Origin of the sequence: Exiguobacterium chiriqhucha RW-2 (assembly GCF_000416965.1) — a bacterium.
Taxonomy (GTDB): domain Bacteria; phylum Bacillota; class Bacilli; order Exiguobacteriales; family Exiguobacteriaceae; genus Exiguobacterium; species Exiguobacterium chiriqhucha.
In genome coordinates, this window is the sequence record NZ_ATCL01000014.1 from 1 (window position 1) to 111,931 (window position 111,931).

General features: G+C 53.6%; 131 protein-coding genes and 2 riboswitches (1 of these 133 cut by a window edge). Of the genes, 91 read left to right on the plus strand and 40 right to left on the minus strand.

What is annotated here, in order from left to right; translation table 11 throughout:
• The 14 genes from glmS to M467_RS19710 form a co-directional block, all read left to right on the plus strand.
• Positions 1–1,335 (plus strand): glutamine--fructose-6-phosphate transaminase (isomerizing) (glmS, locus tag M467_RS19650; protein WP_021065852.1); only part of this gene is annotated, 1,335 nt, incomplete at its 5' end.
• 217 nt (positions 1,336–1,552) lie between these two features.
• Positions 1,553–2,734, plus strand: coding sequence for an MFS transporter (locus M467_RS19655; RefSeq protein WP_021065853.1), 1,182 nt, complete (start codon positions 1,553–1,555; stop codon positions 2,732–2,734).
• 153 nt (positions 2,735–2,887) lie between these two features.
• Positions 2,888–3,448 carry a hypothetical protein gene (locus M467_RS19660; protein WP_021065854.1) on the plus strand — a complete coding sequence of 187 codons (561 nt, stop codon included), beginning with the start codon at positions 2,888–2,890 and terminating at the stop codon, positions 3,446–3,448.
• A gap of 131 nt (positions 3,449–3,579) precedes the next feature.
• A complete protein-coding gene (locus M467_RS19665; RefSeq protein ID WP_021065855.1) occupies positions 3,580–4,140 on the plus strand; it encodes a YdhK family protein in 561 nt (186 codons plus the stop codon).
• Positions 4,141–4,253: 113 nt separating this feature from the next.
• A complete protein-coding gene (locus tag M467_RS19670) occupies positions 4,254–4,733 on the plus strand; it encodes a DUF2975 domain-containing protein (protein ID WP_021065856.1) in 480 nt (159 codons plus the stop codon).
• Between the two features lie 10 nt (positions 4,734–4,743).
• Positions 4,744–4,950, plus strand: a complete 207-nt coding sequence (locus M467_RS19675; protein ID WP_021065857.1) for a helix-turn-helix domain-containing protein — start codon at positions 4,744–4,746, stop codon at positions 4,948–4,950.
• Between the two features lie 95 nt (positions 4,951–5,045).
• Entirely contained in the window at positions 5,046–5,732 is a 687-nt protein-coding gene (locus M467_RS19680; RefSeq protein WP_021065858.1) for a DUF975 family protein, read from the plus strand.
• A 68-nt stretch (positions 5,733–5,800) separates the two neighbouring features.
• Positions 5,801–6,733 carry an NAD(P)/FAD-dependent oxidoreductase gene (locus M467_RS19685; RefSeq protein WP_021065859.1) on the plus strand — a complete coding sequence of 311 codons (933 nt, stop codon included), beginning with the start codon at positions 5,801–5,803 and terminating at the stop codon, positions 6,731–6,733.
• A gap of 72 nt (positions 6,734–6,805) precedes the next feature.
• Positions 6,806–7,279 (plus strand): YfbM family protein, encoded by a 474-nt coding sequence (locus tag M467_RS31410; protein ID WP_021065860.1) that lies wholly within the window; start codon positions 6,806–6,808, stop codon positions 7,277–7,279.
• Positions 7,267–7,770, plus strand: coding sequence for a GNAT family N-acetyltransferase (locus M467_RS19690; protein ID WP_021065861.1), 504 nt, complete (start codon positions 7,267–7,269; stop codon positions 7,768–7,770). The genes M467_RS31410 and M467_RS19690 overlap by 13 nt, the downstream gene beginning before the upstream one ends.
• Before the next feature lie 85 nt (positions 7,771–7,855).
• The gene (locus tag M467_RS19695; protein ID WP_021065862.1) at positions 7,856–8,299 is read left to right on the plus strand and encodes a MarR family winged helix-turn-helix transcriptional regulator; all 444 of its coding nucleotides are present in this window, start codon (positions 7,856–7,858) and stop codon (positions 8,297–8,299) included.
• A gap of 3 nt (positions 8,300–8,302) precedes the next feature.
• A complete protein-coding gene (locus M467_RS19700) occupies positions 8,303–10,957 on the plus strand; it encodes an MMPL family transporter (protein WP_021065863.1) in 2,655 nt (884 codons plus the stop codon).
• A gap of 100 nt (positions 10,958–11,057) precedes the next feature.
• The gene (locus M467_RS19705) at positions 11,058–11,342 is read left to right on the plus strand and encodes a putative quinol monooxygenase (protein WP_021065864.1); all 285 of its coding nucleotides are present in this window, start codon (positions 11,058–11,060) and stop codon (positions 11,340–11,342) included.
• Positions 11,343–11,356: 14 nt separating this feature from the next.
• Positions 11,357–12,241, plus strand: a complete 885-nt coding sequence (locus M467_RS19710) for a VOC family protein (protein WP_021065865.1) — start codon at positions 11,357–11,359, stop codon at positions 12,239–12,241.
• 19 nt (positions 12,242–12,260) lie between these two features.
• Here M467_RS19710 and M467_RS19715 read toward each other — a convergent pair whose 3' ends face one another.
• The gene (locus M467_RS19715; protein ID WP_021065866.1) at positions 12,261–14,090 is read right to left on the minus strand and encodes an LTA synthase family protein; all 1,830 of its coding nucleotides are present in this window, start codon (positions 14,088–14,090) and stop codon (positions 12,261–12,263) included.
• A gap of 111 nt (positions 14,091–14,201) precedes the next feature.
• Positions 14,202–14,600, minus strand: a complete 399-nt coding sequence (locus M467_RS19720) for a VOC family protein (RefSeq protein ID WP_021065867.1) — start codon at positions 14,598–14,600, stop codon at positions 14,202–14,204.
• Positions 14,601–14,693: 93 nt separating this feature from the next.
• On the opposite strand from M467_RS19720, the gene M467_RS19725 reads away from it, so the two are divergent.
• Entirely contained in the window at positions 14,694–15,194 is a 501-nt protein-coding gene (locus M467_RS19725; RefSeq protein WP_021065868.1) for a YcxB family protein, read from the plus strand.
• Positions 15,176–15,655, plus strand: a complete 480-nt coding sequence (locus M467_RS19730; RefSeq protein ID WP_021065869.1) for a GNAT family N-acetyltransferase — start codon at positions 15,176–15,178, stop codon at positions 15,653–15,655. Before M467_RS19725 ends, M467_RS19730 begins: the two co-directional genes overlap by 19 nt.
• Here the strand turns inward: M467_RS19730 and M467_RS19735 are convergent.
• The 3 genes from M467_RS19735 to M467_RS19745 all read right to left on the minus strand — a co-directional run bounded on the left by M467_RS19735 (position 15,650) and on the right by M467_RS19745 (position 16,976).
• Entirely contained in the window at positions 15,650–15,916 is a 267-nt protein-coding gene (locus tag M467_RS19735) for a hypothetical protein (protein WP_021065870.1), read from the minus strand. The two genes, M467_RS19730 and M467_RS19735, sit on opposite strands and share 6 nt — an antisense overlap.
• A 63-nt stretch (positions 15,917–15,979) precedes the next feature.
• Positions 15,980–16,468 (minus strand): energy coupling factor transporter S component ThiW, encoded by a 489-nt coding sequence (thiW, locus tag M467_RS19740; RefSeq protein ID WP_021065871.1) that lies wholly within the window; start codon positions 16,466–16,468, stop codon positions 15,980–15,982.
• Between the two features lie 64 nt (positions 16,469–16,532).
• A riboswitch (TPP riboswitch) is annotated at positions 16,533–16,631 on the minus strand.
• Between the two features lie 24 nt (positions 16,632–16,655).
• Positions 16,656–16,976 carry a hypothetical protein gene (locus tag M467_RS19745; RefSeq protein ID WP_021065872.1) on the minus strand — a complete coding sequence of 107 codons (321 nt, stop codon included), beginning with the start codon at positions 16,974–16,976 and terminating at the stop codon, positions 16,656–16,658.
• Positions 16,977–17,018: 42 nt separating this feature from the next.
• Between M467_RS19745 and M467_RS19750 the strand changes: the two genes are divergently transcribed.
• The gene (locus tag M467_RS19750) at positions 17,019–17,987 is read left to right on the plus strand and encodes an aminoglycoside phosphotransferase family protein (protein ID WP_021065873.1); all 969 of its coding nucleotides are present in this window, start codon (positions 17,019–17,021) and stop codon (positions 17,985–17,987) included.
• Position 17,988: 1 nt separating this feature from the next.
• On the opposite strand, the gene M467_RS19755 is transcribed toward M467_RS19750, so the two are convergent.
• Positions 17,989–18,735, minus strand: coding sequence for a hypothetical protein (locus M467_RS19755; protein WP_021065874.1), 747 nt, complete (start codon positions 18,733–18,735; stop codon positions 17,989–17,991).
• A 92-nt stretch (positions 18,736–18,827) separates the two neighbouring features.
• Positions 18,828–19,520: a hypothetical protein gene (locus tag M467_RS19760; protein ID WP_021065875.1), complete on the minus strand. Its 693-nt coding sequence runs from the start codon at positions 19,518–19,520 to the stop codon at positions 18,828–18,830.
• Between the two features lie 98 nt (positions 19,521–19,618).
• Between M467_RS19760 and M467_RS19765 the strand changes: the two genes are divergently transcribed.
• From M467_RS19765 to M467_RS19820, 12 genes are all read left to right on the plus strand, one after another.
• Positions 19,619–20,539 carry an AAA family ATPase gene (locus tag M467_RS19765; RefSeq protein WP_021065876.1) on the plus strand — a complete coding sequence of 307 codons (921 nt, stop codon included), beginning with the start codon at positions 19,619–19,621 and terminating at the stop codon, positions 20,537–20,539.
• Positions 20,540–20,542: 3 nt separating this feature from the next.
• On the plus strand, positions 20,543–21,595 hold the full coding sequence (locus M467_RS19770; protein WP_021065877.1) for a DUF58 domain-containing protein: 1,053 nt from the start codon (positions 20,543–20,545) through the stop codon (positions 21,593–21,595).
• Positions 21,596–21,659: 64 nt separating this feature from the next.
• On the plus strand, positions 21,660–22,199 hold the full coding sequence (locus tag M467_RS19775) for a ribonuclease FAU-1 family protein (RefSeq protein WP_021065878.1): 540 nt from the start codon (positions 21,660–21,662) through the stop codon (positions 22,197–22,199).
• Positions 22,200–22,248: 49 nt separating this feature from the next.
• The gene (locus M467_RS19780; protein ID WP_021065879.1) at positions 22,249–23,376 is read left to right on the plus strand and encodes a tetratricopeptide repeat protein; all 1,128 of its coding nucleotides are present in this window, start codon (positions 22,249–22,251) and stop codon (positions 23,374–23,376) included.
• A 10-nt stretch (positions 23,377–23,386) separates the two neighbouring features.
• The gene (locus M467_RS19785) at positions 23,387–23,821 is read left to right on the plus strand and encodes a GNAT family N-acetyltransferase (protein WP_021065880.1); all 435 of its coding nucleotides are present in this window, start codon (positions 23,387–23,389) and stop codon (positions 23,819–23,821) included.
• 131 nt (positions 23,822–23,952) lie between these two features.
• A complete protein-coding gene (locus tag M467_RS19790; protein ID WP_021065881.1) occupies positions 23,953–24,387 on the plus strand; it encodes a MarR family winged helix-turn-helix transcriptional regulator in 435 nt (144 codons plus the stop codon).
• Positions 24,388–24,423: 36 nt separating this feature from the next.
• Complete coding sequence (locus M467_RS19795) at positions 24,424–25,416, plus strand: ring-cleaving dioxygenase (protein ID WP_021065882.1); 993 nt, start codon at positions 24,424–24,426, stop codon at positions 25,414–25,416.
• Positions 25,413–26,042 (plus strand): NADPH-dependent FMN reductase, encoded by a 630-nt coding sequence (locus tag M467_RS19800; RefSeq protein WP_031199947.1) that lies wholly within the window; start codon positions 25,413–25,415, stop codon positions 26,040–26,042. The genes M467_RS19795 and M467_RS19800 overlap by 4 nt, the downstream gene beginning before the upstream one ends.
• Positions 26,043–26,130: 88 nt before the next feature.
• A complete protein-coding gene (locus M467_RS19805) occupies positions 26,131–26,601 on the plus strand; it encodes a hypothetical protein (protein ID WP_144060651.1) in 471 nt (156 codons plus the stop codon).
• Positions 26,602–26,667: 66 nt separating this feature from the next.
• Complete coding sequence (locus tag M467_RS19810; RefSeq protein WP_021065885.1) at positions 26,668–27,735, plus strand: saccharopine dehydrogenase family protein; 1,068 nt, start codon at positions 26,668–26,670, stop codon at positions 27,733–27,735.
• Positions 27,732–28,232 carry an NUDIX hydrolase gene (locus M467_RS19815; protein ID WP_021065886.1) on the plus strand — a complete coding sequence of 167 codons (501 nt, stop codon included), beginning with the start codon at positions 27,732–27,734 and terminating at the stop codon, positions 28,230–28,232. Before M467_RS19810 ends, M467_RS19815 begins: the two co-directional genes overlap by 4 nt.
• A 67-nt stretch (positions 28,233–28,299) precedes the next feature.
• Positions 28,300–29,094, plus strand: a complete 795-nt coding sequence (locus M467_RS19820) for a GNAT family N-acetyltransferase (protein ID WP_021065887.1) — start codon at positions 28,300–28,302, stop codon at positions 29,092–29,094.
• A gap of 31 nt (positions 29,095–29,125) precedes the next feature.
• Here the strand turns inward: M467_RS19820 and M467_RS19825 are convergent, their stop codons facing one another.
• Both M467_RS19825 and M467_RS19830 read right to left on the minus strand, forming a co-directional pair.
• Complete coding sequence (locus M467_RS19825) at positions 29,126–29,911, minus strand: SDR family oxidoreductase (RefSeq protein ID WP_021065888.1); 786 nt, start codon at positions 29,909–29,911, stop codon at positions 29,126–29,128.
• Between the two features lie 84 nt (positions 29,912–29,995).
• Positions 29,996–30,310, minus strand: coding sequence for a hypothetical protein (locus M467_RS19830; protein ID WP_021065889.1), 315 nt, complete (start codon positions 30,308–30,310; stop codon positions 29,996–29,998).
• Between the two features lie 147 nt (positions 30,311–30,457).
• On the opposite strand from M467_RS19830, the gene M467_RS19835 reads away from it, so the two are divergent.
• The 4 genes from M467_RS19835 (at position 30,458) to M467_RS19850 (ending at position 33,112) form a co-directional block, all read left to right on the plus strand.
• Positions 30,458–30,763: a hypothetical protein gene (locus tag M467_RS19835; RefSeq protein ID WP_021065890.1), complete on the plus strand. Its 306-nt coding sequence runs from the start codon at positions 30,458–30,460 to the stop codon at positions 30,761–30,763.
• Positions 30,764–30,829: 66 nt separating this feature from the next.
• Positions 30,830–31,843 carry a S66 family peptidase gene (locus tag M467_RS19840; protein ID WP_021065891.1) on the plus strand — a complete coding sequence of 338 codons (1,014 nt, stop codon included), beginning with the start codon at positions 30,830–30,832 and terminating at the stop codon, positions 31,841–31,843.
• Complete coding sequence (locus M467_RS19845) at positions 31,840–32,433, plus strand: NUDIX hydrolase (protein WP_021065892.1); 594 nt, start codon at positions 31,840–31,842, stop codon at positions 32,431–32,433. Before M467_RS19840 ends, M467_RS19845 begins: the two co-directional genes overlap by 4 nt.
• Before the next feature lie 91 nt (positions 32,434–32,524).
• Positions 32,525–33,112, plus strand: coding sequence for a GNAT family N-acetyltransferase (locus M467_RS19850; protein WP_021065893.1), 588 nt, complete (start codon positions 32,525–32,527; stop codon positions 33,110–33,112).
• On the opposite strand, the gene M467_RS19855 is transcribed toward M467_RS19850, so the two are convergent.
• The gene (locus M467_RS19855) at positions 33,093–33,557 is read right to left on the minus strand and encodes a GNAT family N-acetyltransferase (RefSeq protein ID WP_021065894.1); all 465 of its coding nucleotides are present in this window, start codon (positions 33,555–33,557) and stop codon (positions 33,093–33,095) included. The genes M467_RS19850 and M467_RS19855 overlap by 20 nt on opposite strands.
• Positions 33,558–33,627: 70 nt before the next feature.
• On the opposite strand from M467_RS19855, the gene M467_RS19860 reads away from it, so the two are divergent.
• From M467_RS19860 to M467_RS19870, 3 genes are all read left to right on the plus strand, one after another.
• Positions 33,628–34,425 carry a GNAT family N-acetyltransferase gene (locus tag M467_RS19860; RefSeq protein WP_021065895.1) on the plus strand — a complete coding sequence of 266 codons (798 nt, stop codon included), beginning with the start codon at positions 33,628–33,630 and terminating at the stop codon, positions 34,423–34,425.
• Complete coding sequence (locus M467_RS19865) at positions 34,425–34,604, plus strand: hypothetical protein (RefSeq protein WP_021065896.1); 180 nt, start codon at positions 34,425–34,427, stop codon at positions 34,602–34,604. Before M467_RS19860 ends, M467_RS19865 begins: the two co-directional genes overlap by 1 nt.
• Positions 34,605–34,786: 182 nt before the next feature.
• Positions 34,787–35,779: a M23 family metallopeptidase gene (locus tag M467_RS19870; RefSeq protein WP_021065897.1), complete on the plus strand. Its 993-nt coding sequence runs from the start codon at positions 34,787–34,789 to the stop codon at positions 35,777–35,779.
• Between the two features lie 17 nt (positions 35,780–35,796).
• On the opposite strand, the gene M467_RS19875 is transcribed toward M467_RS19870, so the two are convergent.
• Both M467_RS19875 and M467_RS19880 read right to left on the minus strand, forming a co-directional pair.
• Positions 35,797–36,276 carry a helix-turn-helix transcriptional regulator gene (locus tag M467_RS19875; protein ID WP_021065898.1) on the minus strand — a complete coding sequence of 160 codons (480 nt, stop codon included), beginning with the start codon at positions 36,274–36,276 and terminating at the stop codon, positions 35,797–35,799.
• A gap of 140 nt (positions 36,277–36,416) precedes the next feature.
• Positions 36,417–36,959, minus strand: coding sequence for a TraR/DksA C4-type zinc finger protein (locus tag M467_RS19880; RefSeq protein ID WP_021065899.1), 543 nt, complete (start codon positions 36,957–36,959; stop codon positions 36,417–36,419).
• A gap of 154 nt (positions 36,960–37,113) precedes the next feature.
• On the opposite strand from M467_RS19880, the gene M467_RS19885 reads away from it, so the two are divergent.
• From M467_RS19885 to M467_RS19900, 4 genes are all read left to right on the plus strand, one after another.
• The gene (locus M467_RS19885) at positions 37,114–37,638 is read left to right on the plus strand and encodes a GrpB family protein (protein ID WP_021065900.1); all 525 of its coding nucleotides are present in this window, start codon (positions 37,114–37,116) and stop codon (positions 37,636–37,638) included.
• A 56-nt stretch (positions 37,639–37,694) separates the two neighbouring features.
• On the plus strand, positions 37,695–38,015 hold the full coding sequence (locus tag M467_RS19890; protein ID WP_021065901.1) for a hypothetical protein: 321 nt from the start codon (positions 37,695–37,697) through the stop codon (positions 38,013–38,015).
• Positions 38,012–38,476 (plus strand): GNAT family N-acetyltransferase, encoded by a 465-nt coding sequence (locus M467_RS19895; protein WP_021065902.1) that lies wholly within the window; start codon positions 38,012–38,014, stop codon positions 38,474–38,476. The genes M467_RS19890 and M467_RS19895 overlap by 4 nt, the downstream gene beginning before the upstream one ends.
• A 68-nt stretch (positions 38,477–38,544) precedes the next feature.
• The gene (locus tag M467_RS19900; RefSeq protein ID WP_021065903.1) at positions 38,545–38,847 is read left to right on the plus strand and encodes a hypothetical protein; all 303 of its coding nucleotides are present in this window, start codon (positions 38,545–38,547) and stop codon (positions 38,845–38,847) included.
• Between the two features lie 24 nt (positions 38,848–38,871).
• Here the strand turns inward: M467_RS19900 and M467_RS19905 are convergent, their stop codons facing one another.
• The 3 genes from M467_RS19905 to M467_RS19915 all read right to left on the minus strand — a co-directional run bounded on the left by M467_RS19905 (position 38,872) and on the right by M467_RS19915 (position 42,309).
• Positions 38,872–39,729 carry a pirin family protein gene (locus M467_RS19905; RefSeq protein WP_021065904.1) on the minus strand — a complete coding sequence of 286 codons (858 nt, stop codon included), beginning with the start codon at positions 39,727–39,729 and terminating at the stop codon, positions 38,872–38,874.
• Between the two features lie 122 nt (positions 39,730–39,851).
• Positions 39,852–41,126 (minus strand): hypothetical protein, encoded by a 1,275-nt coding sequence (locus M467_RS19910; RefSeq protein WP_021065905.1) that lies wholly within the window; start codon positions 41,124–41,126, stop codon positions 39,852–39,854.
• A 286-nt stretch (positions 41,127–41,412) separates the two neighbouring features.
• Complete coding sequence (locus M467_RS19915; protein ID WP_021065906.1) at positions 41,413–42,309, minus strand: aldo/keto reductase; 897 nt, start codon at positions 42,307–42,309, stop codon at positions 41,413–41,415.
• Positions 42,310–42,462: 153 nt separating this feature from the next.
• Here M467_RS19915 and M467_RS19920 point away from each other — a divergent pair, with 153 nt between their 5' ends.
• The 4 genes from M467_RS19920 to M467_RS19935 all read left to right on the plus strand — a co-directional run bounded on the left by M467_RS19920 (position 42,463) and on the right by M467_RS19935 (position 44,510).
• Complete coding sequence (locus tag M467_RS19920; protein WP_021065907.1) at positions 42,463–43,074, plus strand: hypothetical protein; 612 nt, start codon at positions 42,463–42,465, stop codon at positions 43,072–43,074.
• 81 nt (positions 43,075–43,155) lie between these two features.
• Positions 43,156–43,482, plus strand: coding sequence for a four-helix bundle copper-binding protein (locus M467_RS19925; protein WP_021065908.1), 327 nt, complete (start codon positions 43,156–43,158; stop codon positions 43,480–43,482).
• Positions 43,483–43,592: 110 nt separating this feature from the next.
• Positions 43,593–44,105, plus strand: coding sequence for a GNAT family N-acetyltransferase (locus M467_RS19930; protein ID WP_029594490.1), 513 nt, complete (start codon positions 43,593–43,595; stop codon positions 44,103–44,105).
• Positions 44,106–44,171: 66 nt separating this feature from the next.
• A complete protein-coding gene (locus M467_RS19935) occupies positions 44,172–44,510 on the plus strand; it encodes a zinc ribbon domain-containing protein YjdM (protein WP_021065910.1) in 339 nt (112 codons plus the stop codon).
• Positions 44,511–44,551: 41 nt separating this feature from the next.
• On the opposite strand, the gene M467_RS19940 is transcribed toward M467_RS19935, so the two are convergent.
• The gene (locus M467_RS19940; protein WP_021065911.1) at positions 44,552–46,009 is read right to left on the minus strand and encodes an aldehyde dehydrogenase family protein; all 1,458 of its coding nucleotides are present in this window, start codon (positions 46,007–46,009) and stop codon (positions 44,552–44,554) included.
• Positions 46,010–46,179: 170 nt separating this feature from the next.
• Between M467_RS19940 and M467_RS19945 the strand changes: the two genes are divergently transcribed.
• From M467_RS19945 to M467_RS19960, 4 genes are read left to right on the plus strand one after another with little or no spacing between them, the layout of a single operon-like run.
• Positions 46,180–46,533: a PadR family transcriptional regulator gene (locus tag M467_RS19945; RefSeq protein WP_021065912.1), complete on the plus strand. Its 354-nt coding sequence runs from the start codon at positions 46,180–46,182 to the stop codon at positions 46,531–46,533.
• Positions 46,508–47,263 (plus strand): HAAS domain-containing protein, encoded by a 756-nt coding sequence (locus M467_RS19950; RefSeq protein ID WP_021065913.1) that lies wholly within the window; start codon positions 46,508–46,510, stop codon positions 47,261–47,263. Before M467_RS19945 ends, M467_RS19950 begins: the two co-directional genes overlap by 26 nt.
• On the plus strand, positions 47,263–47,619 hold the full coding sequence (locus M467_RS19955; RefSeq protein ID WP_021065914.1) for a hypothetical protein: 357 nt from the start codon (positions 47,263–47,265) through the stop codon (positions 47,617–47,619). Before M467_RS19950 ends, M467_RS19955 begins: the two co-directional genes overlap by 1 nt.
• A 59-nt stretch (positions 47,620–47,678) precedes the next feature.
• Positions 47,679–48,626, plus strand: a complete 948-nt coding sequence (locus tag M467_RS19960) for an alpha/beta hydrolase (protein ID WP_021065915.1) — start codon at positions 47,679–47,681, stop codon at positions 48,624–48,626.
• A gap of 13 nt (positions 48,627–48,639) precedes the next feature.
• Here M467_RS19960 and M467_RS19965 read toward each other — a convergent pair whose 3' ends face one another.
• On the minus strand, positions 48,640–49,482 hold the full coding sequence (locus M467_RS19965) for a GNAT family N-acetyltransferase (protein ID WP_021065916.1): 843 nt from the start codon (positions 49,480–49,482) through the stop codon (positions 48,640–48,642).
• Positions 49,483–49,554: 72 nt separating this feature from the next.
• Between M467_RS19965 and M467_RS19970 the strand changes: the two genes are divergently transcribed.
• Positions 49,555–50,262 carry a YjjG family noncanonical pyrimidine nucleotidase gene (locus M467_RS19970; protein ID WP_021065917.1) on the plus strand — a complete coding sequence of 236 codons (708 nt, stop codon included), beginning with the start codon at positions 49,555–49,557 and terminating at the stop codon, positions 50,260–50,262.
• Here M467_RS19970 and M467_RS19975 read toward each other — a convergent pair.
• Positions 50,236–50,682: an NUDIX hydrolase gene (locus M467_RS19975; RefSeq protein ID WP_021065918.1), complete on the minus strand. Its 447-nt coding sequence runs from the start codon at positions 50,680–50,682 to the stop codon at positions 50,236–50,238. The genes M467_RS19970 and M467_RS19975 overlap by 27 nt on opposite strands.
• Positions 50,683–50,735: 53 nt before the next feature.
• Between M467_RS19975 and M467_RS19980 the strand changes: the two genes are divergently transcribed.
• From M467_RS19980 to M467_RS20060, 17 genes are all read left to right on the plus strand, one after another.
• A complete protein-coding gene (locus M467_RS19980) occupies positions 50,736–51,338 on the plus strand; it encodes a pentapeptide repeat-containing protein (RefSeq protein WP_021065919.1) in 603 nt (200 codons plus the stop codon).
• A complete protein-coding gene (locus M467_RS19985) occupies positions 51,335–52,174 on the plus strand; it encodes an aminoglycoside 6-adenylyltransferase (protein WP_021065920.1) in 840 nt (279 codons plus the stop codon). The genes M467_RS19980 and M467_RS19985 overlap by 4 nt, the downstream gene beginning before the upstream one ends.
• A 48-nt stretch (positions 52,175–52,222) precedes the next feature.
• A complete protein-coding gene (locus M467_RS31775; protein WP_021065921.1) occupies positions 52,223–52,375 on the plus strand; it encodes a hypothetical protein in 153 nt (50 codons plus the stop codon).
• Positions 52,376–52,594: 219 nt separating this feature from the next.
• Positions 52,595–53,422 (plus strand): glycoside hydrolase family 191 protein, encoded by an 828-nt coding sequence (locus tag M467_RS19995; protein WP_021065922.1) that lies wholly within the window; start codon positions 52,595–52,597, stop codon positions 53,420–53,422.
• Between the two features lie 161 nt (positions 53,423–53,583).
• Positions 53,584–54,753 carry a GAF domain-containing protein gene (locus tag M467_RS20000; protein WP_021065923.1) on the plus strand — a complete coding sequence of 390 codons (1,170 nt, stop codon included), beginning with the start codon at positions 53,584–53,586 and terminating at the stop codon, positions 54,751–54,753.
• Positions 54,754–54,757: 4 nt separating this feature from the next.
• Positions 54,758–55,696: a tetratricopeptide repeat protein gene (locus M467_RS20005; protein WP_021065924.1), complete on the plus strand. Its 939-nt coding sequence runs from the start codon at positions 54,758–54,760 to the stop codon at positions 55,694–55,696.
• On the plus strand, positions 55,678–57,525 hold the full coding sequence (locus M467_RS20010; protein WP_021065925.1) for a DUF2194 domain-containing protein: 1,848 nt from the start codon (positions 55,678–55,680) through the stop codon (positions 57,523–57,525). Before M467_RS20005 ends, M467_RS20010 begins: the two co-directional genes overlap by 19 nt.
• The gene (pelF, locus tag M467_RS20015) at positions 57,522–58,940 is read left to right on the plus strand and encodes a GT4 family glycosyltransferase PelF (RefSeq protein ID WP_021065926.1); all 1,419 of its coding nucleotides are present in this window, start codon (positions 57,522–57,524) and stop codon (positions 58,938–58,940) included. The genes M467_RS20010 and pelF overlap by 4 nt, the downstream gene beginning before the upstream one ends.
• Positions 58,921–60,369, plus strand: a complete 1,449-nt coding sequence (gene pelG, locus M467_RS20020; protein ID WP_021065927.1) for an exopolysaccharide Pel transporter PelG — start codon at positions 58,921–58,923, stop codon at positions 60,367–60,369. The genes pelF and pelG overlap by 20 nt, the downstream gene beginning before the upstream one ends.
• 61 nt (positions 60,370–60,430) lie before the next feature.
• Positions 60,431–60,535: riboswitch (TPP riboswitch) on the plus strand.
• Positions 60,536–60,616: 81 nt separating this feature from the next.
• Entirely contained in the window at positions 60,617–61,291 is a 675-nt protein-coding gene (gene tenA, locus M467_RS20025; protein WP_021065928.1) for a thiaminase II, read from the plus strand.
• Positions 61,288–62,076: a hydroxyethylthiazole kinase gene (gene thiM / locus M467_RS20030; protein WP_021065929.1), complete on the plus strand. Its 789-nt coding sequence runs from the start codon at positions 61,288–61,290 to the stop codon at positions 62,074–62,076. Before tenA ends, thiM begins: the two co-directional genes overlap by 4 nt.
• A complete protein-coding gene (gene thiD / locus M467_RS20035) occupies positions 62,076–62,912 on the plus strand; it encodes a bifunctional hydroxymethylpyrimidine kinase/phosphomethylpyrimidine kinase (protein ID WP_034797043.1) in 837 nt (278 codons plus the stop codon). The genes thiM and thiD overlap by 1 nt, the downstream gene beginning before the upstream one ends.
• Positions 62,884–63,522, plus strand: coding sequence for a thiamine phosphate synthase (gene thiE, locus M467_RS20040; protein WP_021065931.1), 639 nt, complete (start codon positions 62,884–62,886; stop codon positions 63,520–63,522). The genes thiD and thiE overlap by 29 nt, the downstream gene beginning before the upstream one ends.
• A gap of 23 nt (positions 63,523–63,545) precedes the next feature.
• Positions 63,546–64,181: an SDR family oxidoreductase gene (locus M467_RS20045; protein WP_021065932.1), complete on the plus strand. Its 636-nt coding sequence runs from the start codon at positions 63,546–63,548 to the stop codon at positions 64,179–64,181.
• A gap of 134 nt (positions 64,182–64,315) precedes the next feature.
• Entirely contained in the window at positions 64,316–65,881 is a 1,566-nt protein-coding gene (locus M467_RS20050) for a diguanylate cyclase domain-containing protein (RefSeq protein ID WP_021065933.1), read from the plus strand.
• 45 nt (positions 65,882–65,926) lie between these two features.
• A complete protein-coding gene (locus M467_RS20055; RefSeq protein ID WP_021065934.1) occupies positions 65,927–66,376 on the plus strand; it encodes an OsmC family protein in 450 nt (149 codons plus the stop codon).
• A gap of 88 nt (positions 66,377–66,464) precedes the next feature.
• Positions 66,465–66,902, plus strand: coding sequence for a GNAT family N-acetyltransferase (locus tag M467_RS20060; protein WP_021065935.1), 438 nt, complete (start codon positions 66,465–66,467; stop codon positions 66,900–66,902).
• Here M467_RS20060 and M467_RS20065 read toward each other — a convergent pair whose 3' ends face one another.
• Positions 66,903–67,349 carry a DUF4385 domain-containing protein gene (locus M467_RS20065; protein WP_021065936.1) on the minus strand — a complete coding sequence of 149 codons (447 nt, stop codon included), beginning with the start codon at positions 67,347–67,349 and terminating at the stop codon, positions 66,903–66,905.
• A gap of 67 nt (positions 67,350–67,416) precedes the next feature.
• Between M467_RS20065 and M467_RS20070 the strand changes: the two genes are divergently transcribed.
• From M467_RS20070 to rbsB, 7 genes are all read left to right on the plus strand, one after another.
• A complete protein-coding gene (locus M467_RS20070) occupies positions 67,417–67,968 on the plus strand; it encodes a GNAT family N-acetyltransferase (protein WP_021065937.1) in 552 nt (183 codons plus the stop codon).
• A gap of 100 nt (positions 67,969–68,068) precedes the next feature.
• A complete protein-coding gene (locus M467_RS20075; protein WP_021065938.1) occupies positions 68,069–69,052 on the plus strand; it encodes a LacI family DNA-binding transcriptional regulator in 984 nt (327 codons plus the stop codon).
• On the plus strand, positions 69,049–69,933 hold the full coding sequence (gene rbsK, locus M467_RS20080; protein ID WP_021065939.1) for a ribokinase: 885 nt from the start codon (positions 69,049–69,051) through the stop codon (positions 69,931–69,933). The genes M467_RS20075 and rbsK overlap by 4 nt, the downstream gene beginning before the upstream one ends.
• The gene (gene rbsD / locus M467_RS20085) at positions 69,933–70,322 is read left to right on the plus strand and encodes a D-ribose pyranase (RefSeq protein ID WP_021065940.1); all 390 of its coding nucleotides are present in this window, start codon (positions 69,933–69,935) and stop codon (positions 70,320–70,322) included. Before rbsK ends, rbsD begins: the two co-directional genes overlap by 1 nt.
• Before the next feature lie 11 nt (positions 70,323–70,333).
• On the plus strand, positions 70,334–71,812 hold the full coding sequence (locus M467_RS20090; protein WP_021065941.1) for a sugar ABC transporter ATP-binding protein: 1,479 nt from the start codon (positions 70,334–70,336) through the stop codon (positions 71,810–71,812).
• Position 71,813: 1 nt separating this feature from the next.
• Positions 71,814–72,779, plus strand: coding sequence for an ABC transporter permease subunit (locus tag M467_RS20095; RefSeq protein ID WP_021065942.1), 966 nt, complete (start codon positions 71,814–71,816; stop codon positions 72,777–72,779).
• Positions 72,780–72,802: 23 nt separating this feature from the next.
• Positions 72,803–73,714: a ribose ABC transporter substrate-binding protein RbsB gene (rbsB, locus tag M467_RS20100; RefSeq protein ID WP_021065943.1), complete on the plus strand. Its 912-nt coding sequence runs from the start codon at positions 72,803–72,805 to the stop codon at positions 73,712–73,714.
• A 38-nt stretch (positions 73,715–73,752) separates the two neighbouring features.
• Here rbsB and M467_RS20105 read toward each other — a convergent pair whose 3' ends face one another.
• Entirely contained in the window at positions 73,753–75,150 is a 1,398-nt protein-coding gene (locus tag M467_RS20105; protein ID WP_021065944.1) for a 6-phospho-beta-glucosidase, read from the minus strand.
• Between the two features lie 203 nt (positions 75,151–75,353).
• On the opposite strand from M467_RS20105, the gene M467_RS20110 reads away from it, so the two are divergent.
• A complete protein-coding gene (locus tag M467_RS20110; protein ID WP_021065945.1) occupies positions 75,354–76,223 on the plus strand; it encodes a MurR/RpiR family transcriptional regulator in 870 nt (289 codons plus the stop codon).
• A gap of 30 nt (positions 76,224–76,253) precedes the next feature.
• Here the strand turns inward: M467_RS20110 and kynB are convergent, their stop codons facing one another.
• The 3 genes from kynB to kynU are packed head-to-tail and all read right to left on the minus strand — an operon-like array spanning position 76,254 to position 79,020.
• Entirely contained in the window at positions 76,254–76,877 is a 624-nt protein-coding gene (gene kynB / locus M467_RS20115; RefSeq protein WP_021065946.1) for an arylformamidase, read from the minus strand.
• Positions 76,878–76,891: 14 nt separating this feature from the next.
• Positions 76,892–77,731 carry a tryptophan 2,3-dioxygenase gene (gene kynA / locus M467_RS20120; RefSeq protein ID WP_021065947.1) on the minus strand — a complete coding sequence of 280 codons (840 nt, stop codon included), beginning with the start codon at positions 77,729–77,731 and terminating at the stop codon, positions 76,892–76,894.
• Between the two features lie 11 nt (positions 77,732–77,742).
• Positions 77,743–79,020 (minus strand): kynureninase, encoded by a 1,278-nt coding sequence (gene kynU / locus M467_RS20125; RefSeq protein WP_021065948.1) that lies wholly within the window; start codon positions 79,018–79,020, stop codon positions 77,743–77,745.
• Positions 79,021–79,212: 192 nt separating this feature from the next.
• Between kynU and M467_RS20130 the strand changes: the two genes are divergently transcribed.
• A complete protein-coding gene (locus M467_RS20130) occupies positions 79,213–80,067 on the plus strand; it encodes an HAD family hydrolase (RefSeq protein ID WP_021065949.1) in 855 nt (284 codons plus the stop codon).
• Between the two features lie 798 nt (positions 80,068–80,865).
• Positions 80,866–81,027 carry a hypothetical protein gene (locus tag M467_RS31780; protein ID WP_021065950.1) on the plus strand — a complete coding sequence of 54 codons (162 nt, stop codon included), beginning with the start codon at positions 80,866–80,868 and terminating at the stop codon, positions 81,025–81,027.
• A 17-nt stretch (positions 81,028–81,044) separates the two neighbouring features.
• Here the strand turns inward: M467_RS31780 and abc-f are convergent, their stop codons facing one another.
• Positions 81,045–82,892 carry a ribosomal protection-like ABC-F family protein gene (abc-f, locus tag M467_RS20140; RefSeq protein ID WP_021065951.1) on the minus strand — a complete coding sequence of 616 codons (1,848 nt, stop codon included), beginning with the start codon at positions 82,890–82,892 and terminating at the stop codon, positions 81,045–81,047.
• Between the two features lie 325 nt (positions 82,893–83,217).
• Here abc-f and M467_RS20145 point away from each other — a divergent pair, with 325 nt between their 5' ends.
• Entirely contained in the window at positions 83,218–84,135 is a 918-nt protein-coding gene (locus M467_RS20145) for a DMT family transporter (protein WP_021065952.1), read from the plus strand.
• A 37-nt stretch (positions 84,136–84,172) separates the two neighbouring features.
• On the opposite strand, the gene M467_RS20150 is transcribed toward M467_RS20145, so the two are convergent.
• The 5 genes from M467_RS20150 to M467_RS20170 form a co-directional block, all read right to left on the minus strand.
• Positions 84,173–84,358 (minus strand): hypothetical protein, encoded by a 186-nt coding sequence (locus tag M467_RS20150; RefSeq protein ID WP_021065953.1) that lies wholly within the window; start codon positions 84,356–84,358, stop codon positions 84,173–84,175.
• A 15-nt stretch (positions 84,359–84,373) separates the two neighbouring features.
• Positions 84,374–85,285, minus strand: coding sequence for a Gfo/Idh/MocA family protein (locus tag M467_RS20155; protein ID WP_021065954.1), 912 nt, complete (start codon positions 85,283–85,285; stop codon positions 84,374–84,376).
• Positions 85,286–85,369: 84 nt separating this feature from the next.
• The gene (locus M467_RS20160; RefSeq protein WP_021065955.1) at positions 85,370–86,083 is read right to left on the minus strand and encodes an anti-sigma factor; all 714 of its coding nucleotides are present in this window, start codon (positions 86,081–86,083) and stop codon (positions 85,370–85,372) included.
• On the minus strand, positions 86,080–86,640 hold the full coding sequence (locus M467_RS20165; protein WP_021065956.1) for an RNA polymerase sigma factor: 561 nt from the start codon (positions 86,638–86,640) through the stop codon (positions 86,080–86,082). The genes M467_RS20160 and M467_RS20165 overlap by 4 nt, the downstream gene beginning before the upstream one ends.
• Before the next feature lie 113 nt (positions 86,641–86,753).
• Complete coding sequence (locus M467_RS20170) at positions 86,754–87,005, minus strand: hypothetical protein (RefSeq protein WP_021065957.1); 252 nt, start codon at positions 87,003–87,005, stop codon at positions 86,754–86,756.
• A gap of 64 nt (positions 87,006–87,069) precedes the next feature.
• Between M467_RS20170 and M467_RS20175 the strand changes: the two genes are divergently transcribed.
• The gene (locus M467_RS20175; protein WP_021065958.1) at positions 87,070–87,858 is read left to right on the plus strand and encodes an HAD-IIB family hydrolase; all 789 of its coding nucleotides are present in this window, start codon (positions 87,070–87,072) and stop codon (positions 87,856–87,858) included.
• Between the two features lie 6 nt (positions 87,859–87,864).
• Here the strand turns inward: M467_RS20175 and M467_RS20180 are convergent, their stop codons facing one another.
• On the minus strand, positions 87,865–88,137 hold the full coding sequence (locus tag M467_RS20180) for an RNA polymerase sigma factor (protein WP_021065959.1): 273 nt from the start codon (positions 88,135–88,137) through the stop codon (positions 87,865–87,867).
• A 166-nt stretch (positions 88,138–88,303) separates the two neighbouring features.
• Positions 88,304–88,519 (minus strand): hypothetical protein, encoded by a 216-nt coding sequence (locus M467_RS20185; protein WP_021065960.1) that lies wholly within the window; start codon positions 88,517–88,519, stop codon positions 88,304–88,306.
• 129 nt (positions 88,520–88,648) lie between these two features.
• Between M467_RS20185 and M467_RS20190 the strand changes: the two genes are divergently transcribed.
• From M467_RS20190 to M467_RS20205, 4 genes are all read left to right on the plus strand, one after another.
• On the plus strand, positions 88,649–88,882 hold the full coding sequence (locus tag M467_RS20190; RefSeq protein ID WP_021065961.1) for a hypothetical protein: 234 nt from the start codon (positions 88,649–88,651) through the stop codon (positions 88,880–88,882).
• Positions 88,879–89,079 (plus strand): helix-hairpin-helix domain-containing protein, encoded by a 201-nt coding sequence (locus M467_RS20195; RefSeq protein WP_021065962.1) that lies wholly within the window; start codon positions 88,879–88,881, stop codon positions 89,077–89,079. Before M467_RS20190 ends, M467_RS20195 begins: the two co-directional genes overlap by 4 nt.
• A gap of 155 nt (positions 89,080–89,234) precedes the next feature.
• Positions 89,235–90,695: a UDP-N-acetylmuramoyl-L-alanyl-D-glutamate--2,6-diaminopimelate ligase gene (locus M467_RS20200; protein WP_021065963.1), complete on the plus strand. Its 1,461-nt coding sequence runs from the start codon at positions 89,235–89,237 to the stop codon at positions 90,693–90,695.
• A 96-nt stretch (positions 90,696–90,791) separates the two neighbouring features.
• Entirely contained in the window at positions 90,792–91,136 is a 345-nt protein-coding gene (locus M467_RS20205; protein ID WP_021065964.1) for a YflT domain-containing protein, read from the plus strand.
• Positions 91,137–91,196: 60 nt separating this feature from the next.
• Here M467_RS20205 and M467_RS20210 read toward each other — a convergent pair whose 3' ends face one another.
• Positions 91,197–92,192: an MDR family oxidoreductase gene (locus tag M467_RS20210; RefSeq protein ID WP_021065965.1), complete on the minus strand. Its 996-nt coding sequence runs from the start codon at positions 92,190–92,192 to the stop codon at positions 91,197–91,199.
• Positions 92,193–92,338: 146 nt separating this feature from the next.
• Here M467_RS20210 and M467_RS20215 point away from each other — a divergent pair, with 146 nt between their 5' ends.
• Positions 92,339–92,770: a hypothetical protein gene (locus M467_RS20215; RefSeq protein WP_021065966.1), complete on the plus strand. Its 432-nt coding sequence runs from the start codon at positions 92,339–92,341 to the stop codon at positions 92,768–92,770.
• A gap of 19 nt (positions 92,771–92,789) precedes the next feature.
• Here M467_RS20215 and M467_RS20220 read toward each other — a convergent pair whose 3' ends face one another.
• The 6 genes from M467_RS20220 to mgtE form a co-directional block, all read right to left on the minus strand.
• Positions 92,790–92,996 (minus strand): hypothetical protein, encoded by a 207-nt coding sequence (locus M467_RS20220; RefSeq protein ID WP_021065967.1) that lies wholly within the window; start codon positions 92,994–92,996, stop codon positions 92,790–92,792.
• 88 nt (positions 92,997–93,084) lie between these two features.
• Positions 93,085–93,789, minus strand: a complete 705-nt coding sequence (locus M467_RS20225; protein WP_021065968.1) for an SDR family NAD(P)-dependent oxidoreductase — start codon at positions 93,787–93,789, stop codon at positions 93,085–93,087.
• Between the two features lie 11 nt (positions 93,790–93,800).
• Entirely contained in the window at positions 93,801–94,187 is a 387-nt protein-coding gene (locus M467_RS20230; protein ID WP_021065969.1) for a GNAT family N-acetyltransferase, read from the minus strand.
• Positions 94,187–95,212: a serine hydrolase domain-containing protein gene (locus tag M467_RS20235; protein ID WP_021065970.1), complete on the minus strand. Its 1,026-nt coding sequence runs from the start codon at positions 95,210–95,212 to the stop codon at positions 94,187–94,189. Before M467_RS20235 ends, M467_RS20230 begins: the two co-directional genes overlap by 1 nt.
• A gap of 107 nt (positions 95,213–95,319) precedes the next feature.
• Entirely contained in the window at positions 95,320–97,101 is a 1,782-nt protein-coding gene (locus M467_RS20240; RefSeq protein ID WP_031199960.1) for a solute:sodium symporter family transporter, read from the minus strand.
• 145 nt (positions 97,102–97,246) lie between these two features.
• A complete protein-coding gene (mgtE, locus tag M467_RS20245) occupies positions 97,247–98,605 on the minus strand; it encodes a magnesium transporter (RefSeq protein WP_021065972.1) in 1,359 nt (452 codons plus the stop codon).
• Positions 98,606–98,947: 342 nt separating this feature from the next.
• On the opposite strand from mgtE, the gene arcA reads away from it, so the two are divergent.
• The 8 genes from arcA (at position 98,948) to cydC (ending at position 110,636) form a co-directional block, all read left to right on the plus strand.
• Positions 98,948–100,177 (plus strand): arginine deiminase, encoded by a 1,230-nt coding sequence (gene arcA / locus M467_RS20250; RefSeq protein WP_031199961.1) that lies wholly within the window; start codon positions 98,948–98,950, stop codon positions 100,175–100,177.
• Between the two features lie 16 nt (positions 100,178–100,193).
• Positions 100,194–101,222 (plus strand): ornithine carbamoyltransferase, encoded by a 1,029-nt coding sequence (argF, locus tag M467_RS20255; RefSeq protein ID WP_021065974.1) that lies wholly within the window; start codon positions 100,194–100,196, stop codon positions 101,220–101,222.
• Between the two features lie 53 nt (positions 101,223–101,275).
• Entirely contained in the window at positions 101,276–102,751 is a 1,476-nt protein-coding gene (gene arcD, locus M467_RS20260; protein ID WP_021065975.1) for an arginine-ornithine antiporter, read from the plus strand.
• Between the two features lie 15 nt (positions 102,752–102,766).
• A complete protein-coding gene (gene arcC, locus M467_RS20265; RefSeq protein ID WP_021065976.1) occupies positions 102,767–103,729 on the plus strand; it encodes a carbamate kinase in 963 nt (320 codons plus the stop codon).
• A gap of 178 nt (positions 103,730–103,907) precedes the next feature.
• Positions 103,908–106,250, plus strand: a complete 2,343-nt coding sequence (locus tag M467_RS20270; RefSeq protein ID WP_021065977.1) for a glycoside hydrolase family 31 protein — start codon at positions 103,908–103,910, stop codon at positions 106,248–106,250.
• A gap of 134 nt (positions 106,251–106,384) precedes the next feature.
• On the plus strand, positions 106,385–107,071 hold the full coding sequence (locus M467_RS20275) for a Crp/Fnr family transcriptional regulator (protein ID WP_021065978.1): 687 nt from the start codon (positions 106,385–106,387) through the stop codon (positions 107,069–107,071).
• A gap of 128 nt (positions 107,072–107,199) precedes the next feature.
• A complete protein-coding gene (cydD, locus tag M467_RS20280) occupies positions 107,200–108,924 on the plus strand; it encodes a thiol reductant ABC exporter subunit CydD (protein ID WP_031199963.1) in 1,725 nt (574 codons plus the stop codon).
• The gene (gene cydC, locus M467_RS20285) at positions 108,921–110,636 is read left to right on the plus strand and encodes a thiol reductant ABC exporter subunit CydC (RefSeq protein ID WP_021065980.1); all 1,716 of its coding nucleotides are present in this window, start codon (positions 108,921–108,923) and stop codon (positions 110,634–110,636) included. Before cydD ends, cydC begins: the two co-directional genes overlap by 4 nt.
• Before the next feature lie 247 nt (positions 110,637–110,883).
• Here cydC and M467_RS20290 read toward each other — a convergent pair whose 3' ends face one another.
• Positions 110,884–111,408, minus strand: a complete 525-nt coding sequence (locus M467_RS20290) for a hypothetical protein (protein ID WP_021065981.1) — start codon at positions 111,406–111,408, stop codon at positions 110,884–110,886.
• A gap of 138 nt (positions 111,409–111,546) precedes the next feature.
• Positions 111,547–111,931, minus strand: partial view of a GGDEF domain-containing protein gene (locus tag M467_RS20295; protein WP_021065982.1) — the 3' portion only. It continues 695 nt past the right edge of the window; the window shows 385 of its 1,080 coding nt (coding positions 696–1,080); its start codon lies off the right edge, out of view; the stop codon is at positions 111,547–111,549.

Genomic DNA, 111,931 nt, shown 5'->3' on the forward strand with positions numbered 1-111,931 from the left:
ATCGCGATGATCGACTCAGAGGATCAAGAGCGCCTCTACATCGGTAAGAACAAGTCACCACTCCTCGTCGGACTCGGCGACGGCACGTTCAACGTCGTGGCGTCTGACGCGATGGCGATGCTCCAAGTGACAGACCAGTACCTCGAGCTCCACGACGGCGAGATCGTCATCTTGACGCGCGAATCGGCGACGATCAAGACGCTCGACGGCGAGGTCCTCGAACGTGCCCCGTACACGGCCGAGATCGATGCGTCAGACATCGAGAAGGGCACGTACGCGCACTACATGTTGAAGGAGATGGACGAGCAACCGGCCGTCATCCGCAACATCATCCAACACTACCAGAACGAGAACGGTGACATCGAGCTGACGGAAGGCGTGCGCTCGCTCGTATCGGAAGCGGACCGCATCTATATCGTCGCTTGCGGTACGAGTTACCACGCTGGTCTTGTCGGCAAGCAATTGATTGAGCGCGTCGCAGGTGTGCCGACAGAAGTGCACGTCGCTTCTGAGTTCGGTTACAACATGCCACTCCTCACAGAGAAGCCGTTGTTCCTCTTTATCTCACAATCAGGTGAGACAGCGGACAGCCGTGCCGTCCTCGTCGAGGTGAAGAAGCGCGGCTACAAGGCGCTTACACTCACGAACGTTGCCGGTTCGACGCTCTCACGTGAAGCGAATGAGACGATGCTCCTCCACGCCGGCCCGGAAATTGCGGTCGCGTCGACGAAAGCATACACGGCCCAAATCGCCGTGCTCGCCATCCTCGCCTACGACATCGCTCGTGCGAACGGCAAGAAGCTTCCGTTTGACCTCATGACAGAGCTCGCGCGTATCGCGACGATCATGGACTCGGTCATGGCTCAAAAAGAAATCTTTGAGCAATTGGCAGACAAGTTCTTGAAAGAGTCACGCAACGCGTTCTTCCTCGGTCGCGGTATGGATTCATACGTCGGTCTCGAAGGTGCCCTCAAGCTCAAAGAGATCTCGTATATCCAAGCAGAAGGCTACCCAGGTGGAGAGCTCAAGCACGGACCAATCGCCTTGATTGAAGATGGTACACCGGTCATCACACTCGTCTCGCAACCGAACACGCACCTCAACATCCGCGGAAACATCAAGGAAGTTGTCGCTCGTGGCGCTGTTGCCTGCACGATTTCGATGGAAGGCATGGAACACGAGAGCGATGCGTTCGTATTGCCACGTGTCGAACCACTTCTTACACCGCTCGTGACGGTGTTACCGCTTCAACTCATCTCGTATTACGCGGCACTTGCGCGTGATTGCGATGTCGACAAGCCACGTAACTTGGCGAAATCAGTCACAGTCGAATAAATGATAGGCCAAGATCTTTCGGGATCTTGGCTTTTTTTGTTGTGATTTACGTCATGCGAACCGGCTTGTATACTGAAGGTATAACGACTAAGGAGAGAACGCCATGCAAATCCAACTATTTGACACATTCATCCTGCCGGAGGACGTGCGTTCATAAGTTGGCCACCTCCTCCGATGATTCACTGTATTGGAACAATCCTATCGGAGGAATATACAATTGAAGATTCAACAGCTGTATTATGCAGTATCGAGTTCGCGTTCGCTCATCATACAGATGGTGTTCACGTTGAACGCCATCTATTATGTGACGACCGCCGAGTTGAATGCGTTACAACTCGTCTTAATCGGAACGATATTAGAAGTATCAATTTTACTATTTGAGCTACCGACCGGTCTCGTCGCCGATTTATATGGGCGGAAGCGGTCGATGGTCATCGGAATCGGTTTGATTGGACTGGCCCATTTGCTAGAAGGGGGCATCCCTGAATTTTGGGCCATCGCGGTCGCGTCAGCGTTATGGGGTATCGGCTGGACGTTCATCAGCGGGGCCGAACAGGCATGGATTACCGATGAGATGGGGAATGACGGCTTAGAACAAGTGTTTTTGCGAGGTGCACAGTATAGCTCGCTCGGCCGCTTCGTCGGAATTGGGTTCGCCGTCCTCCTCGCTGAAGTCACGTCTGTCCAAATGACAATCGTGCTTGCCGGGGGGATGTTAGTGACGCTCGCGGTCATCGCATGGCGCGTCTTGCCAGAGACGCGGTTCGAACCTATCACGCGAGTCGATACGTCGAATCTCGTGCAAGCGAAACGGACGGTTCGGGACGGATACACCCATATCCGTGGCAATTCGATTCTCGTCGGCTTGGCTGCCATCACGCTCGTCTGGGGTCTCGCTAGTGAAGGATTCGACCGGTTATGGGGCGCGCATTTGATTGAGACGTTCGCGTTGTCTGAACAGGCGGCCGTGTATTGGTTCGGCTTGTTCTATGCCGTCGCGTTTCTACTCAACATGTTGGTGTTGAAAGGTGTCGAGCTATACGTCAAAGGACGCTATGCGACGACCTTGTTTTGGTTCAACGTGCTGCTCATCATCGCGATGCTTGCTTTCGCCTCGGTCGGACAGTTTTGGTTGGCCGTGTTGCTTTATTGGACGATTGCGGCACTGCGTAACGTGCACTATCCGCTCATGAGCGTTATGACGAACGAGCGGCTCCCATCGAAAGGCCGGGCGACGATTTTGTCGATGTTCGGTCAGGTCGACGCGTTCGGTCAAGTCGCCGGGGGTCCGCTGATTGGATTGCTCGCCCTTTACACGTCGATTCAAGGAGGGCTTGGGGCAGCGGCGCTCTTGCTCCTCCCGATGTTGGTTTTCTTGAGAAAAATCAAGCACCATTGAGGCACAGACCGTCCCGTGATTCGTTTGGGGACGGTCTTTTTGTGACGATATGGAGAATTCGATTGGAAACCGCCAACTAGAAAGAGAGAACTCGTTTCATAGTTGAAAAAGTGGTCAATAGGATAGTAGGACGCATAAAAGGGGATGAGCATCATGAACATTGTCCATGGAAGTCACCGGACGCATTGGGCAATCGGGTTGTTGATCGGTTTAGTGTCGTTCCTACTCAGCAGTTTCCTCTTCAGTCTCTTCATTGAAGCCGGTGTGCTCGTCACGTTCCTCACCGGTGTCGTCGGCAGCATCCTGTTGTTCTTCTTGCTCGGTCACCGAGAACACTTGATTCGAAATGTCGGCTTGAGCACGATTGGCATGGTCGCCTCTATCTTGCTCGGGTTTGCGGTTGGCGAAACGTTCGCGGCCATCTTCCCGACGCTCGGTGACACGTACGGAAACACGGCATTCCTGATTATGGTGACGACGGCCTTCGGTACGATGCTCGGCGTCATCGTGTACGGAAAGAAAGCACTCGGCTTCTTCCTATTGGCCAGCTTCGTCACGGCACTCGTGTTGACCGTCTTGATTGAAGTCACGAACGTGATGAAAGGCCAGTTCTGGCAAGGGGTTGATTTGAATTACGTGCTCATCGTGACGACGATCGGAGCGGTGGCCGGGTTCGCGCTCGGCTTGTTCGAGGATGTGAAGCACGCGCATTAACTTGAAGATCGCCGCGAGGCGGTCTTTTAATGTATCAAAGCGATAACAAATCATCGCATTGGTCTTAAAAACGTCTCACCACCTCGATAGCAGGGTAACGTATAAAGACAAAGACGTAAGGGAGAGATTTGATGAGACAGAAAAAATGGATGACCGGTTTGAGCGCGATGTTGCTCGCGACGACTTTGGCAGCTTGTGGGGATGCCGAGGAAGAACAGACGAGCGATTCGACAGAAGAACATTCGGACCATTCGATGATGGACCATTCGGGATCAGGAGAGGTGCCGAGCGGGTTAAGTGAAGCGACAGATCCGACGTTCCCGGTCGGGTCGACCGCGATGATGACGGCCGACCACATGCCGGGCATGGATGGCACCGAGGCGACAATCGTCGGTGCATATGACACGACCGTCTATTCGGTTTCTTATACCCCGACGGATGGAGGTGACCCGGTCGAAGATCACAAGTGGGTCATCCATGAAGAACTCGACAATCCAGGTGAGGCACCGTTAGAAGAAGGGACCGAAGCCACTCTGGCCACGGACCATATGGACGGAATGGACGGCACCGAGGCGACGATTGATTCGGCCGAACAGACGACGGTGTATATGGTCGACTTCACGACAAACGACGGGGAAGACGTCACGAACCACAAATGGGTCACAGAAGATGAACTCGAAGCCGTAAAATAAAAATCAACCTCAGGATATCCTGAGGTTTTTATTTATTAACGACGATTATTTATTGATAAACGATAAAAAACAGATTATGATGAAGGTATCAAACGAGGTGAGGTGTCTGAATCATGAAACGAGAGACGGTTTTTTTACGGTTGGCCGTATTCGTTCTGGCTGTCCCGATTGTGGCGGCCTGCTTGTTGTTGCTTCCGTACATTTGGCGCGAGGCGGTCGAGAGTGGGAGTTGGATTGAGGACTCGATTCGTCCGATTGTGATTGGCATGTACGTATCGGCCATCCCGTTCTTCATTGCGTTATTCCAAGCGTTCATGCTGCTCCGGTTGATCGACCGAGACGAGGGTTTTTCGTATCGGGCTGTCCAATCACTCCGCACGATCAAGTATTGTGCGCTGGCGATCACGGCCGTCTATATCGGGACGCTCCCTTTCTTCTACTGGTTCGCCGAGCGAGATGATGCGCCTGGGTTCCTTCTCATCGGGCTCGTCTTTGTGTTTGCCGCGTCCGTCGTCGCCGTATTTGCGGAACTGTTACAGAAACTATTGAAGCGTGCCATCGACATGAAGCAAGAAAATGATTTGACGGTCTGAGGTGAGACATATGGCGATTATCGTAAATCTTGACGTAATGTTGGCGAAACGAAAGATGAGTGTGACCGAGCTGTCTGAAAAAGTGGGTATCACGATGGCGAACTTGTCGATTTTAAAGACCGGCAAAGCGAAAGCGATTCGTTTCTCGACGCTCGAAGCAATCTGTCAGGCGCTCGACTGTCAGCCGGGCGACATTTTAGAATATCGGGAAGAGTGATGGACAGGGCGATTGCCCTGTTTTTTGTGGAGTTTGAAACGTTTTCCATCACGTTGCGTATAAGACAGGAAAGAAGAACGAAAAGGGGAAACAAGATGGTCCAGACATGGAATGATCGGGCGCGCACCGCAATAAAAGGGAAGACGGGTACATTGATCCTCTGGTCATTTGTATGCTCGATTGTATTAGAAGTTGGATTGATGATGGACCCGTATTATTACGGATTCGAGTATGATACATTGGCACTTACATTGATTAGCCTAGCGGGTCTCATCTTATACGCCGGGTTGCTCCCGGTCCTCGTCGGTTATAACTGGGTGATGTTAGAAACAATCCGTGGGAAGTCGATGTCGTTACGCGATATCCTTACGCCGTTCCGACATCGCTACGTGAAACATTTGCTCGCCTCATTGCTCGTCATGTTGTTCCAAGTGCTATGGTCATTGTTACTGCTTGTTCCGGGCATCGTGAAGTACTTCTCGTACGCCTTCACTTTCTTTATCTTGCGCGACGAACCCGAGCTGTCCATTACGGAAGCAATCACGAAATCGCGGATGTTGATGCGCGGACGAAAGTGGGATGCGTTCAAACTGATTTTGCCTTTCATCCCGATGTATCTAGTTGGTTGGATTTTTTTCATACAACTCGACATGATGTTTCTCGGATCGTGGATTTACCTCGTTGCCTTGACACTGATTCGCCCGTTCATCGTCAGCCGTTTCGCTGTCATGTATGAACACGCACGAATCGAGTATGATGCGCAGTGGAATCGTTCGGCCTGAAGCGCATCGGTTCCGGCGTATAAGTCCTCGGTCATGATACAATCTTCCTGACAGAAGGGGGAATGGACATGAACATCGGCATTATCGGAGCGGGATTGAGCGGGATTGTCGCAGCACGCGAGCTCGCCCGTCACGGTCATACAGTTGAATTGATTGAAAAGAGTCGGAGCGTCGGGGGACGCTTGGCGACGAGACGGATCGGAGACGGCAAAGCCGATCACGGAGCAGTCTATTTCACCGTACGAGGGGAAGAACTCAAACAAGATGTCGCCGACTGGAAGACAAAAGGGTGGGTGAAAGTCTGGTACGCCGACCCGTATCCTCGTTACGTCGCCGTCGACGGGATGAACACCTTGGCCAAACGGTTGTCTGACGGATTGACCGTCCATTTGAACGAACGGGCCGAGACGGTCACGACACGAGATGGTCAGGTCAGCGTCCAGACGGATGTGACGACGCGACAGTATGATCGTCTCCTCATCACGTCGCCGCTTCCGCAGACGCTCGACTTGCTCACTGACTTTGCAGTCGATGCGGCGTTGCGTGAATTGACGTACGCCCCGACGTTTGTCGGCTTGTTCGAGTTCAGAAGCGAGATTGCCATCGGTCCGGACGGAATCCTCGATACGGACTTGGCGCCAGGTCTGCTAAAAGTCATCAACAACCGCCAAAAAGGCATCTCGGCGACCGAACTCGTCAGCGTCTACATGGACGAGTCGTGGAGCGAGGAGTGGTATGAACGAGCGAACGAAGACACGCTTCGTGAGATTGAACGTCTGTTGCAAACGGTGACAGGTTCAGCCGTGATTCAATCGAGACAGTTGAAACGGTGGCGCTATGCGCAGGCGACCGACGTCTGGAACGGGCCTTACTATCCATTGCGTGACGAGCCGATTTTCTTGGCCGGTGACGTCTTCCTCGAACCGGACGACGCCTCAGGTCGAACGCGATTTGAGAGTGCATACGTCTCAGGAATCCGTGTCGCGGAAGCGATGCGCTAAACCTTCTTCGGAAGGTTTTTTTCATGACCGTGCCGAATAGTCAGACATACGAGTTGGAGAGGGGAATCAGACATGGGGATGGTTGGCGCATACATGCGGGTATCGAGCGAAGAGTTGACCGAACTGCTTCAAGAGCCGGACCGCTTCGAAGAACTGTTGGAAGACGAGGAACGGCAGACCGATATCGATAAGGCGTGGCACGGCCTGTACTTTTTATTGACTGGGGAGACCGATTTGGACGAGATTGATCGTCATTCGCTCGGGAAGGCAGTCTTCGGCGGCGACGTTATCGATGGGGAGACGGGCCTCGCTTATTTGACGCCGAGAGAGGTGGAGGACTTGTCGACCCGGCTTCAATACATCGAGCTGGAGGCGCTAGAAGCTCGTTACGATGTCACGACGATGAATGAGCAGGAACTGTATCCGTTTGAACGTGAGTGGGGACTCGAGGAAAAACAGTATTTATTGGACCAGTTCAATGAGTTGAAACGTGTCTTCGCCCAGGCGTCGCGAGAACGGGAGGCGCTCGTCACATGGATCGGGTAAACGTAAAGGCGTTGCGTCTTCAAGATGAGGCGTTGCTGTATGCGTTCGAGTGCGCGAATCGCATACATTTCGAACGCTCGGTCCCGAGCCGTGGCGACGCCTACTATGAGCCGGAATCATTCCATCAGGCATTGCAGCAACTGTTGAGCGAGCAGACGAACGGGGACGGGTACTATTACTTGATTTGGCGCGATGACACAATCGTCGGGCGTCTGAACGTTCATCATATCGATGCCGACACTGGTGAGGTCGGTTACCGGGTCGGAGCGGAGCATGGGGGACACGGGTATGCCAAGGCGGCCCTGCGACAATTGTTGACGTTCGAGTTGCCTGGATTCAATCGATTGAGAGCCGAGACGACGAGTGATAACGTGGCGTCCCAACACGTATTAACGGGTGCTGGTTTTATCCGTGATAGCGAGGCACGACAGATGGAATGGGAAGGACGAACGCTGACGTTTTATACATATGTGTATCCACTCGACCGGTGAAGGAACGACTTCATCGGTCGTTTTAGTTGACGGTTGATAGTTTAGGACATAAACTATCTTTATCTAGTTTAGGGGGTAAACCAAAATGAAAGAATTGATGCGGGAAGCCGTCCAGTTGTTCGAAGAGGTCATGTTCCAAGGTGCGGAGCATGTCATCGAGGCAATGGACGGTGACGTCTGGCATGATTATTCGCGGGAACAACTGCAGCTACTCAAGCTGCTCGAACAGTTCGGTCCGATTCAAGCCGGGCAATTGGCCCAAAAACAAGGAGTTCATAAGAGCGCCGTCTCCAACCGGTTAAAAAAGCTCGTCGACAAAGAGCTCGTCGTCAGTCGACGCGGGCATGACCAGCGCGAGCGGTTGATTGAGTTGACGGAAGCCGGACATCGCATCGTCGAAGAAGCGGATGCGGCCGTCTACCGTTATGTCGAATCGTTGCTCGACGGAAACATCGAAGAGACAGAAATCGAACAGTTCGTCCGGACGTTCCGGAAAATTAAACAGCTGCTTCGAATTGGGGAGGAATAACACGTGCATAAAATCATCCAATGGCGCTGGGGCATCTTAATCGGTCTCATCGTCTTGACAGCCGCCTTGTTTGTGGCGGCCCCGAACTTGACGAAGCAGGCCGAACAAGCCGGCAGCTTCCAATTATCAGAGGACATGGACTCGCAGCGGGCGCAGGACATCTTGAACGCCGCCGGGAAGAGCGACAAGACAATTTCACTCGTCTATGAGTTCGAAACGCTCGGTGATGCCGAACGGGCCGATATTTCCCGGGTCATCGACGAGATGGAACAAAACGACACGGTCGTCAAAGACGTACTCGACCCGTTTGAAAGTGAAGAGACGGAAGCACAGCTCGTCTCGGAGGACGGCCGCATCGTGCTCGTCCCAATCACGGTCGAAGGGTCGATGGAAGACATCAACGCCTTCGCAGACGACGTGCGGGCGAACATTCTCCCGGAAGACGAGACGGTCTACATCACAGGTGAAGAAATCATCAACAACGATGTGAACTTGAGTGCGCAGGAAGGCTTGAAGAAGACGGAAATCATCACGGTCGTCCTCATTTTCGGACTGCTCCTACTCGTGTTCCGCTCAATCGTGACACCGTTCATCCCGCTCATTGCGGTCGGATTCACGTATTTATTGAGCCAATCGTTCGTCGCATTCTTTGTTGATTGGTTTGGTTTCCCGGTCTCGAACTATACGCAGATTTTCCTCGTGGCCATCTTGTTCGGGATTGGAACCGACTATTGTATTTTGCTGCTCAGCCGGTATAAAGAAGAGCTCGGCGCGGGTCACGCGATTGAAGATGCCATCGTCAACACGTACAAAACGGCAGGGCGGACAGTCCTCATCAGCGGTCTCGCCGTGTTCGTCGGCTTTGCGGCTATCGGTTTCGCCGATTTCCCAATCTTCAAATCAGCCGTCGCCGTCGCGGTCGGGATTGCTGTCTTACTGTTAATCTTGTTCACGGTCGTGCCGTTCTTTATGGCGACGCTCAAGCATCGTTTGTTCTGGCCCTCGAAAAAGGCGGGCGAACATCACGACAGCCGCCTCTGGGCCGGATTCAGCCGCATCTCGGTCAATCGGCCGTTCGTCTCGATTCTCGTCGTCGCGTTGATTACCGTACCGGTGTTGTTCACGTATGACGATGCCCGGTCATTCAATACGGTCGATGAGATCGGTGACGATTATGATTCCGTACGCGGCCTCAACTTGATTTCAGAAGGATTCGGGCAAGGGGAGTCGCTGCCAGTCCAAGTCATTTTGAAACAAGACGGCGACCTCTCCGAAGCGGAGATTCCGTATATCGAGAAGTTCTCGAGTGAACTTGAAAACATCGATGGGGTGAGCGGCGTCCGTTCGGTGACGCGTCCGACCGGTGACGTCATCGATGACTTTTACGTGGACACCCAGCTCGAACAAGTGAGTGCAGGATTGACGGAAGCCGAGACTGGCCTCGGTGACGTCCAGGATGGACTCACGCAAGTGGAAGCTGGTCTTGACGCCGTCGTCAATCAATTGCCGGGCGGTTCAACGAACGCCGGTGCCCCGCTCGCGGAAGCGGCAGCGGGACTCGGCCAATTGAACGCTCAGCTCGGTCTGATTGGCCAAGGACTCACGGCGACGCAAAATATTCCTGCGACCGTAACGCAGCTCGGGCAAGTGTCGGCCGGTCTCGGTCAAATCGAGGCAGGCATTAACGAGGCAGCTACGGCATTGACGGCACAAGGCGCCCAAGCCGGGGAACTCGGAACGGGTCTCGGACAACTCGCTGCTGGTGTCGGTGAAGCGAACGCAGGGCTCGTTCAAATCGAGACAGGCATCAATGAAGCGGCAGCATTCCTATCAGACCTGAGTAGCTCGGACAGCCTGCGCGATACGGGCGTCTATCTACCGGAAGGGACGCTCACGTCAGAGGAGTTCGCTCCAGCTGTCGAGCGCTACGTGTTTGACGACGGGACGGCGACACAGCTCGAAGTCATCCTCGAGATGGACCCATATTCGCCGGAAGCGATTGACACGGTCGAGATCGTGAAAGCGACGATGGACCGGGTCGTCACCGATACGCCGTTCGCGGAGGCAACGATTGGGTATGCCGGTATCTCGAGCATTAACAGCGACTTGAATGAGACGTCGACGAACGACTTCAATCGGACCGTCGCCATCATGCTCGTGACGCTGTTCATCGTTTTGACGGTGTTGTTCCGGTCGATGGTCATGCCGCTCTATATGATTGGCTCGCTCTTATTGACGTATTACACGTCAGCAGCCATCACGGAGCTCATCTTCGTCGAAGGACTCGGCTATGACGGCATCAGTTGGGCCGTTCCGTTCTTCGGATTCGTCATGTTGATCGCGCTTGGCATCGACTATTCGATTTTCCTGCTCGACCGGTTCCGCGAGGAGTCGATCAACGGGATGACGGTGCGCGACGCGCTCGTCCATTCGATGACGAAGATGGGGACGGTCATCATGACAGCGGCCGTCATTCTTGCCGGTACGTTCGGGGCGATGATCCCGTCTGGCGTGCTCAGTCTCGTCCAGATTGCGACGATCGTCATCACCGGACTGTTGTTATACGGATTGATTGTGTTGCCACTGCTCATCCCTGCGATCACGGTATCGTTCGGGGACGGGGTATGGTGGCCGTTCAAACCGAAACACAAGAAATAATTGCAAGCGGGCGTCTCAATCGAGATGCCCGCTTTTGGGATAGATTCGTTTCGTTTAGGGAACAGATGAACGAATAGATGATTAAAAGGAGGAATCGCGTATGGAAATTACGATTACCGCTATTTTGAAGGCGCACCCGGGGAAAGAGGACGAGTTGCGACGAGCGCTCGATGAGGTCATTCCTCCGTCGAGACAAGAAGAAGGATGTTTGACGTATGTGCTCCATGAGTCAATCGATGCCCCGGGCACGTTCGTGTTCTATGAGAAGTATCGAGACGAGACGGCGCTCAACGCGCACATCAACTCATCTCACTATCAGGCGTATCGGAAGGCGGCAGAGACGTTGCTCGCGGTTCGTGAGGTGTATCGTCTCCACGAAGTCTGAAAGGAGAAAAGACTATGATTACCCAACCGATTATCCCGTGCATTTGGTTCGAAGGCGACGTTGAGGCGATTGCGGAGTGGTATGTGTCGAAGTTCCCCGATTCATTCGTCGACTATACGACGAAACTGACGGATACGCCATCAGGTGAGACGACGATTGTGACCGTCTCGCTGGCGGGACAGTTCTTTCAACTGCTCGGTGCTGGTCCGCTGAAGGAGCGCAACCCGTCCATCTCATACATGGTTGCGTTCCCGACGTCGGAAGAAGTGGAGACGCTGTGGAACGAACTTATGGATGGGGCAGAGGTGCTCATGCCGCTCGACACGTATGACTTCAGCGAGCGCTACGGCTGGTTGACAGACAAGCACGGTGTCTCCTGGCAAATCATGCATAGCGGCGGGATGGACATCCAGACCGTGACCCCATGCTTTTTGTTCGTCGGGGACGTATTCGGCCGTGCTGAGGCGGCGATGAACGACTGGATTTCCATCTTCCCGGATTCGTACGTGCTGGAAGACCATATGATCCGTTACGAGGCGACAGATGGACCGGAGTTGGAAGGGAAGCTCAATTACGCCCGCTTCGTCTTGTCCGGACGTGAGTTCGTCGCCATGGACAGCGCGGAAAATCATCAATTCGCCTTCAACGAGATGCAGTCGCTGATCGCATTTTGTGAGTCGCAAGCCGAGATTGACGACTACTGGGCCAAGCTGTCGGCCGTCCCGGAAGCGGAACAGTGCGGCTGGCTCCAAGACCGGTATGGTGTCTCCTGGCAAATCGTGCCGTGGGAGATGGAAGAGATGCTGACGACCGGTACAAAGGAGCAGCTGGCGCGAGTGACGCAAGCGTTCTTACCGATGAAGAAAATCGATGTCGCCGCGTTACGAAACGTCTACTGACCAAAACAAGCCGTCCCGATTATTTCGGGGCGGCTTGTTTGTCGTTTGGTGTGAAGTCGGACAGGGCGTCCTTCTCAATCATTGTATCGGATAAGCGAAGCTGTTCGGCGGCCTCGTCAATGTATGGTTCACATGCTTGAAGCGGTAAGTCATCACCGGTCTCGACCGAATAACACATGCCGCCACCGACCGGCTCTGTCAAATCCGGGACAAAATAGAGGTCGTCGTAGCGGAACGAGCCGTTCCGGAACACGGTCAAATTGGGCTCGTCGTCGAGGAGCGAATTTCCAAGCATGTACGTCGGTGTCATCCCGAGCAAATCGAGGATGGTCGGGGCCAAATCGACTTGACCGCCGCTCACCTTCACCGTCTGACCTCGTTCAAGTCCGGCCGGTTTGATGAATAACGGGACGGAGCGGTCAAGCTGGAACAAATCGACCGTGGAGTCGGCATCTGCTTTTATAGCCATCTCGTCACCGGCAGCGGTCAATCCGCTGTCGTGGTCGCCATAAAAGACGACCAAGGCGTCATCCCACGTCCCGTTGGCTTTCAGTCGTTCAATCATGAGACCGACGGCGGCATCGGTGTAGTGGACGGTATGATAATAGTCTTGGAGGAGCGGGTCCTCGTATTCCGATAGATCCAACCGTTTCTCCTCGTCCGGAATCTCATACGGCGTATGGCTCGTCAACGCGACCATGAAGGAATAGAACGGCTCGTCCAACGTGTCCAAGTGGTCGACCGATGTCGTCAGGAACTCCTTGTCGCCGACGGCCATACCGATGACCGGATCGGCCGGATAATCGTCTTGGTGGAAGAAGTGATTGTAGCCAATCTGCTCATAGAAGTTGGCACGATTCCAAAACTCCTTGTCGAACGCATGCATCGCGGCCGTATCATAGCCGGCTCGTCGTAACTGCTCAGGCAAGGCGTCAAACGTGTTCGTCGCATACTGCGTATACACCGAACCTGATTTGACGGGATAGAGCGAGGCGTTGACGGTGAATTCCGCATCAGACGTCCGTCCCTCGTGCGTCTGATGATAAAAATTCGGGAAATACAGCATCTCGTCGCGGAGCGCATTCAGATTCGGTGTCAGTTCTTGACCGTTAACCGTCTGGCCGATTACGGAAGCTTGGAACGACTCGAGTTGGACGACGATGACGTTCGTATCGGCTGTGGTCTCAACTGGTTCGGTCGCTAACGCTTCGATTTGGTTGCGCTCCCGTTCTGTCAGGTCGTCACCGAGATGAAGGGCGTCCTGAATGCCGCGGAATGCATCGAGGCCGTGATAGCCCCAAAAGCCGAGCTGATAATACTCGCGCATGTTCGAAATCGAGCTTTTCCGGTGATCTGTTTCGGCGTAATGAACGACGGTAGGGACGGTAAAGACGATGAAGCCGACAAGAAAACCGGCGACCGCCAAACGGCGACCGAGACGTTTCGGTTCCGTGATGGGGTGTCGCTTCATATAGAGGAGGACAGCCGCGTAGACGAGCAAGTCCGTGAACAAGATGAAGTCGGGCGCTTGAATCAGTGTCAGAAAGCCGCCCCCGACGTCTCCCATCTGGCCGATATCAGACAGTAGGGCGGCCGACAGCAAGTTACCGAAATAGCGGTAGTACCAGACGTCCGAGATGAGGAGCGTGCTGTGCAGAAACAGCGACGCGAACAAAATCCAGCGGCGCGTCTGTTGTTTTATGAGTAGCGCCCAACTCGTCATCATCAAGATGGTCGCTAGATTGATGAACAAAAAGCGCAGGTCGAACGCGCTCGCCGTCAACAGACTGAATAGGAACAGCTTGGCGAGGGAGAGCGATAAGTAACTCCAATAATCGAGATATTTCATGAAAGGCCTCCAAACGTTACGGACAAAGTGTGTTCTCTGTCATGTACCTGTTCGAAGACGGCGAAAAACATGAGGGTGTGCGAATCCAATAAAAAAGTGAGGCACATGGCCTCACTTGATGACAAACGTGTCCCGGAGCTCAATAATCGTGCCTTCCGGGGCTTTTAATTTACTCAAATGACCGTCAACGACGAAGTAGATGTTCCCGCCGTGCTTTGGTAAGAACGTCACGCCAAGTGATTCTAGCCGTCTCACTTCCGCTTCGAGGTCATCGACATAAAGCGCGAAGTGGACCGGGCCGGCCACATGCTTCGAATACGGTGACAACGTCTCATCGACTTTCGCCGTTTGGAGCTCGATATAAAAATCACCAAGTTTAAGCCAGCTATTGAACGCGCGCGTATGAAAGTCGGGCGACTCCTGAACGAGCTCGAAGCCGAGCGCCTCATAAAATCGTTTGGATGCCTCATAGTCGGGCGTTTGGATGCAGAGATGGTGGATTTGTTTCATGATGTCACTCCTTTCTTTTAGTTTATCCAATCAACGTTCTGAACGGAACTTTTCTTCACGTGAGACGTATAGGACACCGAGGAGGGAATGATGATGAAAATCCAATACGAATTGACAGAAGACGACTATATCCGGTTCAACTTGAGCCATATTAAACGTTCGAAAACAGGAAAGCGGATGATCCTCTTACAGCGAATCATCGGACCACTTATCTTTTTAGGCGCTGCTTTCGTGCTGGCGACGTGGCTCCAAGAGACGGACTGGTGGCTATATGGCATATACGGGGTCGCGAGTATTCTTTGGTTCCTGTATTATCCGAAATACTTTGAACGGCATGTCCAGAAGCAGACGCGGCGTCTCATCGACGAACGCAGCAACGAAGGCATGATTGGCCCCCACACGATGGATTTGGAGGAGACTGGTCTGCGCGATTTAAATGAGTTCGGCGAGACGCGTGTGTCATGGGCAGGAATCAAGGAAGTCGTCGAGGAGGACGATTATGTGTATCTATACAACTCCTCGGTCAGCGCCTATATTTTGCCGAAGCGCGGACTGGACATGGAAGAGGTGCGCCGATGGCTGCCGATACGCTGACGATTCAACTTGTCGATGACACGAACCGGGAGGCTGTTGTCGCCTTGACCGTCGCTTCTGACCAAGCTCGCTTTATCGAAACAAACGCCGAATCGCTTCGCGAGATGGAAACCGATGTCAAATATGCGTGGCAGTGCTATGCGCTTTGTCGCGATGAGCATCCCGTCGGCTTCATGATGATTGGGGCCGAGAACAAGGTGGAGCGTTACATCTGGCTCGATCGATTTATGATCGATGTGACAGAGCAAGGGAAAGGCATCGGTTCAACATGTTTACAACTTACGATTCAGTGGATGAAAGAACGCTTCGATGTCGATGACCTCATCCTCAGTCTGCATCCGATGAACGAACCGGCGAAACGGTTCTATGCGAAGGGGGGATTTGTCGACAGTGGCCTGATTGATGAGGCGAACGGGGAAGAGATTTGGGTGTATCACGTCAAACAGGGACAGCCGTCATAAGTCGGCCGTCCCTGTTTTCGTCGTCGTTGAGCCTTGAACAGCACTGCCCGCTTTGAAAAAGAGAACGATCGCAGCCACTCCGAAAATCGAGATGAACACGTTTTGGAGCAGCACATCGACGAACATCGGCTCGCTGGAGAACGTGCCCGTCGCAATTTGAGCATTCCAGCGGGTGAACGTGGCGATGCGTTCAAGCGTGTACAAGAGACCGGATATGAACAGGCAAGCGGTGGCAGCCAGTAATAGCGTCAATCGATTCAAGACATGACCTCCTAATATCTGATATCCTGATTTTACCATTTACTATCAGTGGGAGGGAAGTACTTATCGCTTCGCCGTGAGCGGTCGCAATTGCTTGACCCGAGCCAAGACGATCCAGCCGAGCACGGCCCCGGTCACACTCGACGCAAGGAAGGCCGGGAAGAAGAACAGTGCCCCGAACTCGCTCCCCATCAACACCTTGGCGTACGGGACGGCGATGAGCGAGGCGATGAGCCCTGTCCCGATGACTTCACCGAATGCGGCGAAGGCGACGCGGTTCGTCTTCATATAGAAGACCCCGGCCAAAAGCGCCCCAATCATACCTCCGGGAAAGGCTAAGAGCGACCCGGTACCGGTCATGACACGGACGATTCCGGTCACGAACGCAACGAGAACGGCCCCGATCGGCCCGACGGTGACGGCGGCGATGACGTTCACCATATGTTGAATCGGATAGGCACGGGCGACACCGGTCGGAATCGAGATGAACAGGGAACCGATGACGGCGATGGCGATGAGCATCGCCATCCAAGTGAGTTGTTGAATACGCATAGATAGTCTCCTTTCAAAATGAAAACGCCACTTCTCCAAGTGGAAAAGTGGCGTGGAAAGACAGACGAATCCCACACCACTTCCCTACGCTGGTATGAGCCAGATCAGGTTCGAAGGGTCCGGCGCATGCCGTCTCAGCCCGAAGGCTCCCCTAGTGGTCGTTTATTAACATGAGTATAGCATACCGTCACTTGACGCGGTCGAGCTTTCGTGGTCGGAACGCGACATAGATGATGCCGACGAACAGGCCGTACAACAAAAGGGAGAAGACGAGATTGATCAGCCACGGGAGTGTCCCCATGAACACGGCGACGGACGCGTTTTGAAACCAGACGAGCGAGAGCGACAGCCCGACAAAGCTGAGAACGAGCGTTGTCCAAAAGCCGACAGCTCGGCGCTTGAACAGATGCCAAACGAGCAGCCCGATGATGAGACTGACGACGGCCGTCGCCCCTAAGTACATATACAAGATGGCATCGACCGGGTATGAGTAATATACAACGTCCATATCGTTTCCTCCTAGGAGATGATGAAAGAAAGGGTGAACAGGATGAGACAGGCAATCCCATGGCGTGACCGATCGTTTCGTGAACGGTTCGAACGATGGATTGAGGCAAACGTGCCGAATGCGACGTGGCACGTGATCAAAGATACGGATTTGACGTACTTGCTTGTTGGCGCGCTCAATGAGGAACGTTACTACGCCAAAGCGGTGACCGATATCAGCCGCGGCGAGGCCGGATTGTCGGCGTTTCTTGCCGAGCGGCATCCTGATTTCGTGCCTGACGTCATCGCCATCGATTCAGCTCGGAATTGGCTACTCATGCGAGACATCGGCGGAGAGGCGTTACGTGAACGACCGGACGTGCGTCGATACGAAGCGGCGTTGCGTCAATACGCACAGCTGCAGCGACAGGAGATCGACCAGATCGAGACCTACTTGTCTTACGGCATCCCGGACCGCCGACCGGCCACATTGAAGGATGAAATCCAAACATATTTGCCTGAGCTCTGCGCCGGGCTCGACCGACACCAAGCCGAGGCCATGCTCGCGCTTCAAGATGAACTGCTCACGATGTGCGATGAGCTGGCGACCGGGATGCCGATGAGTCTCGAGCACGGTGATTTGCACGGCGGCAACATCTTCTGGCGGGAACGGACGAATGATTTGTGTATCCTCGACTGGGGCGACGCGACCGTCACGCATCCGTTTTTCAGCGTGCGCGTGTTTTGGAACGCGCTGTACGACTTATTGCCGGAAGAAGACGAGGTCGCCTGGTATAAACAGATTCAAACGATGCGTACGGTTTACTTGGAAGCGTGGAGCGGCGTCGCACCCAAGGACGTACTTTGGCGTCATCTATTGATCGCCGAGGAGCTCGGTTGCGTCTATCGTGCCTTGTCGTGGCATGTGTATGTGACGAGATACCGGTACGATGTAGCTGAGTCGAGCGATAAGCCGGCGCAATGGCTCAATTTTCTACTCGAGTACCGGGACTTGAAACGACGCTTCCCATAAGTCATTCATGTTTCTCGAGTAGGTTTTCATAATCCGTCTCGCTCCAAAACAGCGGAGCAATCGACTCCGGCCCTTTGAAGATCTCACCGTCTCGGTCGTAGACGATGGCGTAGCCACCCTCGACTTCAAAGACGATCAAATCGGCCTTCACTTCCTTGACCCCGTTTCCCGCGATGATAACGTTCTCGAGCGGATCGCGCGCCAGTTGTACGCCCCATTCGTTGAGCTCGACGATGAGCGCGGATGTGTAGGCGTGGCGATTATAGAGCGTCTGGAATTCATCTTCGGTCAGGATGACGTCCGTCGGTGGGGCACTCGTCCCATATTTCCGTTTTTCAATCTCTTCGACGAATTGAAGAAACGATGCTTCTTGCCAAAACAGCGGGGCGACCGACTCGGGACCGTTAGCGATGTCCCCGTTCGCGCTCTCATAGACGGTGGCGTACGTGCCGTCATCGAGTTTGAACGGATGAATATCGGCGTATGTATGCTGGATGCCGTCGCCGGCGATGACGACGTGCTCAAACGTCTCGCGGAACGGGGTGAGTCCATCGTTCTCGAGTGCCTTCAAGAGCGGCGGGACTTTTTCATATTGGTCGAAGACGTCTTTAAAATCTTCTCGCGTCCAAGCGGTGATGTCTTCGGACGACGGCTCATTTGTATCGGCTGGAACGATGGGTTGCTCAACGGAATCGGTGCACCCGGTCAGTAAAAACACACTGAATCCGAGTAGGCCTAGGCGTTTCATCAATCAAACCTCCTAAGAAAGTTACATTTTTTTCCTGTTATCAATGAGCGTAGCATGTTTGCCAGTCATTGAGAACCCGGGTACTTTCTCGCTCAGGGTTGCCGCTTCAAGTAACGGTCGAGTGCCTCGTGAAAGCGTTGTTGTTGCTCGAACGGGATGTCGCGATCGGATGCGGGACCATAACGAATCAGATGATAGAGCGAGGCATCGATATCCGTCAGCTCGATGCGTTCGAACCAGTCGACGACCGTCTCATTCGTTCGAAGCTTTAACTCAGGGGCGAGCGACGCGTTGAACGTGATCAGCCAATCCCTCAGTTCGATATTCGTGAGCATCGGGAACGTCCGTGCCTCAATCGATGTGTCCGCGTTGAGAGACAGTGGCGCAAAGGCATTCTGTCTACTAGAAAACGTGAATCCTTTCCCCCGCCGACGACGCAGCCATCTACGCACGCCATAGACGGTCAACCCGATGGCGGCAAGGAAAGCGAACAATGTGCCGAGTCCGCCTGGGGCATCACCATTCCCGCTACCAAATTTGAATTTGAGCATGTCTTCCTTCACTTGCCGTTCCCCACCGTTTCCCTTCTCATCGGTAGAACCCAAATCAATACCACCTTTTGGCGGTGGGGCCTCTTCTGGCTTGCCCATTTCGATCACACTACTTGGAGCAGGTGTATGGATCGTTTGAAGCCAACTGAACGTCTCCTTGCTGACAAAGACGAACGTCACAACGAGACAAGCTGTCACAACAAGGAACCCTATAAATCGAGATGACCACTTCATCCTTTCCCTCCTTATCGGAATGTTCAGACTATTTATTGTCTATATTACCATAAACAGGTAAACTTCGAATAAGACATCTACCAACGGAGGGGAACGAAATGGGAATCGAAGCGGTCATCAAACAGTTGAATGAAGTGTATTTGGGGAAAGGTGAAGTCGTCCGGCTCTGCTGCACGGCGCTTCTCGCCGAAGGGCACATCTTGCTCGAGGACGTACCTGGAACGGGGAAGACGTTGCTCGCCAAAGCGATCGCCGGCAGTTTGGACGGGTCATTCTCGCGCATCCAATTTACGGCCGATTTGCTCCCGTCCGACGTCATCGGGACCGACTACTTCAATATGAAGACGCAAGGCTTTGACCATCGGCAAGGTCCGATTTTCGCGAACGTCGTCCTGATTGATGAAATCAACCGGGCCGTCCCGCGCACCCAGTCGGCGCTACTCGAAGCGATGGAGGAACGACAAGTCTCAATTGGTGGGAAGACGTATCCGATGCCGAAACCGTTCTTTGTCATCGCCACGCAGAACCCGATTGAATCGGCCGGGACGTTCCCGCTCCCAGACGCGCAGCTTGACCGGTTCCTCATCTCGATTCCGGTCGGCTATCCGGACGCCGCCGAAGAGCGGGAACTGTTGTTGCAAGTGTTGACCGAGACCCGCAAACACATCGAAGCCGTGACGTCACTCGCCTCGCTGCAAGAAGCACAAGCCGAGACGAGACAAGTCGCGATTCAAGACGATGTCCTCGATTATATGCTCGGTCTCGTCCATGCGACCCGGGCGCACGCGTCTGTCGAGGTCGGGGTCAGCCCGCGCGGCGCGATCGCGTTGCTCCGCGCGTGTCAAAGCTATGCCTATTTGGCCGGCCGGCTATATGTCATCCCGGAAGACGTCAAAGCCGTGGCGCCGTACGTGCTCGCCCATCGCATCAGCTTGACGCTCGAAGGCGGCATCAAGTCGACGAAAGCGAACGTCGTCGCGCACATTCTGGACACGGTGCCCGTGCCGGTCGAGGGCTGACGGATGATCCTGTCCACGCACGCCTGGTTGCAGCGCCGGCTCCTCCCTGTATATCTCGTGAGCGGAGCCATACTCGTGTTCTTCCCGTACGTCTATGGGTTGGGCTATCTATGTTTCATTATAGCGAGTGCGATTTGGATGCTCGAGCGGACGCGGCAACAACTTGAGCGGCACATCGATCTCCGGTTCACACAATACGAAGAATTGCTGTTTGTCGGAGATGAGAGTCGGCTCGTGTTGGTGGTTGATGGGGTGGACGAGTTGAATCGGCTCGGACTACCGCTACGGGTTCGCTTGAAGGCGAGCTCAGGAATCAGCTTTCCGGCGCATGAACGCCTTCCGAACGTGCTCGACTATGAGGTCGATGTCGGTCGAGCCCGGCACGAATTGGTCGTGCGCGCCGAGTATCGCGGTCCAGCCATGTTCGAGGAATGCGTCATCGCCGTCACGCTCCCGTTTCGCCTTGGGACGTATTTGTATGAACGACCGATCGATACAGAGTGGACCGTGCTTCCATCGCTCCTGTTGCATCCACCGGTCGGGACGAAGCGGCTAGCGCTCGGGGACCGGCCGCACTTGGCGTCACCGCTTCGAAATCCGTTGCAACTGATCGGGTCGAAACCGTATGAAGGGGAACCGGTGAAGGAAATCGATTGGTATGCGACCGCCAAACTCGGACGACTGCAGTCAAAAGTATTTCAACAGACGACGCTCGATACGTTCACGTTTGCCTTGGATTTGACCGGTCCGTCCGGTTATACGCTCCATCACGACTTCGAATCGCTCATCAGCCAAACCGCCTTCGTCACATCGCGCCTGTTAAAAGAGGACTGCAAAATCGAGTTGTTTTTGAATCGATTCAATGAGGATGGGACGATGCTCCATGTCCCGCTTCAGGAAGGTGAACGCGGAATTCGATTCATCTTGCTGCAGTTAGCGACGATTCACCCAGGCAATCGCTTCATCTCGACAGACGCCTTTACGCGGATGGTCGAGCGAAAACGATTGAAGCAAAGCCACCTCGTCTCGTTCAATCAACACAATCTGTACGATTGAACAGGGAAATGTCGGATTTTCGCGAACTCTTTACGTATGAATTGGGTCAAAAGGAGAGAGACATATGCCAAAACGGAAATTTGCCAATCGTCGAGACTGGGAACGGATTTTGCAACATCGCTACGCGCAAATGGAGGTACATGATGACCGTTTCTCCGGGACCGTCGCCTTGTTTCAAATCGATGCGGTCCGCGCACCTCAATATAAGATGCACAAGGGAGAAGAGTTCATCGTCGCCGATGCCGGTTACAGCTGGCTCCAATATTTCCCGGACGACGAGCCGTTCGGTGTGACCGTCATGTTTAATGATGAAGGACACATCGTTCAATGGTACATCGATATCGTCGAAGCAATCGGATACGAGGACGGAATCCCGTATATGGACGACTTGTTGCTCGACATCCTCATCTTCCCGAACGGGGACGTCGTCCGCAAAGACGAGGACGAGTTCGAGGAAGCGACGGTGGCCGGAGAACTGACGCCGGAGCTCGTCGAGCAGGGCTGGCGTGACTTCCATGCGACGCTCGACCGGATTGAACGTCGGGACTTCGTCTATTTCGACTTGGCGAACGAGCATTACACCGAGTTGAAGCAAAAACTTTGAACGACCTGTTCCCTTTGGTACAGTGAAAGAAAAAACAGGGGGACGAATCATGAAAATCATCAATACCGAGACGTGGTCGCGCAAGAAGCACTACGAATTCTTCAAGGCGTTTGACGCTCCACATTTCAATGTGACGGCGAGCGTTGATGTGACGAAGTTACATACGCACGCCAAACGGACCGGCCAGTCGTTCTTTAAACTGTTCTTGTACGGTGCTGTCAAGACGGCGAACGCCATCCCGGAGCTTCGCTACCGCATTCGCGGCGACGAGGTCATCGAGCACGACGTCGTACATCCATCGTTCACCGTTATGATGGACGATGACGTCTTCAACTTTTGCACGGCGACCTATAAAGACGCGTTCCCGGACTTCATGGAAGAAGTGACGGCCCGGATGAGCGGGGCGAAACGGGAAGTCGTTGTCGGCGACGATGAGCCGGACAGTCTGCTTTACATCACGAGCGTGCCTTGGGTCACGTTCACGAGCATCAGCCACCCGACACACGACCAACAGCATGATACGGTGCCGCGCATCGCCTGGGGCAAATTCACGGAGACCGGTAATCGGATGACGATGCCGCTCTCGGTCCAAGCCCACCATGCCCTCGTCGATGGCGTCCATGTTGGGCGCTATTACGAATTGTTGCAAGCGTGGCTTGATGACTTGAGTGACTTGGAAGTCCAAACCCCAGAAGAGAAGGGGCTCGACGAAGCGATTCGTCTCCGCGAGAACGGAGAGCTCGAACGGGCGAAGCAGCTGTTCCTGATGTTGCTCCGGCAAGACGAGAAGAATCCGCGCCTCCATGCCCATTGCGCCTCGTGTTATGACTCGCTCGGCGAAGAGCGTCAAGCCGTCCCGCATTATGAACGGGCGATTCGGCTCGGGCTCACTGGAGACGAGCTCCGTGAGACGTATATCGGACTCGGTAGCACGTACCGGGCGCTCGGCCGCTATGAGGACGCTGAGGCGTTGTTCGCCAAGGCGATCGAACAGTTCCCAGACATCGGGGCGCTCAAAGTATTTCAAGCGATGACCCATTATAATCTCGGACGCCACAGTGAGGCGACCGGTACGTTGCTCGAACTGCTCGCAAGCCCGGAGCCGGATGACAGCATTAAACGGTATCGTCGCGCCATCGCGTTTTATGCGCGTAACTTGGACGAGACATACGATTAAGGAGAACCGGATGATCACACTTCAACCGATTACAGAACAGAACTGGTATACGTGCTGTCAGCTCACTCTGAGTAACGAGCAACAAGCGTATATGGAACCGAATGCGATTTCGCTGCTGCAAGCGATGTATAAACCGACGCTGCGGGCGTATGCGATTTACGAGAACGAGACGATGGTCGGGTTTCTCATGTACAATACGGTACTCGAAGAGTTGGACGCGCGCTGGGTGTATCGCATTATGGTCGACCATGCGCACCAACGAAAAGGGATTGGACGCAAAGCGACCGAACTCATGCTGGAAGAAGTAGAACAGCTCGGCACCGAACCGATCGTCGTCGGTTACCATCCTGACAATACGGGCGCGCATCGATTATACGAAAGTTTGGGCTTTGTCGATGAAGGCAATCGCTTCGGCCGGGAGATGGCGGTCATTCGCCGTGCGTGACAAGACGAGGCAACTCGTCTTTTTTTTGAGACAAATTGATTGACCAGTCTATTTTCTCGTGTTATATTTATCTCGAATTAAAGATAATTAAATTTAAAGTATTGTTTTCTCTCAGTAGAGGAGGGGAACACATGGAAGAACGACAAACGTTAAAAGCGATTACGGTGTTACTTCGGGCCTCACAGTCGATTCAAGACGTGGTCAAGCAAGAGGTTGCCGAGTACGGGCTGAACCCGACCGAGTTCTCGGTGCTCGAACTGCTGTATCATAAAGGCGATCAACCGATTCAAACGATCGGCAAAAAGGTATTATTGACGAGCGGGAGCATGACGTACATCGTCGACCGGCTTGAAGCGAAAGGCTATTTGATTCGCAAAGCCTGTCCGAGCGACCGGCGCGTCACGTATGCGGCGCTGACGGAAGCAGGGTACAGACTCATGTCATGCATCTTTCCAGCCCATGAAAAACGAATGGACGAGCTGTTCGACGGACTCGATTTAGCAGACACGATTACTCAATTGAAGACGGTCGGCAAACGCGCCGAGGCGTCAAAAAAATTTAATTAATTATCTCGAAATCAAGATTTTGAAGGAGCGATTCAAATGAACCATGTAAAAGGCATTCACCACGTGACGGCGATTACGAGCAGCGCCGAGAAGAACTATGACTTCTTTACAAACGTCCTTGGGATGCGTCTCGTCAAAAAGACGGTCAACCAAGACGACATTCAGACGTACCACTTATTTTTCGCCGATGACAAAGGTAGCGCCGGAACGGATATGACATTCTTCGATTTCCCGGGCATCCCGAAAGGCGTGCACGGGACGAATGAGATCGCCAAGACGTCGTTTCGCGTCCCGACCGACGAGGCGCTCACGTATTGGCAACGTCGCTTCGATCGCCTCGGCGTGAAGCATGAAGGCATCACTGAACAGTTCGGCAAGAAGACGCTCACGTTCGTCGATTTCGACGAGCAGGCGTACCAGCTCATCTCAGATGAGTTCAACGTCGGGGTCGCGTCAGGCGAGCCGTGGCAAAACGGTCCGGTCCCGCTCGAGTACGCCATCACGGGTCTCGGTCCAATCTTCATCCGCATCGCGGACTTTACGTATTTCAAACAAGTGATGGAGCAAGTCATGTTGTTCGAAGAAATCGGACAAGAAGGCGATGCGCATCTCTTTGAAGGAGGTGAGGGTGGAAACGGGGCGCAAGTCGTCGTCATTCATGACGAGACGTCACCAGTCGCGCGCCAAGGGTTCGGAACCGTGCATCACGTCGCTTTCCGTGTCGATGACCGCAGTGTCCTCGATGAATGGACGGCACGATTGCAACAGTTCGGGTTACCGACATCAGGCTATGTCGACCGCTTCTTCTTCGAATCGTCTTACGCACGGGTCGCGCCGCAAATCCTGTTCGAATGGGCAACGGACGGACCAGGGTTCATGGGCGATGAACCGTATGAGACGGTCGGTGAGAAATTGTCACTCCCGCCGTTCTTAGAACCGAAGCGGGAACAGATTGAAGCGATGGTTCGACCGATTGATACGGTCAGAAGTACAAAAACGTTTGAGAAAGAATATGAGGGCATGAAATGAGCTTTTTAAATCGTTTGTTCGGTAAACAAGAAGAACCAACCAACTCACAAGGAGGAACTAACATGTTGAAAATTGGAATCGTACTCGGATCTACTCGTGAAGGACGCGTCAGCCCGCAAGTCGGAGAATGGGTGAAAGAAATCGCGAACAAACGCGGTGACGCTAACTATGAAATCATCGATATCGCAGACTACAGCCTCCCGCTTCTCGGCGAGCCAGGCGGCGACGCAACAGGTGCCGCGGCATGGTCTGAGAAAATCGCGGAAATGGACGGCTTCGTCTTCATCGTCCAAGAATACAACCACTCGATTACAGGTGCGCTCAAAAACGCCCTCGACTACTTACGCAACGAATGGCATAACAAAGCAGCCGGCATCGTCTCATACGGTTCGGTCGGCGGTGCGCGTGCGACAGAACACTTACGCGGCGTGTTGAGCGAGCTCTTGATCGCCCACGTCCGTGTCCACCCAGCGCTCTCGCTCTTCACAGACTTCGAGAACGGGACACATTTCGCACCGAAAGACGTTCAAGTCCAATCGGTCAACGACATGCTCGATCAGCTCGTCCCATGGACAGAAGCGATGCAGACGGTCCGTACGAAAGCGGCAGAAGCTGCGAATAACTGATGACTCGACCAGCCTTTTCACGAGGCTGGTTTTTTTGTGCGCTTTTTAGTCGGGTCGTGTAGAGTGAGAGGAGAAGAGGAGGATGGACATGTGGACTAGAAAAATCATCGCGGCGTCACTTACGACCCCGGTTTATTCGTTCTTGTTGGCATGTTGGGTCGTCATCCCGCAATATCCGGATAGCGGAGGGATAGCGGACACGGTGAACGGGCTTCTCATGTTGACGGCCACCTATTTGTCAGTCAGTTTCCCGGCCATCGTCACGTACGGGGTGTTGACATCAGTGTTCAGCGACTGGGTGGCACGCCGAATGTCGATGCGGTTCGAGCCGCTCGTCTCGTTTGGCTTACATATCGGGTTCGGACTTGTTTTGCTCTGGCTTGGTGCAGGAGCGGCAGTTTTATATTGGATGATTGACCGCTACTTGTCGCATAAAGACTGTCGATTCGAAACGAGACAGGCTTGGTCGAGTCTCATCATCCCAGTCGGTGTCGTAGTGGCGGCTTTTGGCATCGTCTATTTGGGCGGTGTGATGCAAGACGTGATGCATCGTTTATAAGGGTGAAAGTTGGCAGGATAGGGAACAAAGAAAAGACATGTTTGCAGAGTTGAAGGAGGAATCGTGATGAAATGGATGATTTATGGGGCGAACGGATATACAGGCGAACTGATTGCCCGTCAAGCGGTGAAACAAGGGATGACACCGGTGCTCGCGGGTCGGCGTGCGGACGCGATCGCCAAGCTCGGGGAGGAGCTCGGGTGCGAGACGCGCGTCTTCAACTTGTCGCTTGATAAGGCGACACGCCAATTGGAAGACATCGACCTCGTGTTACACTGTGCCGGACCGTTCGCCGATACGAGTCGGCCGATGGTCGAGGCGTGTCTCGCCACGAAGACACATTACTTGGATATTACCGGGGAAATCGAGGTGTTCGAATACATTCACTCGAAGAAACGGGCTAAGCTCGCGCAAGAAGCGGGCGTGTTGCTCTGTTCGGGTGTCGGCTTCGACGTCATTCCGACCGACTGCGTGGCCCGGAAGCTGAAAGAGTTGATGCCGGACGCGACGAATCTCGCACTCGGCTTCTCGGCGGCCGCCGGTATCTCACGCGGGACGCTGAAAACAGCGATCCGTGGGCTGGGGTCGAGCAGTGCCGAACGAAAAGATGGCGAATTGACACCGTTCCCGCTGGGCGAGAAACGTCGTCACATCGATTTCGGACGCGGCAAGAAAACGGCCATCGCCATTCCATGGGGAGACGTCTCGACCGCCTATTATACGACGGGCATTCCGAACATCACGACGTGGGTCCCGGTTCCTACGGCTTACGCTTACGGGGCGCGTCTTTTGTCTTGGTTCGGTCCGATTCTCGGCAGCGACGCGGTGCAAGGGAAACTGCTCCGTTATGTTGATGAACATGTGAGTGGACCGGACGAGTCAGAACGGGAACGCTCCTCGACGTATGTCTGGGGCGAAGCGACGAACGCCTCAGGACGTAAAGTAATCGTCCGCATCAAGACGGCGAGCACATATGCCTTTACCGTGTACGGGGCGCTTGAGGTCGTGTCACGACTTGTCAGTTCAGGCCGCGTCATCCCTGGTAGCTTCACACCGGCGATGCTGTTCGGATCACACTTCATTGAAGAGATTGAAGGGTCATCCTCGTTTGTCGTTGACGAGGTCCGGCTTTGAGTGAGCAATGGGATTTAGTCGACGGAGAGCGGCGGCCGCTCGGCAAGACGCACGTGCGCGGCGAACAGTTAGCAGTGGACACGTATCATACCGTCATCGAGGTGTTCACGTTTGATGTGAACGGAAACGTGTTGCTCTCGCAACGCCATCCAGGCAAGACGCACTCACTTCTTTGGGAAGGGACGGGTGGTTCCGTTCTTGCCGGTGAAACGAGCCGTGACGGTGCCATTCGTGAACTTGGTGAAGAGATTGGTCTCTGGATCGAACCTGACCAGTTGGAGTGGGTGGCGACGTTACGCCGCGAGACATATTTTCTAGACCTGTATCGCTATCAAACCGATACTCCGTTGCAACTTGATGACTTGGTGCTTCAGGAAGACGAAGTCGTAGCGGTTCGTCTCGTCGATTGGTCAGAATTGATGGCCCTGGATGATCTCGTCCCATCTGTCCGGGAACGGTTACTTCGATTTGAGTCAGACTTGCGTCTCGCCTTGTAACGGAATCACAATCTGTTCGCAATCGAAGTGTGGTAAACTCAGGGGAGATTAGTGGGGAGGGAACGAGATGAGACGCTTAGAACTAGCCAGGCGGATCGAACGCATCAAAGCGGAAGGGACGTCTGCCTATATTCGGCATCGGAAACAGTCCCCTCCCTATGAAGGTTCGGAATTGATTGTCGAAAACAAAGGCCACGTCTTTCGGATGGGCAATACGAGTTTTGCGGTCGGCTTCGGTTTGAATCGACCGACCAGTTTTTACGATTTGCACCAGATGGAGAAATGGGTACGCGGCAAGAACGTGTCCCGCCTACATATCGAGGTTTGTCCGCTCGCGGACATGTCACTCATTCGGTTGCTCCAAGAGCGAAACTATACGCTCGACCACTTCCTGGACGTGTGGTTGCTCGACGTGAACACGTTCGTATTCCCGGATATGGAGCATGCGGTCGAACGCGTGCACGCCGATAACGTGAACGAGTGGGCTCGAGCCATCGCGGCCGGCTTTGCCGAGACTGGGACGGTCATGCAAGAGACGATCGATACCGCGAAAGGCTTCTACGCGTTACCCGAAAACCAGGCGTTTCTCGTCCGCGAAGGCGAGACGGCCGTCGCCGGCGGGATTCTTGCCGTTCAGGACGGAATGGGCGAACTGTTTTTGACGAGCACGATTCCCGCTTATCGGGGCAGAGGCTATCAGACACAGCTCATCTTGGAACGGATTGCGGCCGCAAAAGCAGCCGGTTGCCAGTACGTGACCGTGACGACGAAAGTCGATACGGCCTCAGGACGGAACATGGAGCGCTTAGGATTCATTCCGTTTTACCAGAAAGCCGTCATGAAAAGCCCAATTCTCAAATAAACAGGTCGCCCCGCGGGGCGACCTGTTGTTGTTAAAGTAATGATTCGGCACCGTCGACGTACACCTCAGAGCCGGTGACGTGACTCGACATGTTGCTCGCGAAGAACAAGACGACGTCCGCGACTTGTTTAGCCGTGCCGGATTTCCCGGCCAACGGTTGATTTCCTTCCGGATACTCGATCGGGATGACGATTTCTTCGAGCAAGGCGTCATCGCGATTCGTCGAGTCATCGATGTTCGTGTCGATGGCCCCCGGGCAAATCGAGTTGACGCGAATGCCGAATTGGGCGAGCTCGGCTGCTGCCATTTTGGCGAATCCGGTCTGGCCGGCTTTCGTCGTCGCATAGCCGCTGAACCCAAAGTTTTTGAAGTAACGGTTTCCGTTGATGGACGACGTGATGATGACACTGCCGCCTCGTTCTTTTAAATGAGGGATGGCATGTTTCACCGTCAAGAACGTGCCCGTCAAGTTCGTCTCGACGACACCGTTCCAATCTTCGAGCGACAAGTGCTCGATTGGTGTGATCGTGCCGTTTCGTCCTGCGTTCGCGAAGACGATGTCGACGCGGCCGAAACGTTCAACCGTCTGCTCGTACGCTCGTTTCATCTCGTCTTCGTTCCCCACATCGGCACTGATGCCGATGGCACGCTCTTCTCCAATCAGAGTCGCAAGTTGTTCCGCGTCTTCTAAGTTCAAATCGACGATGGCGACTTTCGCCCCGGCTTGGACGAACCGGATGACGGTGGCACGTCCGATTCCAGATGCCGCGCCAGTGATGAAGGCGACCTTCCCCGATAACAATGTATTTGAAATCATTCAATTCGCTCCTTTCAGCTTCCTGTTCTCATATTCCACCGTTCTATGAAACCTAAGCCCGTTTTCTGAAAAAAGGTGAAACGCTCAATCGGGTTGAACGTGAATCGATACCGCGATTTTCAACTTGGCGTCGCGATCGAGCTCGACCGTGACGACTTGTCCGACCTGGAGTTGTTGCACATCGTTCGCTTCTCCTGTCACTTTCGTTCGTTCGTTGATTAATATTGTCTGCAACGTTAACTCGTCGTCTGACAAGTCATGTGGTCCAATCATCAGCTGTGGGATGTCAATCTGTTCGATTCGACCTTCGATTTGATGGTCGTCCCATGTGCTGATCCAATAAACAGCAATTAAAAAAAGACCGATAAATGCCAGAGCAAAGATGAGTCGGGTTCTCATGGTGTTCCTCCTCTGTGCGATTCCGGTACGATGGTTTCCAATAGTTATTTACCCGGTTTGCAGGAATTCTATAGTGTCTTTTTGACAGGATTTTCAATTGTTGACGCGGAATAAAACAAGACAATTTGAAGAGTGGAGGCGCTGAGGATGGTTCTAATCGGAATGATTGGATTAATCGTTTTAGGATTGGTGGCATTCGGCTGGTGGACAATCGGGTTTCCACGGCGACGGATGTGGGGCGGCGTGTTGTTGCTAGGCGTGGCTTTGCTCTTTTCGCCACTGTTGCTCGTCGTGAGCGGGGAACGATTCGGTTTTGATGGCGTGATTGCAGGGTTGGTCGGATTGTCATGTGTCATCGGAGGCGGTTTCTTCTTTCTCACACTTGGTTGGACCGGGCGGCCGCAGAAAATCCGAAAAGTACGGACCCTTTCGGAAGACCCTGATTTGTTTTGAACCAGGTTGTCATCCGACTCTTGAAACTCGTACAGTGAAGGCATCGCACTTGATGGAGGGATGACTGTGTTAACGAAGAAGCACCCCCCGGCGTTACGACCGGGAGACACGATTGGAATCATCACGCCGTCGTTCCCGGCACCGGCACGGTTCCCGGAACGATACACGCGCGGAATCGAACAACTGAAACGGATGGGATTCATCGTTCGTGAAGGCTCATGCACGCATCGTTCGGAAGGGTATCGCTCGGCCTCGATTCAAGAGCGGGCCGAAGAGTTCAACGCGCTATTGCGTGACCCGGACGTCAAAGCGATCATCAGCACAATTGGCGGGACGAATTCGAACTCGCTCCTGCCGTATATCGACTATGAGGCGTTGCGACGTCAGCCGAAAATCATTATGGGCTATAGCGATGTCACGGCGCTCCTCCTCGCTTGTTATACGCAGACGGGAGTGACGACGTTTTACGGTCCGGCCATCGTGCCGTCGTTCGGGGAATACGAGACGATGTTCGCGGATGGGGAACGTTACGTGCGAGAGGTGCTCGGTTTAGAACGGACGGCACCGTATACGCTCGACGTGCCCCGAGAGTGGACCGAGGAGATGATTGATTGGTCGACCCAGGACCGGGAGAAGACGTTCCGTCCGAATGACGGCTGGCTTACCCTTCGAGACGGACAGGCCCAGGGGCGGTTGATTGGCGGGAACATGAACACGATGACCGGCTTTTTAAAGTCTGATTATTTCCCTGATGTGACCGGTGCGATTCTCTTTTTAGAAGACTCGTTCAAGACGATGGCGGACGAGGAGCGTTCCCTCAGCATGCTCAAGCTCGCCGGGGTATTCGACGTCATCAGCGGTCTCGTCATCGGCAAGCATGAACATTTCGATGCAGCCGGCGCGCCGTTCTCATTTGAGGACTTGTTGCTCGAAGTGCTCGGAGACGTCGACTTCCCGATTTTGACGAACGTCGACATCGGGCATACGTTCCCGTCCCATGTGTTTCCGATTGGCATCGAAGTCGAACTTGACGCGACGGCGGGAACGATCACCTTTTTAGAAAACGGGGTGATGCCATGATCGAGTTCATCACAATCGTCGACCACCGTCGGAAGAAAATCGGCTTGAAATCACGGGCGGACGTTCATCGGGACGGGGATTGGCATGAGACGTTCCACTGCTGGATGATGGATCACGACCGCCTCCTGTTACAGCTTCGCAGCGATACGAAGGCAGATTTCCCCGCGTTGTTCGATATCACGGCCGCCGGGCACTTGACCGCCGGGGAGACCGTTCGTGACGGGGTGCGCGAGATTCAAGAAGAGTTAGGACTCGAATTGACACTCGACCAACTGACCCCGCTCGGCGTCTTCGAAGACGTCATCGAGACGGATACGTTTTTAGACCGCGAGTTCGCCCACACGTACGTCTATTCGTATGATGGCGAAGCGTTCACGTTGGACGAAACGGAAGTGGCCGATGTCGTCTCGGTCGAGATCAAGGCGCTGCACGCACTGATTGACGGGACGAAATCCGAGGTGGAGACGACATCGGTCATCTCAGGAGAGACACGGGTCGTGACGAAACGCGATCTCGTACCACACCCGACCAACTACTGGGAGCAAGTGATGGCAGGTGTAAAAGCCGCTCAAGAGGAACGCCATGATTGAAGTCCTATGGCAACTGCTTCACGTCGTGCTCGTGGTCGGGATAGGCGGCTTGCTCATTTGGTGTTTTCGTAAGTAAAGAGGGGGAAGAAAGATGAAAACAGGACAAGACACAATCCCGCTCGGCTTGGAGACGGCGCGTCTGTATTTACGGGCACCGCTCGCCGATACGGATGCGCGTGTCGTTAACGAGTCGATTCGGAGATCGCATGAAGAGTTGAAGCGATGGCTCCCGTTCGCGCAAGACGTACCGACGTTGTCTGAGACGGAAGCGAATTTACAACGGGCGCAAGAATTGTACGGAACAGGCGAAAGTTTCCGGTATCTCATCTTTTTACGGGAGACGGGGACGTTCGTGGGGACGGTCAGCCTGTTCGGGATTGATTGGGACGTCCCGAAAGCGGAAATCGGGTATTGGCTCGATTCGACGCATACCGGTCGTGGCTATATGACGGAAGCGGTCGAGGCGGTCGTCCGTTTCGGTTGCGCCCAGTTCGATTTCAAACGGATCGAGATTCGCTGCGAGTCGACGAACGAAGGCAGTCGCTTGATTCCGGAACGGCTCGGCTTTCAGCTAGAAGGCATGCTCCGGAACGAAGACTTGTCCGCTGATGGGATGCGACTGACGGACACGGCCGTGTATGGCCTGTTGCCAGGCGAACTTAGACGGCTAGCGACATGATGCGCTGCGGGCCGATGGGGCCGTCGATTCGGCGCTTCGTGTCGATGAAGCCGACCGTCTGATAAAGGGAAAAGGCGGCTTCGTTTTTCAGATTGACCGATAGCACGACCTCGTGTTTATGAGGGAAGTGGGCTCGTACATAGTTCGGCAATTGGTGGAGTGCCGCTTTGGCATGGCCGTTCCCTTGCGCCGAATGGTTGATTGAGAACATCGAGAGCAACAATGCGTCGTCTGCCTCTGTATACGAGGCGACCCGTTCCGTATCGTGGAGCAAAAAGAAGCCGACGGGCTCTTCGGCCACGATGACGATAGGATGAATCCCGTCTAAGAGGGGGGAATCGAGGTCAATCGGAAGCGTCGTATATTTTTCTTGATCGAGCGGTAACGTGAATGTGTTCAAGACGGGCCAATGGGCCTCGCGAAGTGGTTCAAGTCTCGTCGTCATGATGAATCCTCCTCCATATCAGCTGTCTCCACCAGTATACCGAAATATAAGTGAAGGGAACGAACACGTGATGCATCCAGTGATTACTTATGTCCAACATCCACCGCTCCAAGATTTGTATCGAGCCTTCATGGACGGCTTTTCCGATTACATGATTCGCTTTGACATGAATGAGGCCCAGTTCGAGGCCGTTTTCCTCGTCCGCGATCAAAACCAGCCGACGCGTTCCATCGTCGCCTATGCGGACGGTCGGCCTGTTGCCGTCATGTTGAGCGGCGTGGCGCACCTCGATACGGGATGGGTCACTCGTTGCGGCGGCTTGGCCGTCGCCCCTGATTATCGACATCTCGGCATTGCGCACGAATTGATGCGACAGTTCGATGAACAGGCGACGGGAACGCGTCTGCTCGAGGTCATCCAAGGGAACGAACCAGCGCTCGCCCTCTATGACCGACTCGGGTACCGTGTCGTCCGAGAGATTATGTACTTTCAATCCGTACCGACCGAGACGAGTGTGGCACGGGAACGGGCCTCGATTCTCGAACTGTTCGATACGTATTATCCGGCAGCGGCGCACAAGCCGACTTGGCAAGTTGATGTCCGCACGACGCAACAACAGACTGAGCTCGTTCGAGTGGTGGAAGGTGAGAAAACCGGGGCGCTGCTCTTCCGGCGCAATCTGTTGCTTGATGTGTTCGGTCGCGATGAGGACGCCGCGTGGTTATTGCGTGCGGCCGCGGCCGAAGGGCCGATTCGACTCACGTTGACGTCGGATCGCCCGGCGTTGCTCTCGGCAGCGCGACAGCTCGGGTTCGTCCAGGACGAGATTGCTCAATTCGAGATGATCAAGCCCGGGATAGAGACGTGATGCGCGTCCTGTTGCCTGTCCTCATGATCGGTCTGATTGTCGGGAACTTGTTCACGATTCTCGGCCTGACAACGAATCTACCATCGGGCCTGAATCGACTCTTTTTGTTCGGCGGACCGGCGTTGACCATACTCGCTGCCGTCAGTATCGTCGTGATTGTCCTACAACGAAGACGATGACGCCTGACGACACATATGAAATTTGAGTGAAGTTTATGGATAGGGAATTCACGGTTTTGATATGTTCGACATACAAATGAAATGCTTCATATATTGAACTTTTCGGGAGTGGATGCTATATTCGCACTTGTAGCTTTTTAATCAAGCTAGCGAATCATCCAATCTGGAGGTTTTATCAATATATGTGGAAACAACTACTCGTCACCGTCGGTACAGGCGTCCTGATTCTATCAGGGACTTCAGCCGTATCCGCGGATCAAATTACCCCGCAAGACCTCGTCAAGACGACGAAATCGCTCCAACAGACCGAACAACGGATTCAAACGTCGAAACAATCGGTCGCCAAAGCCAAACGTCACGTCGAAACGATTGATCAGAGCTTGAAAGCAATCGATCAGAAGATTGAGCAGACCAAATCAAAACTCGCCTCATACGAGACGGCATTGCATCCGGAGTCAGCTGACAAGTCTCTATTCAAACAAGTGTTGTCAACCGTCCTCCCGAGCGCAAAGGCAGAGGCGGCCGAGTCTGAAGAGACGAAGCATGATTTGCAAGCCAAACAAGCCGAGACGAAACAATCATTAAAAGCACTTGAGTCCAAACAGGCGGACGTGAAAACAGAACGGCAAAAAGCCCGCTCGGCTCACGTAGCAGCCTATAAGCAGTTGAAAGGGCAAGCGGCCCAATTGAAAGACTTGAAGCAACAAACGACGGCGCTTGCGCCTGACAAGTTTATGATGCCCGCAACCGGACGTCTGTCACAAGGTTACGGTGCGGCAAGCGGCCAGTTCGGATATACGTTCCATAACGGGCTCGATATCGCGGCGAACGTCGGCACACCGATTTACGCGGCAGCGGCTGGGACGGTCACGGACGTCAAATCAGGCGGCCCGTATGGAAAACACGTCTTCATCGAGCATGAAATCGATGGCCAAAAGTGGACGACGGTCTACGCCCATATGCATAAAATCGAAGTGAAGACAGGCCAGACGTTGCTCCAAGGCGAAGGCATTGGCCAAATCGGCAACACGGGCAACTCGTCAGGTCCGCACCTCCATTTCGAAGTGCATCAAGGAGAATATGCTTATTCATCAAGTTCGGCCGGCAACACGGTCAACCCGATGAATGTCGCCGAAGTGCTCGGTGGCGCGTCGCCCATCAAAGCGACGTATTGACGCAACGATTCGTTGCGTCATTTTTTTGTGTCTCCCTGCTCATCATGGGTCGCGCGCAGTTCGATTAATTTCCGGAACGCCTCGTCACGGTCGAACGTACTGAACCAGCGGAAGTCGTCGTGGTCGAGAATCCGGTAATGTTGACTGACCATATTCTGTTGAATCCGGTATTTCCCTTGATGCTCAATCGTCGTCCACCAGACGTGTCCGCCCAACGTTTTCGTCGCCAGGCTCGGGTCGGTATGGGCGACGAGACGAATGAACTCGATGGGTTGATCCCCAATCAACGAATGGAGATATGGGCTTTGATTGAATAGAGCGCAGATGGCGACCGTCGTCGTCCAGTTCGCGTTCAGACGTCGCTTCTCGATTTGAATCAACGTTTTTTTCGAGATGCCGACGAGCGTACATAGTTCTTCTTGCGATAATCCTTGCTCGGTACGAATCAGTTTGAGCTTGCTTGAAATCAGTTCGGAAAACGTTTCTTTTGTATGCATACCTGCTCCTAAAGTGTATTTTTACACAGTGTATCACGCGGTATAGAAAGATGGAAGATATAGGATGAAGAAGGGCGTTTCCTCGAGCCATCAAAAAAGCGAAAGGAGAGGGACTCCTTTCGCTCGGTCACTGACTGATGTTATTCACGTGTCGGGTCATGATTGCCCTCGCTATCGGCAATCGTGTCCGAACTCCCGAAATCTTCGACTTGGCTGAACGCATCCGTGCTTTGGCCTGGTTCGTCGGTCCCATCGAGTTGTTTCCGGGCAGCCGTCTCAGATGGATTGAGCACGTCCTCTTCGACCGGACGTTCGCGGTCGGTCAAGTGCTCGTTCTCTTCTTGCTCGCGCGCGTGCTGGATGCAGAGCGTCGCCTCAGGGATGATTTCAAGACGGTCCAACTCGATGTCTTCGCCGCACACCTCACATTTGCCATACGTCCCGTTCTCAATGGCGAGCAACGCCTTGTCGACGTCACTCAAGAACTCTTCATCGAGCTCAGTTAGCGCTTGGTCGCGTTCGCGCAAGAATAATTCTTCTCCTGAGTCTGCCGGATGGTTATCGTAGTGGGACAGTTCCCCTTCGTCATATACTTCTTCCCGATTTTCCATATATCCTTCGGTCTTCGCTTTCTCTTTTAATAGACGTTCTTTGAACGTATCAATCTGCTGTTGTGTCAACATGCGGTCCACTCTCCAGTTCTGATTTCATTAATATTAGCATTTCCCATTTTGCGACGGTACAAACCTTTCGATTGGCGAAGGTGATTTCTAAACGATTTGAAAAACGGGTATGATGAAAGAGACGGAACGATTATTGTGAAGGAGGGAATGGACCATGAGAAAAGTAGAGGTCGTCCCGTATGATCCGATATGGGAGACGAAATTCAAGGAAGAGGCGTCCAAACTCGAACGCTTGTTTGAAGGGGAAATCGTCGCCATTCATCACATCGGAAGCACGTCGGTGCCGGGACTCGATGCGAAACCGATTATCGACATCATGCCGGTCGTACGAGAAATCGAGCGGATTGATGAATGGGTCGGGCACATGGAGGCACTCGGGTATCGAAGTTTCGGCGAGCATGGGATTCCGAGACGGCGCTTCTTCGCTAAAGGAGAAGACGTCCGAACGATTCACGTCCATATGTTCGAGGAAGGGGATGAAGGCGTGACCCGCCATCTCGCGTTCCGCGATTATTTGATGACGTTCCCAGACGTACGGGACGAGTATGCGGCGCTTAAACAACAATTGGCGAGCCAGCATCCGGAAGATATCGAGAGCTATATCCAAGGAAAACAAGACTGGGTATCCGCGACCGAGCAGGAAGCGACGTTGTGGTATATGTCTCGCCAACAAATTTGAAACGTTTTACCGTTTCATCTCGTACAGAAAACTAATCAGTTGAGGGGGGTCATGAGATGAAACGATTTCTCGGGAAATGTATCGAGTACGCGTTTGTCGCACTGTTATTTGTCGGCTTATTTTTTGGATTGCGCTATGGCGTCAATCACATCGTAGGAACAGACGAGATGCGTGCATACGCCTACCTGTTTCTAGGCACCGCCTTTATCATTTTCCCAGTCTCCTTGTTCGGCGGCTACTTCCTGGCCCGTCCGATTCAACACCGTTTGCACGGCAAAGAACAGGGAACGACAAACCATACGTTGCGTGGGGATGAAAAGCCGCACGGGGTCACGGAGACGCGCGACTATAAAAATGAGGGTTCGTGGCCGTTATGATGCAGTTGAAACGAACCGACGATGCGGCGTTGGTTGCGACGTTGAACAATCCAATCCATGAACATCATCTTCAGTTGGCGCCGGCTTTCTTTGCGCCTTACAATCATGCCTCGATGCAAGCGGCGTTTTCGGAGATGATGGCGCGAGACGATTATCATTTCTTCACGGCAGAGGTCGACGGGGACACAGTCGGCTACGTCTGTTTTCAAGAGCGGGTAAGTGAGGCGAACGCGTTTCGGCAAGCCGTGCGGACGCTCTATGTGCATCAAATCAGCATTAACCCGGAGGCGAAGCGACGCGGCTATGGTCGCTTGGTCATGGAAGAAGTGGAACGCTATGCCATCGCGCACGGATTTCCGTCAATCGAACTGGATTATTGGTCGGTGAACGAAGCGGCGGCCGCGTTCTATAGCGAAATTGGCTTTCAACCGAAGCGACAGTTCGTCGTGAAGCATCTCTAAAGTAGAAGATTAGTCTTGGCGTACGATAATCACGCCATTTAAACACATACGAGATCGGGGAGGATTTGATGGAGACAGTCATTTTAGTCATCGGTGTCATCGGCACCATTTCGCTCATGTTATTCATGTCGAACCAATGGTTGGGCTATGGCAAAGGCAATATCGTCATGACGCTCGATGAGCATTACACGAACTTGAATGAATATGTGCCGGCGATTTTGACGAAGCTGTATGAAGACGGGAAGTCGGCTCATTATCTCGGTGACCGGAAGTTTGAAGTGAACGGCAAGCGCTATGTCCTCGTCGAACGGACCGTCCCGATCGGTCGTGTCCCGACGCAGCAGACCGTGCTCATGCCAGATAAAAAATAAGCCACGCCCTAGGCGCGGCTTATTTTATTTGACGGCCGGGGGACCGAAACCACCGGCATGGTAATCGCGGAACGCCTGACGAATCTCCTCTTCGGTATTCATCACGAACGGACCGTGGGCGATATAGTCTTCCCGAATCGGCTTACCTGAGTAGATGAGCAGTTTCGCACGTGACGTCGCTTTGAGGCGGACCACGCTCTCACCGTCACTCGTCTCATCGTACGTGAGCGTCGCCGCGTGCGTCTTCGCAAGCGGTGTCGCTGACGTTCCGAGTTCGAGGGAACCCGCGAGAACGTAAACGAAAGCGTTATGATTCGTCGGGATGATGTGCTCATAGGCGGCCCCACTCTGTAAGCTCACTTCGCTCATCGTGATGGGGACGAGACTGTCCATCGGTCCGGTCACTCCGGCGATGTCACCCGAATAGACACGCACGTGTCCTCCGTCAATCGGCACGAGCGGTGCCTCTTCGACATATACGTTTTGGTAAGATGTCGTCGTCGTTTTAAGTGTTTTCGGCAAGTTGAGCCATAGTTGAAGCGTATGAATCAAGTCGTCGTCGACGGCCTCCTCGGCATGACGTGCCGCCCAGCCCGCATTCATATATTGAACGTCACCCGCATCTAAAATCGAATGTCCGCCATGGTTGTCGATATGTTCAAGTCGTCCGTCAATCACGTAGGTAATGGTCTGGAAGCCGCGGTGAGGATGGTCAGAGAACGTTCCCCGCTTGAACCAGTCCTCGGCCATCAAGATGAACGGGTCGAACTCGTCTTTTCGTTCCGGAGGCAAGACCCAACCCTGCTGCACGTGCGGATATCCGTTTTGTTTATAGGCGACCGGCCAATGGCTGGCGACGTCGCGCTCGAATCGTTTCGTCATCACACTCTCTCCTTTGCACTGTTTGTTGTCATTGTCGCATAGCGAGCCAAGGAGGCTTTCCGATTTTGCCTATATAACGTGTAAAGCCAGACCGGTGAGCCAGTCTGGCTTGAAAAGTGTCGTCAGTTGTTTGCTTGTCCGATGGAAAGGTCGCGCCACCGTTCGGCATCGGCGCGGAGCAATTTGAAATGTGAGCCTGTCTTCGTGTTTGTCAAAATCACATCGTCTTCCGTGTAACTGAGATCGAACGTTTGAGCACAAATGCCCTCGAACACCGTCAAATAAGGGGTCGGCGCTGGGGTTCCGGCCGTGGCCACGGCTTTTGAGCGATCGATGGCTTGAAATACGAACTGGACGGTCTCGGCGTTGGCATGATGCAAGAACGGTGCATCTTTTGATTCTGTGCCGATTAGAGCCAGTTCATGGGCGACGACGTGACGTCGATGGGCGAATTGTTGCCGCATTTTTGTCTTCAAGCGGTCGCCGTGCAACAACGTCTCTTCTTTATAGGTGATAGAAACGACTTGTTTATAAGGTTTGCCATCGCGGATGAAGGAGAAACTGAACAGTGGATAGCGCTCGTTCGGAACGAGCTTGGTCGGGAGCGTGCTCGCCTGCCGTGCCCCGAGCATTCGATCGTAGGTGGCATCCTGCGGTCGCAGGACGTCCTCATATAACGTCTGATCGGATGACAGATGGAGCCCGTACTGTTGCGTGTCTTGAGACACTTCGGTCCCTAAGCCGAGGGACAGGAACGGTTGACGTGACGATTCGTTGATGGGCAACGTGATGGTCTCACGCGATTCGGGTGATTCGAACGTGAATTCGAACGAACCGTTGAACGGCATCGTCACGTGGACGAGCGTCTGTTCGAAACCGTGACGTTTTGGATAAGGCTCATTGCCGACCGGTTTTTTCATCTCTTCGGTGAAATGGACTTGCTCGTGCGGTTGCGCAACGCGAAGGTTGGACGTCGCGGATGATGAGACGGCTTGGTCGCGGTACGGAGTGAGACTATCCGGCAACGCATCGATTTGTTTCATATAGGTGATGGTATCGGCTTGGCATTGGACGTAGGTTTGATTTTCCACTTCAAAAAATGTGGCGGTCGGAAAGACTTCGGTCGAGGCCGTCGTCGTAAGCGGTTGGCTCAATTTGACCGTGCCAATCAAGAGACGCTCTCCGTCAGGCACACGGGTGATGGCGTCCTCTGGGTAACAGGCATCAAGGACGTTCGTCCGGTCGGACTCGGTCATCTCGATTTGTTGACCAGAAGGCAGAGAGGCGCGACCTTGATAGTACTCTGGAGCCGTATGTAAACGAAATGCATGTTCTTCTTCGCATCCGAACAGGACGAACAACATGGCGAGCGTACAAAGAATCAGGTACTTTTTCACAGGGTGCACTCCTTTAATGATTAACTTTCATCATTTTAGCACCATTTTTTTGTGACTATAGTCTTAGGAAAATTAATGCGATTTTTTTAAAAAAAATCAAAAAACCCGCTCTACTTGAACTGAACGGGCTTGTTTTACACTTATGGATATGAAATGGAATTTCTCCATTTGACACGTGTCGATTTTTGACGAATAAACGTTGTAATGACGACGTTCTTAAAAATGACGAAAATCGTCGGAAATAATTAAATGGTATTAAAAGGGTTTTATTTGTTTATTTTTAACTTCAATCCACGTCACGGCCACGGGCCGCCTTCAAAATTTCGAACCATTCTTCTCGCGTCAGGTCAATCTGAAGCGCATCGACGGCGGTCCGAACTCGTTCAATTTTCCCAGATCCGACGATTGGCATGATCTTGGCCGGGTGCTTCAAGAGCCACGCGTAGACGACGGCGTCGATGCCGCCCGCTTGATGTCGATCGCTGATTTCCTCCAATTTTTCACGAAGCGGTGCGTAAGCGGCCTCGGTGAACAGTTGTCCGCCGGCAAGAGGGCTCCACGCCATGAGCGGCATCCGTTTCTCGTGGCATAGGTCGACAGTACCATCTTCAAAATGCTTCAGTTGCATCGGTGAGAGCTCAAGCTGGTTCGTCACGAGTTGGAACGGTAAACGTGACTGTAACAACTGTTGGGTTGCCGGCACATGGTTCGAGACCCCGAACGTACGCACTTTTCCGCTTCGTTGCAACGTGATGAACGCCTCGGCGACTTCGTCCGGGTCCATGAGCGGGTCGGGACGGTGAATCAAAAGCGTGTCAATCTGATCGATGGCGAGCTCCTGTAGCGAGCGCTCGGCTTGACGGATGATATGTTCTTTCGTCGTATCATAATGGTTGATGGATTGGCCAGGGTTGAAAGAGCCTGTCAGCTTGATGCCGGTCTTCGTCACAATCTCGATTTGATCGCGGAGTGATGGCTTGAGACGAAGCGCTTCGCCGAACAATCCTTCACACGTATAGCCACCGTATATATCAGCGTGATCGAACGTCGTGATGCCGAGTTCAATACATTGTTCGATGAAAGTGAGGCGTTCCTGCGGGCTCATGTCCCATTCGGCCAAACGCCACATGCCGTGAATGATTCGTGAGAATGATAAGTCTTCTGTCAGTTCGATGCGTTGCATGGTAAGTTCCTCCTCATTGTTTGTCGCTTTCATTATAAGGATAAAACAGGAGGGCGTCACTTTTGGGGCGTATTGGAAGGACATGAACCGAGTCAAACTAAAGCGATTTCAGTTATGATGAGACAGAGATGATTAGAAAAAGAGGAGTGACTTATGAATCATTACGAACAATATGCGAACGTCACGTTTGAGCAACAAGGTCAGGAAACATACGTGACCGCCGCTCATGCCGATCTCGAACTGCACGGGATTGGGCGCAGTGCCGCCGTGTTTCGCATAAAAGACACGCGACTCGTCATCAAAGTGTTCTTTCCGGATTATACGCATATCGCAGCTGAAGAGGCTGTGATTTATCGAACGCTCGAAGGGTTACCTCAATTCCCACGCTTGTATGAAGCAGGTGTGAATTATATCGTCATCGACTACATCGAGGGCAAGACGCTATTCGAATGTTTGACGGAAGGGATTTGGATTGATGCGTCGTACATTCAGCAAGTCGACGCAGCGCTCATCGCGGCACGAAGCCTCGGACTGACGCCGTCGGACGTTCATTTGCGCAATTTGATTTTGACGCCGGAAGGCCGTATTTATTTAATCGACTTGGCCCGCTTCCGCCAAGGACAGCACGTCGATCACCAATGGGAAGATTTGAAGCGGATGTATCGGTTTTATCGGCTCCGTTTCATGCCGAAGCGCTATTCAGAGCGTTTGTTGAACGGAGTCGCCTATTTATACCGCACGTTTGTGAACGATCCGAGACACTAGTCGACGGTCGTTTTTCTTTTGAAGATTAGGGAACAAAGAGGATGTGACTGTCACTTCGTTTTGGAAAAGGAGGCTGATTGTATGCATCGGATTTATGCAAATGAACTGGAGACGTTACGTGATTGTGTGGAGACGTGTAATTACTGTCTCGAGTCGTGCCTGGAAGAACATGACGTCAAGATGATGGTTGACTGCATCCGGCTCGACCGGGAGTGCGCCGCCATCTGTTCGTTTCTCGCCGAGGCAATGACGCGAGATTCGGCGTTCGTGCCCGAACTCGCCCGGGCTTGTGCGGTCGTCTGTAAGGCGTGTGCCCAGGAATGCGAGAAACATAAGCATGCCCATTGCCAAGAATGTGCGCGCGTCTGCGTCGAGTGCGCCTCGATGTGCGATCGTTTGGCAGCATAATGTGAAAAGTCAGTCAAAACGGCTGACTTTTTTATGTGGGAGCGAATCGCCAGGTGTATTTTGAAATCGAGATAAGTATAATGAAGAAAACGTATGAAAGTGGTGTTCTCATGATTCGCAATTGTCGTCGAGATGATCTTCAAGCTGTTTTACATATTTATAACGATGCCATCGTCAACAGTACCGCCGTCTATCATTACGAACCGGTGACGCTTCAAAATCGAATCGCTTGGTACGAGGAGAAAAAAGCGGCCGGACTTCCCATCATCGTATGGGAGGAAGGGGACGTCGTGATGGGCTTTGCCACGTTTGGACCGTTTCGTCCTTGGCCGGCCTATCATTATACGGTCGAACACTCGGTGTACGTCCATCCTGGATACCGCAGCAAAGGCATCGGCAACAAGTTGCTCCGAGAAATTATCCGGATCGGTGAAGAGCGGGATGTGAAGACGATGATTGGTGGCATCGATGCAGCCAATATCGCGAGCGTCAAAGCACATGAAAAGTTAGGGTTCGTCCATTCCGGTACGATTAAAAAAGCCGGCTACAAGTTCGGGAAGTGGCTCGACTTATCGTTTTATCAACTCGATTTGAAAGGCCCCGAGGCTCCGCAAGAAGGCTGACCGCTAGCTGTCGACGTTCCGAAAATACGGTATACTGGGGACAGTGAATCGAATGGAGGAATCAGCATGACAGAACTACCGAATTGTCCGAAGTGTCAATCGTCTTACGTGTATGAGGACGGGAGCTTGCTCGTCTGTCCGGAATGTGCGTACGAGTGGTCACCGAGTGAGGCGGCTGAAGCAGAGGCGGACGCGCAAATCAAAGACGCGAACGGAAACGTGCTCCAAGACGGGGACACGGTCACGGTCATCAAAGATTTAAAGGTGAAAGGGACGTCGCTCGTCGTCAAACAAGGCACGAAAGTGAAAGGCATCCGTCTCGTCGACGGGGACCATGACATCGACTGCAAGATTGACGGCTTCGGTGCGATGAAGCTCAAATCAGAATTCGTCAAGAAGGTATAAAAAAACTGTTTCGGTCCACGGACCGAAACAGTTTTTTGTGCTTATGAGAAAAATGGTTTGTATTCACGGCGTTCATGCATGACCGATACCCATTGGAGCGTCGTGAACTCCTCAAGCACCCATTCGCCGTTGAAACGGCCAAGACCAGAATCTTTCTCACCACCGAACGGCAAGTGCGGCTCATCATTCACCGACTGGTCGTTGACGTGAATCATCCCCGTCTCGACTTGGCGTGCGAACTCGGTCGCGCGATAGATTGAACCGTGGACGGCACCGCTCAGTCCGTATGGCAACTCGTTCGAGAGTTTCAGCGCCTCGGCGTCATCTTTGAACGACAGAATGACGGCGACCGGTCCGAAAATCTCATTTTTCGCGAGTGGCATGTCATTTGTGACACCGCTCACGACAGTTGGCTCGAGCACGTTCCCGTCAGCGTTGCCGCCGACCTGGAGCGTCGCACCGGCGTCGACCGTCTGCTTGATTTGATCGAGGATGCGGTCGACTTGATCGTGATCGATGAGCGGCCCGACTTGTGTATCCGATTCGTTCGGGTTGCCGAACTTCAAGGCGCGAACTCGCTCTACAAATTTTTCAAGGAACGCATCGTGAATCGACTCGGCGACGAGAATCCGGTTCGTCGACATACAGATTTGCCCTTGATGATAGAACTTCGAGTAGACGGCCGATTCGACGGCACGGTCGATGTCGGCGTCGTCTAACACGACGAAGACGTTATTCCCGCCGAGTTCGAGCGCTGTTTTCTTCAACAGGCGTCCGGCCTTCTCGGCGATGCCTTTGCCGACCTCGGTCGAACCAGTGAACGAAATGAGTTTTGGCACCGGGTGCTCGACGATGGCGTCCCCAATCTCCGAACCGCGACCGACGACGACGTTCAAGACGCCTTTCGGAAGCCCCGCCTCTTCAAATAACGAGGCGAACAGGAGACCACCTGTGACCGGTGTCGCTGTCGCCGGTTTGACGACGACGGTATTGCCCGTCGCGAGCGCGGAGACGATTGAGCGGACCGCAAGGTGGAACGGGAAGTTCCATGGGCTGATGACGCCGATGACGCCGAGCGGTTTCCGATAGACCCGGTTCTCTTTGTTCGGGACGATTGACGGTTTGATGAGCCCGTCCATGCGGAACGGGAACGTCGCCGCTTCCTTGATGATCGCCATCGATGCTAAAAATTCACCTTCTGCTTTGATGCGTGTGCTGCCCGATTCTTTGACGAGCCATTCGATGATGTCTTCTTTATGTTGTAACGTCACTTCGGCGAACTTCTCAATCAAGGCCCGTCGGTTTTGTGGGAGCATCGTCGCCCATTCGGCTTGTGCTCCTTTAGCGACATCGTACGCCTTATCGAGATCAGATTCGTCGGCCGACCGGATGGAGAATAACGTCTCGTCCGTGAACGGATTGGTGTTATCGATCGACTTGTCGCTCGATCCCTCGACCCATTGGCCATCAATGTACATCTTCGTAAAATCGGTATGCATGTTCAAACACTCCTTTATGTTTTTGCTTCACCTTAAGAAGTATTCACCTGATTTGAAAAAATAAACCTCTCGATGCGCAACTAACTTGTTTTACAAAGTAGTTGCAATTGGCAGCACCTTCCATTACTATTATGTATAACAAGTTAGTTTAACGAAAGTGAGGTCACGCCATGGCGATGAGTCAAATGTTAAAAGGATTGCTCGAAGGTTGCCTGTTGGCCATCATCGATAAAGGAGAGACGTACGGCTATGAGATGTCGGAGAAGTTGCAGGCGTACGGATTCACGATGGTGAGTGAGGGCAGTATTTACCCGGTCCTGTTACGGATGAAGAAAGACGGCTGGGTTGAGACGGTCCAAAAAGCGTTACCATCAGGGGGACCGAAACGAAAATATTACATTTTGACGGAGGCGGGGCACCAAGAGTTGCTGGCCTTCAAACAACGTTGGGCGGAAGTGTCAAGCGGTGTCGACCGCGTACTCGGAGAGGGGAATGAAGATGGAACTTTCAAAAAAGAGTCGTGATTTTTTGGATGACTTGGCGGTATATCTCATGTCGAGCGGGAAATCGGAAGATGAAGTAAAAGAAGTTGTCGAGGAGTTAAAAGACCATCTCGAAGAAGCGGAACGAGCGGGAAAAGGTGTGGACGAGGTCGTCGGCCAGAGCCCGAAAGACTACATGCAACACCTCGGAAGCGAGATGACGTTTGACGTGAAGGGATTCGTCAAAATTGTTGCGATGATCATTCCGAACGTGTTCGCCTACATCATCATCGCTAATTTCATTCAAGGCGAGATGACATTCTCGACGGTCCAGTTGATTGGGTTCCCGCTCATCGCCGTCCTGTTCTTGCTGGCCGCCTCACAAGCGTTCCGCCACATGTCGGTCCGCTCAAAAGAAAGCAAATTTAAAAATGGGGCGACGTACATCACGCTCGCTGCGCTGCCGATGACATTGTTCCTCGGGCTGATGATACTCGACATCTTCGTCGAGACCCCGACGATCGTGTTCGGTCCAACCGGTCAACTCGTATTGTTCGGACTGGCCGTCGTCACGTTGCTCACCGTCTCGGTGTGGACGAAGACATGGATCAATCTGATCATTCCGATTCTCTTATTCGGACCACAATACGCGTTTGCCCAGACGAGTTTGCCGCTCGAGCAACAACTTATTTTCTCGATGCTGATTCTGTTCGTCGGGATGGGGGTCTTCTTGTTCGTCTGGTGGAAAAAGAATCAACAGGGGCAAGCATGATGCTCGGACGAATCATTTTTGTCGCGATCTTGTGTCTGCCGTGGGGTTTTTTCGTGACAGCGGCAGACTTTCTATGGGGGAATGCGCTCGGTTATCTTCTGATTCCAGCGATCGTGTGGTCGAGTGTGTGGTGGTTTGGGCGGCGTGAGATGTTCCCGTGGCTCGCATGTGGGCTCATCGTATCGTATGTCATTTCCACGGCGATGGTTTGGCACGTCGATGGGGCGTGGGATTATTTCTTCAAGCCGATTGGCCAGTCTATCCTCGTGAATGTCTGGACCATTGTTTACGCGAGTGGTGTCGTTTTGGCGTATATGTATCGTCGTGCTTTGCAAAAAGCACGTGAATCTGCTTAAGGTCGGACGCGGCTGGGAATAGGCAACTGAACGCCTAAAAGAGAAAGAAGGGATTCCCGTTGCCAGTCAATCCGACGATTCAATTTTATTTGAACCAGTTTCAAAATCAGCTCTCGACCACATATGACCAATTGGATCCGCTCGAATTAAGACGACAAGAAGACGCAATGATGACCCGATTTCAACATAGAGAACATGTGCTTGATGTCGAGGAGCGCTGGATCACGCTCCCGAATCGCTCACTTCCAATCCGCATCTATCGATCGAGTCGAACGCTTGCCCCTGCCCTCGTCTATTATCACGGGGGTGGCTATGTCACGGGGAGTCTCGACACGCATGATGCGATTTGCCGGACGATCGCGAATGAGGCCGACTGTACCGTCATCTCGGTCGGTTATCGACTCGCGCCGGAACATAAATTCCCGACAGCCGTCTACGACAGCTATGAGGCGCTCGTTTGGATTGCGGATCACGCCTCGGAACTCGAAATCGATGCCGAGCGCATCGCCGTCGGCGGTGACAGCGCTGGGGGGACGCTCGCCACGGTCAGCGCTTTGATGGCCATCGAGCAAGGCCGTCCCCTCGCCATGCATCAGCTGTTATTTTATCCGGTGACGGGGACCGAGGAGAATCTGCCGTTATCGTTAATCGAGTATGCGACCGGCTATTTGCTCGATGAAGCGTTGATTCGTTGGTTCCAACACCAATACTTTCATGACGAGGCAGAATTGACCCACCCATACGCCTCGCCGATTGTTTCGCCACATTTGGCGAAACTGCCGCCGACGACGCTGTTGACGGCCGAGTATGACCCGCTTCGTGATCTCGGACGAGCGTATGCCAACAAGTTGATCAGTCTCGGTGTCCCGGTGACGTATCAAAATTATGGAGGTTTGATTCACGGGTTCGTCAACTATTACACGTACGTCCCGGAAGCGAGACGAGCCGTCAAAGAATCTGCACAGGCGCTCGGACATGCATTCCATACACAAAAAACTCGCCCATGAGGCGAGTTTTTTTTCATGCTTTCGATAAACTCGGGAAGCGACAACCTTCCGGGAAGAGTTGCCCTTCGTTCATACGAATCATCCATTGACCATCACGGGACGGGCGTTGCTCCACACCGTCCAGCTCAGGCGTGAATTCGAAGACGATCTCGGTGATGCCTTCGAACGAGAGTCGGGCCACGACGTCACGCAAATCGACGGGCAGAGATGACAGCACCGCGAATAATCTCAGGCGCGTGCCTTCAATCAAATAGATGACATGCACGTCGTCGAAGCGATAAACGTCTTTGTTCATACCTTGATAGTAGTGGAACATCCAAATATGCATGTCGTCCGTCGCATAGAGGCGTGGCGAAAACGGGAGCGACTCCAGCTTGAAACGACGCCACTGCTCGGCATCGATGTCGACGCGTTCGAGTGGAGCCGCAGATCCCGATACTGAAACAAACAGCTCCGGTTCGGGCTGGACGGAGAACCCTTGTTGCTCGTAAAACGGTTCCACCCCTTCGTCACAAGCCAAAAAATAAGGCAATCCATCGGCGTCATGTTGCTTGAACACATACTTGAAAATACGGGTGGCGAGCCCTAGTCCTTGTCGGTCCTCGTCCGTCATGACCGTCCCGATTTGGTACGTTTCGCGAGCGGTTCCGTCCGTCATCAGTGTCATCCGGCTCATCCCGACGTTCGAGACGACGTTCCGATAGGACGTCAACGAATAGCAACGATAGCGGTCGGTCCATTCACCAGCCCGATACCAGGCACGAAAATCGATGCCAAACATCTCATCGGCCAAATAGAAAAACGACGCGAGTTCTTTGTCCGAATACTCAAGGTTGCTGATGGGTGGTTTCGGCATGTGGCTCACTCCCTGTTTTGAACTTCTCGGCCCATTCCTGTACATTAGAGGCAGAGAGGGGTAATAGAGATTATGAAACGGTATGAAGCGATTTTATTCGATGTCGACGATACGTTGCTCGACTTTAAACAGAGCGAGCACGTCGCCTTGGAGCAGTTGCTCGCTGCCCACAACGTTCGGATGACAGATGAATTGAAACAACAGTACGTGACGATCAATAACGGATTATGGCGCGCGTTCGAGCGTGGCGAGGTCGGACGGGAAGACGTCTTAATGGGCCGACACACGCAACTGTTCGATACGCTCGGCATCACGATCGATGCACATGAAGTCGAACAGCGCTATCGCGACCATTTGCACGACGGGGTGCACATCATCGATGGGGCACTCGAGCTCGTCCAAACACTCAGTGAACAGTATCCGCTCTATATCGTCACGAACGGTGTGACGGAGACGCAGTTCAAGCGGCTCGAAGCGTCGGGACTGCTTCCTTATTTCAAGGACGTGTTCGTCTCGGATGCGACCGGATCACAAAAACCGATGAAACCGTTCTTCGATTACGTGTTCGACCGCGTGCCGAATGTGGCACCGGAACGCGGACTCATCGTCGGTGACTCGCTGACGGCAGATATCGCCGGCGGGCGCATGTATGGGCTCGACACGTGCTGGTACAACCCGCACGAGATTGCGGCGACGGTCGAGACGACATATGAGATTCAAGACTTGCACGAATTGAAGTCGATTCTATCAAGCTCAGCGATCGATAAAGTGGGGCGGTAGTGATTGCGGCAACGCATAGAGTGTCTCCGGGAAGAGTTTCAAGTCCCGGAGCGCGTCGAGCGGCTGCCAACGATAGATGAGGTGATCGCCTTCCGGTCCGTGGAAGTCTCCATGCCGGAGCGGGAGGTCACCCGATACATAAAAGTACATGCCGATCTCATGCACGGTGCGCTCCAAATACGTGAAGAAATTTTCGGAGACGAAAGCGAACGTCGTTCCCGTCAGTGTCGCTTCGAGTTCTTCTTGCAGCTCACGCGTCAAGGCGAGCTCGGCTTCTTCGCCGATGCCGACCCGGCCGCCCGGCAACGCCCAAAAGTCATCGTTCACGTTCCGATGAACGAGCAAATGACCGTCCTGGACCCAGATGCCGGCAACGCGATAATTGAACGTGCCGTGCTCGGTCGGAAATACGATATCCATTTTCATCACTCCATTCCTTAAGCTACATCAATTATACGTCAAGGGGGCAGGTCATGTTTCAATCAAATGAGAGTTATAAAGGCGAGGACTTCCGCGACGAGACGCTCCGTGACATCCAACTCACGCAGACGACGTTCGAGAACTGTCGCTTTACCTATATCGATGCGACCGAGTTCGAGACCGAACAGTGTCGTTTCATCAACTGTGACTTCACCGATTCGAAGTGGAACGCCTCGCGCCACAGCGGCAGCTCGTTCCTGAACTGTCAGTTCAACGGGGCGAATCTGTTTTTGAGCGAGTTCGATCAGTGCAAGATGACGGGTTCGTCGTTCGAGTCATGCACGTTCGAAGGGGTCGTCGTTCGGGAAGGAGATTGGTCGTTCGTCAATCTGCGTCACGCCCCGCTCCGGAAGATGGATTGGTCCGGTGTCCGTTTGACCGAGGCGGATTTATACGGTGCGGATTTGAAAGAATCACGCTGGACGAACGCCGTCTTGTCCCGCGCCGTGTTGCAGCACGCGGATTGCTCCGGTGCCGATTTTGTAGGGGCCGAGATGGACGGGGTCGATTTCTCGGACGTCATTCTGAAACAAGCGACGATCGATGTGATACAGGCCGTCCAAGTCGCCCGCTCGCTCGGGGCGAACGTCATATGACCAATGAGCAAGTGCTCGAGCACTTGACGTCCGTGGCCGCAGAGCGGGAAGACGTCCGCGTCCTCGTCTTGAACGGGTCGCTCGTCAATCCGAACGTAAAACCAGACCGTTTTCAAGACGTCGATATCACTTGTTTCGTCGAAGACGTGACCACGTTCATCGAGGACCGTTCCTGGATGCTGCCGCTCGGGGACGTCTTGATCATGCAGACGCCTGATGAGGTGCCGGGAGGCGACGAATATGAGCGTTTTACGTTTCTCGTCCAGTTTGCAGCCGGTCATCGCGTCGATTTGACCGTTCGCCCGCTGCGTGACGTGCAACAGGCGATTCAAGCGGACTCACTCAGTCTCGTCCTCGTCGATAAAGACGGGATTGCCGGTCAACCGATTCCATCTGATGACACGTACCGTATCCACCGACCGAGCCGATTTGACTATGAGCAGTGTTGGAACGAGTTTTGGTGGGTGTCGCTTTACGTCGTCAAAGGCATCAAGCGGGGGCAGTTATTATACGCGTACGACCATGTCACGATTATGCGGACGATGCTCCGTCAGATGCTGTCGTGGGAGGTCGGTTTTAAGACGGACTTCACCGTGAACGCCGGGAAGGCCGGTGACGCTCTGGCCCCATATATGGATGCGGCAAGGTGGGACGGCTATCTTCATACATTTCCGGCAATCGAGATCACTTCCCTCGAGGCGGCCCATGAAGCGTTGGTCGAGCAGTTCGAACGCACGAGCAGACGGGTCGCCGAGCGGGCGGGATATCCGTTTCGTGCAGATGAAGCCCGACGAATTCGTGACGCCTTTTCGACGCTTTGGTGTTCAAACGATTAAGTTTCGGTCGAGTCGGGAAAAGCCCCTCTATAGAAGGGGGAATGACGCTTGAATCCGTATACGACGTTCATCGCGCTCCTAGTAGGGAGTTTACTCTTATTTGTCGGCATCCGGACGAAGAAATGGCCGATTGTTGTCGTGGCCTTATTTCCGCTTGGACTCGTGGCCTTCAACTTATATTTGCTGATTACTGGACGCTAGAAGACTGTTTTCATCAGTCTTCTTTTTTGTATAGCCAATTTTTAGTGAGCGGAATCGGGCGAGAGACGTTTAGGTCGGGCCAGAACCGGGCAACTCTCAATAAATCGATTCTCATCCATTTTCTCCCTTCTAAAGAAACAATTAGCATGTTTACTCGTTGTTCAACATCAAACGGACCGATTCACACCAAGACAGATTGCTCACCAAGGAGGTGTCCGCGTGCGACGATTGTGGCTTACCGGCTTATTGCTCATCTTCTTTTTAGGAGGATGTACGACGCGAGAGCCGTTTGATTTTGATGAGATTCACTCTTACAAGATTTTCTATAACATGCCGACCGAGGCGATTATCGAGGATATGGCTCGCTACGACCTCGTCATTATCGAACCGATTTGGTATACGCCCGAACAGATCGAGACGATTCGGTCGAACGGGACGAAAGTGTTCGGATATATAAATGTGATGGAGGCGGATTCGTGGAATCGAGCGCTGATTGGCCAAATGGACAAGGATGACTACTTCTATCGAGACGGGGAACGGATTTACTTTCCGAAGTGGGACTCGTATTTGACCGATATCAGTTCGGCCGACTTTCGCAAAATTTTAATCCGCGAAATTCAAAAACAAGTCATCAACAAGCATTTGGATGGTATTTTCCTTGATACGGTCGGGGACATCGATGACGTCCATTTGGATTATCCAGAAGACTTAGCGGAACAGTTGGCTGGGCTCGAGGATTTTCTGCAGGCGATTGAGCGTACGTATCCCGGCGTTCCGGTCGTTCAAAATTGGGGCATCGAGACGCTCGAACGGACGAGTGCCCCGTACGTGGAAGGCTTCATGTGGGAAGGCTTCAACTACACCGAAATCACATCTGATTCGTGGTCGATGGAGATGCTCGACCGGATGAACGCGATTCAAGACGAGTATGGGATTGCCGTCCTCACCGTGTCCGATCAAGAGGAAGCGACCAGTCGGGACATGGCCGAAGCGAACGGATTTATTCATTATCACGAACCAACGTATTACAATACGTGGGATTTTTAGGTGTTGATTAGGGTATGAGGAAAATAGAAGATGCCGTCATCCACTACTTACATTCGGCTGCCTATGTGTTGGACCAGTAACGAGGAACCAATCGCGAGGAGGGGATTATCATTTTATACGCTCAAGACCGTCCGTGGCTCAAATGGGTTGAGATTCTTGTCGTGTTCGCGCTGTTGATTGGAATCGATTTATTCTTTAATCTGGGCACGATTCAAAATGAGTTGAACTTGTTTTATGCGGCCGCCATCTTATTCGCCTTACGATACGGCACTATCTTCGGCTTAATCAGTTTTGGCATCTTGCTCCTCTATAAAGTGTTATACACCGGCTTAATGGGAGGGGACATCTTCCTCTTGTTCTACGATACAAACTCACTTCTTACACTGTTTTACTACTTCGCCATCACCGTCATCGTCGGGTTGTTCAGCACCTCATTTCGAGAGCGTTATGAAATCAGTCAGTTCCGCAATGAGGAACTGAAAGATGAGAACACGTATTTGAAAGAGACCGTCGATTTACTCAACACTTCGCAAACGACACTTCGTCAAAAACTACTTCAATCCGAATACAGCTTGAACCAATTGTATGAACTTGCCGTATCGCTCGACTTGCCACACCCGGAACTGATTCGAAGCGAAACGATTCGCCTGCTGAAAAAGACGTTTTTAGCGAGCGATGTCGCCATTTACCACGTCGACCGCTCCCAGAAATCGATGCGCCTCTTGATTCGGCAAACCGAAACGAAAGAGTTCCCGCAAACGATTTTCCTTGACGAGGCGTCAAGCATGTTCAAACGGTTCTTCCAAGTCCAAGAGACGACACTCCGTCAGCTCGATGATGAGGACACGGACCCGATGTTGCTCGCGCCGATCGTCGTGGACGGACAGACACGTGAAGTCGTCGTCATCAAACGCTTGCCGCTCCGCAAGTTGACGACCGATGACTTGCATGTCTTGAATATCTTATTCTCGTGGATTGGGACGCGCGTCCAAAACGCCGAAAACCTGATTCGCAAAGAGCAGCACGAGAAAATGCATAAAGGCACCTCGTTCTATAAGAAAGAGGCGTTCACGGAACTGGTCGCCATTCAAGAACAAAAGAAACTTCACCACGGACAGCCGTATATCGTGCTCGATTATGCGCTCGGCTATGAACCGGTCTCGCTCGAGAGTATCGAGGCCATCGTCCACTCGTATTTACGGGAAATCGATGTCGTCGGCTACGATCCCGAAGACAACAAGCTGTTGCTGTTGCTCCCCGGGACGAGTGAAGAACACCGTCAACGGATTTATGATCGGATCGAAGGGATTTTGATCCAGAAGGGAGTGTGACGGGATGGAGCCGACGGTTCGTTTCGGATTGATTGGGATTTATGTCGTTCACGCCGTGCTCGCCTTCGTCTTGCTAATCGTGTTGAAACGAAAGATGAAAGCACCCGACTATGGGGTCGCGGTAGCGGCCCTCAGTTTCGGACTGTTCCTACCGTTTGTGGCCGAATTTGCCGTCTTTGCGGTGTATCGTTTGGCTGAGCGCTTTGGCCGGAGCGGTCTGATTGAAGACTATGACGACTATATCGATTTCAAAGTCGTCAACTATGAACAGATTCGTCATGAAGCGAATAGTAGCGCGCACTTGTTACCGCTCACCGATGCCATCAATTCCAAAGATCCGGCCATCCGAAAACATTCGATTTTGACGCACGTCAACCAGTCGATTGACCAGCAAGGGAAATATTTGCAGATGGGTCTCGAGAGCAAGGACAGTGAGACCGTCCACTATGCGGCAGCGACGATGAATATCTTGATCGATCAGTATGAACAAGAACTGAAATTAGCGAAACGCGAGTATGATTTAGGGAATCCGGACACGATTCAACGGCTCGCGACAATCTATAAACGGATGATTCATAGCGAGCTCATCACTGAGGTCATGTTGAAGGACAAGCAGACCGCATGGCTTGAAGAATTGTTAAAAGTAAAGACGCTCTATCCGCCGGCACCATGGATTTATGAAGACTTGAACGAGATTTATCTCACGTTACAGCATCCGAAAGAGCAATTGAACATCCTGAAGGAGTACGTCCATCATTTCCCTGAAAGAATCGAGGCCCACCTCATGCTCATCAACTTCTATTATGAGCGGGAGCGTTGGAACGAAGTGAAGGCGGTCATGTTTATGATGCAGACCCAGTTTTCGCTCGAGGATGTGCCGTATGAGTACCGACTGTTGTTTGAAGAATGGAGTGACACGACATCATGGAAAAACGAACTGTAATCTCATTCTCGCTCTTCATCGTCTTATTTCTAGTCATCGTCGGTGCGATTCAATACTTACGGATTCATTCGCTGCACACTTTACTGCCGAACGTCGCCGAGCAGCAGATGAATATCGATCAATTGAAGAGTGATGCGTCAGCGAAAGCGGGCGAACATCAACTTCAAATTTATCTCGTCCGGGATGAAGGAGATTTGGCGGTCGAGACGGCGGACAATCTGCGTCACGGCTTGCAGTACGCGAAGCTCGACGTGCGTGAAGTCAGTCCTGGTGCCGTCGGATCGATTGCGCCTTCTCCGTATACGATTATCATTTTTACCGGAGAAGATTCATCGAGATGGCCGTTCGTCGCGATGAAGCGTTACGTCGAACAGGGCGGCAACCTCGTGTTCGCGAACCGGTTCAAAGACCCCGCGTGGAACGCGTTGACCGGGATTGAAGAAATTGGTGAGTATGTGCCGGACGTATACGGCTTGAATTTCGAGGAGACGATTTTCCCGGGCTATGTCGACTTGAATCCGCCGGACGACCTGTTCGTTCATAGCGTCGTCGACTTTGCAATCGCGGATGACGCCAACGTCATGTTGTCAGCCGAAGGTTTCCCAATCCTGTGGGAATACGGAGTCGGCGAAGGGAACGTCCTATACTGGAACACGACTATCACGAACCAAAAGATGATTCGCGGGCTGTTCGTGCAGACGCTCGGCACGATGCCACCGGCGTTCGTCACGGCACAAGCGGCCATCAAACTCATGTACATTGATGATTTCCCGGCACCGGTCATGGATGGGAAGATGAAAGATGTCTCTGCCACCCCGCTTGATAAATCCGTCAAAGACTTCTTCGCCGAAGATTGGTGGGAAGACATGGTCGATTTAGCGAAAGACGACGATGTGATTTATACAGGTGCCATGATTGGGACGTATGAGGAAGAGATGGAACTTGTCGATGAGCAGTTGATTAAGCGCGGCGAGTTTCCGATGTTGTATTTCGGGCGAAAACTGATTGCCCACGGCGGTGAAATCGGCCTGCATGGCTATAATCATCAGTCGCTCGTCACGGCCGATGAACCGATTGATCCGACGTATGGATATATCCCGTGGAAAGATAAAGACGAGATGAAACGGTCGTTATTACAGGCCGAATCCGTATTTGCGAACTATTTCCCGGCCGAGACGCTCAAGTCATACGTCCCACCGTCGAACGCGCTCAACCGGACGGGAGTCGATGCGATTGCCGAGGCGTTGCCGGAACTTCGTACAATCGCCTCGCTCTACACCGGAGAACCGGAAAGCGGGGATTTCGTGCAAGAGTTCGAATTTGATGCGACGCACCCGAATCTCTATCATTTCCCGCGCGTGACGAGCGATTACGGGGAAGAGCGCGGCTCGATTTTTCAGATGGTCGATGCAATCGCCAACTTCGGCGTGTTTTCACACTTCATTCACCCGGATGATGTCATCGATCCAGACCGGGCCTTCGGACGGGACTGGGATACGATGTTCACGAGCCTGCGAAAAATCGTCCATGACGTGAGAGACCAATATCCGCATCTCGAAGCGTATACGCAACATTACGCGACCGAAAAGATGATCACCTACCAACAAGCTGATTTGAACGTCACGTTCGATGAGTCGACGGTCTATTTGGCCGGGGAAGGGCTCGTCAACCCGTCTCATTTTACGATTCGCCTGAAACCGGGCCAGTCACTCGAGACAGGAAAGTTTGATTTCGGGACGGTCGAGCAGTGGGAGGCCGACCGACCGCTCTATCTCGTCAAACTGACATCGGCGAACGCTGAGATCGACATCAAGGGGGAAGCGCAATGAAAATCGGACTTGTCTTAGAGGGCAGTTATCCGTACGTGAGCGGAGGCGTATCGAGCTGGACGCAGACGTTAATCGAGGCGATGCCCGAGGTGTCGTTTGAAATCATCTCGATTCAACCGACCGAGAAACGGCCAGAAGACATGAAATACGCGCTCCCTCCGAACGTCTCCGGCATCACCCATCTGTATTTGAACGACGTAGGTGAACGCGCGAGGGGACGATTGAAGTGGGGTGCCGACGACGAACAGAACGTGTCGGATTGGCTCATGTTAAGAAGCCCGAACCGGCAAGCGTTGCGACTACTCGGGAAAGAAGTGCCTTCGAGCGAGGCGTTTTTCGCGAGCGAGTTCTTTTGGCGCAACGTGAAGGCCGCCTACGCCGAAGAGATGAACGGCGGCTCGTTCATCGACTATTTCTGGATGTGGCAAAGCATGTACACCCCGATTTTGCGGGTGCTCCATCAGCCGCTCCCGAAAGTCGACCTCGTCCATTCCGTATCGACGGGTTATGCCGGGGTAGTCGCTTCCTACATGAAAGAGACGCAAGGGATCCCGTTCATCTTGACCGAGCATGGCATTTATTCCCGTGAACGCGAGGAAGAAATTTTACAGTCGTATTGGATTCCGGCGCCGTATAAGCCGAGATGGGTCCGGTTCTTCCACCACTTGTCCCGCGAGGCGTATAACGCGGCCGATGAAATTATCACCTTGTTCGAGCGGAATCGCGAATATCAGGAATGGATCGGCGCCCCGAGCGAGAAGACGAAAATTATCGCCAACGGGATTGCCGACCGACAAATCCAGGCGACGGTCAATCGTCCGGAGCACGACCTCTTTCAAATCGGTGCCATCGTCCGCCTCGTTCCGATCAAAGACTTGAAGACGATGATTTACGCCGCCAAGATTTTGCAGGAGCGGCATCGTCTGTTCAAACTGACAATCATGGGTCCACTCGACGAGGATGAAGAATATGCGGAAGAGTGCCGTCTGCTCATCGAACAGAGCGGATTGAGCGATTATGTCGAACTGGCCGGGAAAGTGGACGTCCAAACGTATTTGCCGACCTTTGATCTACTGCTCCTGACGAGCATCTCGGAAGGGCAGCCGCTCGCGATTCTCGAAGGCATGGCCGCTGGGATTCCGTGGGTCGCCACCGATGTCGGCGCCTGTTCCGAGCTTTTATACGGACGAGCGGATGACCCGTTTGGTCCGGCCGGTTTCATCGTGCCACCGGTTCATCCGGAAGCGGTCGCCGACAAAGTCGAATGGATGATGGATTACCCGCAGGAACGAATGCGGTTCGGCAAGAACGGACGGGAGCGGGTCCGCCAATATTATCGTCTCCAACAAGTCGTGGACCGCTATAAGGCTATCTATGAAGCGAGGAGGGAACAGTATGGCGGGCATCGGGTTTAAGTTACAGAAGTTGTTCCAAGAAGACTACTATTCGTCCCGGCTGAAGGCGTACACGTTCTCCGGCCTCGTCACATCCGGACCGTGGTTGATTGTCATCTTGGTCGTCGGTACGATTCAATGGTTGGCGTTCCAAATGCCGACGTTGTCGCTCGCCGAACGGACGCTCTTCATGATCTCGGTCTCGTACGCGTTCATCTTCTCGCAAATCTTGTTCAGTTTTCAACAGCTCGTCGTCACCCGATACGTGGCGGACTTGTTTTATGAGAAGAAGGCACATGAGATTTTCCCGGTGTTCACCGGGATGCTCAAAGTGACGATTCTCGCGGCAGGCTTGCTGTATAGTATCTTTTGGCTATTGTCGCCGCTCGATTTTCTGTACAAACTGACGTTGTTCGTTTTATTCATGACGATTAACGTCATCTGGGTCATGTTCTTGTTTTTAAGTGCCGCCAAGTATTATCAAGCGGTGGCCTATAGCTTCCTGCTCGGCGGACTTATCTCGGTCGGGAGCGTCTATGCGATTAGCCGTCTCATGGTCGACCCGTCGAGTCTCGAGCTGTTGCTCGGTTTCACGGTCGGGATGATTGTGACGTTGTTCGGGTTGTTCTTCGCGATGCTCCGGACGTTCCCGCTCCGTTACGCGGTGAAAGAGTTCTCGTACTTCAAGTACTTCGACCGCTATCCAGACTTGTTCGCCATCGGCGTGTTGTACGTGCTCGGGATTTGGGTCACGAATTTCATCATCTGGTTCGGTGAAGGACGTGTCATCATCGCGGACTCGTTCCTGTTCAACCCGTATTATGATACGGCCATCTTTTGGTCCTACTTGACGATTATCCCGACGCAACTGTTGTTCGTCGTTGCCGTCGAGACCCGGTTTTATGAGCGCTACCGTACGTTTTATGGATTGATCAACTACGGCGGGGCACTCCATCAAATCGAGAAGGCAAAACAGACGATGACGTCCGTATTGAAAAATGAGTTGATTCGACTCGCGCGGAGCCAAGGCGTCGTGACGCTGTTCGCCATCCTGATGGCGGGCGCGTTCGTCAGTTGGATTGGCGTCCCGGATGAGATTGGTCAAATCTTTCGGATGACGACGCTCGCGGCGTTCGCGAATGCGATGATTCTCATCTTGACGCTGTTGTTGCTCTATTTCGAGGACCGGCGCGGGGCGTTGTTCGTCAACATCTCGTTCTTCACGTTGAACGCGTTGTTCACGTTACTGCTCTTGCCGCGCGGCATCGATTGGTACGGTGTCGGCTTTGCCGTCAGCACAACGATCACGTTCTTCTTGGCCGGCCTGCGTTTGATTTATTATATGGGCAAAGTCGATTATTACGTGTTCGCCGCGTCGAACCGTCGCAAGCTCGGCACCGAGCGGTTCTCGCAAATGGGGACGTTGTTGAACCGGCGCTTTTCGCGATAAAGGGTTTTCAGTACAGGGAAAGACTGATATGATGTGGTCGTAGACGACCGAATTTCATAATGTTTACCACTAGGGGAGTCGCGTGACGCGGCTGAGATGGACGAGGTCCAGACCCTTTGAACCTGATCTAGTTCACGCTAGCGTAGGGAAGTGGGCGAACCGATTGTTTTCGTACACTTTGTGTAAATCCGACGCCGCTTCCGTTATGGGAGGCGGCGTCTTTTTTGATTACAAAGGAGGAGAAAACATGACATTCACCGCACATTTACGACAAGAGGCCGATGCCTTGTTTCAAGCCAGCTTTGACCATCCGTTCGTCCGCGAGCTCGGAACGGGTGAACTCGACGAGGCGAAGTTTCGGCATTACGTCATGCAAGACTCGTATTATTTGAATCAGTTCTCGAAAGTACAGGCGAAAGGCGCGACACTCGCCCCGAACATGGAAGTAGCGAGCCGCTTTTTGACACACGCGCTCCATACCATCGAAGCGGAGCATGCGTTGCATCGTGAGTTTTTCACGTTGCTCGACGTGACGGAAGCGGAGTGGGCGACGTTTGAGCCGGCCCCAACGGCTTACGCCTATGCGCTCCATATGCAACAGGCCGGTCCAACGCTCGGTGACGTGCTCGCAGCAATTTTGCCGTGCTATTGGATTTATTACGAGATTGGCGAACGCATGAAAGACGCGACACCCGACCACCCGATTTATGCGACGTGGATTTCGACGTACGGGTCGGAATGGTTCCGCGACCTCGTCGAGGAACAGATTGAACGGCTCGACGTGCTCGCTGGGCAGGCGACGGCGGAAGAACGCCTCCGGTATCAACAGCTGTTCTTGAAGAGTTGTTATTACGAGCATGCGTTTTGGGAGATGGCGTGGACGCTCGAGTCATGGAATTTACCGGCGGGGGTGACACGATGAAGCGCGACTTATGGGATAAAGTCAGAGCCGAACGGCCACTCATCCACAACATCACGAATATCGTCGTCGCCAACTTTTCAGCGAACGGGTTGCTCGCCATCGGGGCGGCCCCGGTCATGGCGTCAGCGGTTGAAGAAGTGGCCGAGATGGCGTCTTTAAGCGATGCGCTCGTGCTCAATATTGGTACGCTCGATGCAATGACGGAACGTACGATGATTCGAGCCGGACAGGCGGCGAATCAAGCAGGTAGTCCGATCGTCTTCGATCCGGTTGGTGTCGGGGCGACCTCATTTCGGCGCGACGTCGCCCAGGCGATTCTGCAATCTGTCCGTGCGACGGTCATCCGTGGGAATGCCGGAGAAATCGCGACATTGATTGGTCTCGACGCGGCGGCGCGCGGCGTTGACGCTGGGGAAACGCGGGATGATTTGAATCACATCGCGCGTGAAGCGGCTAAGCGCTACAACTGTGTCGTTGCCGTGACCGGAGAGACGGATCTCGTCAGTGACGGGGACGTGACGATTGAAATTAAAGGCGGCACCGAAGCGATGGCTCGGACGACAGGGACCGGTTGTTTACTGAGTGCGGTCGTCGGTGCGTTCCTTGCGGTCGAACGGGATGCGGTTACGGCCACGGCGACAGCGCTAGCCGGTTATGCCCGGTGCGGGGAACTCGCTACCGCTTTGACCGACGGGCCGGGTGACTTCCCCGTTCACTTCTTGAATGAGCTGGGCAAGATGACGGCGGTCGAGTTGCCGAGTGACCGCATCGAGGTGGTGTCATGATACGGCAGCAAGTGTTGACGATTGCCGGTTCGGATTCGGGCGGTGGCGCTGGCATTCAAGCTGATTTGAAGACGTTTCAAGAGCTCGGTGTGTTCGGGACGAGTGTTTTGACGGCTGTCACGGCCCAAAACACGCGTGGGGTGCATGGGGTCGAGGCGGTGTCACCAGAACTCGTGACGCAACAACTCGATGCAATCGGTTCAGACTTTATGATTGCGGCGTGCAAGACCGGGATGTTGTTCGATGCGGCGCACATCGAGGTGGTCGCTGACGGGGTGCGGCGTCACACATTCAATCGGCTCGTCGTTGACCCGGTCATGATTGCGAAAGGCGGGGCCTCGCTGCTTCAGGATTCGGCGGTCCAGGCGCTCAAGACATCCCTCTTGCCGCTCGCGACCGTCGTCACACCGAACGTGCCGGAAGCGGAAGTGTTGACGGGCATGACGATTCGGACGTTTGAAGACCGCATCGAAGCAGCAGAACGGATGTTAGCGTACGGTGTCCGTGCCGTCATTTTAAAAGGGGGACATCTCGATGGCGCAACTGCGGACGATTTGGTCATGACGGTGTCAGAGGCGTTCCTCCTGTCGGCCCCGCGCATCCAGACGAGTGACACGCATGGCACCGGTTGTACGTTCTCGGCAGCGCTCACGGCGGAACTGGCCAAAGGCTATTCTATCCTCGAGGCGACGGTGACCGCCAAGCGATTCATTCAAAGTGCCATCACGCATGGACTCGATATCGGTGCCGGACATGGACCGACGAATCACTGGGCGTATGCGACACATGGAGAGGCAGGTGTGACGCTTGAATCCATCACAACGAACCATCGCTGAGCAGTTGCGGCTCTACTTTATTTGCGGAACCGCGAACGCGGAAGACATGCTCCAGACGGTGGAAACGGCACTTCAATGTGGCGTGACATGTTTTCAATTTCGTGAAAAAGGTAAACATGCACTGTATGGGGATAAAAAAGAAGCGATGGCGAGAGCGTTGCAAACACTCTGCCGCTCATACGATGTTCCGTTCATCATCAATGATGACGTCGAACTAGCAGAGCGCATCGATGCCGACGGCGTGCATATCGGACAGGATGATGCCGAGGCCGCACGCGTTCGTGAGCGAATCGGCCCGAACAAATGGCTTGGTGTCTCGGTGCACACGCTCGAAGAAGTAGCGGCGGCCATCGAGCATGCGGATTATGTGGGCATCGGTCCGGTCCACCCGACGAATTCGAAAGAAGACGCCGGGGCAGTGAACGGGACGGTGCTCATCCGCCAAGTTCGAGCCTTGTATCGAGAGCTGCCAATCGTGGGGATTGGCGGCATCTCACCGGAACACGTTCCGATGATTCGGAACGACGGGGCGGACGGTGTCGCCGTCATCTCGGCCATCGCTTCTGCACCGGATGTGGCCATGGCCACACGGCGTTTCGCTTGTCTCTGAATTCAACTTGAGGAGGAAGACAGATGAACGTATTTGTAATAGGCGCGAATGGACAGATTGGAAAACAGCTCGTCGAACGATTGCACGAGGAAGGGAAGCATCAAGTCACGGCGATGGTGCGGAAACAAGAGCAACTCGACGACTTTACATCGAAAGGCTATCAAGCCGTGTTAGGCGACCTCGAAGGTGACGTGTCGTCACTTGAACAGGCGATGTCTGGGATGGACGTGGTCGTCTTTGCGGCCGGTTCAGGCGGCAGTACCGGAGCCGACAAGACGCTGTTAATCGACCTTGACGGCGCGGCGAAAAGTATCGAGGCGGCTCAGGCGAACGGGAATGTGAAACAGTTCGTCATGGTCAGCGCCTTGAAGGCGGAAGATCGCTCGGCATGGCCGGAAGAGATGAAACCATACTATGTCGCGAAGCATCATGCCGATCGTTTGCTCGAGGAGAGCGGACTGACGTATACGATCGTCCGTCCGGGCGCCCTCACGGACGACGCCGGCACGGGCAAAGTGAAAACGGGCGACGTCTCGACGGGTGAGATTCCACGTGCAGACGTGGCGGCGTTCTTGGCTCACCTCATCGGTCATGACGCGGCCTACAATCAAGCGATTGACCTCGTCAAAGGCGACACGGCAATCGAAGACACGTTATAAAAAGAGATGACGACTGCGAGCGGGCTTGGTTCCGCTCGCTTTTTGTATGGATGTGTCCGCACACTCGAGAAAGGATTCGCTTCGACCGATAGAGAAAGTAAGAGATGGATTTGTTTGAAGAAAGGGGTCTATCCGTGACCACACTATTTCTCTATATGGCCGTTTATTTACTTCCGGCTTTTTTATTGAGCCACCTTGCCCTTGATGTCTTGCTCCGGAACCCGCGCCAAGTCGAGCATCGACTGCTCAGCCTGTTCGTATTTGGCTACGCGATGTTGTTCTTGGCCGAGTTTGGACGACATCTGTCCCCAATTGAAGCCAGTCCCGCCTTCGTCACCTATTGGTTCGGCAACGCTGGCATTTTGATTTTTGTGTGTTCCGTCCACTTCATCGTCAAAGTGACGGGAGTCGGGGCGAAACTGCCGAAATGGATGTATCCGTATGTCATCTATTTGCCGCTCGTGCCGGTCGCGTTGACGTTCATCCGCCAAGAGAACATTTTGAACAGTCAGCGGTTCGACCAAGTCGGCGTCTGGATTTATCCTGAGTTCAACGCATCGTATTTGACGACGATGACCGTCGGCAACGTGTTCCATTTTCTCATCATCCTGTTACTCGTCTATGCACTCAAACGCGCCGATCGGACCGAGCATCAACGTGTCCTGCGCATGCTCATTTGGACCGCTGTCGCCGTCCTCATCTGGGACATCGTCTTCGGCTATTTCCAGTTCCGTGGCATCATGCCACCGTATGCGTATATGTATGGGGGCCTCGTCTGGACGGTCGCCCTCGTCGTGGCGATGAACCGACTCGATTTCCTCGCGTCTTATGCGAAACGATACGGTACCCTCTACAACTTGAATCCATCGGCAATTCTCCTCGTCGACGACACCGGTCGCATCGAGAGTGCGAACCCGGCTGCGCGTATGTTGTTCCATACCGTCCGAGTCGTCAATGAGCGTTTCATCGATTTATTGCCCGAGAAAAAGCGGGACGAATGGTGTGAACACTACGCTCAACATTTTAATGCGCAAAAGAAGTTTCTCGAGTTCGAGACGAAGATTCAGACAAAATCAGGACAAGAGCGGTACGTCGTCATCGACGGGGACTTCGTCTATATCGACCAGAAGATTCATGGCATGATTTTGATTCGGGACGTCCATACGTTCAAAGAAGCCGAGCAATCGATTCGCTTCTTCGCCTATCACGACCCGCTCACGAAACTCGCGAACCGTCGCGCGTTTTATGAACAGGCCGATCAGGCGTTACTGCAAGCGGATACGCTCGCGCTCGTCATTCTCGACCTCGATGGTTTTAAAGGTATCAATGATACGTACGGCCACCAGGTCGGTGATGATTTCCTCGTTCATCTCGGTGTCCTGCTCGAAACGGTGACGCCGGAAACGGGTCTCGCCTCGCGGGTTGGCGGTGATGAGTTTTATATGTATTTGACGGATGTCGAAGCAGACGAGATCGTCGCGTTCGTCGAACGATTGCAATCCGAATTGGCCGAGCGGCCGTTCCGACTCGGACGGGAGACGATTCCGATTCGAGCGAGCATCGGGGTCAGCGTCGCACCGGGTCAAGGATCAGATTTAGACACGCTTATTCACAAAGCCGATCAGGCGATGTATCAAATCAAGCAACACGGTAAAAACGACTATGCGATTTATGACGAGGTGTTACACGGACCGAAATAACGGGAACGAGAATGAAGATGGCAACTTGATAGAGGAGGAGACGATATGACTGAAAAACCGTTAGTGACGATGCGCGCCGAAGGGGAAGCGACGAGTGTGAAGACGACGGTGCACGTGCGTGACCTCGAGCCGTTCGTCGTCGATGAGCCGGAACGTCTCGGCGGAACGGACGCCGGTCCGAATCCGCTCGAATATTTGCTCGGTGCGTTGTCGTCGTGTACGACAATCATGATTGCCTATGTGGCGCAAGATCAAGATTTCAACTACGACGGAGTGACGTTCGTAACTGAAGGAACGCTCGACCCGCGCGGCTTCCAAGGCGTTGAAGGAGTACGGACGTATTTTGAGAAAGTACACGTCAATATCGTCCTCGATACGACCGAATCGGATGAACGGATTGCGGCGCTCCAGAAAGGTGTCGAGGCTCGTTGTCCGATCCATAATTTGATGCATGCGGCCGACGTCGACATCACGGCGACGTGGACACGGAAGTGAGGATGGGGCGACCCATCCTTTTTTTGATGTAGACAGGAATGTTTGCCGACGAGCACGAACAAAAAGAGACGTGAGAAAGGAGGCTGTCATGGATATTCGCTCGATGACGCGACAAGACGCCCACGCGATTCAAGCGTGGACGTATGAGTCGCCATATGACTTTTATAATCAAGAAGCTTCAGCGGAAGGGCTGGATGAACTGATGGCCTATCAGGCCGTCCATGACGGTACACTGATCGGTTTTTACTGTCTCGGCCGATACGCACAAGTGCCGAACGATACATATGTCTACGATGACACATACATCGACCTCGGGCTCGGCATGCATCCGGACCGAACGGGGCAGGGAAACGGCCGTACGTTCGTCCAGTTGGTGATGCAAGAAGCGGCGCGCGAAGGCAAACCGCTCCGGTTGACGGTGGCCGCGTTCAACGAGCGGGCGATCCATCTCTATGAGCGGCTGGGATTTCAACAGGTCACTTCGTTTGAAAAAGGGTCGACCCGTTTTCTCGTCATGACCCGGTAATCATCCGTACTGTTTCTGGTGGGCTTTCTTTCGCTTCAAATAGTCTTCATCTGCTCGAAGTTGGTCCCATCGTTCCTTAAAGATGCGGGCCGATTCCGCCTTTTCTTCATCGATTTGTCGGTCGTGGATGTCGCCGTCGTCCTTATATTTTCGTCCGCCTTTATAGTTGGCGTAACGTCTCGCCCGGGTATAGCCCATCTGGATGAATTTGCGGGCCATATCCATTCCGACGAAATCATCGTTGGCCCGGTATTTTTCGAACAGCTCCATAATCTCATCAGCGGACTGTTTGGCGATGTCTGGCGTCTTGAAACGCCAATGGGGGAGAATCTCACTTTTATACGGTTCGACGAGTAGGACGCCTTGTTCACCTCGTCCGACCCGATACAGCTCCGGTTGTTTACGGAAATCAATCGTTTCAAAATCTAAATCATAATCAAACGGCATCGTCATCCCTCCTCATGGACTCATTCCCGGAACGAATCCGAGGGAAACGACAGAAAGGAAGAACAAGATGATTCAACTTGATACAGACCGGCTCCAGTTGCGGGCGTTTCAACTCGAGGACGCTGAACAGATGTTTCGATACGCGCAAGACGAGCGGGTCGGACCAAAAGCAGGATGGGCGCCGCACCAATCGGTCGAGGAGACGCGTGACGTCATCCGGCTGTTCCAACAAGACCAAGACGTCTGGGCCATCACGTTAAAAGAGACGGGTGAAGTCATCGGAAGTCTTGGGTTGCACGACCGCCGGCCGGACCCTGAGATTCAGCATGACCGGCAACGCGAGATCGGGTATGTCCTCAGCCCGGACCATTGGGGGCAAGGGTACATCCCGGAGGCCGTTCAAGAAGTGATGCGTCACGGTTTTGACGACCTCGACCTCGAGCGCATCTGGTGCGGTCATTTCGACTTCAACGACCAGTCGCGCCGTGTCGTCGAAAAGACAGGATTCACATACGTGTTCACGACATCCCAACAGTTGACGCGCTTAGATGGGCGCACGGTGCAGAGCCTCATTTATGTCGTGACGAAAGACGAGTATGAGGAACGCCGGGATCAATGATGAGCCCGACGTTTTTTTGATGCGGCAAAATTAACACTTGATATGTAACCGGTTACACATTATGATGTGTTTGTAAGCGTTACCAAAAGGAGGGGACGAGATGGCAACAATCAAACAAGTGGCCAAACGGGCGAACGTTTCTGTCGCAACCGTGTCTCGTGTCATGAACAATAACGGCTATGTGAGCGCTGAAGCGAGGGAAGCCGTGGAACGGGCCATCGCCGAGCTCGAATACGCCCCGAACCGGGTGGCTCGTTCGTTATTCACCAAAACGTCGGGGCTAATCGGATTGATTATGCCAGACATCACCAACCCGTTCTTCCCGCAGTTGGCCCGCGCGATTGAAGACGTGGCCAATCAACACGGCTATCAAGTCGTCTTATGCAACACGGACGAGCAACTGGCGAAAGAACAGTCGTACTTGGTCGCGCTTCAGACGATGCATGTCGACGGTCTGATCATCACGACGAACCATTCAGACAACCCGAACTACGAAAAGTTAGAGTTGCCGATGGTCGCGCTCGACCGAATCGTCAAGTCTGGCATTGACGCCGTCATCTCAGACGGGTATGAAGGCGGTCGCCTGGCGGCGGAGACGCTGTTGAATTGTGGTGCGACAAGGCTCGCTCATATCGGCGGACCTGAACAGCTGCAGACGGTGAAGCGACGGACGGATGGGTTCCTTGACGTCGCGGGAGATCGTCTCGTCGGCATGACGCATTCGAGTTTCACGTTCAAAGAAGCGCTCACGGCGGCGCAAACGCTGTTTGATGAGCATTGGCCGTTCGATGGATTGTTCGCCGCCAATGACGTCATCGCGGCCGCGGTGTTGCAGGAAGCGGTGCGTCGGAATGTGCGTGTGCCGCAAGATTTGCAAGTCATCGGCTACGATGGCATCGAGCTCGGTGAGATGACATCGCCGCCGCTCACGACGATCTCGCAACCCATCTATGAGATGGGACGACGTGCGACCGAGCGACTCCTTGATTTGATTGAGAAGAAGGAGACCGTTACGAAAGAAATCTTGTTGCCCGTCACGTTGACGGAGCGACAGACGACGATCCGAAAGGGGCATGACACATGAAGCGAATTGTGGTCATCGGTAGTGTATCGATGGATTTAGTGGTCACGACAGACAAACGTCCGCAGGCAGGGGAGACCGTCATCGGACAGGCGTTTCAGACGGTGCCCGGAGGAAAGGGAGCCAACCAAGCGGTCGCCGCCGCTCGACTCGGAGGACGAGTCGAGATGGTCGGATGCGTCGGTTCCGATGAGTTCGGGCAACGTATCCGCCAAAACTTTGAACAGAATGAAGTCGGGACCCAACAGCTGCGGACGATTGACGGCGAAGTGACCGGGACGGCGCATATCGTGCTCGCCGAAGGCGACAACTCGATTGTCGTCGTCCAATCGGCGAACAAACAGGTCGTCTTCACGGAAGCCGAGCTCGAACAGTTGATTGATGACGAGTCGCTCGTCTTGCTCCAGCTCGAGATTCCGATTGCGACGGTCGAACACGTGAGTGCATACTGTCGCGCCCGCCAAATCCCGGTGCTGTTAAATCCGGCTCCGTCACAACCGCTCACGGATGAACTGCTCGAGCATGTGACCTACGTGACGCCCAACGAGCATGAGTGCCGAGATTTGTTCGGAGATGTCTCGCTTGATGAGGTACTGCGCCGCTATCCGAACAAACTGATTGTGACCGAAGGGGTCAACGGTGTCCGCTTCTTTGATGGCGAGACGATTCAGCACGTTCCAGCCATTCAAGCCGATGTCGTCGATACGACGGGGGCAGGGGATACGTTCAACGGAGCCCTCGCAGCCGCCCTGATGGAAGGAAGCGAGTTACGTGAAGCGGTACGCTTCGCTGTCGTCGCTTCAGGATTGAGCGTGGAAGGGTTCGGGGCACAAGGCGGCATGCCGAACCGAAATGACGTCATGAGACGATTGGAGCGAGTGTGATGAAGAAACATGGGATTTTGAATAGCCATTTGACCAAAATCTTTGCGGACTTGGGTCATACGGACACGGTCGTCATCGCGGACTGTGGACTACCGATTCCAAACGGCGTGGCGCGAGTCGATTTGGCGCTTCGTCTCGGTGAACCGTCGTTCCTTGATGTATTAGATGCGGTCGAGGCGGACATGGTCATCGAACAGATTACCGTAGCCGATGAGGTGTTCACGGAGAACGAGCCGATTGCAAAAGCGTTGACCGATCGATTTGACACGGTTAAAACTTGTTCGCATGAAGCGTTCAAGCGTGAGGTCGAACAGGCGAAAGTCGTCATCCGGACAGGGGAAGCGACTCCGTATGCGAACGTCATTTTACATGCCGGCGTCATATTTTAAGGAGGGGTTCGATGCACATCCAGTTGAAGCGCATCCATAAGTCGTTTGGTCCGGTCAGTGTATTGAAAGGCGTCGACTTCGAATTGTTACCCGGCGAAATTCATGCGTTGATGGGAGAAAACGGGGCCGGTAAATCGACACTCATGAAAGTGATGACCGGGCTGCATCCGCTCGATGAAGGGGAAGTCGTCATCGATGGAGCTGTTCGGCAGTTCAAACATCCAAAAGAAGCCGAGCGAGCCGGTATCGCGTTCATCCATCAAGAGTTGAACATACTACCGGAGCTGACCGTGATGGAAAACTTGTTTCTCGGACGGGAATTGACCGGTCCGTTCGGTGTCATCAAGCAGCAAGAGATGAAGCGTCGGGCGCGGGAGTATTTGGCCGAGTTGAACGTGTTCATGGAAGTCGATCAGCTTGCCAAACAATTATCTGTCGGACAACAGCAGATGATCGAGATCGCCAAAGCGCTCATGACGGATGCGAAAGTCATCGTCATGGACGAACCAACCGCCGCACTCACCGACCGCGAGATTCGAGCGCTGTTCTCGGTATCTCGGGCATTACGTGACCAAGGCGTGTCGATCATCTATATCTCGCACCGGATGGAAGAGATTTTTGAACTATGCGATCGCATCACGGTCCTCCGCGACGGCGTGTCGATTGGGACACATCGCATCAATGAGACATCGTTCGAAGAAATCGTTAAAGAGATGGTCGGGCGAGAGATTGGGGAACGCTATCCGGATCGGAACGCTACGATTGGCGACGTCGTACTTGAAGTCGATGGATTGATAGGTAACCGGTTCCACAATGTCTCGTTTGATGTTCGGGCCGGTGAAATCGTCGGTTTCTCGGGACTCATGGGAGCTGGACGCACCGAAGTGATGCGTGCCTTGTTCGGAGCCGACCGAGCCAAAGCAGGCATCGTCAAACTGAACGGAACCGAAATCCGAATCAAGCAACCGGCAGACGCCATCCGACACGGCATCGCCTTCTTGACGGAAGACCGAAAAGGCGAAGGGTTATTGCTCGACTTCACGTTACGTGAGAACTTATCGCTGCCGACGCTCGAGAAACGAGCGAAGGGGACCATCATCTCACGGCAAGCGGAAGAACAGTTCGCGGACGGTTATTTGAAAAAGCTGCGCGTCAAGCATCATTCGATGGAGCAGAAAGTGAAGTCGCTCTCGGGCGGGAACCAACAAAAAATCGTCCTCGGCAAATGGCTCGGCGCCGAGCCGGACGTCTTGATTCTTGATGAACCGACGCGTGGTGTCGATGTCGGGGCGAAAAAAGAGATTTATACAATCATGAGTGAGCTTGCTGAGTCGGGCGTCGCCATCATCATGGTGTCGTCGGATTTACCCGAGGTACTCGGGATGAGCGATCGGATTGTCGTCATGCGAGAAGGTGTCGTCACCGGAACGTTGGCAAAAGACGAGGCGACGCAAGAAAAAGTCATGACATATGCGACAGGAGGACAATGATATGGAATTGAAAGCAGCGACTGCATTAGGTCGACCGCAAAAGCTCGGTTGGGGACAAAAACTCGGACCGTTATTCGGATTGCTCGCCATCATCGTTGTGGTGACAGCGCTCGAACCAGGTTTTCTCTCGTTGAACAACATCTTTAACGTCCTACGCCAAGTGTCCATCAACGCCTTGATTGCGTTCGGGATGACGTTCGTCATTTTGACAGGCGGTATCGACTTATCGGTCGGTTCGATTCTCGCCTTGTCTTCGGCGTTCGTCGCCGGCATGATGGTCGATGGACAACATGCGGTCATGGCGATCGCACTCGGATTGATCGCCGGTGCTGTGCTCGGTGCGTTCAACGGCGCCGTCATCACATACGGGAAAGTCGCACCGTTCATTGCGACGCTCGCGACGATGACGATTTATCGGGGTTTGACGCTCGTCTATACGGACGGTCGTCCGATTACCGGGTTAGGCGACTCGACGTGGTTCGAACTGCTCGGACGCGGTTACTTCTGGATCATCCCGGTGCCAGCCGTGACGATGTTGATCGCTTTCGGTGTGTTGTACTTCATTTTGAAAAAGACGACGTTCGGTCGTCATACGTACGCGATTGGCGGCAACGAGGAAGCCGCCAAACTGATGGGCATCGGGGTCAACAAAGTCAAAGTCTTGATTTACTCGTTGTCAGGTACGTTAGCGGCACTTGCCGGCATCATTTTAACATCGCGTCTCAACTCGGCCCAACCGACGGCCGGGACGTCTTATGAACTTGACGCCATCGCAGCTGTCGTTCTCGGGGGAACGAGTCTTGCGGGTGGACGAGGCTGGATTGTCGGGACGCTCATTGGGGCGCTTATTATCGGAACGTTGAACAACGGCTTGAACCTTCTCGGCGTCTCATCATTTTTCCAACTCGTCGTCAAAGGGGCCGTCATTTTATTCGCAGTATTGCTCGATCGAAAACAAAACGCTTAATCATCGAAAGGGGAAAACAGGAGATGAAAAAATGGACAGCTTGGCTACTCGTATTGACAATGGTCGTCATGGCAGCTTGTTCGACGGAACAACCGGGGACAAGTTCGGAGCAAGAGACAAAAGACGGGGACTTCAAAATCGGGCTCTCGATTTCGACACTAAACAACCCGTTCTTCGTCGCGTTGAAAGACGGTGCGGAAGAGCAAGCAACTGAACTAGATGCGACACTTACGGTGGCCGATGCGCAAAATGATGCAGCCAAACAAGTGAGCGACGTCGAAGACATGATTCAAAAAGGGATGGACTTGATTCTCATCAACCCGACGGATTCGGAAGCAGTCGGTGCAGCCGTTCAAAGTGCGAACGATGCGGGCATCCCGGTCATCACAGTCGACCGTAACGCCGAGTCAGGCGACGTGGTCGCGCACGTGGCGTCAGATAACGTCGCTGGTGGGAAGCTCGCAGGTGAATATATGGTCGAACTCGTCGGTGAAGGCGGGAAAGTCGTCGAGCTCGAAGGCATTCCAGGAGCGTCAGCCACGCGTGACCGTGGTCAAGGGTTCAACGAAGCGATTGACGGAAAACTTGACGTCGTTGCCAAACAGTCGGCTAACTTTGACCGGGCCCAAGGGTTGACGGTCATGGAGAACATCCTACAAGACAATAAAGACATCGTCGCGGTATTCGCTCATAACGATGAGATGGCGCTCGGTGCCGTTCAAGCGTTGAACAGTGCTGGCTTGAACGATGTCAAAGTCATCGGCTTTGATGCGACGGATGATGCCGTCAAGGCGGTCGAAGACGGAACGATGGCCGCGACGGTCGCGCAGAAACCGACGGAGATTGGAAAACTCGGTGTCGAGGCTGCTGTGAACCACTTAAAAGGGGAGACAGTGGAAGAGAACATCCCGGTCGACCTCGAATTGATTAAATAATATGAACAGCCGACGCATTCGAGGTGCGTCGGCTGTTTTTATGCTTGATGAATAGGTTGGAGTGCTTGAACGACTTCGTCTTTGATCGTGACGCCGCTCGCTTCGAGTTCAGCGATTTTATCGGCGAACTGCGGCAAGTACGCTTTGTGGGCGATGAGCAGTTCATCGAGCACCCGTTTCGCGGTCTCGCCGCTCGGGATGAGCGGATTGATGATGAACGCTTGAAGGGCGAGTCCGTAGTCACCGGTCACGGCCGCTTCTTCGACGCACAGCTCCATGTTCTTCATGACTTGGAGCCATCCTTTTTCAGCCGGGGCGAGCGCGCCGAATGCGATTGGTTTCGCGCCGGTCGCACCGATATAGGCCGATACTTCGACGACATCGTCCGGGGCGAGATCAGGGACGGCCCCGTTGTTCTTCGTCGAGACGACGATATGTGTGTTCTTATTGGCGTAAATCGAGGCGATCGTTTCACACGCCGCATCCGAGTAGTGGGCACCGCCGCGTTTAGACAGTTGCTCCGGTTTATGGTCGAGGTTCGGGTCTTTATAGAGCTCGAACAGCTCGGCTTCCGTCTGCTTCACTTGCTCAGCCCGCGTGCCGACGGACGGGTCCCGATATTCCTCGAGCATGTGGGCGAGCATCTCTTCGGCACGATAGTAGTATCGGTGATAGCCGCAAGGAATCAAATTCATCTGTTGCAGTTGTTCTTGGAAGAACGGCATGTCATGAATATTGGCGGGGATGCCGGAATCACCATCATACATCTTGTCGATGATGTCGCGTGTCACGTCTTGACCATGGACGTCATGAACCCGGTGCCAGTGGAAGTGGTTCAATCCGGCGAACGAGTAAATCAATTCTTCCGGTTTCTTGCCGATTAGTTCCGGTTCTGCCATCATCGCATTGACCGGCACGTTGCACAGTCCGATGACTTTGTCCCATTTGCCGTAACGGATGACCGCATCGGTCACCATTCCGCTCGGATTCGTGAAGTTGACGAGCCAGGCGTCCGGACAGAGCTGTTTCATGTCTTCGACGATATCAAGGATGACAGGAATGGTACGGAACGCCTTCAAGATGCCGCCGGCCCCGTTCGTCTCTTGGCCGACCATACCGTACGAGAGCGGGATTCGTTCGTCTTTGATGCGGGCGTCGAGCAAACCGACACGGAACTGGGTCGTGACAAAGTCGGCGTCTTGTAACGCTTCTCGACGATCGAGCGTCATGTGGACTTTGACGTCATACGGAGAAGCGTCCCACATCCGCTGCGCCATCTGTCCGACGATGTCGAGTTTGTCTTGGCCGGCTTCGATATCGACGAGCCAAATCTCACGGATGGGTAACTCTTCGTAACGCTTGATGAACCCTTCCATCAATTCTGGTGTGTAGCTGCTGCCGCCCCCGATGGTGACGAGCTTGATTCCGGTTGTCATTTCAATCTCCTCCTCATTTGTTCACAAAAAATTTCTGGATGTGTAAATATATTTGCTGGCTGAATGCAACTTCTCATGTCCATTTCAGTATAAAATAAAGAAAAATGAACACAATAGATTTACAGACAACTCCGAAAGCGTTTACAAAATAAAACACATATATACTTATTTTTGTGAATTCAATTTACGAGAGGAGACCGGACATGCTATTGACCGAGAAAATGAAACAAGACCTGTTCTCTAAATCGGAACGGACCGTCATCGACTATTTGTTCGCCGAACGGGAGCGAATCCACGACAAGACGATGAAACAAATCGCCGAGGTGACGTATACACACCCGTCGATATTAAGTCGTATCGCCATGAAATTGGAGTTTGCGGGTTGGCTCGAGTTGAAGGAACAGTTTTTGGAAGAAATCGAGTATTTAAATCGTCACTTCTCGGATATCGATGCCAATGAGCCATTCTCACCCAAGGACAACTTGATGGTCGTGGCGAACAAGCTGGCGGCGCTCAAGCAGATGACGATTGAGGATACGCTGTCGTTGCTCGATCACGAGGCGTTCGAGCAGGCCGTAACGATGTTATGTGAGGCGCGGCACATCAAAGTCTTTTCTGTCATCCATAATTTGTTGCTCTGTCACGACTTCAAGTCAAAGATGAACCGAATCGGCAAGCAAGTCAGTCTCTGCGAATTCGACGCCGAGTTCGAAGCGGCCAACTCGGACGAAACGACGTGCGCGCTCCTGATCTCATATACGGGGGAAAGTGATTATACGGTCGGGCTTATTCCTTACTTAAAGAAACAACGTGTGCCGGTGCTCGCCTTAACGAGTCTCGGAGAGAACGCGATCTCGCATCAGGCCGACTGCACGCTCCGTTTGACGACCCGTGAGCGCCTCTACTCGAAAATTGGGAGCTTCACGACGAACGATTCGATTCATTGTCTGCTCGACCTGTTGTACGCTGGTGTGTTCTCGAAAGACTATGAGGCGAACATGGCTTACAAAGTGCAAATCTCGAAACGGTTCGATCATCGTAAAAGTTCGAGTGAAGTCATGCAGGAAGACTGAAAACACCCCTTCAAGCGAAGGGGTGTTTGTTCAATCGAGCGAACGCAAGAGCGCGCGCACCGGACTGCCATCTCCTTTGACGATTGGGAGCGGCACGGCGTTCAATTCGTAATCACCAGGGGCGATATGGTCGAGGACAAGTCCTTCGAGAATATGGACCCCGTTCCGGGCGAGCGCATGATGCGCCGCCATCTCTTTACTGTCGATTGCGTCGACTGACGGCAGATCGAGACCGATCAAGTAAATCCCAAGTTCGCCGAGCCGGTCGGCGAGTGAAGGTGTGAGTTCAGGGATATGGCTCGGGAACTCCTGCTTATTCGGCCAGCCGTCCGTCTTTAAAATTAATCGTTCGACGCCGGTCAAGTCAAAGCCGTCCAAGTCCGTCGCCTCGATTCGTTCGCGGCCAGGGAGATGGATGACTCGGGCCGGGCCGATATAGAGACCGGGATCAAGGTCGATGACGCGCTGTCCGGCGTCGTCGAAATGGAACGGGGCATCGATGTGCGTGCCTGTATGAAGGCTCATCGTCACTTTCCCGACATTGACCGAACCGCTGTCGGCCATCGGCCAAGCGATTTCGTAACGGAACGCCGTGTCACCTGGCCATGTCGTGATGGAATCTTCGAGCGGTTGCGAAACATCAATCCATGTCATCGTGTTCGTCCTCCTCACAGTTTTGTCCGGACGGTCCAAAGTTCAGGGAAGAAGCGATGGTCGAGGACGCGTCGCAAATAGTTGACGCCGGACGAGCCGCCGGTTCCCATCTTTTGACCGATAATTCGCTCGACCGTGCTCATATGGTTGAAGCGCCACATCTGTTGCTGGCTGCCGATATCGAGCAGTTTCTCTCCGAGCTCATACAAGTCCCAATATTTGTCCACGTCCCGGTACACCTCGGCCCAAGCCGTTTCGACGCTTTCGTTCCATTCCCAGTCTTTCGTGACATCCCGGTTGAGCACGGTGTCATCGATGGCGAGACCACGGCGATGCATTGCGCGGACGGTCATGTCATAGATGCTCGGTGCCTGTAGCGACGATTCGAGAAGCGGGTATAGCTTCTCATCATGGGCGTACACACTGAGTGTGCGCGCGTTCTTAAAGCCGAGGGCGAACTCGATTTGGCGGTTCTGGTACGATTGGAAGCCAGAAGACGAACCGAGTTTGTCGCGGAACTCCAAATATTCAGCCGGGGTCAACGTCGCGAGGACGCTCCACGACTGGATGAGCTGTTGTTGAATCTTCGAGACACGGGCGAGCATCTTGAACGAACGCTCGAGCTCTCCCGTCTCGATGGCGGTCACGGCCGCCGTCAGTTCATGCAAAATCAATTTCATCCAGAGCTCACTCGTCTGATGGATGATGATGAACAGCATCTCGTCATGATGATCCGATAAGCGGTGCTGACTCGATAAAATCGGGTCGAGTTGTAAATAGTCACCGTATGACATGTCTTTTGAAAAGTCTGTCTGAATCGATTGCTCGACTTTATGTTCAATCCGTTCACTCATATCGATTCTCCTTAGGCCACGACTTCGCGGACGTTCTCGAACGCCTCGTATTCTTTGTTTTCCATAATTGTCTGTAACGTCATCACGACATCATACACATCGGTGAACGTGTTGTAGAGCGCGACCGGTGCGAGTCGGATGATGTTCGGGGCCCGGAAATCCGGAATGACGCGATGTTGTTTGAGCGCTTTACAGATGCGGGCCGCCTCCGGATGCTCGAGGCTCAAATGGGCACCGCGTTGCGTCTCGTTGCGCGGGCTGCCGATGACGAATCCGTATGGGGCGAGCACCTCATCAATTAATGCAGTCATATACGTCGTCAAAGCGAGTGATTTCTCACGGATGGCGTCCATCCCGACCTCGTTGAACATCTCGAGGGCACCAAGTTGCGGGGCCAGGCTCAAGACGTGCGGTGTCCCGATTTGGAACGCTCCGGCGTCATCGGCCGGCGTCATCGTGTGATCCATATCGAACTGTTTATCTTTGCGTGAACCGAACCAACCGGCCAGGCCAGGTGTCGTCCCGAAATGACGTTCATGGACGAACAGGCCGCCGACACTGCCCGGTCCGCCGTTCAAATGTTTATAGTTGCACCAGTAGGCAAAATCGACGCCCCAGTCGTGGAATGCGTGTGGGATGGCGCCGACCGAATGGCAGGCGTCAAAGCCGATCAAGATATCCCGTTCATGCGCCGCCTTGGCGAGACGGGCCATATCGAGAATTTGTCCGCTGCGATAGAGGACGGTCGGCAAGACGATCAAAGCGATCTCGTCCGTCATCGCTGCGATGATGTCTTCTTCCTTCAAATAGCGTCCGTCTGGGCTCGAGACTTGAACCAAATGTTCGCTCGGGTCGAGTCCACGGAGCTCGAGTTGACTCTTCAAGGCGTAGATGTCAGATGGGAAGGTGAGAGTGTCGGCTAAAATCTTCGTCCGCTTGCCTTCCGGTTTAAAGAATGAGGCGACGAGTTGGTGCAAGTTGACCGTCGTCGACCCGGTGACCATCACTTCTTCGGCTCTGGCTCCGACGAGCGGGGCGTTAAGTGCGGCTAATTGTTCCGATAAGTTGAACCATGGGTGGCGTCCCGACATCCACCCATCAATCCCGAGCTCTTTCCAATCGCTCAGTGATTCGAGTAACGTCCGTTCGGCCCGTTTCGATAACAGGCCGAGCGAGTTACCGTCCATATAAATGCCGTCTTGCGGCAAATAAAATTCTCCCCGGTATGGTGCGAGCGAGTCGCTGGCGTCGCGTGTTTCTGCGTACGCCCGTGTGAAATCTTGAGCCACATTATTTCCCCCTTTGACTTGCGTGTCATGCTGACAAAAGCGTAGCAATCAGGGCATGGCGTGTCAACACGAATGACCGCAGTTCGGGCATGGTTCGCACGTGCTTCTCGCGCGTGTATATGTGATGATGAAATGGAGAGAGTCAATCTGAGGGAATTGGGTGATCAGACCCACGTGAAAGGAGAAGAGGACATGAAACTAATTGCCATCGATTTAGACGGGACGCTATTATCTCGGACAGGTGTCATCACGGAGGCGAACCAAGAGGCGATTCGCCGGCGTCAGGCCAAAGGGGATTTGGTCTCGATTTCTTCCGGGCGTTCGATTCATGATATTGAGGAACTGTTGAAGCGGAGCGACTTGTCGTGCCCGATTTTGTCAGGGAACGGCGCGATCGCCTTCTATGAAAATGAGCGGATTTATTACCATGCGCTCCCGAAAGATGTCGTGCAAGAATTGTGGGATGTGGCCCACGAGCACGGGGCGTACGTTGAATTTTATACAAATGCCGGAGTAAAAGTACTTCGTTCGGGCACCGATTTGTTGAAGGGTGAGTTGGACGAGGTGTTGCCACATGATCAATCGTTCACACGAGAGTGGGGCGAGCGGGAGATCGAGATTCAAAACGAACAATTCGGGTTGACATACGTCGATGCGATTGAGGACATCGACTTCGAGGCCGACGAAGTGTATAAAGTGTTCGTCTATTCGTTCGACCGGCGCAAGCTGCATGAGCTCCGGAAATTGTATGAACCACGGACAGATATTTTAATCACGACGGCGGGCTGGACGAAGATTGAAATCGGTCATCCGAACGCAAGCAAAGGGATGGCGTTGACGCAGTTAGCGGAGCATCATGACATCCCGCAATCAGACATCGTGGCCATCGGTGACAACTTGAATGATATCTCGATGTTTGAAGTGGCGGAAACACGGATCGCGATGGGGAACGCCGTCGATCCGTTGAAAGACATCAGTACCCATATCACGAAAGACGTCGAAGCGGACGGCGTCGCCTATGCGCTCGACCACTATATCGATAACTAATTTTTGGAGAAATGGTGAACAAGGATTCGTCAATCGATAAAACGGTTAATGTATCTGTGTAGTCCTCATTCAACGTGTTGAGCTGAAAGGGGGCAACGGATGAAACAAAGATTCCATCGTTGTTTGACTGAGGCCGGCTCGGTGAAATGAGAGACATGTTGGATGAAGCATCGGCTGACTAGACGACTCTCCTCGTTCAAGCTGTCGTCCATCTGACCTCGCGTAAGGGGTGAGGGGCAGACAAAAGAGAATTGGTGGGAGACTAGACGTTTAGGCAACTCGGTGTTTCAAAAAAGGTGGGCCCGATGAGGTTCATGATTGATTTCAACCACATCCGTCAAAACGCAGTCAGAGTCATTGTGGAGACGAGATTCCCGTCAAGGACTTGATTGCTGTTCAGACGAACGTACGCCACGAAATCACGTTCTGAACCACGTCCGTTTTCTAGTTTATATTCATGTACCGCATGGGACGGTCGGCCGGGAAAATTCTCGGTCGGTTGAAAGTCCGCTTTCTAGAAACGCTCACCGGAAGCGCCACGTTTGTGGCGCTTTTCTTATGGGGCGAACGTTGTGACGCGGACCGGTCGTTCGCCGTTTTCTTGACTTGAAACGTATAGGCGGCGTCCGGCCCGTCCGCGGACGTCAAACCGTACACGTACCCGTACCCGTCTAGGGAGAGGGTACCCGTGTCGCCTGAAATGTTATAATGAGTCGCAAGCTGTTGCTGCAAGGCGCGTTCGCTACTGGATCTTAGTCGAGTAGCAGACGTAGAGGCAAGTGGTAGAGGAGTGAGGGTATGCCAAAAATTTACTGGCTCGGGACGTTCGCGAGCGGAGTGATTCTGACGACGATGGGAGAAGCGGGCGGAGTCCCGCGGATCGTGCCCTATTTTTTGATGGCGCTCGGTGTGACCGGGTTTCTCGTTCAATCTTGGTTCGAACAAAAACGACGCCGTTAAGCCGGCGTCGTTTTTCATTACATCGATTCTAGGAGTTGGTCAAGCAGCGTGTCGATGTCAGCTTGGAGGACATCGGCCCGGTGTTGCAACGCCATCAGCTCGGTGAGGTCGTTCGTCTCATTCATTTGATGAAGAAGTTCCTGATGCGCTTCTTCAAGCGCAGACAGACGAGCCTCATCCGCCGACGTGTCTCGGGCATCGACCGTTGTCACGGGCGCTTCTGTTGATTTCGTTTTCTTCGGTACCGCCACGACTGCTTCCGGTTCGTACTGGCGTTTTTCGAGCGCATACGTGACATTTCCCGGGAAACGTGTCGCTGTAACGTCAAGCCAATAGGTGACGGGGAACAGTTTGTTCAAGAAGTAGCGGTCGTGCGAGACGGCGACGAGCGTTCCGGTGAAACGATCGAGCGCGTCTTCAAGCGCTTCGCGTGCTTCGATGTCGAGGTGGTTCGTCGGTTCGTCCAAGACGAGCACGTTCACATCCTCATGCATGAGAATGGCGAGCATGAGCCGCATCTTCTCACCGCCGCTCAAATCTTTGACCGGTTTAAAGACACTCGCACCATAGAAGAGGAATTGGGCCAACAGTTGACGGGCCTTTCCCTCGTCGACGGCAATCCGGTCGCGGAACGCCTCGATGAGTCGGTGGGAGTCCTCGAAGTCGATGTGTTGGGACAAGTAGCCGATGCGGGCGCGTTCCGCTCGTCTTACCGTACCCGAGGTCGGTTCGAGTTGGCCGAGCAACACTTTCAACAGTGTCGATTTTCCGCTCCCGTTCGGACCGACGATGGCGACACGCTCCCCGTGACCGGTGTAGAACGACACATGCTCGAAGACGGTCCGGTCGTAACTCACGGTCACATCGGTCGCCTCGAACACATCGCGGCCGGTCCGTCCGTTCGCTGTGAACTGGATGTCAGGTTGGACGGCTTCGAGGCGAGGGCGCTTAATCGTCTCGATGCGGGCGAGCGCCTTCTCCATCGATTTGGCACGGCGGTAAAATTTCTCGTTCGGCGGATTGCCCTCGTTCGCCCATTGCCGAAGCTGGCGAATCGTCTCTTTCATCTTCTTGATTTTCTTTTGTTGCTCCGTGTAGGCGTGGAACTGATCGAGCAGCCGTTTTTCTTTTTGCGCAACGAACGCGCTGTAATTGCCGTCAAAACTCGTCAATTTCCCGTCCTCGCACTCGACGACGCGCGTGGCGACTGCATCGAGAAAGACGCGGTCGTGCGAGACGAGGAGTAACGTGGACGGACTTTCACGCAGGAACGTCTCGAGCCAAGCCATCGCCTCTAAATCGAGATGGTTCGTCGGTTCGTCCAGGATGAGCAGTTCCGGTTCTTGGAGCAACGCCAAGGCGAGGCCGACTTTGGTCCGTTCGCCGCCACTGAGCGTATCGAACGGTCGGTCCACGAAGCGGTTCAGGCGCAGCCCGTCGATCATCGCGTTCACTTTTGAATCGATGACGTACCCGCCACCGTTCTCATAGCGCGTCTGCAAGGCACCGTACGTCTCGAGCAGCGCGTCGATGTCGTCATTTGAGGCCATCTGTTCCTCGAGCTGTCGCATCTCGTCACCGAGTCGCGTCAACTCGGCGAACGCGGTGTAGAGCACGTCTCGACCTGACTTACCGGGATGGGCCGGGATTTGGGCCAAATAGCCGATGTGTAACCGTTGCTTGCGATAAATGGTCCCTTCGTCTGGCGAATCGGCACCGACGATGAGACGCAGAAGCGTCGTCTTGCCGCTCCCGTTTCGCCCGACAAGCCCGATTCGTTCGCCGGCGTTCACATGAAGATTGGCATCGGTCAAGACGGCATGACCGCCAAATTGTTTTTGGATGTGTTGTAACTCGATTAACATGAGTGGTTCCTCCTAAAGTAGAGGCCTATCAAAAAAGCCGAGCGCAAAGAAGCGCTCGGCAAGAGAGAGAGGCGCTTTGTCGTATTTCAGCAATGTCTAAAAAAGGACAGACGGGTCCTGTGATTATGCGACATCGTGAAAAATCGCACGCAAAATGTACAAATGTTCTGTTGACCAATGCGTACGTCCGACAAAGTTCACCTTTCTCCCTCCTTTCTATCATCATTACGCTCATTGTAAGCGATTTCGGCTTGTTCGACAACTAGGGGACAGGAATATCGAGGACCGATGTCGTATTGTTTAGACATCAGGAAGGAGGGACGCCATGCGCAAGGAATGGCTCGGTGCCATCAGTTTAACGCTCGCCGCCAGTATTTGGGGCGGGATGTACGTCGTCAGTAAATATGCGCTCGGCTATATCGAACCGTTCACGCTCATCTGGATGCGCTATGCCGTCGCGTTTGTCGTCCTGTTCGCGATGTGGTGGGCGTTCGGGCGCGAGCAAATCGGTCGACGCGACTGGAAATGGATTGCGCTCGTCGGCGTCATCGGATACGTTGCCTCGATTTCGTTTCAGTTCATTGGCACGAAACTATCCGACGCCCATACGGGATCGCTCGTCACGGCGGCGACACCGGCGTTCATGGTGATTTTCGCCCGAGTCATCTTGAAAGAGCGGCTCACACCTGTCAAAATCGGGTCACTCCTGTTGGCGACGCTCGGTGTCATCATCGTTGTCGGTTGGCACGTCAAAGGCACGTATTTCATCGGGAGCCTCGTCTTGGTCGGTGCGGCCGTCACGTGGGCGCTCATGTCCATCTATGTGAAAATCGCATCCGAGACGATGTCGTCGTTGACGATCACGACGTTCGCCATCGGTATCGCCTTCGTGTTGATGACGCCGCTCATGGGAGTGGAAGTGGCCGCATCCGGCTTACCGAATATGACCATGGTGCTGTGGATGAGCGTATTGTATGTCGGCATCATCTCGACAGCCGGGGCGTTCTTCTTTTGGAACAAAGGGCTCGAACTCATGGATGCGAGCGTCGGTTCGCTGTTCTTCTTCTTCCAACCGCTCGTCGGGGGTTACCTCGGCTGGCTCGTCCTCGACGAACGACTCGACCGCAACTTCTTTATCGGCGCCGCCTGTATCGTCATGGCCGTCACGTGGTCGACACTCGCCGAGCGACGGCAAAAGCGTGTCCGCGAGACACGTCAAGCTGAGGAGCGCCATATCTTATAACCAAAGACGACCGACCCGCTCTGGGCCGATCGTCTTTTTAAAATCCGTGATGATCGAGTTTGTCTTCGTCGCGCTTCATCTCGAGTTCGAGCCGCTGAATCGCGAGTTTCTCTTGCTCGATTTTGAGTCGAAGTTCTTCTAAACGCGCCTTCCGTGTCTTATTAAATGTATCTGCGGCGATGGACACGACGACGATGACCATAATGTAGAAAAAGAAATCCATTTGATACGCCTCCTTTTAGTGTGAGCCGAACAAATCCGTCACCAGCTGTTGTGTGAGGAGCGCCTCGCGACCGTCCGTCATGATGGCCGTATCCTCGGTCAGTGCCGAGATAAAGTGGTCGATCGCCCCCTGGAATCCGCGTTGGGTCAGGAGCGTGTCCCATGACCCGAACGTCTTCGTTGAATGGGCGCCGTGCTCGAACCGTTGAAGCGTCACCATCTCATCGACCGTCACGCGAAGTCCGTCGCGGATGGCGCTGAGTCCTTCATGATTCGTCCCGGCTTTACGGTGCATCGACGTCGTGTGCAGTCCGTGCTCGTCTTGCCAGACGTGGCGTGCGAAATGGAGACCGTTCGCCTCGGTCGTCGCGATTTGGCCCGTCACTAAGCGTAACTCGCTTCCGGCGAAGTATCGGAGCGTGTCGACGACATGCAAATAGTCATCGAGCAGTGTGAACTGATAGTCGTGGCCGCGTAATCCGTCCCCGCGATGCTTGACGAAGTCGAGCGTGTGGAATGGGGCTGCTGCTTTCACGTGCTGATACATCGGGGCGAAACGGCGATTGAAGCCGACCATGAGCTTACGGTTCTTCTGCTCGGCCAGCTCGACGAGACGTTCCGCTTGTTCGATTGTCGCAGCGAGTGGTTTATCGACATACACATCGACGCCATTTGCGAGCAGATAAGAGACGACGTCGAAATGTGTCTCGGTCGAACTGTGGACGAACGCCGCGTCGACGGACGCCGCGAGCTCGGGAAGTCCAGTGAATGATTCCATTCGGTGGGCCCGACAGATTGCCTCACGTTTGGCGACGGTCGGGGAATAGGCACCGACGAGTTCGAACGACGTGCTGTTCGTCAAAATCGGTAAGTACGCTTTCTGAGCGATGCCGCCGAGACCGACGACACCAATTTTAGGCTGACGCATATGTACCACTCCTTTTCTATCATCATAACGAAAAAAGAACCGAATGACACGTACGCGTGGTGCGTCAGGTCATTCGGTCCTTACTTATAGGCTGGCACTGAGTACGATGTCGCCCTCGGGTGCCGTGTTGCCGCGTTCGGGTTCTTTCGTGACAGCAACGGTATCCCAGTCCATCTCTGATTCGGTCGAATCGAGCGTATAGATGACGGTCCCGTTGCCTTTGTCGTCCGTGACGAACGCCCCGGTCGGAATCGGAGAGCCGTCTTTTAACAACCAAACTTGATACACTTCGTTCGCTTCGAGCGCATCGAGTCCGTTCGTCTGGACGATGAGCTGGCGCTGGCCGTCCTGTTCGGCGAGGTAAGCCACGCCTTCCGATTCGCCTTCGAGCGGGACGGTCTCGGTCAAGGCGATTCCGCTCGGATCATCTTGGTTCAATAGCAGATAGCCGTTCCCGATCAAGGAGAGCATGAGTGCGGCCGCGAGAGCGAGCGCTCCCCATGGCGTCTTCTGTTTTTTCTTCGTGGCTGTAAACGGTGTGATCGGGGTCGGTTCGTCTTGCTTCGACTCCGTCTCCGTCTTGTCTTCTGCGAACACGTTGTCGAGGATGCGTGCCTTCATCCCGCTTGGCGGTTCGGCCGGTTCAGAGAGGAACGCGACGCCGCCGACGAGGGCCTCGAGTTGTTCGAGCTCTTCTTGACACGTTTGACATGTCGTGAGATGCGCTTCAAACCGGATGCGTTCGTCTTCTGTCAAATGCTGGTTAAAATAATCAATCAATTGGTCACAAGCGTTCATCGTTCCACCTCCTTATCATTCAAATCATGGGATAAATGCCTTCGTAGCTGTTTCAACGCTAATCGAATCCTTCCTTTTACAGTACCGAGCGGGATGCCGCACGTATCGGCAATCTTTTGTTGGCTGAGCCCTTGGAAATACATGAGGCGGACGACCTGTTGTTGCTCGACCGGTAGTTCGGCCATCGCCGTCTCGATTTGAGTCCGCTCTTCTTGCCATTCGACCTCGGTCTCGACGGACGGGGCCGGTGACGGAATGGCTTCCGCATAGGACTCATCCAGTTGCAGGTCAGGTTTTCGTTTGCGAATCAAGTCGATCGTGACGTGACGGCTCATCGTGAACAGCCACGATTTGAATTTTCCTTTTGACTCATCATACACGCCGCCACCGCGCCATAGCTTAATGAATACTTCTTGCATCGCTTCTTCGGCGAGATCGCGGTCTTTCGTCAATTGCATGACGAACGCATAGAGGATTCGTTCATAGCGGTCATAAAGTGTCTCGAGCGCTTGTTTGTCTTTTTGCCTGACACGCTCGTACAATTCAATATCAGTCATGGCTTGCTCCTTTACACATAAGGGAATCCCTTGTATTGATCTAACGGATGAAACCGTGAAATGGATGCCTATTTGACGTGACTATTTTGTGAACAGTCAAGATTTTCCCGCAGCTAACGGGAACAACTGGACGCTATCCCTCCGATACGGCGGAACAGGCGTAGATTCAAGGCGCTGAGCAGACGGTACGTCACGTAACTGAACAGCGTTGCCGTAATGAGAGTGACGAGAAGTGCCAAATTGCTCGGAATCCATTGTTGCCAGACCGAATAGGATCGGATTCCAAACAAAAAGGTGAAGACGAGCCCGAACCCGATCACGATTCCGCTATACTGACAGTAGTAACGGCTCAATCGATTTTTCATGCTGCCACTTCCTTTCTCTTCTTTACTATACGAGATGGGGTATGGCGACACAAGGAGGATGACTATGAAACGATTTATCGACGAGGGACGAACGCTCGTCTGTTTTGATTTTGACGAGACATATTTTCCGCACGCTTGTACCGTGGAGCAGTTGGAACGATTATGGCACCTCGAAGACTTTCTCGATGCACAGTCGCATCGGTTCTCGACGATGTGGGTGACGGGGAGTTCACTTGAAACGATTCGAGAAAAAATGGCACGGGCAGACATGCGTTATTTCCCGCACCGGATTGCGGCGAGTCTCGGGACAGAGCTGTATCAAGTGACAGCGTCCGGACAACTGGAGCTCGATTCCGGTTATTCGTCACGGTTTCCCGATGACTTTTCAGACCGTGTCACCCAAGTCGTCGACAGGCTAGGGCGAACACTCACGATTGAACCACAGACGAACCTTGGCACAAGCGGCTGGATGCACAATTATTATTACTTCGGCGAGAGCGAGGATGAGCTCGAGCACATTCGTTCGAGCGCCCGTGACTTCGGGATCGCCGTCAACGTCAGTCGCTGCAACCCGCTCGCCGGGGATCCAGCAGGTGCCTACGATATCGATTTCATCCCACAAGGGGCGGGGAAAATCGCTGCAGTTGACTACGTGTGCGACCGATATATGTTTCAGACCGAGCACGCCTTCGCGTTCGGTGACAGCGGGAACGATTTAGGGATGTTGCGATATGTCGGCAACGGTTATGTACTCGGCAACGGGACGGAAGAAGCCAAACGAGCACATGGTCGTGTCACCGAGGGCATGTATGCGGATGGGATTCTAGAAGTGTTACATCGAGCGGTGCGGTAGACGGGTTTAAGCGCTCGTAACTAGACGTAGCGCTGCGGTCTCCACACGTTCGAACAAATGGGTTCTCAGCCGATGGGTCGTCAAATCGAGCGGCAGACGATGCTTCCAAAGCTCGGTGAATACCTCGGATAGGACAGCCTCGGCCAAGTCGGCTCGCGTCGTCAAGCGGAGGGCGAGCGAGTATAAGATGCGCTCATAGCGGTCGTACAACAGTTCGAGCGCGGACGTGTCGCGGTTTAACATGCGTGCGTATAAATCGTGATCGGATATGAATGACATGGTGGACTCCTTCAGAATGAGAACTCTCTCGTGGTTGGGTTGCGGGCAAATGACGTAACCTTCTTATTTCACTTATGGGGTGAACGTAAACGGTTACTTTCCGATTCGAGCACATTCAAAAACAGCCAACGTTCCGCTGATGAGCGGAATGTTGGCTGTTTTGTAGTTAAAACGACGTATAACAGTGCGGGCACGTCTGTGTGTTCCCACCGGACCGTTTGAACGTTTTCTTACAGTTCGGACACGTGACGGTCTCGGTGTCTTGACCGAACAGGCTGCCGCGGTTGAATAAAACATTTCTTAAATTTGGCAAGGCTTTGGCCGCATAAATCATGGAAATGAATAAGACGATGGCCAAAACGGCCAACAGCAAATAGGTCATATTGGGTAAACCCCTTTCGCGAAACTTTCGTTTCTTCTAGCATACGTGAAATTGTGCGAACGCACACCTCCAGACTGGAATTACGAACAAATGTTCTGTATACTAAGAGTAACAAAGGAGGGAGATTAGATGAGGCAAGAAGTCATGCGTTGGATGCGGAACGGACGGGTCGTGGAAATGATGTATATCGATCGGAACGGGGTCATTTCGAAGCGACGTGTCAAGCTGATGAAGCTGCAAGGCGATCGACTCGTCGCCTGGGACGTGAACAAACAAGCGCGTCGAACATTTTGTATGGAACGTGTCCTCGCCTGTCTCCCGACGATTGAACGTGCCTCAGGACGAGAGGAGGGAATCGGATGACACCACTTCCGAAATGTTCGGCACCGGCCGAACGGGCGCTTCGAGCTGCCTATATCGATACGCTCGAACAGTTGGCCACGTACACGAAACGAGAAATTGCGGCCTTGCATGGGGTCGGGCCAAGTGTGCTGCGAATCTTGGAAACCGCGCTTCACGAGCAAGGACTTCGGTTCACCGACAGCGAAATACATTCCTAGTCCCGTCCTGGACTAGGAATTTTTTGGTTGGGCGATTGTATCGCACGTAAAAAGGGAAGTAATATATTTGTCATCTCCATTACAGCCTAATATCTAGTACCATGACGATAAGGTTTGCGAACCTAGCGACACCCATGAGAAAGGAAGTACACAGCATGAGGACGAAACGTTTATCCGCCATTCTAGGAAATGAGATGGATGACATCGAACGCGATCCATGGGTGACCGGAATTGAGACAGATTCCAGAAAGGTCAGTCCAGGGAATTTATTTATCTGTATCCGCGGCTATACGGTGGACGGACATGAATTCGCTGAGGACGCCGTCTCCAAAGGAGCGGTTGCTGTCATCTCGGAATACCCGCTTGACCTTGAGGTGCCGAACCTTGTCGTCGCGGATACGAAGCGGACAGCCGGCGTGGTGGCCAGTACTTTTTATGACCACCCCTCACATCGGATGCGCATTTACGGTGTCACCGGTACGAACGGGAAGACGACGACCGCGACATTGACATATGATTTATTTCGTCTGTCCGGCCGACCGGTCGGAATTGTCAGCACGATTGGAGCACGTTATAAAGATCAAACATTGAACACACCAAATACGACGCCTGAAGCTGTCGTCCTACATCGTTTGCTGGCCGAAATGGCCGATGCCGGCGTGACCGATTGTGTCGTCGAGGTCTCCTCGCATGCGATGATGGAAGGACGTGTCGAAGGTGTCCGGTTTCACGCGGCGGCGTTCACGAATTTGACGCACGACCACTTGGATTACCATCGCTCGATGGATGAGTACGCCCGAGCCAAAGCCCGATTGTTCGAACAAGTCGAGACGACGGACGGGGATGCCATCATTTTAAACGCTGAAGATTCGGCCAGTGACACGATGGCCGCGTTTGCCCCGACTCGTCGGCGTATCATGTACAGCATCCATGCGGACGTACCGGCTGATATTCAAGTCATCTGGAATGACCAGACGGTCGTCATTAAAATGAACGCGCTGACAATTGAGGCTCCGGTCCGCTTCATGGGCGCATTCAATGCCGCTAACTTGGCCGCGGCCATCGGTCTCGTCTCCACATCGGAACTGATGCTGCGATCGATCATCGCCAACGTGCCGGGACTCACGCTTCCGAAAGGTCGGCTCGAACGACTTGATACGGAAGACGCCGAGATTTATCTTGATTATGCCCATACGCCGGACGGCCTCGAGAAGTGTCTGTCGACGCTTCAGCAAGGGGAACGTGAACTCGTTGTTGTGTTGAGTGCGGCGGGCGACCGTGACCCGACCAAACGGGCGGAGATGGGTCGCATCGCGAGTCACTATTCGAACGACTTGATTGTGACGGTGCATGACGTGCGCACGGAAGAACCGAAGCGCATCATCGATGGACTGCTCGCCGGAATCGACGCGAACACGCATTATGTGACGTTCGAGGAACGACGGGACGCCCTGCGCCACGCGGCGCAACAAGCGCTCGACGGCAAACGCATCGTCGTCGTCGGAAAAGGGCATGACCACGTCGAACGCGTCGGCCGAGAGTCGATTCCGTTCAACGAATCAGACATCCTGCTCGATGAATTAAAAAAATTGAAGGGCCAAGAACCGGCCGTTTAACGAAACGATGACAGCTGTCATCGTTTTTTAATGTGTGATTTTTGCAGAAAAAGGTAATAACTATTGATGTAACGCTATCGAAGGAGGAGAACAGACATGTCAGTTTTGTACAAAGAGTTTACAAATGATGAAGAAGTCGTGACCGCCATTCAATCGATGAAAGCGAAAGGGATTGAGGACAAGCACATTTATGTCATCACCCACGACGATGACCGGACCGACCGTGTGGCCGATAACGCCGACGCGAATACGGTGACGGCATCGGACGTCGGCCTGGGGACGGCCGCGAAAAACTTGTTCCGTAAAAAAGGGGACGAGCTCCGAGCCCAGTTCGAACAGCTCGGTTTCTCATCGACCGAAGCGGATCAACTTGAGAAGAAATTAGATCAAGGCAAGGTGATTGTCGTCGTCAAAGACGCACCAGCCGGATTCACATTATAATTCCACCACCATGGAGAATACAGAGACAGGGCTGAATCGAAGGATTCAGCCCTGTTTGTATTAGTCGTGGATGCGGACGACGGTCCGGCCGCTCAGTTCACTGCGCATCATCGCCTCGGCGTGACGCGGAACATCATGCAACGGAATCTCATGGACCATATGGTTCAGCACGCGTGTGTCGATAAGTTCATGGAGCCGTTCCCACGCTTTCACGCGACGGGCGATCGGTTGCATGACCGAATCAATGCCGATGAGCCGTACGCCTCGTAAGATGAACGGATAGACGGTCGTGTGGAGCTCATGGCCACCGGCAAGCCCACACGCGACGACCGTCCCTTCATAGCGCGTTCGGCTGAGGATATTACCGAGCGTCTCGCCTCCGACCGAGTCGATGGCAGCATCGAACCGCTGTTCATCCAGCGGTCGGGCCGGTCCTTCGAGCTCGCTTCGGGCCATCACGTTCTCGACACCGAGGTCGCGCAAATACGCCGGGTCTTGTTTGCCGGTCGAGGCAATCACGTGATAGCCGAGCTTGTGGAGCAAGGCGATGGCAAAACTACCGACTCCCCCGGAAGCACCGGTCACAAGTACTTCTTGACCAGGATGCACACCCTCGTGTTCGAGCGCCTCAACAGCGAACATGGCGGTAAGTCCTGGCGTTCCGATTGTCATTGCATCTCGCAGCGCCATGCCTTTCGGTAGTTTGATGAGCCAGTTCCCAGGGACTTGAGCGTAACGGCTGAAGCCACCGAAATGTCGTTCGCCGATGCCGAAACCGGTCGCAATGATATCGTCGCCGGCTTTGAAATCGAGATGGTCGGATTCAACGACTTTCCCGACGAACTCGCACCCGGGGATGAACGGATAATGACTGACGATTTTGCCGGATCCGGTCAGCCCGAGAGCGTCTTTGTAGTTGAGCGCTGAATAATGGACTTCGACGAGGACGTTGCCGTCTTCTTCTCTCGGAAGGGCGTCGAATTTGACGTCGGTCACCGTGGAATGGAGACGGTCGTCTTTTTTGTCGAGGACGAGTGCTTGAAATGATTCGTTCATGGTCAATTGGCCCCTTTCGCTGATACGTATTCTATTCCTTTGTTATCATTCCCCACCTGCCAAAATATATACACGAATGTTTCGTTCTAACAGGGAGTGGAATGGTACAATGAAAGAGATTCAACTAGAGTGAGGAGGAATGAAGCATGCGGCACGACGACTATGAGTTTGATGAAGAAGTAGAAGAAGGCGAATTGTTTAACGTATACGACATTCTGCCACCGGATGGAACCATTCTTGAGATGGCTACGGCCGAAGAAATGGTACGTGCGGCGGAGCTCGAGGCGACGCATAATGCGCTTGAGCGAATCCAAGACTCAAACTTCCAGTTGTCAGGAATCACTTTTAAAGAGTTGCTGGCAGAGTTCGAGCGATACGAGCAAGAATCGATGGAATTCTGGACAGGCGTTTATAGCCGATTGCGCATTCCATGGGCATGGACGATTCGAATCGATGTGGCCAACGGTCCGATTCACGTCGTCAATGACCGCGACATCTTCATCGACGAAGCGGACTTCGAAGAATATGATTTCGAAGAATACGTGGATGATGATTACGAAGACGAAGACAATCAATGAATCCAAAAACGTCTTTCCCTCATTCAGGGAAAGACGTTTTTTTGTTGTCGAGGAATGAGGCACGGATGCGTGTCAGTTCCGTCGCGCCGAACCAGAGCCCGACCCCACACAAGACGGCGACACCGCTCACTAACGCGCCGACGATGGCGGTATCTCCAATCATCGTGAACGACAGCGTCAGACTGAACAAGCCGAAAAATAATAATCCTCCTGCAATCGTCTTCATGATTAAGTCATCCTTTCTTGTTTCGTCTGTCTTTAGTGTAGGCGGTCCAGTAAGAAAAGGGTGACTGAATTTTATACCAGGTCAAAAATCAAGCGAGGTCATATACAGAATACGTCTTGCCATTCTCGAACGGCTCGTCTAGTAAGTGTTCCGCCAAGATGCGGGCGACCGTCTCCGGGGTGCGCAATCGGCCTTCTGTCACGTAAGAACGGAACTGTTCCACGTCACGGAACGCGTCTTCTGACGAGGCGCGGATGCTTGCCTGCATCGCGGTGTCCATCACGCCTGGGTTGAACAAGGCGACCTTGTCGTTCGTACCGGTCAATTCAAGGGCGACCGTCTCGGTGAAATGGTCGAGCCCGGCTTTCGTCGCACAGTATGCACTCCAGCCCGAGATGGGGCGCTTGGCGGCCCCAGAGGTCACGTGGATGAGCGAGACGGGCAGATCGTACGCGAGCACCGCGTTCGTCAAGAGCATCGGGGCGAGCAGGTTGGCTTGGACGTGGGCGATGAGCTGCGCGGCATCCAATTGGCCGGCCCGATGAATCGGTTCAATCAAGGCTGCGTTTTGGACGACGAGCAAGGATGTCGCCGTCTCGATGAGTGGCTTCACGTGTTCGAGCGCGGCCAGTGTACTTGTCGGATCAGATAAATCGACCTCGACGTGACGGAACGAGGCATCGGTCGCCTGCGTCCGTGAAAAATTGACGACCTCGTAATCCCGCTTCAATAATTCCTCGGCGATGGCACGGCCGAGACCGCGCGACGCACCGGTCACGATGGCTAGTTTCATGACAGCTCCTCCTATTCGTGAATCGTTTTCCGGTACCCGTAAAACGGACGGAAGTTCAGTTTTTCGTAATACGTGTGGGATGAAGCACTCGCGAGCATCTCGAGACGCGTCTCAGGGTAGAGCGCATGGACGTGTGACAACAACTGCTCGCCAATCCCGAGACGACGGTACGAGGCCGCGATGAGCAGTTCGCACACGTACAGGCTCACGGTCGTGTCGGTCAACCCACGCAAGTAGGCAATCACCAGTCCTTCTGACTCGACGACATAGGCAACGTTCGATTGCCGCCACGCCTGTTTCGTCAACTCGTGCTGTCGGACGAGTTGACTCCAACCTTCCGCTTCATTCAATGCTTGAATCTGTTCAAAATCGGCTTCTTCATAAGAACGAATGACCATCAACCTTCACCTACTTTCATTTCAATGGCTTTCATGAGGTCGAACGCACCATCTGACTCATTCGAACAGACGACCGAGACGATCTCTGTGGCCGGGTAGTATGCAGAATGAAAACTGACGCCGGGGTCATAGCCCATGACATGATATTTGAACACGTGTCGCTTCGCACCCAATTGAATCCACAGACCGTAGCCATAATGTGCGCCTTTATCGTTTACCTTCACATGAGGAGTCAGCAGTCGTGATGTCATCTCCTCGCCAAGTAGGCGATGAGCGAGCAAGGCGCTCCAAAGTTTGGCCATATCTTGTGCCGTCACGAACGCGCCGCCGTCCGCTCCGCCTTTGACGGGAATCGAATAGTGGTTCGTCCGCCACGAGCCGTCCGCGTTGTCGATATACCCGAGCGCCGTATTCGCCGGCAAGGCATCGAGCGAGAAGTACCCCGAATCGGTCATGTCGGCCGGCTTGAACACGAATCGTTCGATATAGTCCGAGAACATCAACCCGCTCGCTTGTTCGACGATGAGGCCGAGCAAGATATAACCGGCATTATTATATTGAAACACGCCTCGTTCTTGTCGCATCGGCTCGTGTTGGAACATCGGGAGAAAGTCACGTAGCTGCCGGATGTGATACATCGGTCGTTGCCGCCACAATTCCTCGAAATCGTCCATGACAGACTCGTCGAAATAATCGGGGATGCCGGACGTGTGAGTGAGCAACTGTTCGACTGTCACGTCCGGGTCAAATCGGGGGAAGTCGATGGCCAAACACTCGCGGAGTGTCGACGTGAATGCCAACTTGCCTTGTTCGATGAGCTGGCAGACGGCGATGGCCGTGAACAACTTACAGCCCGAAGCGATACCGAATCGGGTCGATGTTCGATTTTCAATTCGTTCCGCCCGATTCGCATAACCTTGTTGATTGTCGAACAGGATGTCATCTTGTCGCATGACGAGCGCCGATCCAGAAAAATCAGGTTTAATGGGAAGGTCAGTAAAGTCGTCGTGCAAAAGCTTGTTCATCGGGCACCTCCGAAAGATTATCTAGTGTTTTTAGCATAGCATACGGCCAATCAATCCCTAACCACACAAAAAAATGTCTCCTCCGTCAAAGGCGGAGGAGACGCTGATTATTCACCAATCGCTTCTTCACGTTCAGTGTCCGTCGTACCGAGATTAGTCAAGTAAGCCTCATATTTCGGAAGCCAGTAGCGATAGGATGCCCAAACGAGGCCACCCGTCACAACGAACAAGGCGATGGTCGCCGGCCAGAACCAGCTCGAGACGATCCCGTCCGCATAGGCGAGACCGATCGGTGAGAAGACGAAGTAGACGAAAATCATCGACGCGACAAGGATGATGGAAGTCGAAATTGCATGACGCCATGGCTTGACGCGGCCAAGATCGATGCGAATCGGATTGATGTGTTGCATCGGTCGAACTTTTGCGAATACGAGCATGATGGTCGTTTCGAGGACGAACAAAATCCCGTAAATGTGAATGAAGTTGATGCCAAGGTCGAAGCCGAACCACTGCTCCGTTCCCCAGACGAGGAAGTAATACGTGACGACGTGGAAGCCGATGACGAGTTTCGCGGCAATCGGCGGTACGCGCTTCACGAGCATCCCGATTAAGACGATGACGAGAATCGGGATATTGAAGAAACCGGTGAAGCGGCGAATCAAGTCCCACAGTCCGTCCGGTGCGTACATCAAGTTCGGAGCGACGAAGAACGAGACGAGCGCGACGAACGTCCCGAACCATTTGCTGACACGAATCAAATCTTTGTCAGACGCGTCCGGTTTGAACTTCGGCTTATAAATATCGAGCACGAATAAGGTGGCGATACTATTGAGCAACGAGTTGAACGAGCTGAACACGGCACCGAGCAAGACGGCGAGGAAGAAGCCCATGAGCCACATCGGCAACAAGTCGGCAATCAAGCTCGGATAAGCGAGGTCCGCCTTATCGACGTTCGTGCCATACAAATGGAACGCGATAATCCCTGGAAGCAGCATGAAAATCGGGACGAGCAACTTCAAATAACCGGTGAAAAGTACCCCTTTTTGACCCTCGGCCAAGTTCTTCGCCCCGAGTGCCCGTTGGATGACATATTGATTGAGTGCCCAATAAAACAAGTTCGCAAAAATCATCCCCGTGAAGATGGACAAGAACGGAACGGAATCGTTCTCTGAACCGATCGCGTTCAGTTTCTCTGGATTCTCGGTTGCAATCGTCTTCATCCCATCGACGAGGTTGCCGTCACCGAGCGCGATGAAGCCGAGCGTCGGGACGAGGAAACCGATGATGATTAATCCGATCCCGTTCAACGTGTCGGAGACGGCGACGGCGCGGAGACCACCGAAAATGGCGTAAACGGCTCCGATAATCCCGATGAACCAAATGACGAGCCAGAGCGACTGCTCGAAGCTGATTCCGAGTAATTCCGGGACGTCAAACAGTTGCAGGACGGCCAATCCGCCGGAATAGAGCATCGATGGGATCGTGACGCACATATAGCCGAACAAGAACAACAGGACCGTCAAGCGACGGACGTCCTCGTCATACCGTTGGCTCAAAAATTCAGGGATCGTCGAAATACCGATTCCGAGAAAACGCGGCAGTAAAAAGAGCGCCATGATGATGGCGGCGATTCCGGCTGTGACTTCCCACGCCATGGCCGACATGTTGCCGGCGAACGATTGCCCGTTTAAGCCGATCAACTGCTCGGCTGACAAGTTCGTCAATAAGAGTGATCCGGCGATAAAGATGCCGGTTAGCCCCCGTCCTGCCAAGAAGTAGTCGTCGGCACTCTCGACTTTCCCTTTCGTCATGCGATAAGACACGTAAGCGACGAGCCCCATGAATAAGGCCCCTGTGATTAATATGTAAACAACTTGTTGAATGGTCAACGACATTCCCTCCCTCAACTTCTTCTTATTTATAAGTACTTTTTCATAACTACCCTTCACGAAGTATGATTATTTCCCGTTTTCTCTTTTGTAAAAGAACTGTAACAAACCTCACAACAAAAAAAGACACCTGAGAGGTCAGGTGTCAAAAAAAGCGAAGCAACGAAGTCGCGACCGTGAAATAAATGATTAAGCCGAGATTGTCGACGACTGTTGTGATGAACGGACCCGACGCGACGGCTGGATCGAGTTTCAATCGATTGATCAAGAGCGGCACGAGCGTCCCGACGATGGTCGCCACGCTGAGCGACGCAAAAATCGACAGACCGACGATTATGCCGATTAAGGCACTGTCATAGAGGACGGTGATGACGCCGAAGATGACGACCATACAGGCGAGACCGAGCAATAACCCCGTCCCGAACTCACGACGAATCATTTTCAACACGTTCTTTCGATTAATCGTCCCGAGCGCGATTGAGCGGACGGCGACGACGAGCGATTGGGTGGCGGCGTTACCGGCCGAACCCATGACGAGCGGCATGAAGACGGCGAGCAAGACGATCGTTTCGAGCGTGTCCTCGAAACCACCGATCGTCGACGCAGTGATCATCCCGAGGAACATGAGGCTGATAATCCATGGCGCGCGCTTCATCGCCGCCTCGACCGGTCCCATGTTGATGTCCGACGAACCTTTCGTCGCCGACAGCTCTTCGAAATCCTCGGTCGTCTCGCGTTCGATGACGTCCATGACATCGTCGACCGTGATGATCCCGAGCAGATGGTCCTCGCTGTCGATGACAGGCAGGGCCAATAAGTCATACTTCTGAACGGTCCGGGCCAAGTCTTCCTGATCGGCGAGGACGTGGGCCGACACGACGCGCCGGCCCATGATGTCCGCGATTTGCACGTCGAGCGGGGAGACGATCAAGTCGCGTAGCGAGACGACGCCGACGAGCCGGCGATCGGTGTCGATGACGTACAGGTAATAGATTGTCTCGGCTTCCGGTCCAAGTTCGCGCAAGTCTTCGAGCGTCGCACCGACGGTCTTGTCCGCCTTCAACACGATAAACTCGGTCGTCATGATGGCACCGGCCGTATCGTCCGGATAGCGCATCAAGTCTTTGACCTCGGTCGCCTCGGTCTCGTCCATCAACTCGAACAGTTCGTTCATGAAGTCGTCAGGGAGCTCGGTCATCAAGTCGGCGGCGTTATCCGAGAACATATCGTTCAACACACGTACGGCGAACGGACGTGGCATCTCTTGAATGAACTGTTCCTGTTCGTCCAGTTCAAGTTTTTCAAACAAGTCGGTGAACGCTTCCGGGGATAACGCCTCGTAGACGAACTCACGGCCCGGACGTTCAAGTTCGATGAACAGGTCGGCCTGTTCACCAGGGTGGAGGGTGAGGAACACGTCGCGGAAATCGACCGGGTCCCCTTTTTGAATGAGCGCTGTCACTTGGGCTTCATGACGGGCGCGTTCTGTACGTTCGATTGCCATCGACTCACTTCCTTTTCACATCATTTGTCTATATTATGTCACGAGTTTGAGTGGTCTCAAACAAAATCAAAAAAATGCTATGAATTTTTTTCACAATCTATACAGCGTGTATACGTTACTTTCTCTCGATTCGAGGGGCCACACCGTTTCTCGAGTGATTGTTCATTCATGTCACGTCATGGTCTATGCACTTTTCTGTGGAATCCACCACAGTCCAAACGTCGGACTTGCCCATCGTGGAAATGGGTAAGTTGATAATGTAAGGGTAGCAACACACCCGAATCACAAGGAGGAAGCGAGATGATATCGATGACGGATCAACAAACCGCACGGGATACTACGCTGAAACATCCGATCCACGTGTATTCAGAAATTGGTGAACTCAGGACCGTCCTTTTAAAACGTCCAGGACGCGAACTCGAAAATTTGACCCCGGAATATTTGGAACGACTCCTGTTTGATGACATTCCCCATCTTCCAGTCATTCAAAAAGAACACGACTACTTTGCGAGCGTGCTCCAAAATCGAGGCGTCGAAGTGCTTTATCTCGAAAACTTAATGGCTGAGACGTTGTCGTTGCCGGGTGTCCGTGAACGTTTCGTCGCTGATATCTTGTCAGAGTCCAAATCAAATATCAACGGTTCGTACGAGACGCTGAAAGAGTATTTGCTCGCCTACGACAATGAAAAGTTGATTGAAACCGTCATGGCCGGGATTCGGAAGTCCGAGATTAAGCCCGAAAAACGGCGCCACTTACACGAGATGATTGAGGACACGTATCCGTTCTATCTCGATCCGATGCCGAACTTATACTTCACCCGTGACCCGGCGGCAGCAATCGGCAACGGGCTATCCATCAACCGGATGAAAGAGCCGGCTCGTCGTCGTGAATCGTTGTTCACGCAATATATTATGCGCTATCACCCACGATTCGCGAAACATGACATCCCGATTTGGTCGGACCGCGACTACCGCTTCGCGATGGAGGGTGGGGACGAGCTCGTATTGTCGAAGGAAGTCGTCGCCATCGGGATTTCCGAACGAACGACGGCCCAAGGGATTGAACGGGTCGCCCTCAACTTGTTGAAAAACGGCGGCACATTCAAAAAAGTCATCGCCATCGAAATTCCGAAGTCGCGCGCGTTCATGCATCTCGACACGGTCTTCACGATGGTCGACCATGACAAGTTCACGATTCATCCGTTCATCCAAGGTCCAGGAGGCAAGATGAATATCTTTGAACTGACGTTGAACGCTGAAGGCGAACTTCACATCACGCAGCATACGGATCTGTTGAACGTGTTGAAAGCCGCACTCGGTCTCGATGAGATCGTCTTAATCCCATGTGGGGGCGGGGACCCGATTGCCGCTGCCCGCGAGCAATGGAACGATGGGTCGAACACGCTCGCCATCGCTCCAGGCGTCGTCGTCACGTACGACCGCAACTACGTCTCGAACGAGTTGCTCCGTTCCGAGGGCGTCGAAGTCATCGAAATCATGTCGAGTGAACTGTCGCGTGGCCGTGGGGGTCCACGCTGTATGAGCTGTCCGATTATCCGCGAAGACATTTAACGAGGAGGAAACGAGCATGTCCACAACGTACAACTTTGATTTGAAAGGCCGTCATTTTCTATCATTGAACGATTTTTCAGGAGACGAGTTGAACTATTTGATCGATTTATCGGCCGCCTTCAAGCGTCAAAAGCAACAAGGCGTCCCGCACCGCATCTGTGAAGGGAAGAACGTGGCGCTCTTGTTTGAAAAACCATCGACACGGACGCGTTGTGCGTTTACTGTGGCGGCCATCGATCTCGGCATGCATCCGGAATACCTCGGGAAATCGGATATCCAGTTCGGCAAAAAAGAATCGGTTCGAGACACGGCCATCGTGCTCGGACGTATGTTCGACGGCATCCAGTTCCGTGGGTTCGCCCATGAGACGGTCGAAGGTTTGGCCAAAGATGCTGGTGTCCCGGTATGGAACGGGTTGACGGACTTATATCATCCGACTCAAATCTTGGCCGACTTCTTGACCGTCAAAGAACAGAAAGGCGAGTTGTCTGGCATTCGCTTCGTCTATGTCGGCGATGGACGCAACAATATGGGCAACACGCTCTTGATTGGTGGGGCCAAAGTCGGAATGGACATGCGCATCTGCGCGCCGAAATCGCTCTGGCCGTCAGATGAGGTCGTCGATTTTGCCCGCTCGGTCGCTGCCGAGACGGGAGCGAAAATTACGTTGACCGAGAGTATCGATGAAGCGGTCGCCGACGCCGACGTGATTTACACCGATGTGTGGGTGTCGATGGGCGAAGAGGCTGAATTCGCCGAGCGGATCAAGTTGCTCCATCCTTACCAAGTGAACATGGACATGCTCACGAAGACTAATAATCCAGACGTCATGTTCCTTCACTGTCTGCCAGCCTTCCACGACTTGGAGACCGAGGTTGGCCGAGCCATCCATTCCGAATATGGTCTGACCGAGATGGAAGTCACGGACGAGGTGTTCCGGAGTCGTCATTCCTTCGTCTTTGATCAGGCGGAGAATCGGATGCACACGATTAAAGCTGTGATGGCGGCGACGCTCACCGACACCAACGAATGGCTTGAACGCTGACGGACGGGAGGGGTTTCCCCTCCGGTTCGTACTAAACGAAAGGGATGAGTTCAATGTCTACGAAAATAGCGCATGACTCAAGTGGAACGGCTGGCGTACAACCGGAGAAAAAGGATCGACGATTAGGGCTCGGGGCGTTGACGGCACTCGTCGTCGGTTCGATGATTGGCGGGGGAGCCTTCAACTTAGCGGCCGATTTGGCCCAAGGTGCGAACGCGGGGGCGATTTTGATTGGGTGGGTCATCACCGGAATCGGGATTATCGCACTCGGTCTCAGTTTTCAAAATTTGACGATGCGTCGTCCAGACCTCGACGGCGGGGTGTACAGTTACGCCCGGGCCGGCTTCGGTCAGTTCATGGGGTTCAACTCGGCGTGGGGCTACTGGCTCTCCGCATGGCTTGGTAACGTCGCCTATGCGACGCTCCTGTTCAGTTCGGTCGGTTATTTCTTCCCAATCTTCGAAGGCGGTCAAAACATCGCCTCCATCATCGGCGCCTCGATTATGCTGTGGCTCGTTCATTCGCTCATTTTACGAGGCATTCATGAAGCATCCATGATCAACATCATCACGACGATTGCGAAACTCGTACCGATTTTTGCTTTTATCACCATCACCTTATTCTTCTTCAACCTCGATAATTTCACGTTCGATTTCTGGGGCCAGGGTGGTTTCTCATGGGGTAGTGTGAGAGACCAGGTCGTCTCGACGATGCTCGTCACACTATGGGTGTTCATCGGTGTCGAAGGGGCGGTCGTCTTATCCGGACGGGCCCGCAAGCGCTCGGACGTCGGGAAAGCGACGGTCATCGGGTTGCTCGGGACACTCGTCATCTATCTGCTCATCTCGATCATGTCGCTCGGTCTCATGAATCCAGAGAACGTGGCGAACGCTTCACAACCGGCGATGGCGTACTTGCTCGAGTCGGCGGTCGGACCGTGGGGCGCGATGCTAATCAACGGCGGTCTCGTCATCTCTGTCCTCGGGGCGTGGCTCGGTTGGACGTTACTTGCCGCCGAGATTCCATTCGTGGCCGGGAAAGACGGCGTGTTCCCGAAATGGTTCACGAAAGAGAATAAAAACAGCGCGCCGGCCAACGCGCTCTGGCTCACGAACGGATTGATTCAATTGTTCCTCTTCACGTTCCTGTTCTCGGATGCGGCGTATAATTTCGCCTTCTCGCTCGCTTCGAGCGCCATCTTGATTCCATACGTCTTCTCGGCTTTCTATCAAGTCAAAGTCGCGAAGAACGGCATCGGCTACAACGCCGGTGAACGCCGGACCCGCGATCTCATCATCGGAGCCGTCGCCTCGATTTACGGGATTTGGCTCATCTATGCGGCTGGAATCGACTATCTGCTCTTGACGACCTTACTGTACGCACCAGGTACGTTGCTCTATATCAAGGCACAGCGTGAGAACGGCATCAAGACGTTGACGAAGACGGAATGGATTGTGGCCGGTGTCTTGACCGCGCTCGCCATCTTGGCCGTCGTGCGCATCGTCTCAGGAAATATCTCAGTCTTTTGATCGGGGGAAACCAATATGCGGAATAAACGAGTAGTCATCGCACTAGGTGGAAATGCGATTCAACAAGGAAAAGATGCGACGGCCGAGGCTCAAATTCGAGCCGTCGAGGCGACGGCTGAATCTCTGGCCGCGCTTGTCGCCGAAGGGATTGAGGTCATCATCACCCATGGGAACGGGCCGCAAGTTGGGAATTTGATGTTGCAACAGGCTGCGTCGGATAGTCCGGCGACGCCGGCCTTGCCACTCGACGTTTGCGGGGCGATGACACAAGGGATGATTGGCTATTGGTTCGAGAATGCCCTCACGAAAGCTCTGAGATCGCGCGGTTTGGAACGTTCGGTCGCGCCAATCGTCACGCGGTCGGTCGTCGACCCGAACGATAGTGCTTTCAGTCACCCGACGAAGCCGATTGGTCCCTTCTACGACGAGGCGGAAGCGCAGCAGATGGAACGGACGACCGGTTATGTGTTCAAAGAAGACGCCGGTCGCGGCTATCGCCGCGTCGTCCCGAGTCCGTTTCCAGTGGCGATTCTCGAGCACGCGGTCATCCGTGACCTTGTCGCCCATGAGCACATCGTCGTCGCCTCTGGCGGCGGCGGGATTCCCGTCATCGATACACCAGATGGTTATGTCGGTGTCGAGGCGGTCATCGATAAAGATTTCGCCGCTGCGAAACTCGCCGATCTCGTCGACGCCGACATGCTCCTCATTTTGACGGCCGTCGAGCACGTATTCGTCGATTTTGGGACCTCGTCGGCTCGGGCGCTCGAGGAGACGACGAAAGAACAGCTCGAGACGTATATCGCCGAGGGGCAATTCGCACCGGGCAGTATGTTGCCGAAAGTTCGGGCGGCCCTTCAGTTCGCCGAATCAGGACACGACCGGGTTGCCGTCATCACGTCGCTCGAACAAGCCCTTGCGGCGGTCCGAGGTGAGGTCGGGACGCGCGTCCGACTCGCCGCGACGCTCCAACAATAAGCTCAACGCCACAGACATCAGCGTCTGTGGTTTTTTTCTGAATTGGCAGCTCGTCGTTTTTTATGGTCCGACATGGGGAAGGAATGTTGTATGTCGATTTAGACATTGCTATCATTTTGAGTGTAAACGTTTGCACAATTTAGAAGGGGAGTGACGAAGAGCGGCAACGCTCGAGCTTATGCGTCTATTTGAAGAGGAGAACGTCTATACGCAACAAATGAAACCACAGGCAGATAATCGAGCAATCGTCCAAGGGAGCTGCTATCGCTTCACGGTGCTGACGAGCCAATTGATTCGGATGGAATACGCGGAAGATGGGGTGTTCGAGGACCGACCGACCCAAGTCGTCTTTAACCGGGCGTTCGCAGTCCCGGAGTTTCGCGTGATCGAGGATGAGACAGAACTGCAAATCATCACAGAGCACGTCCACCTCTATTACACGAAAGGGCCGTTCGCGCCGAACACGCTCTACGTCGATGTGAAAGGGAACTTCAGTACGTACTATAGCCGCTATACATTTAACGGACCGGAGCGGACGTTGAAAGGGACGGCGCGAACGCTCGACCATGTCGACGGGGCGACGGAACTCGGTGAGGGCATCGCCTCAAAACAAGGATATGCCGTCATCGATGACTCCGATTCGTTCATCATGACCGAGGATCGTTTTGTGGAACCGAGACGGAAGCATATCCATGACTTGTACTATTTCGGTTATGGACATGAATATAAGCGGGCGCTGCGTGACTTCTATCAACTGACAGGCCCGACGCCGCTGTTGCCAAGAAAAGCGCTCGGCAACTGGTGGAGCCGCTATTGGCGCTACGACGAGACGGAATATAAAGAACTCATGCGTCGGTTTAAGACAGAAGACATCCCGTTCTCGGTCAGCGTCATCGACATGGATTGGCACGTCACCGATGTCCCCGAAGAATACGGGAGCGGATGGACGGGTTATTCATGGAATAAAAACCTGTTCCCGGACCCGAAAGGCTTCTTGACGTGGCTCAAACAAGAGAGTCTGCTCGTCACGTTGAACTTGCACCCGGCGGACGGCGTGCGTGCCTTCGAAGATCAGTATACGGCGATGGCCGAGGCGATGGGCATCGACCCGTCCCAGGGTGACCGCATCCCGTTCGACTTCTCTGATAAGCGCTTCATTCAAGCTTATTTCGAGCAGATGCACCATCCGCATGAAGTCGACGGCGTCGATTTTTGGTGGATTGACTGGCAACAAGGCTCGACCTCGAAAATGGAGGGGCTCGACCCGCTCTGGATGTTGAATCACTATCATGCGACCGATATCGCCCGGGATGGCAACCGTCCGCTCATCTTCTCCCGTTACGCGGGGCCGGGCAGTCATCGCTATCCGGTCGGATTCTCGGGTGACACGCTGATTTCGTGGGCGTCCCTGGCCTTCCAACCGTACTTTACAGCGACGGCGGCCAATATCGGTTACGGCTGGTGGAGCCATGACATCGGCGGGCATTATCGCGGTTCGAAAGACGACGAGCTCGCCGCACGCTGGGTCGCGTTCGGGGTGTTCAGTCCGATTATGCGACTGCACTCGACATTGAGTACGTTCAACGGCAAAGAACCGTGGCGCTTCGGTCTCGAGGCGGAACGGTCGATGAAGACGTTCTTGCGTCTGCGCCATCAATTGATTCCATACATTTATACGATGAACTGGCGCAACCATGTCGGCGCCTTGCCGCTCGTCTTACCGATGTATTACGAGCACCCGGACGAAGACGCGGCATATGAGGTGCCGAATGAGTATTACTTCGGCAGTGAACTCATCGTCTCCCCAATCGTCGAACCGATGAATCGACAGCTCCACGTGGCGGCGACGAACGTCTGGCTACCGAAAGGCGACTGGTTCGACTTCTTCACGGGTCATCGCTACAGCGGAGACAAATCGGTTCGCATGTTCCGTGGGCTCGAAGATCAGGCGGTGTTCGCCAAAGCCGGGGCGATCATCCCGATGGCACCACACCATTCGGGTCGAAACGATACCGACAACCCGGCCGATTTGGAAGTGCTCATCTTCCCAGGCGCCTCGAACACGTTCACGCTCTATGAAGACAATGGGAAGGACCGTGGCTATGAGACGGGAGCCTACGCCGAGACGACGTTCACGCTCGATTGGGAGGAACGGAGCCTTCATATCCAAGTGACAGGTGACCGGTCTGTGTTACCGGTGGACCGCCATGTCACGTTGCTCCTTCGAGGGGTGACCGGGTCTGGTGAATACAAACGGGAGACACAGACGCTTCGCCTCGAGCTCGGACCGATCAGAGACGAGCTGACCGTGGAACTCCCGGTCGATGTGACGGCGAACGACCATCGTCTCGATCGGTTGTATCGCTTCTTGGACCGTGCGGAAATCTCATACGATTTAAAAGACCGGTTATACCGGTCAGCGGCGGCGAAGACGCGACTCGAAGCATGGCTGTTCGATTTACATGCGCTCGAACTCGATCGCGACCTGCAAGACGCGATTATGGAATTGATGCTCGACTGAATACTTTATTGTGACGAAGAGGGGCGGTTCATGCCCTTCTTTTTTTGTCAGAAAATCGTCGGATTTTGTAAGCGTTTTCAATAAGAGGTCGCTTTATACTTAAAAGAGAGGCAAGATGGATTGGAGGATGCGACATGAAACCAAAATGGACGGTGGACGATTTGAGACAGCTTGATGTGTTCGCCAAATGTGCCACACGAGAGCTCGAGGCGCTGTTGCCGCATGTCTATTGCCGCACGTATCGGAAAGGTCAACTCTTGTTCATAGAGGGGGATCCCCGGGAACGGGTCTATTTCTTGATTAGCGGTTATGTGAAGCTCGAGCGTTGCAACGAGACGGCGACACATCAATATACGGACTACTTGAAACCGAAGCAATTGTTCCCGTATCGTGGCTTGTTGACGGAACCGTACTATCAACATTCAGCCGAGGCGTTGACCGATATCGAGGTCATCTATATGCCGACCGACCGTTTCGAACAGCTTGTCTCGCGGAACGCATCGATGTTGCTCCACATCGTCGGACAGATGAACCGGATTCTCGATTTGCACGAGCGCCGTGTCCAGGACATCATCACACCGAGTGCGACTGACCGGGTGCTCAACACGATTCATTACTTGATTGAAGACCTCGGGGAGCCGGAAGCGACGGGCGTCCGTGTCCGCTGCCCGTTCACGACAATTGAGATTTCGCGCTTGTCGGGTACGTCACGAGAGACCGTGTCGAACATCTTATCGCGGTTGCGAAAAGAAGACGTGCTTCAATTTGATGCGCGGGAATTGATGATCGGTCATCCTGAATATTTTGAACAGTCGCTGTGATGGCGCCGCGTGTGGGACGTGGCGTTTTTTGCATGTCTGAGGAAGCGAAGCGTTCGCCTTGCAAGGGTGCATCAGGTATAATTAGTGAGAATCCTCACAAAGAAAAAGTCTCCTGATTGATAGAAAGGATGAACGCAGTGAAACGACTGCAAGCTCTCGCTTTAGCAGAAAAACGCCATATCGTCGGACTCATCATCGCGGCAGTGATGATTGGGTTGTCGATTTTAGCTCAAGCCTATTTGATTGTCGACATTGTCGATCAAGTCTTTTTAAAAAATGCATCGTTTGAAAGCGTCGTTCCGACGCTCGGGTGGCTCATCCTCGCGCTCGTCACACGAGCTGGTTTCGGCTATATGTCGGGGAGGATTGGAGCGAGCCTGTCAGAAAAGGCGAAACGAACACTCCGATTGCAATTGCTCGACCGCTATACGTCGAATCCGATTGAGACGTCACTATCCGGTCAATCCGGTAAAAAGGTGAGCGTGTTCATGGACGCGGTCGACGAAGTCGATGCCTACTTTAGCCAATATTGGCCGCAAGTCATTCAAACGTCGATTATTCCACTACTCATTCTCGTCGTCGTCTTCAGCCAACATTGGATTTCAGGCGTCATCATGATGGTGACGGCTCCATTCATCCCAATTTTCTTCATCATCATCGGGATTGCGACCCAGAAGAAGTCCGAACAGCAGATGGAGAAAATGAATCAGTTCTCCGGCAAGTTCTTGGACGTGTTGCAAGGATTGACGACGCTCAAACTATACGGTCGGACCGAGCGTGAGGCGCAAGCGATTGAAAAGAGCAGTCTCGACTTCCGCGACGCGACGATGGTCGTCTTGAAGACGGCGTTCCTGTCGGGTCTCATGCTCGAGTTCATCTCGATGCTCAGCACGGGCGTCGTCGCACTCGAAGTGGCGCTCCAAATGGTCGTCTGGGAGAACTTGACGTTCTTCTCCGGCTTTTTGATTCTCGTCTTGGCCCCGGAATACTATTTGGCCATCAAAGACCTCGGCGGTGCGTTCCACACCGGACGAGGCAGCATGGGGGCGGCCGACCGTATTTTCGAGGCGCTCGATGCACCGGATGAACGCTTGACCTGGGGCGACCGGACGTTGACGAGCCCGACACCCGACCTCGAGCTCGACGCCGTCTCGTTCGCCTATGAAGGTGGACGCTTTACGCTGCATCCATTAAGCGGTGTGATTCCTGCCGGTGCCCACGTGGCGCTCGTCGGGGCGAGCGGGTCCGGCAAGACGACCGTCTTGAACGTGTTGTCCGGGCTCGTGAAACCGGACAGTGGACGTGTCCTCGTCGACGGAGAACCGCTCGAGACATACACCGATTCGTCATGGTATGACACGATTGGCTACATCTCACAAAATCCGTATTTGTTCGCCGGTACCGTCGCCGATAATATCGCCCTCGGGGAAACGGCCGACGAGATAAACATCCTTGAAGCCGCGAATGCAGCCGGATTGAACGATGTCATCGCGCAATTGCCGAACGGCATTCATACCGAACTCGGTGAAGGCGGTTATGGATTGTCTGGAGGCGAACGGCAACGGCTCGCCTTGGCCCGCGCCTTCTTGAAACGACCGGGCATCATCTTGTTCGATGAACCGACGACAGGGCTCGATTTAGTGACGGAGCAAATCGTTCGGCGCTCGATTGAGGAGTTGTCGCGCGAGGCGACGCTTGTCACGGTCGCGCATCGCTTGCATACGATCAAGCAGGCGGACGCGATTTGGTTCATGGACGATGGGAAGCTCCTCGCCCAAGGCACGCATGACGAATTGCTCAGCGTTCCGCAATACGCTGACTTGTTCACGCTACAGAAAGGGGTGAGAGGATGAACTCACTTTGGACGATCACGAAATGGATGATGCGCGAGAAGAAGGATATCATCCTCTCGATTTTCTTTGGGTACGTGGCCGGCATCGCGGCCGTCGCCTTGTTCGCGGCGAGCGGTTACCTCGTCTCACGGGCCGGTCTCGTACCGCCGCTCTATGCGCTCATGGTGCCTGTCGTTTTGATTAAATTGTTCGGTGTGATTCGGGCGAGTGCGCGTTATCAAGAGCGCCTTGCCTCGCACCGGGCGACATTCACAATTTTGAGCGAGTTGCGGGTCCGGTTTTACCGCCAGCTCGAACCGCTCGTGCCGAGCATCTTTGCCAAGTATCGGAGCGGGGATTTGCTCGCTCGCGTCGTCGGTGACGTCGAGAGCTTGCAAAACTACTTTTTACGGGTATTCTATCCGCCGATTATCTTGGTGCTCGTCTTCTTGAGTACGATTTTTTTCGTCACGTATTTCTCGATGTGGGTCAGCCTCTGGATTTTGTTCGGTGTGTTCGTGACCGGCTTTTTGATTCCGGCGTTCTTCGCCCGAATCCGTGCCAAGCACGACCGCGAGCTTCGCGCCTTACGGGGTGACCTGTCGAGTGGGATGACAGAGATGATGTACGGATATCGCGATTTGTTGCTTCATCATAAACTTGGACGGACACGCGGCGAGCTGCTCGAACAGAGTGACCGTTACGCCGAAGCGCAGAAGCGGGATGTGACGAATCAGTTCTTCAACTCGTCACTCGTCGTGGCGGCATCCCTGCTCGTCTCGTGGGGTGTTCTTGCCATCGGGGCGTATCTCGTCGTCGACGGCGAGTTGAACGGCCTATTTTTGGCCATGCTCATCATGATGTCGCTCACCGCGTTTGAGAACGCGACACCGATGGCGGTCTTCCCAGGCCACTTTGCCGACAGCAAGCAAGCGGCCGACCGACTGCTCGAAGTCGTCGCGCCGAGTGAAGCGATTGTCGCGGCCGAGGCCGCCCGGACGGACATGGTACTCGAATCCGCTCCGGACGTATCGTTCGAGCGCGTGACCTATCGCTATCCGGATACGTACCGCGACGTCCTGAGCGACGTGGACGTGACGTTACGAAGCGGGACGAAGACGGTCATCGTCGGGCCGAGCGGCTCGGGAAAATCGACGCTCCTGCAACTGTTGCTCGCTTTCGTCAGACCCGATTCCGGCGAGATTCGATTGAATGGGCAACGTTTGGACGATGTGACCCAAGCATCGGTCTGGCGTGAAGCCAGCGTCGTCCTTCAAGAGAATCACTTCTTCTTCGGGACGGTACGGGAGAACTTGGCGCTCGCTGGAGAGTTCACCGACGCTGACATGGAAGCGGCGCTCGCGAGCGTCCGGCTCGGTTTCTCACTCGATGAGCCTGTCCTCGAGAAAGGGGCGAACTTGTCGGGCGGGGAACGGCAACGGCTCGCCATCGCCCGGGCACTTTTAAAAAACGGGGTGCTCTGGATTCTCGATGAAGCGACGTCGGCCCTCGATGCGCGGACCGAGGCGGACGTGTTCGCCGAAGTATTCCGCCGTGCCGAATCCTCGACACTCGTCATGGTCAGCCATCGCTTGACCGGGCTCGAGCGCTTCGATCACATCATCGTTATGGAAGGCGGTCGCGTCGTAGAGACGGGAACGTATGATGAACTGATGCGGTCCCGTGGCGTCTTCTATGGATTGAAACAAATCGAGCAAGATATTTTCGCATGAAAAAACGAGCGGCTCCGTCGGAGAGCCGCTCGTTTTTTGGATGGCAAATTTGGGTGCAACAAATGGGGGTTGTCGCATTGCTTTCAAAAAGAGTGTCGTGGAGGGGAATCCACGTGACGTAATGGTTTGGGGAACGGTTACGTCAAGCTTTTGGGAGCTACATCTAGAGTATAAGTGATAACGATTCTCATTGTCAATTAGGAAGTGATACAAAAAAACCGCAACCAGTTCAGGTTGCGGTCGGTCGTCAGCTTGACGTCACGCCTTTACGGAACGTGAAGCGAATCAGACTGAACAAATAGCGGATATAGAAGAGCGCGAACGCATAAAATACGGCGATGGCTGATGCACCGAGTTCGACACCTGGAATGTTCATCAAAAACTCGAGGATGAGAATCGACAAGAGGAAGATGTAGAGGCCGGCATCGAGATAAAGCGGCATCAATTTGCCGCGCTGGTGCCAGAACGTCCGGACGAGCGGTGCGACGATCATCCCGATGATGCGTTCCGCGAAACCGATGCTGAGTACGGAAATCATGAACGCGGCGACCGTCTCGAATGAGACGAGCTCCGAGAACGCGAACATGGAGATGAGCAAGAGCGGGCCGATGAAAATCATCATCGAGAGTGACGTGCGTAAAAAGATAAACAAGTTCCGTTTCATCGTGTCGACTCCCCCGAAGAGCGACTGGCGGAACGTCTTGCCACGTTGATAGTCGAGGATGAACGATCCCACAAACATCAAACCGAATAGTGATAACAATACTGTCATGAAATGTGTTTCCCCTTTTTCTGTCCAAATCTATGATCAACTGTAAGAATCATCGAATCAAAGTCTAGCCTAGTGTACCGATTCACTAGTTGAAAGTAAAGCGGGAAAACTGCGGAAAACCGCAATCTGTTGCGAACGTTACGCCGATTGCGATGCCAAGATGAACCGATTGCGACCAGATTCCTTAGCGTGATATAACGCTTCGTCAGCATGCTTCAACACGCTGTCGACTTCGATGTCGTTCGAATGACAGGCACCGAGCGAGACCGTGATATGTAACGTCCCGGCGCTCGTCTCGAACGGGAACGTCGAGACTTTTTCTCGTATAGATTCGGCCAAGCGGCTCACTTCTTCTTTCTTGGCGTTCGGCATGATGATTAAAAATTCTTCTCCGCCGAAGCGGCCGACGAGATGACGCTCTTCGCTCTCGGCGACGAGCAACATGCCGAGCTCACGCAACACGTCGTCACCGACGTCATGGCCGTACGTGTCGTTCACGCGCTTGAAATGATCGATATCGACA

Excerpts from the sequence above, each read along its gene's own strand:
- M467_RS19660 (WP_021065854.1), top strand. The coding sequence starts at position 2,888 with ATGAACATTGTCCATGGAAGTCACCGGACGCATTGGGCAATCGGGTTG.
- M467_RS19665 (WP_021065855.1), top strand. The coding sequence starts at position 3,580 with ATGAGACAGAAAAAATGGATGACCGGTTTGAGCGCGATGTTGCTCGCG.
- M467_RS19670 (WP_021065856.1), top strand. The coding sequence starts at position 4,254 with ATGAAACGAGAGACGGTTTTTTTACGGTTGGCCGTATTCGTTCTGGCT.
- M467_RS19675 (WP_021065857.1), top strand. The coding sequence starts at position 4,744 with ATGGCGATTATCGTAAATCTTGACGTAATGTTGGCGAAACGAAAGATG.
- M467_RS19680 (WP_021065858.1), top strand. The coding sequence starts at position 5,046 with ATGGTCCAGACATGGAATGATCGGGCGCGCACCGCAATAAAAGGGAAG.
- M467_RS19685 (WP_021065859.1), top strand. The coding sequence starts at position 5,801 with ATGAACATCGGCATTATCGGAGCGGGATTGAGCGGGATTGTCGCAGCA.
- M467_RS31410 (WP_021065860.1), top strand. The coding sequence starts at position 6,806 with ATGGGGATGGTTGGCGCATACATGCGGGTATCGAGCGAAGAGTTGACC.
- M467_RS19690 (WP_021065861.1), top strand. The coding sequence starts at position 7,267 with ATGGATCGGGTAAACGTAAAGGCGTTGCGTCTTCAAGATGAGGCGTTG.
- M467_RS19695 (WP_021065862.1), top strand. The coding sequence starts at position 7,856 with ATGAAAGAATTGATGCGGGAAGCCGTCCAGTTGTTCGAAGAGGTCATG.
- M467_RS19705 (WP_021065864.1), top strand. The coding sequence starts at position 11,058 with ATGGAAATTACGATTACCGCTATTTTGAAGGCGCACCCGGGGAAAGAG.
- M467_RS19710 (WP_021065865.1), top strand. The coding sequence starts at position 11,357 with ATGATTACCCAACCGATTATCCCGTGCATTTGGTTCGAAGGCGACGTT.
- M467_RS19715 (WP_021065866.1), bottom strand. The coding sequence starts at position 14,090 with ATGAAATATCTCGATTATTGGAGTTACTTATCGCTCTCCCTCGCCAAG.
- M467_RS19720 (WP_021065867.1), bottom strand. The coding sequence starts at position 14,600 with ATGAAACAAATCCACCATCTCTGCATCCAAACGCCCGACTATGAGGCA.
- M467_RS19725 (WP_021065868.1), top strand. The coding sequence starts at position 14,694 with ATGAAAATCCAATACGAATTGACAGAAGACGACTATATCCGGTTCAAC.
- M467_RS19730 (WP_021065869.1), top strand. The coding sequence starts at position 15,176 with ATGGCTGCCGATACGCTGACGATTCAACTTGTCGATGACACGAACCGG.
- thiW (WP_021065871.1), bottom strand. The coding sequence starts at position 16,468 with ATGCGTATTCAACAACTCACTTGGATGGCGATGCTCATCGCCATCGCC.
- M467_RS19745 (WP_021065872.1), bottom strand. The coding sequence starts at position 16,976 with ATGGACGTTGTATATTACTCATACCCGGTCGATGCCATCTTGTATATG.
- M467_RS19750 (WP_021065873.1), top strand. The coding sequence starts at position 17,019 with ATGAGACAGGCAATCCCATGGCGTGACCGATCGTTTCGTGAACGGTTC.
- M467_RS19755 (WP_021065874.1), bottom strand. The coding sequence starts at position 18,735 with ATGAAACGCCTAGGCCTACTCGGATTCAGTGTGTTTTTACTGACCGGG.
- M467_RS19760 (WP_021065875.1), bottom strand. The coding sequence starts at position 19,520 with ATGAAGTGGTCATCTCGATTTATAGGGTTCCTTGTTGTGACAGCTTGT.
- M467_RS19765 (WP_021065876.1), top strand. The coding sequence starts at position 19,619 with ATGGGAATCGAAGCGGTCATCAAACAGTTGAATGAAGTGTATTTGGGG.
- M467_RS19770 (WP_021065877.1), top strand. The coding sequence starts at position 20,543 with ATGATCCTGTCCACGCACGCCTGGTTGCAGCGCCGGCTCCTCCCTGTA.
- M467_RS19775 (WP_021065878.1), top strand. The coding sequence starts at position 21,660 with ATGCCAAAACGGAAATTTGCCAATCGTCGAGACTGGGAACGGATTTTG.
- M467_RS19780 (WP_021065879.1), top strand. The coding sequence starts at position 22,249 with ATGAAAATCATCAATACCGAGACGTGGTCGCGCAAGAAGCACTACGAA.
- M467_RS19785 (WP_021065880.1), top strand. The coding sequence starts at position 23,387 with ATGATCACACTTCAACCGATTACAGAACAGAACTGGTATACGTGCTGT.
- M467_RS19790 (WP_021065881.1), top strand. The coding sequence starts at position 23,953 with ATGGAAGAACGACAAACGTTAAAAGCGATTACGGTGTTACTTCGGGCC.
- M467_RS19795 (WP_021065882.1), top strand. The coding sequence starts at position 24,424 with ATGAACCATGTAAAAGGCATTCACCACGTGACGGCGATTACGAGCAGC.
- M467_RS19800 (WP_031199947.1), top strand. The coding sequence starts at position 25,413 with ATGAGCTTTTTAAATCGTTTGTTCGGTAAACAAGAAGAACCAACCAAC.
- M467_RS19805 (WP_144060651.1), top strand. The coding sequence starts at position 26,131 with ATGTGGACTAGAAAAATCATCGCGGCGTCACTTACGACCCCGGTTTAT.
- M467_RS19810 (WP_021065885.1), top strand. The coding sequence starts at position 26,668 with ATGAAATGGATGATTTATGGGGCGAACGGATATACAGGCGAACTGATT.
- M467_RS19820 (WP_021065887.1), top strand. The coding sequence starts at position 28,300 with ATGAGACGCTTAGAACTAGCCAGGCGGATCGAACGCATCAAAGCGGAA.
- M467_RS19825 (WP_021065888.1), bottom strand. The coding sequence starts at position 29,911 with ATGATTTCAAATACATTGTTATCGGGGAAGGTCGCCTTCATCACTGGC.
- M467_RS19830 (WP_021065889.1), bottom strand. The coding sequence starts at position 30,310 with ATGAGAACCCGACTCATCTTTGCTCTGGCATTTATCGGTCTTTTTTTA.
- M467_RS19835 (WP_021065890.1), top strand. The coding sequence starts at position 30,458 with ATGGTTCTAATCGGAATGATTGGATTAATCGTTTTAGGATTGGTGGCA.
- M467_RS19845 (WP_021065892.1), top strand. The coding sequence starts at position 31,840 with ATGATCGAGTTCATCACAATCGTCGACCACCGTCGGAAGAAAATCGGC.
- M467_RS19850 (WP_021065893.1), top strand. The coding sequence starts at position 32,525 with ATGAAAACAGGACAAGACACAATCCCGCTCGGCTTGGAGACGGCGCGT.
- M467_RS19855 (WP_021065894.1), bottom strand. The coding sequence starts at position 33,557 with ATGACGACGAGACTTGAACCACTTCGCGAGGCCCATTGGCCCGTCTTG.
- M467_RS19860 (WP_021065895.1), top strand. The coding sequence starts at position 33,628 with ATGCATCCAGTGATTACTTATGTCCAACATCCACCGCTCCAAGATTTG.
- M467_RS19865 (WP_021065896.1), top strand. The coding sequence starts at position 34,425 with ATGCGCGTCCTGTTGCCTGTCCTCATGATCGGTCTGATTGTCGGGAAC.
- M467_RS19870 (WP_021065897.1), top strand. The coding sequence starts at position 34,787 with ATGTGGAAACAACTACTCGTCACCGTCGGTACAGGCGTCCTGATTCTA.
- M467_RS19875 (WP_021065898.1), bottom strand. The coding sequence starts at position 36,276 with ATGCATACAAAAGAAACGTTTTCCGAACTGATTTCAAGCAAGCTCAAA.
- M467_RS19880 (WP_021065899.1), bottom strand. The coding sequence starts at position 36,959 with ATGTTGACACAACAGCAGATTGATACGTTCAAAGAACGTCTATTAAAA.
- M467_RS19885 (WP_021065900.1), top strand. The coding sequence starts at position 37,114 with ATGAGAAAAGTAGAGGTCGTCCCGTATGATCCGATATGGGAGACGAAA.
- M467_RS19890 (WP_021065901.1), top strand. The coding sequence starts at position 37,695 with ATGAAACGATTTCTCGGGAAATGTATCGAGTACGCGTTTGTCGCACTG.
- M467_RS19895 (WP_021065902.1), top strand. The coding sequence starts at position 38,012 with ATGATGCAGTTGAAACGAACCGACGATGCGGCGTTGGTTGCGACGTTG.
- M467_RS19900 (WP_021065903.1), top strand. The coding sequence starts at position 38,545 with ATGGAGACAGTCATTTTAGTCATCGGTGTCATCGGCACCATTTCGCTC.
- M467_RS19905 (WP_021065904.1), bottom strand. The coding sequence starts at position 39,729 with ATGACGAAACGATTCGAGCGCGACGTCGCCAGCCATTGGCCGGTCGCC.
- M467_RS19915 (WP_021065906.1), bottom strand. The coding sequence starts at position 42,309 with ATGCAACGCATCGAACTGACAGAAGACTTATCATTCTCACGAATCATT.
- M467_RS19920 (WP_021065907.1), top strand. The coding sequence starts at position 42,463 with ATGAATCATTACGAACAATATGCGAACGTCACGTTTGAGCAACAAGGT.
- M467_RS19925 (WP_021065908.1), top strand. The coding sequence starts at position 43,156 with ATGCATCGGATTTATGCAAATGAACTGGAGACGTTACGTGATTGTGTG.
- M467_RS19930 (WP_029594490.1), top strand. The coding sequence starts at position 43,593 with ATGATTCGCAATTGTCGTCGAGATGATCTTCAAGCTGTTTTACATATT.
- M467_RS19935 (WP_021065910.1), top strand. The coding sequence starts at position 44,172 with ATGACAGAACTACCGAATTGTCCGAAGTGTCAATCGTCTTACGTGTAT.
- M467_RS19940 (WP_021065911.1), bottom strand. The coding sequence starts at position 46,009 with ATGCATACCGATTTTACGAAGATGTACATTGATGGCCAATGGGTCGAG.
- M467_RS19945 (WP_021065912.1), top strand. The coding sequence starts at position 46,180 with ATGGCGATGAGTCAAATGTTAAAAGGATTGCTCGAAGGTTGCCTGTTG.
- M467_RS19950 (WP_021065913.1), top strand. The coding sequence starts at position 46,508 with ATGGAACTTTCAAAAAAGAGTCGTGATTTTTTGGATGACTTGGCGGTA.
- M467_RS19955 (WP_021065914.1), top strand. The coding sequence starts at position 47,263 with ATGCTCGGACGAATCATTTTTGTCGCGATCTTGTGTCTGCCGTGGGGT.
- M467_RS19965 (WP_021065916.1), bottom strand. The coding sequence starts at position 49,482 with ATGCCGAAACCACCCATCAGCAACCTTGAGTATTCGGACAAAGAACTC.
- M467_RS19970 (WP_021065917.1), top strand. The coding sequence starts at position 49,555 with ATGAAACGGTATGAAGCGATTTTATTCGATGTCGACGATACGTTGCTC.
- M467_RS19975 (WP_021065918.1), bottom strand. The coding sequence starts at position 50,682 with ATGGATATCGTATTTCCGACCGAGCACGGCACGTTCAATTATCGCGTT.
- M467_RS19980 (WP_021065919.1), top strand. The coding sequence starts at position 50,736 with ATGTTTCAATCAAATGAGAGTTATAAAGGCGAGGACTTCCGCGACGAG.
- M467_RS19985 (WP_021065920.1), top strand. The coding sequence starts at position 51,335 with ATGACCAATGAGCAAGTGCTCGAGCACTTGACGTCCGTGGCCGCAGAG.
- M467_RS20005 (WP_021065924.1), top strand. The coding sequence starts at position 54,758 with ATGGAGCCGACGGTTCGTTTCGGATTGATTGGGATTTATGTCGTTCAC.
- M467_RS20010 (WP_021065925.1), top strand. The coding sequence starts at position 55,678 with ATGGAAAAACGAACTGTAATCTCATTCTCGCTCTTCATCGTCTTATTT.
- pelF (WP_021065926.1), top strand. The coding sequence starts at position 57,522 with ATGAAAATCGGACTTGTCTTAGAGGGCAGTTATCCGTACGTGAGCGGA.
- pelG (WP_021065927.1), top strand. The coding sequence starts at position 58,921 with ATGGCGGGCATCGGGTTTAAGTTACAGAAGTTGTTCCAAGAAGACTAC.
- tenA (WP_021065928.1), top strand. The coding sequence starts at position 60,617 with ATGACATTCACCGCACATTTACGACAAGAGGCCGATGCCTTGTTTCAA.
- thiM (WP_021065929.1), top strand. The coding sequence starts at position 61,288 with ATGAAGCGCGACTTATGGGATAAAGTCAGAGCCGAACGGCCACTCATC.
- M467_RS20045 (WP_021065932.1), top strand. The coding sequence starts at position 63,546 with ATGAACGTATTTGTAATAGGCGCGAATGGACAGATTGGAAAACAGCTC.
- M467_RS20055 (WP_021065934.1), top strand. The coding sequence starts at position 65,927 with ATGACTGAAAAACCGTTAGTGACGATGCGCGCCGAAGGGGAAGCGACG.
- M467_RS20060 (WP_021065935.1), top strand. The coding sequence starts at position 66,465 with ATGGATATTCGCTCGATGACGCGACAAGACGCCCACGCGATTCAAGCG.
- M467_RS20065 (WP_021065936.1), bottom strand. The coding sequence starts at position 67,349 with ATGCCGTTTGATTATGATTTAGATTTTGAAACGATTGATTTCCGTAAA.
- M467_RS20070 (WP_021065937.1), top strand. The coding sequence starts at position 67,417 with ATGATTCAACTTGATACAGACCGGCTCCAGTTGCGGGCGTTTCAACTC.
- M467_RS20075 (WP_021065938.1), top strand. The coding sequence starts at position 68,069 with ATGGCAACAATCAAACAAGTGGCCAAACGGGCGAACGTTTCTGTCGCA.
- rbsK (WP_021065939.1), top strand. The coding sequence starts at position 69,049 with ATGAAGCGAATTGTGGTCATCGGTAGTGTATCGATGGATTTAGTGGTC.
- rbsD (WP_021065940.1), top strand. The coding sequence starts at position 69,933 with ATGAAGAAACATGGGATTTTGAATAGCCATTTGACCAAAATCTTTGCG.
- M467_RS20090 (WP_021065941.1), top strand. The coding sequence starts at position 70,334 with ATGCACATCCAGTTGAAGCGCATCCATAAGTCGTTTGGTCCGGTCAGT.
- M467_RS20095 (WP_021065942.1), top strand. The coding sequence starts at position 71,814 with ATGGAATTGAAAGCAGCGACTGCATTAGGTCGACCGCAAAAGCTCGGT.
- rbsB (WP_021065943.1), top strand. The coding sequence starts at position 72,803 with ATGAAAAAATGGACAGCTTGGCTACTCGTATTGACAATGGTCGTCATG.
- M467_RS20105 (WP_021065944.1), bottom strand. The coding sequence starts at position 75,150 with ATGACAACCGGAATCAAGCTCGTCACCATCGGGGGCGGCAGCAGCTAC.
- M467_RS20110 (WP_021065945.1), top strand. The coding sequence starts at position 75,354 with ATGCTATTGACCGAGAAAATGAAACAAGACCTGTTCTCTAAATCGGAA.
- kynB (WP_021065946.1), bottom strand. The coding sequence starts at position 76,877 with ATGACATGGATTGATGTTTCGCAACCGCTCGAAGATTCCATCACGACA.
- kynA (WP_021065947.1), bottom strand. The coding sequence starts at position 77,731 with ATGAGTGAACGGATTGAACATAAAGTCGAGCAATCGATTCAGACAGAC.
- M467_RS20130 (WP_021065949.1), top strand. The coding sequence starts at position 79,213 with ATGAAACTAATTGCCATCGATTTAGACGGGACGCTATTATCTCGGACA.
- M467_RS31780 (WP_021065950.1), top strand. The coding sequence starts at position 80,866 with ATGCCAAAAATTTACTGGCTCGGGACGTTCGCGAGCGGAGTGATTCTG.
- abc-f (WP_021065951.1), bottom strand. The coding sequence starts at position 82,892 with ATGTTAATCGAGTTACAACACATCCAAAAACAATTTGGCGGTCATGCC.
- M467_RS20145 (WP_021065952.1), top strand. The coding sequence starts at position 83,218 with ATGCGCAAGGAATGGCTCGGTGCCATCAGTTTAACGCTCGCCGCCAGT.
- M467_RS20150 (WP_021065953.1), bottom strand. The coding sequence starts at position 84,358 with ATGGATTTCTTTTTCTACATTATGGTCATCGTCGTCGTGTCCATCGCC.
- M467_RS20155 (WP_021065954.1), bottom strand. The coding sequence starts at position 85,285 with ATGCGTCAGCCTAAAATTGGTGTCGTCGGTCTCGGCGGCATCGCTCAG.
- M467_RS20160 (WP_021065955.1), bottom strand. The coding sequence starts at position 86,083 with ATGAACGCTTGTGACCAATTGATTGATTATTTTAACCAGCATTTGACA.
- M467_RS20165 (WP_021065956.1), bottom strand. The coding sequence starts at position 86,640 with ATGACTGATATTGAATTGTACGAGCGTGTCAGGCAAAAAGACAAACAA.
- M467_RS20170 (WP_021065957.1), bottom strand. The coding sequence starts at position 87,005 with ATGAAAAATCGATTGAGCCGTTACTACTGTCAGTATAGCGGAATCGTG.
- M467_RS20175 (WP_021065958.1), top strand. The coding sequence starts at position 87,070 with ATGAAACGATTTATCGACGAGGGACGAACGCTCGTCTGTTTTGATTTT.
- M467_RS20180 (WP_021065959.1), bottom strand. The coding sequence starts at position 88,137 with ATGTCATTCATATCCGATCACGATTTATACGCACGCATGTTAAACCGC.
- M467_RS20185 (WP_021065960.1), bottom strand. The coding sequence starts at position 88,519 with ATGACCTATTTGCTGTTGGCCGTTTTGGCCATCGTCTTATTCATTTCC.
- M467_RS20190 (WP_021065961.1), top strand. The coding sequence starts at position 88,649 with ATGAGGCAAGAAGTCATGCGTTGGATGCGGAACGGACGGGTCGTGGAA.
- M467_RS20195 (WP_021065962.1), top strand. The coding sequence starts at position 88,879 with ATGACACCACTTCCGAAATGTTCGGCACCGGCCGAACGGGCGCTTCGA.
- M467_RS20200 (WP_021065963.1), top strand. The coding sequence starts at position 89,235 with ATGAGGACGAAACGTTTATCCGCCATTCTAGGAAATGAGATGGATGAC.
- M467_RS20205 (WP_021065964.1), top strand. The coding sequence starts at position 90,792 with ATGTCAGTTTTGTACAAAGAGTTTACAAATGATGAAGAAGTCGTGACC.
- M467_RS20210 (WP_021065965.1), bottom strand. The coding sequence starts at position 92,192 with ATGAACGAATCATTTCAAGCACTCGTCCTCGACAAAAAAGACGACCGT.
- M467_RS20215 (WP_021065966.1), top strand. The coding sequence starts at position 92,339 with ATGCGGCACGACGACTATGAGTTTGATGAAGAAGTAGAAGAAGGCGAA.
- M467_RS20220 (WP_021065967.1), bottom strand. The coding sequence starts at position 92,996 with ATGAAGACGATTGCAGGAGGATTATTATTTTTCGGCTTGTTCAGTCTG.
- M467_RS20225 (WP_021065968.1), bottom strand. The coding sequence starts at position 93,789 with ATGAAACTAGCCATCGTGACCGGTGCGTCGCGCGGTCTCGGCCGTGCC.
- M467_RS20230 (WP_021065969.1), bottom strand. The coding sequence starts at position 94,187 with ATGGTCATTCGTTCTTATGAAGAAGCCGATTTTGAACAGATTCAAGCA.
- M467_RS20235 (WP_021065970.1), bottom strand. The coding sequence starts at position 95,212 with ATGAACAAGCTTTTGCACGACGACTTTACTGACCTTCCCATTAAACCT.
- mgtE (WP_021065972.1), bottom strand. The coding sequence starts at position 98,605 with ATGGCAATCGAACGTACAGAACGCGCCCGTCATGAAGCCCAAGTGACA.
- argF (WP_021065974.1), top strand. The coding sequence starts at position 100,194 with ATGTCCACAACGTACAACTTTGATTTGAAAGGCCGTCATTTTCTATCA.
- arcD (WP_021065975.1), top strand. The coding sequence starts at position 101,276 with ATGTCTACGAAAATAGCGCATGACTCAAGTGGAACGGCTGGCGTACAA.
- arcC (WP_021065976.1), top strand. The coding sequence starts at position 102,767 with ATGCGGAATAAACGAGTAGTCATCGCACTAGGTGGAAATGCGATTCAA.
- M467_RS20270 (WP_021065977.1), top strand. The coding sequence starts at position 103,908 with ATGCGTCTATTTGAAGAGGAGAACGTCTATACGCAACAAATGAAACCA.
- M467_RS20275 (WP_021065978.1), top strand. The coding sequence starts at position 106,385 with ATGAAACCAAAATGGACGGTGGACGATTTGAGACAGCTTGATGTGTTC.
- cydD (WP_031199963.1), top strand. The coding sequence starts at position 107,200 with ATGAACGCAGTGAAACGACTGCAAGCTCTCGCTTTAGCAGAAAAACGC.
- cydC (WP_021065980.1), top strand. The coding sequence starts at position 108,921 with ATGAACTCACTTTGGACGATCACGAAATGGATGATGCGCGAGAAGAAG.
- M467_RS20290 (WP_021065981.1), bottom strand. The coding sequence starts at position 111,408 with ATGACAGTATTGTTATCACTATTCGGTTTGATGTTTGTGGGATCGTTC.